Consider the following 115343-nt stretch of genomic DNA (forward strand, 5'->3'; position numbering starts at 1 on the left):
TCTGTTCTATGACTTGTGTAACCGTATTTTCCAGGGTTTTCGCCGAGGCTCCGGGATAAGAGGCACTGATACGAACATTCGGTGGCGCTAAATTCGGATATTGCTCAATCGGTAAAGTTGAGATGGCTAACACGCCGGTAAGACACAAAATAATCGCCAATACCCAGGCAAAAATCGGGCGGTCGATGAAAAAATTTGCCATGCAGTACAGCCTTTAAAAGTTAGATTCAGTAGAAACTACTGTGCACTCTACTCGGGAACACGGTGGAGAACGTGAAGAAAAAAAGGAGATAGTGTAAAAAACATCGATAGAACCGAGTTAATTCACGTTGATGGGGGAAATGATGCTAAACAGGTTTTTTCTTTGGTATCAGGTAGACTGATTAATAGTCATCCAACGTTAGGAACCTGTATGGAACTCAATCCCGTATTTGCTCGTCGCCTCTATCTTTGTTGGTTAATCAGCAGTGACAATGCATTGAACGTGCCGCATTTGATGGCGCTGACCGGCTGGCCACGGCGCACGTTACAGGATGTATTAAAAGCGCTGCCCGGTTTAGGTGTCACCCTGACGTTTGTACAGCAGGGTGTGCGCAACAACGCAGGTTATTATAGATTGGATCATTGGGGGCCACTGAACAAAAAATGGATACAGGATAACCATGATGCTATTTTAGCCGCCATCACGTAGCGGCAATGTGTCTCAGTATTTTTTATTTTCTATATACATAATGGTTGCGGCGACCCGTGAACGTACATTCAGTTTACGCAATAAGTTGCGGATATGGACTTTCACGGTTTCTTCCGAAATGTGCAGTTCAAAAGCGACCTGTTTATTAGACATACCGCGCGCGACCTCCTGCAACACATCTAATTCGCGCTCAGTTAATTCAGAGAAAGGGTTAACCTGTTCGTGGCGTGAAGATAAATACTGTGCAACCTCATTACTGAATACATTCTCGCCGGCTGCGGCTTGACGAATATTTTCCAGCAATATTTCGGGTTCACTGTCTTTTAACAGATATCCATCCGCGCCTGCATCAATTACCGCGTAAACATCACTGCGGGCATCGGAGACGGTCAGTACGATAATACGTGCATCAATACCTTCATTGCGCAACGTTTTTAGCGTTTCCAGCCCGGACATTCCTTTCATATTCAAATCAAGCAAAATGACGTCCGGTTGGTGTTTGACCGCTTCGACAATGGCTTCACTGCCATTATTGGCTTCGGCAACCACGTCAAAAATGCTATCCAACTCAAGTAATTGTTTTATTCCACGACGCATCAGTGGGTGATCGTCAACAATCATAATAGTGTGACTTTTGGTCATGTAAGTAATGTCCCTGTAACCGATATATACCCTTCATCATTCAAACTACAGTAGTGTTGGCTGACAGTTTCTTGCATGTCGCTTTTCTGTAATTTGAAATCTATGAGTATAGAAATTAAACGTCTGGTTGCTGAATACGGATTATCGTCATGGTGATAGCCAATTTAGTGGGCTACGTTATCCATTATTGTTAGTAAAACTCTCCTCTAAGTGTACCTCAAAACTCTGGCCAGGTTCATTTACAGCAGCAGTTTATATGAAGAAATAATGTTCAGTATACCATCTGATTTTGATACTCATTCTCATTAAATGAATCGTTATATAAAAAAGGAAATAACGCAAATCGATTTAATAGTGAGAAAACAGAAAAATAACCACCAAATTAATTGATCTTGCGCAATATATACGGGAGATTAACCATAAAGAGTAATTATTTTATTACCAACTATTGAGTATTTATATAACAGACACAGAGGAATTTCTTTTATTAAAACAAATAAGAATAATTATCATCCCGATAGCTCTATTCGGGTTTTAAATGAATATTCTCTACCCACATGCAGGCGCGCCAGTAGATGTTAAGGATATCAGTATGACTGATTTATCGCGGCGTAAATTACTGACGGGTTTTTGGCAGGCAGATAAATCGTCAAACAGCGTTATCCGGCCACCCTGGTCGGTAGCGGAAAGCGATTTTATCGCAGGTTGTACCCGCTGCCATGCGTGTGTCTCTGCCTGTGAAACGGGCGTCTTAATTGCTGGAAGTGGCGGATTCCCCGAAATAGATTTTCAACGTGCTGAATGCAGCTTTTGTCAGCAATGCGTACAGGCTTGTGATGCTGGGGTGTTTTTCTCAACAGAGCTGACCGCCTGGTCGATTAAAGTCAGCATATCAGAGCGCTGTTTGCCGTTGCACAACATTGAATGCCGTAGCTGTCAGGATAGTTGTGAAACCCGAGCGATTCGATTTCGTCCGCGTCTCAATGGCATTGCCCGGCCCGAATTAGACCTTCCTGCTTGTACCGGATGTGGTGCCTGTGTACCCAGTTGCCCGGTTCAGGCAGTAACCCTCACCCGGAGCGACGATGGAAGATAAAGAATGGCATGTCTGTGGATTGGTGTTGCAGGCCAAACCGGCACGAATAGCGGCGCTAATTGACAGCTTGCTGGCGATTCCGGGAACAGAAATACCCACCAGTGATGCCGCTCAGGGCAAATTGGTTGTTGTTATGCAGGCGGCGCGCTCAGACGTGCTCCTGAATTATATTGAGTCAGCACGGAATCTGGATGGTGTGCTGGCTGTATCGCTGGTTTATCACCAGCAGGAAAGCCAAGGTGAGGAAATGCCATGAAACTCAGTCGCCGGGATTTTATGAAAGCCAACGCCGCGGTTGCCGCCGCCGCCGCCGCTGGATTGACCATACCGACGGTCGCTAAGGCGGTCGTGGGTGACAACGCAAATGCAATAAAATGGGACAAAGCGCCTTGCCGATTCTGTGGTACCGGTTGTGGGGTGTTAGTCGGCACACAAAATGGCCGTATCGTGGCATCACAAGGTGATCCCGACTCACCGGTAAACCGTGGTCTGAACTGTATAAAAGGCTATTTCCTGCCAAAAATCATGTACGGCAAAGACCGACTGACTCAGCCACTGCTGCGGATGAAAGACGGCCAGTATGATAAAGAAGGTGACTTTACCCCGATAAGTTGGGAAAAAGCCTTTGATATCATGGAGCTGAAATTCAAAAATGCGCTCAAAGAGAAAGGCCCGACCGCAGTGGGGATGTTTGGCTCCGGCCAGTGGACGGTGTGGGAAGGTTATGCTGCTTCCAAGCTGCTAAAAGCCGGTTTCCGCTCCAACAACCTGGACCCGAATGCCCGTCACTGCATGGCATCCTCTGTAGTGGGTTTTATGCGTACCTTTGGTATGGATGAGCCAATGGGTTGCTACGATGATATTGAAGAAGCAGATGCATTCGTGCTCTGGGGCTCCAATATGGCGGAAATGCACCCGATCTTGTGGTCGCGCATGACCAGCCGCCGCCTGACCGATAACAACGTCAAAATTGCCGTGCTATCGACCTTCGAACACCGCAGTTTTGAGTTGGCAGATAACCCGATCATCTTCACCCCGCAGACTGATCTGGCTATCATGAATTACATCGCTAATTACATTATTCAAAACAATGCCGTTGATCAGGGCTTCCTTGACCGCCATGTGAATTTCCGTCGCGGTGCAACGGATATCGGCTACGGCTTACGGCCAACTCATCCACTGGAAAAAGCAGCCAAGAATCCAGGCAGTGATGCTTCTGAGCCAATGAGCTTTGATGATTTCAAAGCGTTTGTGGCGGAATATACGCTAGAAAAAGTCTCAAAAATGAGTAGCGTGCCGGAAGATCAACTGGAAGCGCTGGCGCAATTGTATGCTGATCCGAAAGTGAAACTGGTCTCCTACTGGACGATGGGCTTTAACCAACATACCCGCGGCGTCTGGGCCAATAACATGTGCTACAACTTGCATCTGTTGACCGGCAAAATCTCAAAACCAGGCTCTGGCCCATTCTCCCTGACCGGCCAGCCTTCGGCTTGCGGTACTGCGCGTGAAGTGGGGACGTTCTCGCACCGCCTACCGGCAGATATGGTGGTAACCAACGAGAAACATCGCCAAATTGCTGAAACCAAATGGCAACTACCGGCTGGCACTATCCCGGATAAAGTCGGTTTACACGCCGTAGCTCAAGACCGGGCGCTGAAAGATGGCACCCTCAACGCCTACTGGGTGATGTGTAACAACAACATGCAGGCTGGCCCGAATATCAACGAAGATCGTATGCCGGGCTGGCGTGATCCGCGTAACTTCATTGTGGTTTCTGACCCGTATCCGACCATTAGTGCGCTGGCTGCCGACCTGATTCTACCGACTGCGATGTGGGTGGAGAAAGAGGGCGCTTACGGTAACGCCGAACGCCGCACCCAATTCTGGCGTCAGCAGGTATCGGCACCGGGTGAGGCAAAATCTGACTTGTGGCAGATAGTTGAGTTCGCTAAACGCTTTAAAGTGGAAGAGGTTTGGCCTGCCGAACTCATCAATAAAAAACCGGAATATCGCGGCAAGACACTGTATGACGTGTTGTTTGCCAACGGTGTGGTAAACAAATATCCGTTGAGTGAAATCCCAGCCGACCAATTGAATGACGAAGCGCGTGATTTCGGCTTCTACCTGCAAAAAGGTCTGTTTGAAGAGTATGCCGATTTTGGTCGCGGTCACGGCCACGACCTGGCACCTTTTGACCGCTACCATCAAGAGCGCGGCCTGCGCTGGCCGGTGGTTAACGGTAAAGAAACGCTCTGGCGTTACCGCGAAGGCTTTGATCCCTTTGTACCGAAAGGCGAAGAGGTGCGTTTTTACGGCAAACCTGATGGTAAAGCCGTGATTTTTGCTCTGCCATACGAACCCGCGGCGGAAAGTCCGGATCAGGAATATGACCTGTGGCTATCAACCGGCCGCGTGCTGGAACACTGGCACACGGGTTCGATGACCCGTCGTGTACCTGAGTTACACCGAGCCTTCCCTGAGGCGGTGTTATTCATTCATCCGCTGGATGCCAAAAAGCGCGGTTTACACCGTGGCGACAAGGTGAAAGTGATATCACGCCGTGGTGAGCTGATTTCTCTGGTGGAAACCCGTGGCCGTAACCGCCCACCAGAAGGGCTGGTGTACATGCCGTTCTTCGATGCGGCGCAGTTAGTCAATAACCTGACTCTTGATGCCACCGATCCACTGTCCAAAGAAACTGACTTTAAGAAATGTGCAGTGAAACTGGAGCGTGTGGTTGCGTAATACGCGTTGTCTGCCCTGCGGGGCGGGCCTCGGCAATCACTTATAACGCTTATCCAGGGATGCTCAGGAAAGACGGTGTACTCAGGAGAACATAATGAATAACTCGATTTTTACATCATTAAACCGCCGGTTTTTGTCAGTCATATCACTGTTGGCAATATTGGTGATAGCTGGCGTGGCAACGGCTGCCAGCAATGTCGATATGGATTTATCTCAATCGCCGGAAGTCTCCGGTACGGCTGAAGGCAAAGTGAAAATGCCGAAACAGCAACAGCGGATGGCGCTGAACTATGTCAATCAACCACCACTGATCCCGCATAGTGTGGATGGTTATCAGATCAGTAAAAACACCAACCGTTGCCTGCAATGCCACGGGGTTGAGCACTATCGTACCACCGGTGCACCGCGTATCAGCCCGACTCACTTTATTGATCGTGATGGCAAAGTCTCCAGCGAAGTGTCTCCGCGCCGCTATTTCTGCCTGCAATGTCATGTGCCACAAACCGATGCAGCCCCGATTGTCGGTAACAGCTTTCAGCCTGCACCCGGCTTTGGCCAATAACCGAAATGAGCGAGATGAGTTATGAGCGAGATTAAAAAGCCCGGTGTTATCAAACGAATATGGCAGTGGTGGCGCAGGCCAAGCCGCCTGGCACTCGGTACTTTACTGCTGATTGGTTTTGTCAGTGGCATCATTTTCTGGGGCGGTTTTAATACCGGCATGGAGATGGCGAATACCGAGAAATTCTGTATCAGTTGTCATGAAATGAAAGACAACGTGTATCAGGAATACATGGGAACCATCCATTACAGCAACCGCAGTGGTGTGAAAGCAACTTGCCCTGATTGTCACGTTCCCCATGAGTGGGGACCAAAGATGCTGCGTAAGATAAAAGCCAGTAAAGAGCTGTATGCCAAGACCTTTGGCCTGATTGATACACCGCAGAAGTTTGAGGCTCACCGCCTGACAATGGCTGAGAATGAGTGGGCGCGGATGAAAGCTAACGGCTCGCAAGAGTGCCGTAACTGCCATAACTTTGACAATATGGATTTCACCGCCCAGAAAACGGTGGCGGCGAAAATGCACAGCAAAGCGATTACTGAAGGGAAAACCTGTATCGATTGCCACAAAGGGATTGCGCATAAGTTGCCAGATATGAAAGAAGTACCTAACGGCTTCTAACAGTAAAACGCCTAATTACACTCTTCTTAAATGCCCCCGTTATCGGGGCATTTTTTTTTACACTTGTTTCTATTGCAAATAAGCAGGGACTGACGTTATCTAAGTGAATAAAATCTCATGGTGTTGTCAGGAGTAAAGAAGGTCTTATGTCAGTCAAAATTGAAAATGTAAAAGAAGAACTGTTATCTGAAAACTGGTTTAAGCTGCGCAAATATACCTATGATTTAAAAACCGAAAGTGGCACTGCGGTACAGCAAATTCGTGAGGTCTATGACCGGGGCAATGGCGCGACTATTCTGCTGTATAACCGTCAGAAGGGAACGGTAGTTCTGATTGACCAATTCCGGATGCCAACTTATGTCAATGGCAATCCCACCGGTATGTTGCTGGAAGCCTGCGCCGGTTTACTGGATAATGATTCGCCGGAAGAGTGCATCCGCCGTGAAGCGATGGAAGAAACTGGCTATCAAATTGATAAAGTACAGAAGCTGTTTGAGGCTTATATGTCGCCGGGTGGCGTCACTGAAATAATCTATTTCTTCGCCGCTGAATATCATTCTGACCAAAAAGTCACCGATAACGTTGGGGTGGAAGATGAGGTAATTAACGTCGTCGAGCTGCTATTTAGCGAAGCCATTGCCATGATGGCCGATGGCCATATTAAAGATGGTAAAACGATTATGCTGTTGCAGTATGCTCAGATTCATAATTGGTTCCAATAAATACCTTCCTCACCTGATACTGCCGCGTTGCTTGCGGCACTTATTTCCCCTGATTGTTGATGATTCCCTCTGATTGATAAGTAAATTCTTCATTTGATGCAAAAATGTTATGCAGAGTATGGCCTGCTTCATAGATTGTGATAAATGACTCACTATACTGTTTCTCTACCGCCTCAAAGCATAAAAGCAAGGGAACCTACAATGGACGAACAATTGAAACAGAGTGCGCTTGATTTTCACCAATTTCCTACGCCAGGGAAGATTCAGGTATCGCCGACCAAACCGCTAGCCACCCAACGGGATTTGGCGCTGGCATACTCCCCCGGTGTTGCTGCGCCGTGTTTGGAAATTGCCGCAGATCCGTTGGCGGCCTACAAATACACGGCGCGCGGTAATCTGGTTGCGGTAATTTCCAATGGCACCGCAGTGCTGGGCTTGGGTAACATCGGCGCATTGGCCGGTAAGCCGGTGATGGAAGGCAAGGGGGTGCTGTTCAAGAAATTCTCAGGTATTGATGTCTTTGACCTTGAAATTGATGAACTTAATCCGGACAAACTGATTGATATTATCGCCTCGCTGGAGCCGACATTTGGCGGTATCAATCTGGAAGATATCAAAGCGCCAGAGTGTTTTTATATCGAGCAGAAATTGCGTGAGCGTATGAAGATCCCGGTGTTCCATGATGATCAGCACGGAACTGCGATTATCTGTACCGCCGCTGTGCTCAATGGCCTGCGCGTTGTGAATAAACAGATAAGCGATGTGAAATTGGTGGTATCTGGCGCAGGAGCGGCATCGATCGCCTGTTTAAATCTGTTGGTGGCGTTGGGATTAAAGCAGCACAACATAACGGTATGTGATTCCAAAGGTGTGATTTATAAAGGCCGTGAGGCCAACATGGAAGGAACCAAAGCTGCCTATGCCATCGAAGATAACGGTCAGCGCACTTTGGGCGATGCCATCCCCAATGCGGATATCTTCCTCGGCTGCTCCGGCCCCGGTGTGCTTACGCAAGATATGGTGAAAACAATGGCACCCAGCCCGTTGATTTTGGCGCTGGCGAATCCTGAACCTGAAATCTTGCCGCCACTGGCCAAAGCGGTGCGCCCTGATGCCATTATCTGTACCGGTCGTTCGGATTATCCGAATCAGGTCAACAACGTGCTGTGCTTTCCGTTCATCTTCCGTGGGGCACTGGACGTCGGTGCGACTACGATTAACGAAGAGATGAAACTGGCTTGTGTTCATGCCATTGCCGATTTGGCGTTGGCGGAACAGAACGATGTGGTTGCTTCTGCTTATGGGGAACAGGATCTCTCGTTTGGCCCTGAATATATTATTCCTAAACCATTCGATCCACGCTTGATTGTGAAAATCGCGCCGGCAGTAGCGAAAGCGGCGATGGACTCCGGTGTGGCAACCCGGCCAATCACTGATTTCAATGCTTATGTCGAAAAATTGTCTGAATTTGTCTACAAAACCAACCTGTTTATGAAGCCTATCTTCTCGCAGGCGAAAAAAGAGATGAAGCGGGTAGTTTTGGCGGAAGGGGAAGAGGAGCGGGTGCTGCACGCTACTCAGGAGCTGGTTTCGCAAGGGCTGGCCTATCCTATTCTGATTGGTCGCCCGAGTGTGATTGAGACTCGCTTGAAGAAGTTGGGCCTACAAATTACGGCGGGCAAAGATTTCGAGGTGGTCAACAACGAGTCAGATCCTCGTTTTAACGAGTATTGGCACGAATATTATCAAATCATGAAGCGCCGTGGTGTTTCGCAAGAACAAGCCCGCCGTGCGGTAATTGGCAATACGACGCTGATTGGCTCCATTATGGTACATCGAGGTGAAGCTGACGCAATGATTTGCGGCACCATTGGCACCTATCATGAGCATTATGATGTGGTAGAGAAAGTCTTTGGTTTCCGTGAGGGAGCGCATGTGGCGGGGGCGATGAATGCGCTGTTGTTGCCAACCGGTAACACCTTTATCGCTGATACTTACGTCAATGACGATCCAACACCGGAACAACTGGCCGAGATTACCTTGATGGCAGCGCAAACGGTGCGCCGTTTTGGTATTGAGCCAAAAGTGGCGCTGTTATCTCACTCGAGTTTTGGCACTTCAAACTGCCCAGCTGCGCGTAAAATGCGCCGCACTCTGGAGTTGGTTAATCAGATGGCACCAGAGTTGGAGATTGACGGTGAGATGCACGGTGATGCGGCGCTGGTAGAAAGCATTCGCCACAACCTGATGCCGGATAGCCCGTTGAAAGGTGCGGCTAACGTACTGATTATGCCAAATATGGAAGCGGCTCGTATCAGCTATAACCTGCTTCGCGTAACGTCATCGGAAGGGGTAACGGTGGGGCCGGTGCTAATGGGTGTGGCGAAACCGGTGCATATCCTGACACCGATTGCGTCGGTACGCCGCATCGTGAATATGGTGGCATTAGCGGTAGTTGAAGCACAAACCGAACCGCTATAAATACTCTTCGCTCTTAGCATTGCAGCGTTATTAGCGGCTTTTGTTCACCCGAGTCACTTATCTGTGTAAGTTCAGCGGGATTCGCTCAATTGCTGCCTGGCTGCAATACCAATGGCTTTGAGTATTCAATGGCTCACTTCAACCTGCTGCGGCGGGTTTAGACCTTTAACAATGTTGATAAGCGGGGAAATGTGCCGGATGGGTCGTAGCGGCGTGCGCCGCCGGTGCGCCCATCGGTGCCGTCGCCCCGCCAATCTCAGTGTGAAAAATGGGTTTGTCAGTAACTCAACCCGCTGCGCGGTTTTTTGCTTATCGGCTTCTTGCCGCTTGCTGTAACCATTTATCCAGCTCGTTGGCGAATTGCTGGCGGTCACGCTGATTTAAGGTATTAGGGCCACCGGTCTGAATACCGCTGGCGCGCATGGTATCCATAAAATCTCGCATATTTAACCGCTCGCGGATGGTATCTGGTGTATAGCGCTCGCCGCGAGGATTTAGCGCGATACCGCCTTTTTCAATTACCTCTGCCGCCAGGGGGATGTCTGCGGTGATAACCAGATCATTCTTTTCTACCCGTTGCACAATTTCGTTATCGGCAACATCAAAACCGGACGCCACCTGCAAGGTGCGGATAAACGTTGACGGCGGCGTTTTCAACGGCTGGTTGGCGACTAAAGTGACCATCACACCAGTACGGTCGGCGGCGCGAAATAACACCTCTTTGATGACATTCGGACAGGCGTCCGCATCAACCCAAATTTGCATCAGTGCTGCTCCTCTGCGGTCAGCCACTCTTTTACCGGCAAAAAGTCGCGATACAACACCGCTTCTGCACTATCCGCTGCCGGCTGATAGTTATATTCCCAGCGTACCAGTGGCGGCAGTGACATCAAAATAGATTCCGTGCGCCCCCCAGTTTGCAAGCCAAACAGAGTGCCGCGATCCCACACCAGATTAAATTCAACGTAGCGGCCACGGCGATAAAGCTGGAATTGACGCTCCCGTTCACCCCAGCTCAGTGCTTTGCGCCTCGCAACAATCGGCATATAAGCAGCAAGAAAACCGTCGCCAACCGCCTGAGTAAAGTTAAAACAGGTGTCAAAATCAGGGCTGTTCAAGTCATCATAAAACAGGCCGCCAATTCCACGCGCCTCATCACGGTGCTTGATATAGAAGTAATCGTCACACCATTTTTTATAACGCGGATAGACTTCGTCCCCAAAGGGCTGACACAACTGATAAGCGGTCTGGTGCCAGTGAATGGCATCTTCTTCAAAGCCGTAGTAGGGGGTTAAATCAAAACCACCCCCGAACCACCACACCGGATCTTCACCGGCTTTCTCAGCAATAAAGAAACGCACATTGGCATGGCTGGTGGGCAGATAAGGGCTAAGTGGATGAATTACCAGCGACACCCCTAACGCCTGGAAACTGCGGCCAGCCAGTTCAGGGCGATGCGCTGTCGCTGATGCCGGTAGTGCGGCACCAGACACATGAGAGAAGTTAACGCCCGCCTGCTCAAATACCGCCCCGTTGACCAAGACCCGGCTGCGGCCACCGCCACCTTCTTCGCGAGTCCAGCTCTCTTCTGTGAACGCCGCATGGCCATCGGCTTGTGCCAGCGCAGCACAGATTTTATCCTGCAAAGCCAGCAGGTAGGTTTTGATTTGGGTGATATCGGGTGAATTCATCAGAAAGGTTCTATAAGTCTGCAAATTTTTAAGAGCCAAGTATACCCCGATTTGCCGTCATTGTTGTACTCTCCGTGTGGATTAGCGCGTAATGTGCAAAAGGATTGACGAGATTTATCTGGTTTTTATCAAATGTCATTACCCACTATCACTCTGGAAAATATCACTTTAATATTGCGTGATATAATATTGCCACGATAATCAGAATATCCCTTAACTCAACGGTACGAACACATGGAAATCCGCGTATTTAAGCAAGACGATTTTGAAGAAGTGATTTCGCTATGGGAGCATTGTGACTTGCAGCGGCCTTGGAATGATCCAGAGATGGATATTGAGCGTAAGTTGAATCACGATCCGGAGTTGTTTTTAGTCGCTGAGGTGAATGGCGCAATTGTTGGCTCAATTATGGGTGGCTACGATGGGCACCGTGGGTCAGCTTATTATCTGGGTGTTCACCCTGACTATCGTGGTTGTGGCTTTGCCAATGCGCTGATCAGCCGCCTTGAGAAGAAACTCATCGCCCGTGGCTGCCCGAAGCTCAATATCATGGTGCGCGAAGACAATGACGCGGTAATTGGTATGTATGAAAAGCTGGATTACGAAACGCAAGACAGCATCATGCTGGGCAAACGGTTGATTGTCGATCAGGGGTATTGAGGGTTGGTTAAAGTAACCCATTGAGTTGATACTTTTTCAGCCACCCCATTTGCAGTAAATTGCGGCTAAATAATCCGCCAATAACCCTACCCTCATAAACCCATCAAGGTTATAGAGGATAGGGTAACGATTAATTACTTAATCTTGGTGATGCTTTTTACATCAACTTCTACCGAGTTCCAGTCTTTATCCACTTTCCCTTCGATTTGTACTTTATCTTGTGGAGTGATGGTTTGACCGTTCCAGTATTTACTATCAATATCAACGGTAATAGTACCGGTGCCATCGCGGAAAGTATAAGTATCATGGCCTAAACGCTCGACGATATTACCTTGCAGAGTAACACGAGTGTCGTCGCGCATGGTTTTGACTTTTTCTACCGTGGTATTGGTCGCACTTGGGCCTGAGAAGCCACCCTGAGTTGCCGGTTGAGTTTGTGTCGTCGCCGGGCCATCAAAGCCCCCTTGCGCAGGATTGGTTGCACTTTGTGCCAGGAAAGGTGTGCTGCATAGCATAACCAAGGTTGCAGCTAAGGTTAATTTCTTCATTTTATTGCTCCTTCAATGAATGAATCATTACGTTTGGAAGCAGAGACCATACATGCCTCTCTGGTAGCCAATAGTAGACCAAGTTTGTCTTAAGGCATTCTCAAATATTGTGGCCCAGTGATTAAATGGGGGCTAACATATATTTTATCAATCGTTACGGTGGTTTTTACGCGTTGCAAGTGTAGGGTAAGTCCCTCGTTGACCGATCATGATAATTAAAAACCGCACGGTTATGGCACTTTCTTCGTTGTGTGGACTCCAACCACTGGTTATCATTTTTAAACTGCACATGTAGCTGTCTCTGCATTTTACACCATGCAGAAAAGCTCATCGGATGTGGTTTTTTTAAGGAGCTTTAGATGAATACTCGCCCACGGTTGTCTGGGGTGCGTTTGGTACTACTGAGTACCCCTTTGTTGTTGGCCGGGTGTTCAACAATGTCAGGTTTTTCCTGGTCCAGCCTGTCGCCGCTCAATTGGTTTAGCAGCAGTATGCAGGTGACGGAGCAAGGCGTAGGTGGCATTACCGCCAATACCCCGTTGATTGAGAACGATATCAAAGCAGGGCTGAAAGGTGATTATCGGCTGCGTAGTGGCATGGCTACCAATGACGGTCAACTGGTTTCCTTCTATCAGGCGATGAAAGAGGACCAAATCAAGCTGGTTATCTCCGGACAGCCCAAAGGCACAGTAGAGCGTATTGATGTCATGGATAAGACAATTCCCAGCCAGTGGGGTGTCACAATTGGTACACCATTTAGTGAACTCTATAAAAAAGCATTCGGTTCATGCCATAAAGGGAGCGGTGATGATGCCGCTCAAATCGAGTGTGCGGCACCTGACAGTAAGCATGTCAGCTATTTATTTGATGGTAACTGGCATGGGCCAGAGGGCTTAATGCCATCTGATGACACTTTGCAAAGTTGGAAAGTGAGCAAGATTATTTGGCGCGCCAAAAGCGAATAAATCGTATTCTCTGATTCTTATTTCTATATTAAGGCACGGCCACTGATTTGGGTGCCTTAATATAAATCCCACCGTTGGTATCGCACGCTCTGCCTAATTTTATTTTGCGCTTACGCAAGGTAATCCTAATCGTTTCAGCTATTATATCCCGCATAATTAACACCGGTTTTTAGCGAGGAAATAAACATGACTCAGGTTCAGAGTGGCATCCTGCTGGAACATTGTCGTTTCGCCATTTTTATGGAAGCAAAAGTGAAGGGCGATTTAGATGCCATTCGTCAGGGGAGCAAAAAATTCTGTCAATCATTACAAGAATTACAACAGAAATTCCCTAATGAGCATTTAGGGGCGGTGATCGCTTTTGGCTCAGATATTTGGCATGACTTATCCTGCGGCCAAGGTGCGAGTGAGTTAAAACCCTTTGCTCCATTGGGTAAAGGATTGGCACCTGCAACTCAACGTGACTTGTTGATTCATATCCAATCATTGCGTCAGGATATTAATTTTACGTTAGCGCAGGCCGCTGTTGCAGCGTTTGACGATGCAATTACCGTTGAAGAAGAGACACATGGCTTCCGTTGGGTTGAAGAGCGTGATTTTACCGGGTTTATTGATGGAACCGAAAACCCACAAGGGGAGAGCCGGCCGGACGTGGCAGTCATCGCTGATGGCAAAGAAGATGCCGGTGGTAGTTATGTGCTGGTTCAGCGTTATGAACATAATCTGAAGGGCTGGCAGCGCATATCTGAACATGAACAAGAGAAAATTGTGGGGCGTACCAAGCATGACAGCCAAGAGTTGCCTGCCGATCAGCGCCCGGTCACTTCACATGTCAGCCGAGTAGACCTCAAAGAGAATGGTAAAGGCTTAAAAATCCTGCGCCAAAGTTTGCCTTACGGTACTGCCAGCGGTAAACACGGTTTATATTTCATTGCCTATTGTGCGCGCTTACATAATATCGAGCAGCAGTTGTTGAGTATGTTTGGTGAGCTAGATAACAAGTACGATGCTTTATTGCGTTTTAGCAAACCGGTGACTGGCAGTTATTACTTCGCGCCATCGCTGACTAAATTATTATCGCTATAATAACGAAAGGCCGGATATCCGGCCTATTTTGGGAGCCAATCTAAATAGCGACTGCATCGCGTATTTTATTAAGTACCACTTGTTTTTGCTCTTTGGTTCGCGCTCGTAGTGGCTGACGTGGGTTGCCGGCATCAATACCATGCAGTTGCATCGCCGGGTTATTATCAAAACTTCCGAGCGGCTATTTTGATACTGTTCAGCGTGCGGCGGAGTTGGGTTTTACCTACAATGTGGGGGCTTTGGCACCGATTTTAGGGGCATCCATTGCGCAATATCTTAGCCTTGGTACCGCGCTGGGTTCGCCCATCGGGTCGATGCCATCGACGGCAAGCCATTCTTGGTGCTATCGGCCCGGTACGTGCCAGCGTTGTTACACAGAAATAATATTTTTAGCTAAAAACGCTTTTTATTGCTCGGTGCTGTTTAGCCGGGCTTTTTAATGGGTAAAAAAGAGTGGCTGGCGACCAGCGTTGTTGCTGGCTTAGAGCATTTGATACTTGAACATCACTAAACGGTATATAAAAGCGTTATAGGTATGCGCCTAGTTATAAATACACTGAGCATATTAAAGGCACAGCATTTTGAATGAATGTGAACGCGGTGACTCAGTGAATAAGGTGCAGAATGAAACAGATTTTCACACAGAAAAATAGATGGCCCGTTGTTGCCTTATTTAGTACGTTAATTTTTGGCAGCGCAACGGCGGCTGCCACTGAGTTGCTCAACAGCTCTTATGATGTTTCGCGCGAGTTATTCACCGCGCTCAACCCCGGCTTCCAGCAGCAGTGGGAACAACAGAATCCCGGCGACAAACTGACTATCAAACAATCTCATGCCGGTTCTTCCAAACAGGCATTGGCCATTTTGCAAGGGCTGAAAGCGGATGTGGTGACCTATAACCAGGTCACCGATGTGCAAATCTTGCATGACCGCGGCAATCTTATTCCGGCTGATTGGCAGGCGCGTTTACCCAACAACAGCTCACCGTTCTACTCCACGATGGCGTTTCTGGTACGTAAGGGCAATCCCAAGAATATCCACAACTGGGATGATTTGGTGCGTGAAGACGTCAAACTGGTATTCCCGAATCCAAAAACCTCTGGTAATGGCCGTTATACCTATCTGGCCGCTTGGGGAGCCACCGAGCAAGCTAATGGCAAAGACGAGGCCAAAACCCGTGATTGGATGAAGCGCTTCCTGAAAAACGTGGTGGTTTTTGACACCGGCGGGCGTGGTGCTACCACCACTTTTGTTGAGCGTGGCTTGGGTGATGTGCTGATCAGTTTTGAATCTGAAGTCAACAATATCCGCAAAGAGTATGGCAGCGACAAGTATGAAGTCATTGTCCCGCCAGTGGATATTCTGGCGGAGTTCCCTGTGGCCTGGGTGGATAAAAACGTCGAGAAGAATGGCAGTAAAAAAGCCGCCAAAGCTTATCTCACTTATCTCTACAGCCCACCGGCACAGCAGGTCATTACCCGCTTCAACTACCGTGTTTACGATAAAGCAGTGATGGCAGCAGCCAAATCCCAATTCCCTGATACCAAACTGTTCCGCGTTGAAGATCAATTTGGTCGCTGGCCACAGGTGATGAGCACCCACTTCACCACCGGCGGCGTGCTGGATAAATTGTTAGCGCAAGGGCATCAGTAATGTTGTCGGCATCCAGTAAACGGGTTCTGCCCGGATTTACCCTCAGTCTGGGGAGCAGCCTGCTTTACACCTGCCTGATCTTGTTATTGCCGCTCAGCGCGTTAGTGATGCAAGTGGCCCAGATGAGCTGGGCACAGTACTGGGAGGTAATCACTAACCCTCAGGTGGTTGCCGCTTATAAAGTCACTTTATTGGCCGCGGGTGTAGCGAGTGTCTTCAATGCAGTATTTGGCATGTTGATGGCGTGGATTTTGACGCGCTATCAGTTCCCCGGGCGCAGTTTGCTGGATGGTTTGATGGATTTACCGTTCGCCTTGCCCACTGCGGTAGCGGGCCTGACGCTCGCCACTCTGTTCTCGACCACTGGCTGGTACGGTGCCTGGTTAAACGAGTGGTTCGGCATCAAAGTCTCCTTTACCTGGTTAGGGATTGCGGTGGCGATGGCCTTTACCAGCCTGCCGTTTGTAGTGCGCACCGTACAACCGGTGTTGGAAGAACTGGGGCCGGAATATGAAGAAGCGGCGGAAACTCTGGGTGCCAGCCGCTGGCAGAGCTTCCGATTAGTGGTGTTGCCAGAACTGGCACCGGCCTTGTTAGCTGGCACGGCATTATCCTTTACCCGCAGCTTGGGTGAGTTCGGCGCGGTTATCTTTATCGCCGGTAACCTCGCCTGGAAGACGGAAGTCACCTCGCTGATGATTTTCATCCGCTTACAAGAATTTGATTACCCGGCCGCCAGCGCCATTGCCTCGGTTATTTTGGCGGTTTCACTGGTGTTGTTGTTCGGTATTAACACGTTACAAAGTCGCTTTGGTCGGCGGATAGGTGGGCACTGATGGCGGATATCACAGAATTTAACGGTGTAGCTCGCCCGCCTGTCAATTGGGGTAAATGGACGCTGATCGCCATCGGCGCGGTGTTCTCGGTGCTATTGCTGGTGATCCCGATGGTGTGGATCTTTATCACTGCTTTTTCCAAAGGGATGGCGGTGGTCGGGCAGAACTTACTCGATCCGGATATGCTGCATGCTATTTGGCTGACGGTGTTGGTGGCACTGATTACCGTGCCGGTCAATTTGGTATTCGGTGTAGTGCTGGCCTGGCTGGTGACGCGCTTTGTCTTCCCCGGCCGCCAGCTATTAATGACGTTAATTGATATTCCGTTTGCCGTTTCACCGGTGGTTGCCGGCCTGATGTATCTGCTATTTTATGGCTCGAATGGTGTGGCAGGTAGCTGGTTGGATTCTCACGATATTCAACTGATGTTCTCCTGGCCCGGTATGGTGCTGGTGACCATCTTTGTCACCTGCCCATTTGTGGTACGTGAACTGGTGCCGGTGATGATGAGTCAGGGCAGTCAGGAAGATGAGGCTGCGGTGCTGTTAGGAGCCTCAGGCTGGCAGATGTTTCGCCGCGTGACACTGCCCAATATTCGCTGGGCATTGCTGTATGGCGTGGTGTTGACCAACGCCCGCGCTATTGGTGAGTTCGGTGCAGTCTCAGTGGTATCCGGTTCTATTCGTGGCGAGACTTACACCTTGCCGCTGCAAGTTGAGTTGTTGCATCAGGATTACAACACCGCCGGGGCATTTACCGCCGCCGCGCTGTTGACCTTGATGGCAATCGTGACCCTTTTTCTGAAAAGCGGCCTGCAATGGCGTCTTGCGCGTCAGGTTGTACGTCTCGAACAGGAGCAAAAGCATGAGCATTGAGATTGATAATATCAGCAAGTATTTTGGTCGCACCAAAGTACTGAACAACATCTCGCTTGATATTCCGTCTGGTCAGATGGTGGCACTGCTTGGCCCTTCTGGTTCAGGAAAAACCACCTTATTGCGCATTATTGCCGGGCTGGAAAACCAGAACGCCGGGCGTTTAAGTTTCCACGGCACTGATGTCAGCCGCCTCCATGCCCGCGATCGACGTGTCGGGTTTGTGTTCCAGCATTACGCCTTGTTCCGCCATATGACGGTGTTCGATAATATCGCGTTTGGCCTGACTGTATTGCCGCGCCGTGAGCGGCCAAATGCGGCGGCGATTAAGCAGAAAGTGGCGCAGTTGCTAGAGATGGTGCAATTAGGCCATCTGGCTAACCGCTATCCATCACAACTTTCTGGCGGGCAGAAGCAACGTGTTGCGCTGGCGCGTGCGCTGGCCGTTGAACCACAAATTCTGTTATTGGATGAACCCTTTGGTGCATTGGATGCGCAAGTGCGTAAAGAGCTGCGACGTTGGCTACGTCAGTTACACGAAGAATTGAAATTTACCAGTGTCTTTGTCACCCATGATCAGGAAGAAGCGATGGAAGTGGCTGATCGCGTGGTGGTGATGAGTCAGGGCAATATCGAACAAGTTGGCACGCCAGATGAAGTGTGGCGCGACCCGGCGACCCGTTTCGTACTGGAGTTCCTCGGTGAAGTTAACCGTTTGAGTGGTGAGATTCGCGGTTCACAGTTATTTATCGGCGCGCACCATTGGCCGTTAGATTTAGCTCCGATGCACCAGGGCTGCGTTGATCTCTTCCTGCGACCGTGGGAGATGGAAGTCAATACTCAATCCAGCTCGCGCTGCCCGCTGCCGGTTCAGGTGCTTGAAGTCAGCCCGCGTGGTCACTTCTGGCAACTGACGGTACAACCTATTGGGTGGCATCAGGATCCGATCAGCGTGGTGTTGCCGGAAGGCAACATTGATGCACCGGTGCGCGGTAATCGCTATTACGTCGGCGGGCTAAACGCACGCTTATATTCTGGCGATCAATTATTGCAACCCATTGCTTTAGCCCAAAGCGCCTGATAAATTTTTCTTCTTTTTGTAAACACAGAATCATACCCAACGTCATTGGAGTGGCAGCAAGGCGGCTAACGAGCGAATCTCGATGAGCTTACATAAGTAAGTGATTCGGGTTCGTGAGAACCGCGAACACCGCTGCCACTTCAAGGAGGAAGGGTATTTAATAGGTATTCAAAGTGACAACCCTCGAACACTGCATCGGCAACACCCCACTGGTAAAACTGCAACGGATGAGCCAAGGTCTAAATGCTGAGATTTGGGTCAAATTGGAAGGCAATAATCCTGCCGGTTCGGTGAAAGACCGTGCCGCACTGACGATGATCCAACAGGCAGAATTGCGTGGCGAAATAGCTCCGGGTGATGTGTTGATCGAGGCCACCAGCGGTAATACCGGCATTGCGCTAGCGATGATTGCCGCCATGAAGGGTTATAAGCTGAAATTACTGATGCCGGAAAATATGAGCCAAGAGCGGCAGGCGGCAATGCGCGCTTATGGTGCAGAACTGATTTTGGTTAGCCGCGAGCAGGGCATGGAAGGTGCGCGCGATAGGGCATTACTGATGCAGGCTGAAGGGCTAGGTAAGGTGTTAGATCAGTTTAATAATACGGATAACCCTTATGCGCATTTCACCGGCACTGGGCCGGAAATCTGGCAACAAACTGTCGGTAAAGTGAGCCATTTTGTTTCCAGCATGGGCACCACCGGCACCATTACCGGGGTAAGCCAGTATCTGAAAAGCCAGAATCCGCATATTGCGGTTATCGGCCTGCAACCGGCCGAGGGCAGCAGTATTCCGGGGATTCGCCGTTGGTCACCGGAGTATATGCCGGGAATTTTCCGCCCTGAGCTGGTGGATCTAGTGTTGGATATCGCGCAGATTTCGGCAGAGCAGACTATGCGCCGGCTGGCCACAGAAGAGGGGATCTTCTGTGGTGTTAGCTCTGGTGGCGCGGTAGCTGGTGCCTTGCGCGTCGCTGCCGAAAATCCAGGCGCGTTGATAGTAGCGATTATCTGTGATCGTGGGGACCGATATTTATCGACCGGTGTTTTTGAAAGGGAGTGCCCCAACACACCCCCCGATCAATTGCGCAAAATATAACTCCTACTCTTGCTATATAAACCCTACTCTCGTTCCAATGCTCTTATTGGGTCCATTTGTGCTGCCCGTTTAGCGGGGAAGAAACCAAAAACCACGCCAATCAAACTGGAGCAGATAAATGCGGTGATAATGGATTTCACAGAGTAAACCATTGAAAAACTGCTGCTAAAAGCTACGATATTGATGATCTGGGTGCGCTCAATCCACGAAACGGCTCCGATGAGAACCGCCATAAGATCCTGAATATTCCTATCCCGATGATTTGGATGGGGGTGTTAGGTGGCTTGTTCTTTAGCGCGCTTTTGGCCTGGAACCTGACGCGGCCAATGCGCCAGCTAAGTGCGGGTTTTGAGCGAGTCGCTCAAGGGGATTTGTCAGTGCGATTATTGCCAGTGATGCGCCGCCGTCACGATGAACTGACCGACGTGGCGCGGGACTTTGACTCAATGGCCGAGCGCCTTGAGGTGTTGGTTAGCGCCCGTGAACAGCTATTGCATGACGTTTCTCATGAGTTACGCTCCCCATTAGCTCGCTTACAATTAGCCATCGGGCTGGCACACCAAAACCCGGTTAACGTCGAAAGTGCGTTACAGCGTATTGAGCATGAGTCGAAACGCCTGGATAAGATGATTGGCGAGCTATTGGCACTATCCCGCGCTGAAAATCACAATCTGGCAGATGATGACGAGTACTTTGATTTGCACGAGTTAGTGAAAGTGGTGGTGAATGACGCCCGTTTTGAGGCTCAGGTGTCGGGGGTAGAAATCCTCCTGCAAGTGTTACCCGCTATTGAATACACCGTTAAAGGCAATGCTGAATTGATGCGACGAGCTTTTGATAATATCGTGCGCAATGCGCTGCGTTTTTCAGCCTATGGGCAGCAAGTTAGCGTCACACTTTCTCCGCTCGATAAGTGTTATCAGATTCAGGTGGCGGATCAGGGGCCTGGGGTGGAAGAGAGCCAACTCTCCAGTATTTTCGACCCCTTTGTTCGTGTGAAGTCAGCGATGTCAGGCAAAGGCTATGGCTTGGGATTGGCGATTACCCGTAAAGTGATTCTGGCACATGGCGGGCAGGTTGAAGCAAGAAATGGCGAACAGGGAGGGTTAGTGATTACACTGCGAGTTCCACGTTGGCTAGCCACAGAATGACTAATTTTAGACAACAAAAACGGCACCCTTGAGTGCCGTTTTTCATTCGTATGAGATTACTTCTTGATACGAATAATTGGTGTCTCACCCACGGTAACACTACCAGACAGTTTGATCAGTTCTTTAATCTCGTCCATGTTAGAGATAACAACCGGCGTCAGTGTCGACTTGGCTTTCTCTTCCAACAAGGCCAGATTGAACTCGATAACCACATCACCTTTCTTGACGCGCTGACCTTCTTCCGCGATGCGTTTGAAGCCTTCGCCTTTCAGTTCAACAGTATCAATACCGAAGTGGACGAACAGCTCAATGCCGCTGTCTGATTCGATAGAAAAAGCATGGTTGGTTTCAAAAATCTTACCGATGGTGCCATCTACAGGAGCAACCATTTTATTGCCTGAAGGCTTGATGGCAATACCATCACCAACGATTTTCTCTGCAAAAACAACATCAGGAACATCTTCAATGTTGACGATTTCACCGGACAACGGCGCTACGATTTCAATAATGCCACTGTCTTTTTTATCATCTGAAACCAATGATTTCAGTTTATCGAACAAACCCATGATCTTCTCCTAAGTATTTATATTGGGCGGCGTTCCAGTATCGTGGAATTAGCAGAGTGTTTTTTCTTCGATGAACTTGTCAACCAGCGCCATCAATTCTTGCGCAGTAGGTTGAGTCAATGCTTGCTCAGCCAACGCCTTTGCATCTTGGAAATTGGTATTACGGATAATTTTCTTGATGCGTGGGATTGAAATCGCACTCATGCTGAACTCATCCAGCCCCATGCCCAATAGCAACAGTGTAGCACGTTCGTCGCCTGCAAGTTCACCGCACATACCGGTCCACTTACCTTCGGCGTGAGATGCATCAATTACCTGTTTTATCAGGCCCAATACCGATGGTGACATTGGATTATAGAGATGAGAAATCAGCTCATTGCCACGATCTACCGCCAGAGTATACTGAGTTAGATCGTTTGTCCCAATACTAAAGAAGTCAACTTCTTTAGCTAAATGATGGGCGATAACCGCCGCAGCGGGTGTTTCAACCATCACACCGACCTCGATGGTTTCATCAAAGGCCTTATTTTCTTCGCGTAATTGGCTCTTCAGCAGTTCAAGTTCTGCTTTCAGGGCACGCACTTCTTCAACCGAAATGATCATCGGGAACATGATGCGTAATTTGCCAAACGCGGAGGCACGTAAGATGGCGCGCAATTGCGCGTGCAGAATCTCTTTGCGGTCCATAGCAATACGGATGGCACGCCAGCCCAGGAATGGGTTTTCTTCTTTTGGCAGATTCATGTACGGCAGGTCTTTGTCACCACCGATGTCCATAGTACGGACGATAACGGCCTGAGAACCCATCGCTTCTGCAACGGCTTTATAAGCCTGGAACTGCTCTTCTTCAGTGGGCAGCGAGTCGCGATCCATGAACAGGAATTCAGTTCGGTACAGACCAACACCTTCAGCGCCATTGCGCTCCGCACCGGCGATATCACGCACAGTACCAATGTTGGCAACCACTTCAACCTGATGGCCATCAAGGGTGATAGCTGGCAGGTCTTTCAATTTAGCCAGTTCGTCTCTTTCGGCAATATATTGATCCTTCACCGCTTTTAACTCACTGATCACATCGCTGGTTGGGTTAACGTAAATTTTGTTGTTAACCGCATCGAGAATCAGAAAATCGCCGTTCTTCACCTGTTTGGTCACATCACTGGTGCCGACAATTGCAGGTAATTCCAGAGAGCGAGCCATAATCGAGGTGTGAGACGTGCGGCCACCCAAATCGGTGATGAACCCCAATACTTTGTTCAGATTAATCTGCGCGGTTTCTGACGGCGTTAAGTCGGTTGCCAGCAGAATGACTTCATCATGAATTGCACTCAGATCGACAATCGGCATATTAAGAATGTTCATCAGCAGGCGCTTGCCGATGTCACGCATGTCAGCTGCGCGTTCTTTCAGATATTCGTCATCCAGCTCTTCCAGGGCTTTGGCTTGCCCTTCGACGACTGAATAAGCGGCTGCTTCAGCAGTCATTTTATCATCTTTGATGAGGGCTATGATTTCCTGCTCAAGCTCTTCGTCTTCCAACAGCATAATATGCCCTTCGAAGATGGCCTCTTTATCTTCACCGAATGTTTCGCCAGCTTGGATCTTGATCGTTTCTAATTGGCTAGACGCTTTGGCGCGGCCAGATTTGAAACGTTCGACTTCCTGCTCCACTTTCTCAGGAGTGATTTTTTTCCGGTCGATGACAATCTCATCTTCTTTCAGCAAAAGTGCTTTACCAAAAGCGATACCCGGTGATACTGCAATGCCTGAAATCATAACCCTACCTTACTCTTGACTGGTGTTAACTAAAAAAGCGTGCGTGATTACTCAAGCTCTGCCATCAGTTTTACCAGATGCTCAACCGCTTTCTGCTCATCTTCACCTTCAGCCGAGATCACAACAACAGTACCTTGGGTCAGGCCCAGAGTTTGCAGTTTGAACAGGCTTTTAGCGCTAGCACTTTTACCGTTAGAGGTCACGGTAATTTCAGACGCGAAGCCTTTTGCTTCTTTAACGAACTGGGCAGCAGGGCGGGTATGCAGACCGTTTGGTGCAGTAATGGTAACTTCTTGCTGGAACATGAGTATTTCCCCAACTTATTTTGGATTTATGTTGTGGAGCTAAAGTTTAGTGTAAATGCCAGACTTTAGCCTGTATTGGTGCGCGCATGACGACATTTTATATGTATGCGCATGACTATGCCTCAACCACTGGCAAGTCACAAAGACAGTTTCCGATGAAACCTGAAATTAGGTCAAAAATCGTTACTATCACAACTAAGAATAATGCTCTCTTTGCATTATGTCTTCAATCAGCGTTCGAGTGATGACATTTTTTGTTGTTTTGCATAATGGTTAAATCGATTCAGCTTAGGTGTAGACCACTGTACGATTAATTTCGCGTATCAAAATAATTAACCGGTTAAATACTAAACCCAGAGGGTAAAATCAATCTTTATGTAGTAAAAAATTTGATGTGGGCCACAAAAAAAGCACCCCTAGGGGTGCTTTTTTAGCATTTAGTGCGCAGCATGATTACTGTTGCAGCTCTTGTTCAGTGAACAAATCTGCAAACAATGCCGTGCTTAAGTAACGCTCACCCGAGGAGGGAAGAATAACCACAATTGTTTTGTTAGTAAACTCTGGTTCTTGCAAAAGCTTGACCGCTGCCGCAACCGCTGCACCAGAGGAAATACCGGCCAGAATACCTTCTTCGTCCATCAGACGGCGAGCCATTGAAATTGCTTCATCGTTGGTGACTAACGCAACGCGGTCAATCAGGTCTAAATCGAGATTACCGGGAATAAAACCAGCGCCGATACCCTGGATTTTATGCGGGCCGGGTTTAATTTCCTGCCCAGCCAACGCTTGCGTAATAACCGGAGAGTCGGTTGGTTCGACCGCGACGGTGGTAATGGCTTTACCTTTGGTATTCTTAATGTAGCGGCTAACCCCGGTCAGAGTGCCACCAGTACCGACACCGGCAATAAACACATCTACTTCACCATCGGTATCTTCCCAGATTTCCGGGCCGGTCGTTTTTTCATGAATCTCTGGGTTCGCAGGGTTACTGAATTGCTGCAAAATCAGATAGCGATCAGGATCGGTTGCCTGAATCTCTTCCGCTTTGGCAATCGCCCCTTTCATTCCTTTAGCGCCTTCAGTCAGTACCAGATTGGCCCCCAACGCTTTTAGCAGCTTGCGGCGCTCAATGCTCATGGTTTCCGGCATCGTCAGGGTCAATTTATAGCCGCGCGCTGCGGCAACAAAGGCCAATGCGACACCGGTATTACCGCTGGTAGGCTCAACCAGTTCTTTATCTGCGGTGAGAATGCCGCGTTTTTCAGCATCCCAAATCATATTGGCACCGATGCGGCATTTAACGCTGAAACTTGGATTACGCGACTCAACTTTCGCCAAAATGCGCCCGTTACCGATACGGTTCAGACGAACCAGCGGCGTATGGCCGATTGTTAAAGAGTTGTCTTCATATATCTTGCTCATAGCCCGTCCTTTAACTCTATGAAAATGTAGGAAACGTTCAAAGCATACGCTAACAATGTGGCTATGGAAGTAAGTAATTGGTATATCGATATGTTATTAGGAAATAAGTTTTAATCCCAATAACTTTTGATCTTGACCATAGGGCGTGACCAGCACGCCCGGATAATATTATCGCGTTGGTTGAATAAACTGGTCGCGATAGCGATCGACCCACATTGCGGTGGCACCGCAGACTGCAACCGGCAGGATAACCAGATTGAGGAAGGGAATCATAGTGAATAAACTCACCAGTGCCCCAAACTGTAAATTATCGACCTTATCCTGACGTAGCGCACTGCGCATATGCTGAAAACTGACTTTGTGGTTATCAAAAGGATAGTCGCAATATTGAATCGACAGCATCCAGGCACTGAACAGGAACCACAATACCGGTGCAACCGTCTGACCGATACCCGGAATAAAGTACAGCACCAGCAACCCCAATGCGCGTGGCAGGTAGTAAGCCAGTTTTTGCCACTCACGGGCCATAATGCGGGGCAAATCTTTTACTATTCCCCAAATGCCAGTGTCTGGCAGCGGTTTACCGGTTAGACTCGCTTCCAGTTGTTCTGCCAGCAAACCGCTAAAGGGGGCGGCGATGATGTTGGCGAGGGTGCTAAACAGGTAACTGAATACCAATAGCACTGATATAACCATCACCGGCCACAATAGATAACTAAGCCATTGTAATCCGTCGGGAACATGACTCATCAGTTGTGGAACCCAGTCACCTATCCGGTTGAATAACCACCAGAAAGCGCCCCCCATCAGCAGAATATTCACCAGCAGAGGCAAAACGACGAATCGCCGGATGCCTGGACGGGAGATTAACTGCCATCCTTGTGCAAAATAATGGATACCACTGACCTTTTTTACTGCTTTTTGCGTATACGCCATGCCATTCAGTTCTCAGTAATCATATTGACGGGGGTATCATATCGATATGATTTCCCACTGCATAGTCGCATATTGTGCAAAAAATGAGCGAAAGAACTAGCATAATCATCTTTCTTCGAAGAAAATTGAGCACGGACTTGCACTTGTGTTCGTTGGGAAATAGAGTTAAAGGGTGAATGTTTGCCGCGGTGGCAATGTATTGGAACAACAGAGATAGTAATGATGCAGGATTTGCGTCTGATATTAATCGTTGTTGGCGCGATCGCCATAATAGCGTTGTTATTGCATGGTTTGTGGACCAGCCGTAAAGAACGCTCTTCACTTTTTCGCGATCGCCCAGTTAAACGTGCGAAACAAGAACGTGTTGAAACCCCGATCGAGAGTCTCGATGAAGGGGTGGGAGAAGTGCGCGTCCGCACTGCTCATCCACAAGATAAACCTTCGTTTAGTCACATTGACGACGACGATGACATGCCTGTCATTAAGCATACTGAAACCAAGCCGGTTCAGGTTAAGGCGGAATCTCGCCAAACACCTTTTGCTTCAGTGCAAACAGGCTCGGTGCAAATAGAAAATGACGACCCTCTTTTGGGTGGGCTATCGGCTGAACAACCACCGCATGAATCACAGCGTGAACCTTTGCTGGGAGCGGTTGGTGAATCCTATTCGCAACCGCGCCACGCAGAGCCTTTGCATGTGGAACCGCAGTCAGAACCTGTTGCTCCGCCAGCAGAAGTGAAACCACAGAAACTGAAAGAAACTGTTTTGGTGCTGCATGTGGCTGCGCATCATGGGGGTGCTCTTGGCGGCGAAGTGCTGTTGCAGAGTGTGCTTCAGTCTGGTTTCCAGTTCGGCGAGATGGGTATTTTCCATCGTCATCTCAGCCCAGCAGGCAGCGGCCCGGTGTTATTCAGTCTGGCGAATATGGTGAAACCAGGTTCGTTTGACCCTGACACCATGTCTGATTTCTCAACGCCGGGTGTCTCAATGTTTATGATGGTGCCGTCTTATGGCGACGCGAATCAAAACTTTAAGTTAATGCTGCAATCAGCCCAACGCATTGCCGATGATGTCGGTGGTGTGGTGTTGGATGATGAACGTCGCATGATGACCCCGCAAAAACTGGAAACGTACAAGGCCCGCATCCGCGAAGTGTTGGATGCAAACGCCAGCGCCTGATAACGTCGCCTCGCAGTGAATCGAATTAACCCGAACCCCCGCATGCCGGGGGTTTTTTATCTTTGATGGTGAGCTATGGAATCGATAATTCAGCAAATTAATCAACTAAGAACCTCATTGCGCCATCACGAACATCTCTACCATGTGTTGGATGCACCAGAGATACCTGATGCTGAATATGACCGCCTAATGCAGCAATTGCGTGAGCTGGAAGCACAACATCCTGAATTAGTTACCAATGACTCACCGACGCAGCGTGTGGGGGCCGCCCCCCTTGATGCTTTCGAGCAGGTTAAACACGAAGTGCCGATGCTCTCGCTGGATAACGTCTTCGATGAAGAGAGTTATCTGGCTTTTGACAAGCGGGTGCATGATCGGCTGAAAAGCGTTGAACCGCTAACCTTTTGCTGCGAGCTGAAGCTGGATGGCCTGGCGGTCAGCCTATTATATGAAGAGGGTGAGTTAGTTCGAGCCGCAACCCGTGGTGATGGAACAACCGGTGAAAATATTACCGTCAATGTGCGCACTATCCGCGCCATTCCTCTGCGTCTGCATGGGGATAATATCCCGCAGCGGGTGGAAGTCCGTGGTGAAGTGTTTATGCCGTTGGCCGGTTTTGAGCAACTTAATGATGAAGCGCGTCGCAAAGGCGGCAAAGTGTTTGCCAACCCACGTAATGCCGCTGCCGGTTCATTACGTCAACTTGATCCGCGCATTACAGCCAAACGGCCTTTAACCTTCTTCTGCTATGGCGTCGGTTTATTGGAGGGCGGTGAACTGCCTCGCAGCCATATTGCGCGATTGATGCAATTTAAGGCCTGGGGATTGCCGGTCAGTGATCGGGTTAAATTATGCACTGGCAGCGAGCAAGTGATCGCTTTCTATCGTCAAGTCGAACAAGACCGTGCCGGTTTAGGTTTTGATATTGACGGTGTGGTCATCAAAGTCGATGACCTCGATTTGCAAGAGCAGCTTGGTTTCGTAGCACGCGCACCCCGTTGGGCAACCGCATTTAAATTCCCGGCGCAGGAACAGATAACCCAAGTCCGTGAAGTCGAGTTTCAGGTCGGGCGTACGGGTGCCATTACGCCGGTAGCGCGGCTGGAACCGGTGCAGGTGGCCGGTGTGATTGTCAGCAATGCCACATTACACAATGCCGATGAGATTGAGCGACTTGGTTTGCGCATTGGCGATACGGTGATTGTTCGCCGTGCTGGTGATGTGATCCCGCAAGTGGTTGGCGTGGTGATGGAGCAACGCCCTCAGGATACCCAAGAGATAGTTTTCCCCGAGCACTGCCCGGTATGTGGTTCGGATATCGAACGCATTGAGGGAGAAGCGGTTGCACGCTGTACCGGCGGCCTGTTCTGCGCTGCGCAGCGAAAAGAGGCACTGAAGCATTTTGTCTCTCGCCGGGCACTGGATGTCGATGGTATGGGTGACAAAATTATCGAACAACTGGTTGAGAAACAGTATGTTGAAAATCCAGCTGATTTATTCCAACTTACCGCAGGCAAGCTGACCGGTTTAGACCGAATGGGGCCGAAGTCGGCACAAAACCTGATTGTGGCGTTGGAAAAAGCAAAACAAACCACCTTTGCGCGCTTCCTCTATGCGTTGGGTATCCGTGAGGTGGGTGAGGCAACTGCGGCTAATTTGGCGGCTCACTTTCGTAATCTGGCCAATTTACGTGCGGCTGACATTGATGCCTTAAAGAGCGTACCGGATGTCGGCGAGGTGGTGGCAAAACATGTGATGAACTTCCTCAATGAGGAACATAATCAGAAGGTTATCGAAGCACTGGAACAGGTGATCAGTTGGCCAGAGCCGCAGCAGATTGTGGTAGAAGAGATAGATAGCCCATTTGCCGGTAAAACAGTGGTATTGACCGGCTCATTGACAATACTTTCGCGCGATGAAGCCAAAGATCGCCTGACCGCTTTGGGGGCAAAAGTCAGTGGTAGTGTTTCCAAGAAAACCGATCTGGTGATTGCCGGTGAAGCTGCGGGTTCGAAGCTGGTCAAGGCGCAGGAGCTTGGTGTTACGGTCATTGATGAAGCTGAGATGATCCGCTTGCTGGGTGCATAATCGGAGAGGGTGACGTGGAAAAAGAGAATCTGGTGGAGATAGCCAATACCCGAATGCCCTTTGGCAAATACCAAGGGCGAGTCTTGATCGACCTGCCAGAAGAGTACCTCCTTTGGTTCGCCCGCAAAGGTGAGTTTCCGCAAGGCAAGCTGGGTATGCTGATGGAGATGACGCTGGCGATTAAAATTGAAGGGTTAGACAGTTTGGTAAAACCACTCAAACGTGGTTAATCAAGCGCCTGAAATAGGGCGATGGCCGCTCTCCTGCCATTGCCCTAACTTTGTTTTAATCTATTAAATATAAACGTTTATCAAGTTCTGGTCCGTTGGGTGATTGACTCCATCAGCGGCAGGTGTGCTTACGTTATTATTATTATCTTCTTTAGCCTTATCGGCCTCTTTCGCCTGAATACGCGTAATTTCAGCGCGCAGTGCTGCAATTTGACTCTGAATTTGTTGTTGCTGTTTTTGCAGCTCATCAGTGGTCAAACCAGAATCTTTTAACGTGCTGAGTTTGGTTGTTAATTTTTCAATCTCTTGATTAATAGATTTAATTTGTGCAGCCGCACTGCTGTTAGAGGTGCCGGAACCTCCACTCGCTGAAGCGGTTGTCGCGGAGATAGTATTCGACATAATTATTCCTTAAAAATATGACTGGAATAGTTTCTATCGGCGGGTAGATATTTACCTTTAACGTATTAAGGGCTTTTTACGTAATCTTATCGAAATCTTATCATTTGATGGTTTTTTTGAACTGTTTTGAGTGGTTAGATTATCCGGCGTAAATCAGGCCAGCGCTGTAGCCAGCCCTTGTCATTGACGCGTTGGTGGTAGGTATCAAGCTCACCATTTATAGCATTTAACGTGATCGTTCCAGCAAACAGGGCAGCGAAACCAAAAGGGGCTATCAGCTCAATATTACCCTGAGCATCAAGGCTGGCTCCAACAGCGGTTTCTACTTCAACCCAATAGCTGATGGCATCTTCAGTGCTGGTATAGGGTTGACGGCCATTTCGCAAGTGCATTCTGGCCTGGTTTTTTACTGACCAGGGGAAGGGGTCCTTATGAGAGGCTGTTTTCTGCAATAATCGCATTTCCAACTGAGAATCGCGTTGTTCTCTGGCATCTTGCTTATAAAAATAGACCAGATCAATATCGTTCAGTGGTGTCGAGGAAGGGTGACTATGCAGTTGATCCCACACCAGATTGCGCACAAAACCCGCCGCCAGGCACCACTGACTTAACTTTAGCTCTCGGGCTATATGCAAAGCCTGCATACGATAAGAGTCAGCCTGTAGCCAGTGAATGATTTGTTGCTGTTGGGTCATAAGCAACTCCTCGAAAATCAACGAATAACACAAAGCAAAAAACCGGCCAAAGGCCGGTCTTTTAAAGAGTGGTGGAGCTAGACGGGATCGAACCGTCGACCTCTTGCATGCCATGCAAGCGCTCTCCCAGCTGAGCTATAGCCCCACAAATGTGGTTGTTCGTACTGATTTATCTATTGTGCCACCCATTTTACTGAGTTTGAACATCTCATCAAACCAGAAAATTTGGTGGAGCTAGACGGGATCGAACCGTCGACCTCTTGCATGCCATGCAAGCGCTCTCCCAGCTGAGCTATAGCCCCGATGCGCACATAATAAATCGTGTGAACGGGGCGCATGATATGAAACCACTGAAACAGTGTCAACGGCTAATTCGATTTCTCGCGTTAAGCGCTGAAAAAGCCGCCAAATCAGTGAGCAAACCGCACAAAAAAGGCGACTTAAGCAAGCCGCCTGAGAGAGAGAGAAATGATGACGCTATTGTTGTGCTTCACGTTCGCTGATAAAAGCGAGTGCTTTATCAATACGAGCCAGTGAGCGCGCCTGACCGATCGCGTGGACAGTCACGTCCATCCCCGGAGATTGGCCTGCACCAGTGACCGCTACACGCAGCGGCATACCGACTTTACCCATACCTACACCCAACTCATCAGCAGTGCCCTGAATGGCATTGTGAACGTTTTCAGTGGTCCATGCGGTAATGGCAGCCAGTTTGGCTTTGACGGCTTCCAGCGGCTGGCGGGCAACAGGACGCAAATGTTTTTTCGCCGCATCTGCGTCGAACTCATCAAACTCTTCATAGAAGTAACGGCAAGATTCAGCCATTTCTTTTAGTGTCTTACAGCGCTCACCTAGCAACTTAACAATTTCGACCAACTCAGGGCCATTACGGGTATCAATCTCCAGTTGTTCAACCTGCCATGACAGGTGAACCGCAACCTGTTCTGGTGGCAGGCTATTGATATAGTGGTGATTCAGCCATTGCAGTTTTTCAGTATTGAACGCACTGGCCGATTTACTTACCGCATCAAGGGTGAACAGCTCGGTCATCTCAGCAACAGAGAAAATCTCCTGATCACCATGCGACCAACCCAAGCGAACCAAATAGTTCAGCAGGGCTTCTGGTAGATAGCCGTCATCACGGTATTGCATGACACCAACCGCACCGTGGCGTTTAGAGAGTTTTTTGCCATCATCACCCAGAATCATCGAAACGTGAGCATATTCAGGAACGGGCGCGCCTAAGGCTTTCAGAATGTTAATCTGGCGCGGCGTGTTGTTGATATGGTCTTCGCCACGGATAACGTGGGTGATTTCCATATCCCAGTCATCAATAACTACGCAGAAATTATAGGTGGGTGAACCATCGGTACGGCGGATAATTAAATCATCCAGCTCTTGGTTACTGAATTCGATTGGCCCACGGATTTTGTCATTGAAAATAACTGAGCCTTCCTGTGGGTTACGAAAACGCACTACCGATGGCTCATCAGCGCTATGGGTACACTGGCTATCACGGCAGCGGCCATCGTAGCGCGGCTTTTCACCGTTCGCCATTTGGGCTTCGCGTAATTCATCCAAACGCTCTTTCGAACAATAGCATCTATATGCAGTGCCATTTTCTAACATTTGGTCAATCACTGCATTGTAGCGATCGAAACGTTTGGTTTGGAAATACGGGCCTTCATCCCAATCCAGATTCAGCCAGTTCATACCGTCCATAATGGCATCGATGGCTTCCTGAGTTGAGCGCTCAAGATCGGTATCTTCGATACGCAGCACAAACTCACCGCCTAAATGACGGGTGAATAGCCAGGAGTACAGCGCGGTGCGCGCGCCACCTACGTGGAGATAGCCGGTAGGACTGGGTGCAAAGCGGGTTTTGATTTTCATTGGGATCGATGCCTTATTACGCTACGCCGACCAGCAAAAGCTGGCAGTTGCTCGAATTTCGAAAAAGTAAGCGACATTCTACCACCCTGAGACAATTCCTCAACGATGTTACCGATATGCAATTAGATCTGGCTAAACAAACCCTCAGAGCGGCGATAAATATCGCATCCTGTTTAAATTTGCGGCGAACGATTGTTTTCGTTTTAAAAACCGTTGACTCACTTCGAACTATCCCTATAATGCGACTCCAACAACACGGCGGGGCGATTAGCTCAGTTGGTAGAGCATCTCCTTTACACGGAGGGGGTCATCAGTTCGAATCTGGTATCGCCCACCAAACTCGACGTGTTGTAAAATAATGAGATAGATGAGGGCGATTAGCTCAGTTGGTAGAGCATCTCCTTTACACGGAGGGGGTCATCAGTTCGAATCTGGTATCGCCCACCACTCATCTCTCATTGTTTCAAGTGTTAAGATTTTTAGTAGTAGAAGTGGGCGATTAGCTCAGTTGGTAGAGCATCTCCTTTACACGGAGGGGGTCATCAGTTCGAATCTGGTATCGCCCACCACTTCTATACTTTCAAGATTATATAATGGGTCGTTAGCTCAGTTGGTAGAGCAGTTGACTTTTAATCAATTGGTCGCAGGTTCGAATCCCGCACGACCCACCATTATATACAATACATCAGTAACTCACCTCAATCTTTGAAATCGCACACTACACAATATCGTGTGGGTGAGACCCTGCGTTCAGGTTCGAGCCGAGCGAAGCGAGACAGCAACGCGCCAGCGTTGACCCGAAGGGCGAATCCGAAGGGTGAGTAATCCCGCACGACCCACCATTATATAAACTCCCAAACTCCCAAACTCCCAAATAACGTTTTTCCCATCTATTTATTATCTACTGATATCTTCACTCTTTTAACCTGCCAAGAAACATTCTCTCAGCAAATAACTCATCCACAAATCAGAGCCATAAAAAAAGGCGCCGTAGCGCCTCTTTAAGCGTTTTTTTGCCTGACCTTAGAGTACCAGACCCGCAATAGAGGCGGACAGTACACTGACCAATGTAGAGCCGTACAGCAGTTTCAAACCAAAGCGAGAAACGACGTTACCTTGATGCTCATTCAGCCCTTTAATCGCCCCGGCAACAATACCGATAGACGAGAAGTTAGCGAATGAAACCAGGAAGACGGACAGAATACCGACACTGCGTGGTGATAATTCTGATGCGACTTTCTGCAAGTCCATCATCGCAACAAATTCGTTAGAAACCAGTTTGGTTGCCATAATACCGCCGACTTGCAAGGCTTCATGAGTTGGTACACCCATGACCCAGGCAAATGGGAAGAAGACATAACCCAAGATACCCTGGAAGCTAATACCGAACAGCAGGCTGAACAAAGCATTCATTGCGGCAATTAATGCGATAAAACCAATCAGCATAGCTGCAACGATAATGGCGACTTTGAAACCGGCTAAGATGTATTCACCCAGCATTTCAAAGAAGCTTTGGCCTTCGTGTAGGTTGCTCAGTTGCAGCTCTTCCTCATCCTCCGCTTTATACGGGTTGATCAACGACAACACGATAAAGGTACTGAACATGTTGAGTACCAGCGCTGCAACCACGAATTTCGCGTCCAGCATCGACATATATGCGCCGACGATCGACATAGAAACTGTCGACATGGCGGTCGCAGCCATCGTGTACATCCGTTTCTCAGACATTTTGCCCAAAATGTCTTTATAAGCGATAAAGTTTTCAGATTGGCCTAAAATCAGTGAGCTGACAGCGTTGAATGATTCGAGCTTACCCATGCCGTTAACTTTGGACAGCAAAGTACCAATTATTCGAATGACAACTGGTAACACTTTGATATATTGCAGAATGCCAATCAGAGCAGAAATAAAGACGATAGGACACAGCACTCTTAAGAAGAAGAACGCGAGACCTTTATCACCCATATTGCCGAAAACAAAATCAGTACCGGTAGCGGCGAATCCGAGTAATTTATCGAATAAACCGGCGAATCCTTTCACAAAACCCAGTCCAACTTCCGAATGCAGGAAGAAGTACGCCAATAACACTTCAATAACGAGCAATTGAATAACAAACCGAATGCGGATGCTCTTACGATCTTTACAGATCGCCAGCGCTAATATGGCCACCACGACTAAGGCCAACGCAAACTGCAGAATATGGGACATGTGTGCTCCAAATTTGAGGCAGGCTAGATTTCGGTGGACATTTTATGTAACGGGTACATTAAAAACGAGATGTAGGCAGCAAATATAGAAAGTCACTTTCATAAATGCAAACAAATTAGCGGGCTTGATCACAAAAAACCACATGTTAATAATTTGCTTCTCGAGTAGTGTAATTATGTTATTTTCGATAATGGTAGTGATTGGGTCTAAAGATTACGATGCGTTATGCAATGATTATTCGGAATAAGCTATCAGAGAGATAAGTTTTATCGCTACAAATGCGCTTGATAATTATTATCATTTAGCTAGTATTAGCGCTAGAGAGTAGCCATAAATTTTCCGAGGGTAATACTGATATGCTAAATAGCCGTGCTGTCGATACGCCCCGTACATCAAGGAGGATAAAGCTTTCCCTGATGGGGCCTGCTTTTATCGCAGCGATTGGCTACATTGATCCCGGTAACTTCGCCACCAATATTCAGGCTGGGGCCTCATTCGGCTATACCTTGCTGTGGGTGGTGGTGTGGGCCAATTTTATGGCGATGTTGATCCAACTACTGTCAGCCAAACTTGGCATTGCTACGGGCAAGAATTTGGCTGAGCACATCCGTGATAGGTTCCCTCGTCCTGCGGTTTGGGCGTATTGGGTACAGGCAGAGATTATCGCGATGGCGACCGATCTGGCTGAATTTATCGGTGCCGCCATTGGTTTTAAGTTGCTGTTGGGCGTGACTCTTTTGGAGGGCGCGATACTGACCGGCATTGCGACTTTCCTCATTCTTATGCTGCAAAATCGTGGGCAAAAGCCGCTCGAACTGGTTATTGGTGGCCTGTTACTGTTTGTCGCGGCGGCTTATATTGTCGAATTGGTGTTCTCTCGGCCCGAAATTGCCGCGTTGGGCCGCGGGATGCTTATCCCCGATTTACCAAACAGTGATGCGGTATTCTTAGCCGCAGGGGTGCTGGGGGCCACCATTATGCCGCACGTTATTTACCTGCATTCGTCGTTAACGCAAACAGCAAATGAAAACTCTAAAGCAGATCGTTATGCCTCAACCAAACTGGATGTGGCGATAGCCATGACGATTGCCGGGTTTGTTAATCTGGCAATGATGGCAACGGCAGCGGCGGCTTTTCACTTCAACGGTTATGGCAGTATTGCAGAAATTGAGCAGGCTTATCTGACACTGCAACCGTTACTGGGTAATTCAGCAGCGACTATTTTTGGTTTGAGTCTGGTGGCCGCAGGGTTGTCATCTACGGTGGTAGGTACCCTGGCAGGGCAGGTTGTGATGCAAGGTTTTGTGCGCTTTTATATCCCCATTTGGGTACGTCGTACAATAACGATGTTGCCTTCCTTTGTCGTTATTCTGATGGGGATGGATGCGACGCGAATATTGGTGATGAGTCAGGTACTACTGAGTTTTGGGATTGCACTGGCTTTGGTGCCACTGCTGGTCTTCACCGGCAATAAAGAATTGATGGGGGATATGGTTAACTCGAAACTGATTCAGGGGTTGGGGAAACTGATCGTGGTGGTGGTGATCGGATTGAATGCTTATCTCTTGATTAGCCTGCTTTAATCGAGCGCCTGTCAGGCGGATACCCCATAAGCTATCCGCCCTGTCTATAGTTAGTTAGTCATCGTGATGGCCGTGCCCATGTCCTTTTCCGTGCTTATGCTTATCACCATATCGGTTATCGTGCTTATCGTATTTCCAGTAACGTCCTTCACGGTAATAGTAGTTCTTTTTCCACCAATTCTTGCCTTGCCAGCGGTGGCCATCCCAGTAATGTCCATGACGGTTGCGGTCGCCTAAATCCCGCCCTTGATGGTTCTGCCACCATTGGCGGTCACGCCAGTCATAGCCATCCCAATAATTTCCTCCCCTGTCTTGTTCACCAATTTGTAATGAAACGCTGGGTAATAACTCAATACTTTCAGCATTAGCCATTGGGATGAGGGGTAACCAGGCTAATATCGTTACCAATAATAGGGGTTTTAATGCTATTGGTTTAAAAACACCGATTCTCGGCGTAAAATCACCCACTTTTAACATGATTTATCCTTACCCAGTCATTATTGGCTATGGTGTTATCTTAAACAGTGGGTGAGCAATTGAGGCTAGGATAAAACTGTAAAATAGTTAATTAGGATTTATCCGTTTCAGTGATTAAACCCAACAAGGGTACTTTGTGTACCCTTGTTGGTGGTAATAAAATGAATTATAACAAGATATTTTCGATAATCTTGATTTCTTCATCACTGAAATCAGTCTTGGCTAACATGCCAACAGCATCATCAATTTGGCTGATTTTACTGGCCCCAATCAGGGCTGATGTCACTCGCCCGCCGCGTAATACCCAAGCCAGAGACATTTGTGACAGCTTTTGCCCACGCTTTCGTGCCAGTTCATTCAGTTGCCGTACTTTACGCAATTTCTCTACGGTAAGTTGTTCTGGATTAAGGAATTTACTGTCACTGGCGGCGCGTGAATCCTGTGGAATTCCCGCCAGATAGCGATCGGTCAATAAACCGCCCGCCAGAGGTGAAAAGGCAATCGAACCCACCCCATATTGATCCAGCGTATCTTGCAGCTCTGTTTCAATCCAGCGTTCAAACATTGAGTATTTAGGTTGATGAATCAAGCAGGGCGTACCCAGGGCGTTTAGTATTTCACATGCTTGCTGTGCCTGCTCTGCCGGGTAATTCGATAAGCCGATATAGAGCGCTTTGCCCTGACGTACCAACAGATCCAACGCCGCCATCGTTTCCTCCAGCGGGGTATGAGGGTCGGGGCGATGATGGTAGAAAATGTCGACATAATCCAGCCCCAGCCGTTGCAGGCTTTGATTGAGGCTGGCAACCAAATACTTTTTCGAACCCCAATCACCATAAGGGCCGGGCCACATGGTATAGCCTGCTTTCGAAGAAATTATCAGTTCATCACGATAGGGGCGCAGGTCTTGTTGCAGAATTCGGCCAAAATTCAACTCGGCAGCGCCGGGAGGGGGGCCATAGTTATTGGCTAAATCAAAATGGGTGATGCCATGATCGAACGCACGGTGAATCAGGTTACGGCTGTTTTCATACAGTGTGCTGTCACCAAAGTTGTGCCAGAGGCCCAGTGAGATAGCTGGAAGTTTTAATCCACTGCGACCACAACGATGATATTCCATCTCTTGATAGCGGGAGGGCGATGCTTGATAGACCATGATGACCCTTATTGGCGAGTGTCAATAACGCTTCTACTGTATGCGTTTTCACTCTCGATGCAAGACAGCGGGATCACAGTATTATCCCCCTAAATTAGCGCACGGTTTATGGAACCAACGTACGCGTCAGGAAATAGTGACAATATTAGCCAATTAGATATTTATAAAACATTAGATATATTGATTAACTGTTCAATACTTAATGAAATATAACCCTAATTAAGGCTGGTGTAATGATGAGCGGCAGCTACAAAGTGGCAGATTACCTACTGGATCGCTTGGCGCAGGTGGGCATTCGCCATTTATTTGGTGTTCCGGGCGATTTCAACCTCCAGTTTTTAGACAGTGTTATTAGTCATCCGGTTATTCAATGGATGGGGTGTGCTAATGAACTTAATGCATCTTATGCCGCCGATGGTTATGCCAGAGTCATGCCTGCGGCAGCCTTGCTGACCACCGCAGGCGTTGGGGAGTTAAGTGCGATTAATGGTATTGCAGGTAGCTTCGCAGAATACCTTCCGGTAGTGCATATTATTGGGACTCCAGCATTACGCTCACAGAAAGCCGGTGAGCTACTGCACCATTCGTTGGGCGACGGTGATTTCAGTCATTTTTCGCGTATGGCAAAAGAAGTCACCTGCGCGCAAACCAGCTTAACCGCAGATAATGCAGCGGCGGAGATTGACCGCTTACTGGTGGCGGCGTTGAGTCAGCGTCGGCCTGTTTATCTGCAACTCCCCAGTGATGTCGCTGAGGCTGCGGTATCTGCTCCATCGGGTGTGCTGGCGCTTGCTCAACCCATGCTGTCACTAACATCACTTCAGGCGTTTATCGAGGCTGCGCGAGTAAAATTACAATCAGCTCATCGAGTTGCGCTATTGGCCGATTTTCTTGCTAGCAGGTTTGGCGCACAACAACCCTTGCAACTGTTACTGGCGGAGGTGGATATTCCGCATTCGACACTGATGATGGGAAAAGGATTATTAGATGAGACACATCCAATGTTTATCGGTACTTACGCGGGGGCTGCCAGTGATGCGTTCGTCAAAGAATATATTGAGGAAGCTGATGTTCTAATCACCGTCGGGGTATGGTTTGTTGATACCATTACCGCAGGATTCAGCCAGAATATTCTTCGGGATAAAGGTATTGATATTCAACCGGAGCAGGTGCGGATTGGGAACACTATTTTCAGTCAGATCCCAATGGCGACAGCGGTTAGCGCCTTGCATCAGCTAGGTAAAACCTTGCAAAGCGAATGGCAACAACCGCGGGTCACGCGCCTCCTGCCCGTATCCTTGCCTGATAATCCGCTTAATCAGCACGCATTTTGGTATCACATTCAGCATTTTCTGCGTGCAGGCGATATTGTTATTACTGATCAGGGGACTTCAAGCTTTGGGGCAGCAACATTAAGTTTACCTGCTGATTGTATCTTTATTAGCCAGTCTTTATGGGGTTCTATTGGTTTTAGTTTGCCTGCGGCCTATGGTGTACAGGCCGCGTTGCCTGAACGACGGGTCATATTGATCGTGGGTGACGGTGCTGCTCAACTGACGATACAAGAACTGGGGTCTTTGTTGCGCGATGGGTTAAAACCGGTGATTTTCCTATTGAATAATCAAGGCTATACGGTAGAACGGGCTATTCATGGGCCACAGCAGCCTTATAACGATATTGCCGTATGGGATTGGAGCCAAATACCGCGGGTATTCGGCATGAGGAACGCTATCTTAACACGCAGCGTCACTGAGGTTGATCAACTGCAACAAGTACTGGAACAGCTTGAAGAGTGTGATCAACTGGCCTTTATCGAGGTGGTGCTGCCGCCAATGGATGTCCCTGAGTTATTGGCTAATGTGGCAAAATCGATTCAGGCACGCAATGCAGCAATCTAAATTTAGCTGATATTGTTATTTCCATCGGTCAATTGATCCAACAGCCAATAGCCTGCCGGCCCCGGCGGGCTTTTTTTCGACCAAACGGCATCAATCGAAATCATTCTCGGCCAATCCAATACTGGCAGTGCGACCAATTTTTGATGCCCGAACTGTTCTACCAACCAGCGAGGCAAAATAGCCCAACCAAAACCTTGCTCTGCCATTTCCAGCAACATTAAGTAGCTCGGCGCAGACCAGATAAGGCCTCTTGATTGATTACGCTCAGTTCGGTTATAGGTATTCAGGCACAGTTGTCGGGTGGTTGCCAGTTGCTCGGCGTGTACTCGTGGCAAACTTGTCAGCGGGTGATGACGCAATACGAATATCGCCATTTCAGTCTGCGCCGGTAAACGGCTGGCCGCAATATCAGGCGGATAGTGATGTTGGACTTCCACCACGCCGATATTGGCGCGCCGAAGCTGTAAAAGGTCGATAACATCATTATCTTCGGCGATCAGGCATTCAAATTCGATATCCGGGTATCGTTGTTCAAAACGACGCAGCAGGCTTTCATGGTGTGTCGGCTGATAAGTATCGGACAATACAAACGTCAGCCGCGTTTCAACCTGGCCGGCCAGACGGATGGAGAGATTATCCAAACGCTCGCTGGCAGCCAATATCTCTTGCACATGAGCCAGCACCCGGCGGCCGTTATCGGTTAACACCGGTTGACGGGCCTGCCGGTCAAACAGCGTCAAACCAAGGTCTGCTTCCAGATTGGCAATAGCCGTACTGATAGTTGACTGACTTTTACGCAGTTTGCGAGCTGCCGCTGAAAAAGAGCCAAGTGCGGCAGATTCGACAAATGCGACCAATGCTTCAGGGGAATAATGCATGATGTATCTATTTAATCGATGGGTTCTATTTTTAATCTATCTTAAAAAGCGATGATAATCACCTTCGACAATCTGTTATCAGTTAATTTAAGTGGGTGTTTTATGCAAGTTCATCACAGATCTTTCTTTGAGCGAGTTATCCATGCTATTGGTTTTGAAGCCATTGCTGTCGCTATTTGTGCGCCTGTTGGCGCATGGCTGCTGGATCGTTCAATGCTGCAAATGGGGACTTTGGCGGTGATCCTCTCTTCGGTGGCGATGTTGTGGAATATTGTATACAACAGCCTGTTCGACCGCTTCTGGCCCGTCAGTCGGGTCGCGAAAACATTGCGGGTGCGGGTATTTCATGCGTTAGGTTTTGAAGGCGGGTTTATTCTGATTGGTTTACCCATCGCGGCATTGGCCTTGGGTATTTCGTTGTTACAAGCATTTATGTTAGAGATTGGTTTCTTCCTGTTCTTCCTACCCTATACCATGCTTTATAACTGGGCCTATGACAGCCTGCGTATGCGAATTATTCTTGCTCGTCAGCCTGCGGCACTGAAACCTGTATCTGAAAACGGGCGCAGTTCACGCTAAGTATTTACCGGTTATTCACCTTTAGCCGCAGAGAACAGCGCGGCTGAAACGTTTTTATGTGACTGTCTTCACAAAGCGAAAGGGTTTAGTGCATTGGGATTGTTGTTTCTCTGGTGTGATTTTACAGTGGATATCGTTGACGTTAAGTATCGCTGTAATGGAGAAGTTTCTGATGACGACCTATGCCCTGGTGGGCGACGTTGGTGGCACGAATGCCCGTTTAGCGCTTTGCGCTGTAGCAACGGGCGAAATATCACAAGCAAAGACATATTCAGGATTGGAATACGACACACTGGAAGATGTAATCAAGCAATATCTGTCTGAGCACTCGGTTAATGTTGCGGATGCCTGTATTGCTATTGCCTGCCCGATTACCGGGGATTGGGTGGCGATGACTAACCATAGCTGGGCATTTTCTATTGCGGCCATGCAGCAAAGTTTGGGGCTGAATCATCTGGAAGTGATCAACGACTTCACTGCGGTATCGATGGCTATTCCGGTGTTGTCGGCGCACGACGTTCTGCAATTTGGTGGCACTGAACCTAAACCGGGCAAACCGGTGGCGGTATACGGCGCTGGTACTGGGCTGGGAGTGGCCCATTTAGTCAATGTGGCGCGTCGTTGGATAAGTTTGCCGGGAGAGGGTGGGCATGTTGATTTTGCGCCAAACAGTGAAGAGGAAGACCGAATTCTGGCGGTGCTGCGTAAAGAGTTAGGGCATGTCTCGGCTGAGCGGGTGTTATCCGGGCCGGGGCTGGTGAATTTATATCGTGCGATCGTGATTTCTGATGAGCGGCTGCCGGAGAATCTGGCACCGAAAGATATTACCGAACGCGCATTGGCGGATAATTGTACTGATTGCCGCCGCGCTTTATCGCTATTTTGCGTTATTATGGGGCGTTTTGGTGGCAATTTAGCGCTTAATCTCAGCACGTTCGGCGGTGTTTATATCGCAGGCGGCATCGTGCCTCGCTTTATGGAATTCTTTAAAGCATCGGGTTTCCGTAGTGCTTTTGAAGATAAAGGTCGTTTCAAAGATTTCCTGCAAGATATTCCGGTCTATATGATCACTCATCAGCAACCAGGGTTACTGGGTGCAGGAGCCTACTTGCGTCAAAAGCTAGGGCATGAATTATAAGCTTTTTGTTCGCAACGGGAGAAACAAGAAAGCAGAGCCAAGGCTCTGCTTTTTGACTTAATAAAATCACCCATTACGCATGGCTATTAGCCGTCACTCCCGCCGCAGCAGTTGGTGTGTTTTCAGCCTCAGTAGCAGCATCTTTTGGTGGTTTGATGATAAAGGTCAGAAGTAGAGAAAGCACTGACAGCACGGTGATGACGATAAAGGTGGCGTGATACCCGCCCAAGCGTGCGGCGATAAACGACCCTGCCAGCGCGCCCAGGCCGAATCCCTGATAGATAACACCGTAGTTCTTACTGTGATTTTTTAACCCAAAGAAATCGCCAACAATCGCTGGGAACACGGTGATATTGCCACCAAAACAGAAGGCAATGGCACCGACACACAAGAAGAATAGCGCGTGAGTCAGCGGCACAAAGATCAATACTGATACCGCTAACGTGGTGACCAGCAAGGTAAAGCTGATTACGCGCAGGCGGCCCACTTTATCAGACAGCGCGCCAAGGATGATACGCCCGGCGGTGTTGAAGATAGCAATAGCGGAAACGGTATTGGCTGCGGTGGCAAGATCCATTCCAGCCAGTTCTACGCCTAAATCTTTCACGATACCAATCAGATACAAACCACCCATACATGCGGTGAAGAAGATCATAAACAGGAAGTAGGACTCTTTCACTGCCAACATCTCTTTGACACTGAAATCACGACCCGCTCCGGCAGGTTGTAGGCTATTTGCAACCTGTGGTGCGGCCACTTTTTCCCGTAACAGGAATGAACCGGCTCCCACCAGAGCCATCACGATAAGGCCCCAATAGAAAAACGCCAGCGATACGCCCTGATTGGCAATCAAACTGGTATTCACATATTTGAATAACAGGCTGCCAGTACCAAATGCCCCGACAGAAATACCAGAAATCAGCCCCTTACGTTCCGGGAACCATTTAATGAGATTCGACAACGTGGTGATATAGGCTGTGCCATCAGCAAAACCAACCACAAAACCGGCCAACAGATAAATCATGCCTAGTGAGGTGGCAAAGGCGCTGGCAATCAGCCCCAAGCCAAGAATGATGCCAGAAATCAGCGTCAGTTTGCGGATACCAATACGCTCTTGCAGGCGGCCGGCAAATAAGGTGGCGAAGGCCAAAGAGAAGCTGGTGATGGAAAACGTGGTCGCAACGGCCCCGAGTGACCAACCGAATTGCTCCCCCAGAGGTTGGTTAAATAGGCTCCAAGTATAGATAGTGCCCAATCCCATCTGAACAATGATGGTACCCACAACAATTAGCCAACGATTAACCGGTTTACTGCTCATGCCGGACTCCTTAAACATCAACACAATGTGGCCCGAATAATGGCTATTGATGGCAATAGCGTCGGATGCCTAAAAATTACGTGCTGATAAATCACCGGAGATATTGCTGTGACGTGTTATCAGCCCGCCCAATGAAACCAGTATACGGGCGGGCTAACCAGGATAGATCAAAACGGGAATGAGCTGCATTGCAGCAGGAATGAAATGCCTCTAAAGGCGCATCAACTGCCTGAACTCTTTTATCTTGCTACGACTGACGGGGACTTCAAAATCCAAATCGCTGAGCCGTAAAATATAGGTGTTGTTAAACCACGGCACGATTTCACGGATTTTGGATAAGTTGACACAATAGGAGCGGTGGCAGCGGAAAAAGTATTCATCCGGTAAGCGGCTACAAAACTCGGTAATATTCATCGGCATGATAAATTCGGCTCGCCGGGTATAGACCAACGTCACTTTTTCTTGTGCTGCGGCATAATAAATATCATTGATATCCGTTACGATAATACGCTCATCTTTCATCAAATTGATGGTATGGGCGGCAGGACGGTGGCTGGCGTTATTATTCGCTTCACCCTTCTGGTTGTCACGCCGATGCAGTGCTTCCAGTTTTTGTAACATGGTGACGATACGTGATTCGTGATAAGGCTTCAAAATATAGTCAAATGCTTCAATTTCAAAAGCTTCGACCGCGTGCTCTTTGTAAGCAGTGATAAAGATAATATAAGGTTTATGGGTGAATTTACTGATGTTCTGCGCTAACAATACACCATCCAGCGAAGGGATATTGATATCGAGGAAGATAGCATCGACCTGATGGTTTTGCAGATATTTAAGGACATCCAACCCATCTTCAAAAGTGGCTTCAATCGTCATGCCGCTGTGCTGGCGAATAAGGTAACTTAGCTCTTCCTGAGCCAGAAACTCATCTTCAACAATAATTACTTTCACGGATTAAACTCCGGCTGAAATACGGGGTTCTGCATGGAGCTTGCCACCATTTTTACTGATATAAAAAGAGATCTCAGTTCCGGGTTCCATACGACGTATCTGTAAGCCCGTACCATATAATAATTGCACCCGGTGATGAACATTCAGTAAACCGATCTTATTGCCCGGCATCTCATTATTTGCCACGCTATCTATGGTCTCCTGATTAATTCCATTACCCGTGTCTTTTACCGAAATTTTTATTTGATCGTCGTGGTCTTTCACCGCAATCACCACGACACCTTTACCGCGGCAGGGCTGAATACCGTGTACGATAGCGTTTTCCACCAAGGGCTGAATCAGCAGACTGGGGATCTTCAGCGAGATATCGTCGTCAATATCGTAAATCACGGTCAACTTGCTGCCAAAACGGGCCTGCTCAATGGCGATATAGTCCTGAATCTGATGTAGCTCTTTACGAATATCAATCTGCTCATCATTCAATTCCAAGTTGTAGCGTAAATAGCGCGATAAATTAATAATTAACTGACGTGCGGTATCTGGATTAATGCGAATTGATGACGAGATAGCATTTAAGGCATTAAACAGAAAATGTGGATTTATTTTGCTTTGCAGCGCCCGCATCTCCGCTTTATTGGCCATTTCACGCAATTGTTCAATGCGCGAGACTTCCATTTGCGTTGAAATTATTTGCGATAGCCCCACAGCCATCACTTTCAAAGAATAAGTGATTTTATGGGCATGGCAGTAATAGATTTTTAGCGAGCCGGTTACTTCACCTTTCTCCCATAATGGGATAATGATCATCGAATGAATCTGCGGGGTGCGATTCATTTCATCGTTGTTACGAATGGTTATTTTACCACGCTGAATACTCTTTTTGGTGATATCACTGATGATTTCATGACCGATATTATACTTTTCAACGCCGACACCAACGTAAGCCAGAATATTTTGTGTATTGGTGATGGAGACGGCGTCAGCTTTAATATCGTTGCAAATAATCTCACACACGCTACGTAATGATTCGCCGTTGATATTACGAAAATAGGGCAGGGTTTTATTAGCAATATCCAGCGCCAGTTTTGCTTGCCGCGCCGCAATGCCTTCTTTTTCATCCTCGACACTTTGCACCAGCAGCACAATCAGCCCTATACAAACCGCACCTAAAATCATTGGAATCGCGATTTTAGATACAATATCAATGCCTAATGCTGTCGGTTTGGCCCAAAGTACCACCAATAGCATGGTGAGTGATTCACAAATCATGCCCGCCAGAATACCCATACTCCAGCGCCGCTCTTTCTTTACTTTTAGGTTGATATAACCGGACATCAGGCCAGCAATAATACTGGTTATTAAGCAAGGGATTGATGTTATACCATCTATATCAATAAGATAACGGTGGGAACCAGCAATAATACCGGTAATAATCCCCACCCACGGGCCGAATAAAATCCCGCCCGACATCACCGCAATAACCCGAACGTTAACCAGAGAGCCTTCGACGTTAATCCCGGAATAGGTACCGAAAATAGCGAACAACGAGAAAATAGCTGTCACGGCAGCCAGTTCCAGCGGCGTGTGCTTCTCTTTTTGCAACAACTGACGGAACAGGTGGGTGCGGGTCAGGAAGAACAGGCAAATTAACATTAGGGCGGCGCGATCAAATACCGCCAGTAACATTTCAAATATTTGGTGCACGCGATTCTCTCTTGGCGATCGCCTTGACGTTTACGCTGGGATCAATGGGAACCCTGCGCGAATAAGCGACTAACTAATTTATTCGGTTAACTATAAGGAAAATGGTGGCTGGCGGCTACTTTATCCGTGCGATTTGTCTGATGACGGGCGTGGATATCTGCCGCAGCGCAGGCTCCGGCAGTGTGGAAAGGTGTGATACGATTATTCGGCCATGCCCAGTTGTTGTTTACCGGTGGCCGTCAGGTTGTTGACTGTCGCTTTGCCGCTAAAATTAACTTCAAAATCATCGGCTGCAAAGTCCGGTGGCGAACGGCCATCAAGAAAACTGGCAAGCTGGTACGGCAGGTAAGTGGCATTTTTTTCACACCACGGTGCTGCGGCGATATACATCACGTTGCTATCAAATTCACCGTTATGTTCATTTTCCACTGAATGAATTACGTCGCAGTGCCAGAACACGGTGTCACCGGCCTCCAAATCAGGAATAGGGGAAATAGCTTCGAGTAAAAGAGGATGCCACCGTTCGGCGGCTGATAGCGCACGGCCCGGTGCCGCACCGCACAAATCATCATCAGCCACATCATCTTGCAAGGCGCGCAGCAGGATGTAAGCCATTGCATTAGCAATCGGAATGACATTTAGCGTACCCGCATGGGTGCGTTGTGGTGTCAGTGCTGTCCAGCCTTGGAAGGTACGGAACATTGAACATACCGCCGGCGACGGGAACTCACGCACTTCTGGCCGGCCATCAGCGGCGAATGGGTCATATTTCTGCCACTCGCCGGAGAAAACATGGCGGTAGACATGACGGAAGTTTTCATCCAACCAGCGCTCAATCGATCCGCCATCGACATGCGGTGACAGGCCAAGTGATGACGATTTGGGTGGGCGGCGACGGGTACGATCAGCATAAGTCACCACGCGGTTAGGATCAAAATGTTGCTTGCCGTTGCTCTCGGTTTGCCACAAATTATTTAAGAATACCTGCACCGCATTCATGCGTTTATCCTGACGAGCCTCGACTTGTGGTGTCGACCAATAAATCCCGTAAATCTGTGGTTTACTGGCAGCCAGCGTGCCGAAGTAATTGTCTTCAGCGGCATTTTTCAGGCGCTCAACAAAGTTATTGTGCTCCAGATAATCCCCGATTTCACGGTTCCAGGCCGCCGCTTTTTCGGTTGGGAATACCCCGAGGATGGCACAGCAGCCTCGCTGTCTTATTTGTGCTTTTTGTTCCTCTGTCACTTTGCCATTGATAATATCATCGGCGTGAATACGCGGAACCGGGTTCTCACCCCGCGACAGGCTGCGGCGGATCTCCGCGACTTGCTGGCGAATATTATTTTCCACCGCCTGGAAAACCTGCTGATAATCAGGCAGCTCCTGACGTAACTGTTGCTTCACCGCTTTGATTGCTGCGGGAATATCGTCTATGTGTAATGAAGCCATAATGCTGATTCTCCGATAGCTGTAGGGTTGAGGGCTGTCGTAAAAGTGAACCTTTGCTGACCATTTGTGTGTTTTTTGTTATCTTGAAGTGAACATTGTTTAGCTAAAATAGAGAACAATAAAGGGATGAGGTTAGGTAAAAATTTCCTCTTTAATTTTAATTCTTCTATTTATCACCAACCGCTGCATATTGAGGGAAGAATGGCACCAGTTATTCCGATGTTTAGCTGTCCCCCTATTTCATTACGGACGCCTCGATTGCGGTTAGATAGCCTTGTCGAGCAGGATTGGCCACTGTTTTTACAGCTATACCAAGACCCGGATGTCCAGCGGTATATTGCCGATAAGATGGATGTGGTTGAAATTCGCCGCTGTTTTGAAGCCCGCCTGATGCCTTGGGTGAAAACTTCAACTCATTGGTTATGCTTAACTATTAGGGAAAGAGAGAGCGGGCAGTCCATTGGACTTACCGGATTTTTACCTGAATGGCTGCCGTTACAACAAGCTGAAGTGGGATATGCCATGTTGCCATCATTTCAGGGAAAAGGATTTGGCAAAGAATCATTGATGGCCGTGTTGGCTTTTGGTTTTCAGCAATGCCAATTTCATAAAATGAAAGCCACTGTTACCGTCGGGAATGATGCGTCGCGGCATCTGCTGGAGCGCTGTGGTTTTCAACTGGAAGGTACTTTGCGTGATAACTTTCAGCTCGGTGGGCAGTGGTGCGATGATTGGGTGCTAGGACTGCTTGAGTGCGAGTTTGCGCTATAGCGCAGAACTCCGATGAGTTAGATAATTATGATCAGCCACTCGACACCGGTTCGGCGCTGGGATATGTTCATAAATAGACCTTTTGCGGGTCAGCGTCGCTCGGACGGTCCGGGCGCTTACGTATTCCGAGGAAATTATGGCTGAACACCCAGCTCGTCGTTTTACCCGTATTGACCGCCTTCCACCTTATGTTTTCAACATTACATCTGAGCTAAAGATGGCCGCACGCCGTCGGGGTGAAGATATTATTGATTTCAGTATGGGTAACCCGGATGGCCCAACACCGCCGCATATTGTTGAGAAAATGTGCAGCGTCGCCCAACGTGAAGATACTCACGGTTATTCAACCTCTCGCGGGATACCACGCCTGCGCAGGGCGATTTCGCACTGGTATGCTGATCGCTATCAAGTGGAGATCGATCCTGAAAGTGAAGCCATTGTCACCATTGGTTCGAAAGAGGGGCTGGCCCACCTGATGCTGGCAACCCTGGATCACGGCGATACCGTACTGGTGCCGAACCCGAGTTATCCGATTCATATTTATGGTGCGGTGATTGCCGGGGCACAGGTGCGATCCGTGCCGCTAACTGAAGGTATTGATTTCTTTGGTGAGTTGGAACGGGCTATTCGTGAAACCATCCCTAAGCCGAAAATGATGATCCTCGGATTCCCCTCCAACCCGACGGCACAATGTGTAGAGCTGGACTTTTTCGAGCGTGTAGTGGCACTGGCAAAACAGTATGACGTGCTGGTAGTGCATGATCTGGCCTATGCCGATATCGTTTATGATGGCTGGAAAGCACCGTCAATCATGCAGGTGCCGGGGGCGAAAGATATCGCGGTGGAGTTTTTCACTTTATCGAAAAGTTACAATATGGCGGGCTGGCGTATTGGGTTTATGGTCGGTAATCCGGAACTGGTCAATGCACTGGCGCGGATCAAAAGTTATCACGACTACGGCACATTTACTCCATTGCAGGTCGCTGCCATTGCTGCACTGGAAGGCGACCAACAGTGTGTCCGTGATATCGCTGAGCAATATCGGCAGCGGCGCAATGCATTGGTGCGCGGTTTGCATGAGGCGGGCTGGATGGTTGAAAACCCAAAAGCCTCAATGTATGTTTGGGCTAAAATTCCACAACCTTATGCGCATCTAGGTTCGCTCGAATTTGCTAAACGCCTGCTGGCTGAGGCGAAAGTCTGCGTCTCACCGGGGATTGGATTTGGTGATTATGGTGATACCCATGTGCGCTTTGCTCTGATTGAGAATCAGGATCGCATTCGTCAGGCAGTGCGCGGAATTAAAAATATGTTCCGCGCTGATGGCTTGCTGACATCGGGTAAGTGAGTGTCGTCAGCACCTATGTAGTTTGAAGTATGACGGATATATTCTGGCCGGTGACTTAAGGTGCCGGTCAGAACAGAATACTTCTTCTTCACCTGTTATTCGCCCGCGCTTAATGTTCTCTTCATCTGTTTGCACCATACTGACTTATTATGTGTGACTTATGCGGAGCACGGCCATGAAAAATCACTATTCCTTATCTCAAATAACCCTGCATTGGTTAACATTACTAATGATTGTTTTGACCTATTCAGCAATGTTACTCAGTGATTCTGTGCCGGATGAAGATCGAGCATTAGTGAAAAATCTGCATTTTAATTTTGGCATTTCGGTCTGGATATTGATGCTGGCGAGGCTTTGGCTACGTCATCGCAACCCTATTCCGCGGATCACACCAAAATTACCTGACTGGCACCTGTTTAGCGCTCAGATTCTGCATTGGGGTTTATATCTTATGTTTTTATCGCTGCCGGTACTGGGTTTTTTAGCGCAAGCTTATGGTGGGAAGACCTGGTTCTTGCTGGGATGGCAGGTGCCGCTGTGGGTGACACCGAATGATGAAGCGCGCTCTTATCTGAAACAGACACATGAGCTAATTGCCAATTTAGGTTATTTCGTGATTGGAATACATGGGGTGGCGGCGCTTTATCATCACTATATTCGCCGCGATGATACCTTACGTAGAATGATGCCAGGTAAATAATCTGCTCGCATAAAACGTTAAAGGGCGCGAATGCGCCCTTTCTACTATGTCAGGTGGCCGATGATTTGAATCATTATTACTCGACCATTATCATGAAGGTGCCAACCCAAACCACCAACATAATCGAGATACCCATAAAGAAATATTTCACTGAACAACTCCCCCTGGAGCTACTTCGCCAGTAACAATCCAAATTGCTGTGCTGAGTATCAAATGTGAATGAATGACTCTTTAATCAATTGCTGCTATTTCACCATAACCAGCTCGCTATCAATCTGAGATACATCCGAAATGTCGATCCAACCCGGTGATGGGCTACTGCGGGATCGCGCTAATGTAATCCCAATGGAGTAGAGATTTCAATACTGTAATTTTATGCATCAGATCACAATTTCATACAGAAACTGTAAATAATGTTAGCCAATATATTGAAGTGTGACGTTATTAACGTTTTTTTAAATTATCGCCAAATAACAATTTGTTACTCTATTGGCTAATTTTTATGCCAACCTCGCGGATACCCACCAAGTCAGCCGATTTTCCGTACGGTCACATCAGCCTCTAAACCCAGTAAATACAGGGCTTGTTCCAATGCTTCAACTTTAGATGCGTAGAAAATATCCAGCAGGCGATCCATTTGCGCTGCGTTCAAGCCAAGTTTTCGTGCCATATCAGCTTTACGGGTGTCAGTGCTTAACATGGCATTATGCAGTTCGGCTTTCAGGCGCACCAGAATAGGTACATGGACGGCGATATCCTCGGGTTGCAGTGCTGATGGAGCCGGAACGGGGCGACGTTCTTCCATCTCAGCGGCGATACCGTTTTTAATGCCATCCTGCGCTTCCAGCTCAATGTCTTCGGAGGAGTAGGTCACCGATTCCAATTCAGGGAAATCGCGGTAGTGGATATGGTATTCTCCGCTGGTTTCATCAAAAGTATAACTGGCTGGATAACTGAACACGGCGCTCACTCCTGTGGGGGAAATACGATAAGTTGCGGCATTGTACTGGTATTTATCCAAATCAGGTGACTTATTTAGTGTGTTGATTTACCCATGTGGTAGAATATTGGCGTGTGATTTACCCTGTTAATTGTAGAAAAAACATCCAGAGGATGCTATCGAAATGTATTGAGCATATAACATGGCCCCATACGATTTATCCACAGTCAGAGGGTTATATAAAGTACAATGATAAATAATTTACTTTAAATAAAAATAATTTTCCTATGATTAATCTAAACGCTCATGAAACCATTGTAGTAAAAAATTCTAAATAGAATGCAGATCTGTTATTATTCCGTAACCAAAACCCTTTCAAATAAAAGATAAAAATTACCGTCGTCGCTAATAGTGACGTGTAGTTACTATCTATTTTTATATCTGAAAAGAGATGTTTGTTGTGTTTAAGCTAAATTTAAAAACATTCATCTTATTTAATTGTGATTTTTAGTTTTTTATTGAGGAATTTCTGTCAATGATGAAAAGAATACTATTGAGTTCTACATTTATAGTCACATTATTATTGAGTGGTTGTGCTACGGAATCATCGCGAACGCTAGATGTTGCTAAAGTTGCTTCCTACGGCACGCAATATAGTGGTCCTCGCAGCCCTATTTCTGTGGGTAAATTTGATAATCGTTCAAGTTATATGAGCGGATTATTCTCTGATGGTGTAGATCGGTTGGGGAGCCAGTCAAAAACTATTCTGGTGACACATTTACAGCAAACGGGTCGTTTTAATGTATTAGAACGCACCAATATGGAAGAGCTGAAAACAGAAGCCGCAATTTCAGGCCAGAGCCAGCAGCTAAAAGGTGCAACGTATGTGGTGACCGGGGATGTGACTGAGTTTGGCCGCAAAGAAGTGGGTGACCGCCAACTATGGGGCATCTTAGGTCGCGGTAAATCTCAGGTTGCTTACGCTAAGGTTAATCTGAATATCGTCAATGTGAAAACCTCTGAAGTGGTGTTCTCTTCACAAGGTGCGGGTGAATATGCACTTTCTAACCGTGAAGTGATCGGTTTTGGTGGCACTGCCAGTTATGACTCAACGCTGAATGGCAAAGTATTGGATTTAGCCATACGTGAAGCCGTAAATAACTTGGTCGCTGGCATTGAATCGGGTGCCTGGCAGCCTGCGAAATAACGCTAACTATAATGTGTATGGATACCGAAATATGAAATTAATACCCAAATTGTCTTTGTTGCTGGCTGCTGCTGTTTTAGCCGGTTGCGCTACCGCGCCGAAGCCTATTTATAACTGGGATAACTACCAATCAACGATTTATGAATACTATAAATCTGATGCCAGCCCTGAGCAGCAAATTGCTGCCTTAAAAGAGAATATTGAGAAGTCTCGCGCTAAAGGTATACCGGTGCCTCCGGGCTTACATGCCCATTTGGGGATGTTGTATGCCAATACTGCCCACCCAGACCTGGCAATAGCTGAGTTTAATCGGGAGAAAGCGGCCTTCCCTGAGTCTGCGCCGTTTATGGATTTTCTCATGAGCAAGGATAAAGGGGCATTTAAATGAAATCTCTTTTTGCGTTATGCGCGGTTATGATGGCGCTACTACTGACCGGGTGTGCCAAGCCAATTCAGGACTATTCTGCCTTTAAGCAGAGCAAACCTAAAAGTATTTTGGTGCTGCTGCCAGAGAACCAATCACCTGAGGTTGAAGCCAGTCACGGCATGTTGTCGCAGGTGACTTATCCGTTATCTGAAGCCGGTTATTATGTGCTGCCCGTTGCGGTTGTTGAGGAAACATTCAAACAAAATGGAATGACTCATGCAGGCGACATCAGTGCTGTTAGCCCCGCGAAGCTGCACAAGATTTTTGGTGCTGATGCGGCGCTGTACATCACTGTGGTGCAATATGGGACGTCTTATCAGGTGATCGCCAGCGACACCCGCGTCACAGCTAATGCCAAACTGATCGATCTAAAAACAGGCAAATTGTTGTGGAGTGGCAGTGCGACCGCTTCCAGCAATGAAGGGGATAATTCATCTGGCGGTATCATTGGTTTGCTGGTACAGGCAGCGGTGACGCAGATTAGCAATACCATTGCGGATAAAAGCCATGATATTGCCGGTATTACCAGTACCCGGATGCTGTCCGCAGGAACGCCTAACGGGTTATTGTATGGCCCACGTTCACCACAATACGGCAAAGATGCTAAGTAAATATCTTTAGCTAATGACGCCCAAAATACCTGGGCGTCATCATCAGTTTATTCACCCGTGGCTGAGCTTTATTGTTGTTTCGCGTCACGTCACTTTGTGGCTAGAGTGACAACCTGACTGACAATATTAGTGCAATTCGGCGGGGAGCAGCCAAACACAAGATGTATGGGTGACTTGGTTGAAAGCAGTAATTACATCCTAATATGACTACTGAGTTGGTGAGTAATATTTGACTAATGTGGTGCTTTAACCTTCACCATTCAAGCTGTTATCCTATCTTCAGTTGAGGGTTTCACCGACTGGCTTGTAGGAAATCAACGTTATGTTGAATATGAACGAGAGATTTGATGGTAAAAATAGCGCTGGTGAGCAGAATATCCACGCCGCTTTTGAGTTAAGTTTACTGCTCAAAGCGATACTGGCAGTGATAGAGATTATCACCGGTATTTTGACTTATTTTGTCACACCGCAGTTTCTGCTAAATATTTTGCATCGCATCACACGGGTCGATTTTATCGAAGGTCATGGTGATGTGGTCGTCAATTACCTGCAACATGTGGCGCAAAGTCTTTCTATTAGCAGTTTACATTTTGCCGCATTCTATCTAATTATCCACGGTGTCGTTAAGTTATGGATTATTATCGGCTTATGGCATGAAAAATTGGGTTACTATCCCGCAGCCATTGTTATTTTTAGCTTATTTATCGTTTACCAACTCTACCGATATACCTTTACGCACTCAATGCTGCTGCTACTGATCACCGCTTTGGATGTTATGGTTATTGTACTGACTTTGCTGGAGTATCGCAGGTTACGGCATCAGTCTAAAAATCTCACCGAGATGCAATGAATTATTTCAAAAGGGATTAAACCGGCATAGCCTGGCTATCCTTTAATGGCGCTGCGCCATCGAAAAATTAGCTACGAGATGGATAAAAGTGTCCCCTAAATTATAAAGTGAATAATATTTACCAGTAACAACATCATCGATTAGGGAATACATGTGCCTGACCAATAATGGTCAGATCAACCATCAAGCCAATATTAATACCTTCCCGGCTGATCGTTTTGATTTCTACGGTTTCGTCGCTGCCAACGATATGCAAGGTGAGTGTCGAGATAAACCCGGCAAAATCAATATTGATAACTTTTGCCAAACAATGGGGTGTGTATTGATGTCCGCCAGGCAAGGGCGTTATGGTAATTTGTTCTGGTCGCAGCATAATCCGCGTAAGACCACGGCGTTGCATGTCGTCAACACTCACCTGACCTAATACGCAATCAGCCCAACCCGAGTCGATATGTGCTGAGAGAATCAGTGTCTCGCCAAGGAATGTTGCGGTCGGTTCATCAACGGGCCGCAGATACAGTTCCTGCGGTGGGCCGACATGTGCCAGCTTGCCAGCACGCATTACCGCAACTTGTGAAGCGAACGACAGGGCTTCTGTTTGATCATGAGTCACCAGAATTGAGGCGATATTGGCCTGCGCCAATAGTTCGGCCACGGCCTTACGGGTTGAGGCGCGTAACGCGGTATCCAGTGCTGAGAAGGGTTCATCCAGTAGCATTAGCACCGGGCGCTGAGCCAGCGCTCTGGCGAGAGCGACGCGTTGCTGCTGCCCACCAGAAAGCTCATGGGGCCACAGTGCGGATAATCGCCTATCCAGTGATACCATCTCCATCAGTTCACCAATCCGCTGTGTTTTTTCCTGTTTTGTCCCTTTCAAGCCGTAACCAATATTGCCTGCTACGGTGAAATGTGGGAACAGAGCACCATCTTGTGGCACAAAGCCAATGCCTCTTTTATGCGCGGGTACATGGGTTGAATGATCAAATACCGATTTGCCCTGTAAGATAACCTTGCCATGATCGGGGGTTTCAAACCCCGCAATGATCCGCAACAGCGTAGTTTTCCCTGAACCGGAAGGCCCGACAATAGCAGTACGGCTCCCCGCCGTTACGTGCAAATCAATGTGGTCCAAAACGGTAACAGATTGGTAAGACTTACCGATTCGCTGGAGTTCAAGCGTGCTCATAATCCTGCCGTACGTTGAGATTGAGAATAAAGAAGCCAGGTTAACGGCAGTGAAAGCGCCACCATCAGCAGTGCATAAGGGGCTGCGGCGACGTAGTCAATTTCGCTGGTTAATGCCCAAAAACCCGTCGCCAGTGTGCGAGTACCGTTCGGTGATAAGAGTAATGTGGCCGTCAGTTCATTGGATATGGCGAGAAACACCAGTGCAGCGCCTGCCGCAGCACCGGGGGCCGCCAGCCGCATGGTGGTGCTCCATATCGCTTGAGTGGGGGTTTTCCCCAAGCTGCGGGCGACATTTTCCAGTTCGACCGGTGCTTGTGCAATACCGGCCCGCAAACTGATTAAGGCGCGTGGCGTAAACATCAATAAATACGCCAGCAAAATAGTAAACTCGGTTTGATACAACGGACGAGCAAGTCGGATGGTGATAGTGACCAGCGCCAGTGCCACGACAATGCCCGGTAACGAACTGGTCACATAGTTACACCCTTCCATCACACGATATAATCGGCCCGGATAACGTACTGACAGCCAGGCCATTGGCACCGCGCACAAGGTGATAATGGCCGCACCACTCAAGGCCAATGTCAGGGTTTGCCTGACCGCAGGTAGCAATTCAGGATTTAACCAGACATCGATGCCCCCAATATAGAGCCAACGTATAAGGGTTATAAAGGGTACGCCGAGCGAGAGTGCTGACAGTGTCAGAGGCAACAGCAGGCACAGTAAGGTGGTAGCTCCTCCCATCGTGTAAGGCGTCTGGCTTCTGGCACTACCAGAACCGACCCGCGCATAGCGGTTGTAACCTCGGGTGGTGGCCTCCATTAACAATAGCGCCAGACAGCAAAGCGCCAGAACCCCGGCCAACATATTTGCCGCAGGGCCATTAAATGTGGATTGGAATTGGTCGAAAATCGCGGTGGTAAAGGTATCGAAACGGATCATGGCATACAGCCCATATTCCGCTAATAGGTGCAGAGCTATCAGTAGTGAACCGCCCCAAATCGCTAATTTTAACTGGGGCAGCACGACACGAAAGAAGACTGTCACGGGTTTACTGCCTAAGGATGCCGCGGCATCTTCAATCCCTGGATCGAGGCGGCGCAACACCGCCGCAGCAGGTAAGTAGATAAAGGGCACATAAGCAATGACTGAAATGAAGACGCCGGCGGCAAGCCCATGCATCGATGGCATCAGGCTAATCCATGCATAACTTTGTACGAACGCCGGTACTGCCAACGGTGCGATAGCCAGTAATGACCAGATTCGCCTGCCGGGTAGGGTCGTTCGTTCGGTAAGCCAAGCTAGCGCAACGCCGAGCGTGGCACAAAGCGGTAAAGTGAAAACCACCAGTAAAGCGGTATTGGTCAATAGTTCGCCCACTCGAGGGCGAAAAACCAGAGCTTTGACCGTTGACCAGCCAGTATCAATTGCAATACCAATAACAAATACCAATGGCAGCAATGCTACTAATGAAAGCAGGATAGCAATAACTACCATCCCGGTCGCCGGGCGGTGGTTATGTTGCCGAAACGTTGTATTACGGCCTGAAAACGCAGCAGTATCGGTACTTATATTGGCCATAATAGGTGAAGACGCTCGGCTGGTTAAACGCCAGTCTGATCACAGAACCGGCGGATGTTTAAAAGTATTTTTATCAGTCAGTTGGCTGCCTTACAGCAAGCCCGCTTCAGTCATGAGTTCAACCACTTTTTTGCTGTTCAGATTTGATGCTTCTACTTTCGGAGCATCCAATTCTTTCAGTGGAACCAGTTTAGGATTCGATGCCGCATCAACGCCAACAGCATATTCAAAGGCATTGTTAGTACGTAAGACTTCCTGGCCCGATTTGCTGGTTATCCATTTTACGAATGCTTGAGCTTGCTGTTGGTGCTTACTAGAGGCTAATACACCGCCGCCAGAAACACTGACGAACGCGCCAGGGTCCTGATGTTTGAAGTAATGCAGCTTAATTTTGTCGCTATTTTCGCCAGTTTTCGCCTGATCAACAAAAGGATAATAGTGATAGATAACGCCGCCATCAATTTGGCCCGCATTGACCGCTTTCATTACCGTGCTGTTACCTTTATAGGCGGTAAAGTTGTTTTTCATGGCTTTTAACCATTCTAACGTGGCTTTCTCGCCCTTCAACTCTAGCATGGCACTGACAATTGCCTGGAAGTCTGCACCTGATGGTGAAGCTGCCCAACGGCCTTTCCACTCCGGTTTTGCCAGATCCATGATGGATTTAGGCAACTGCGCTGCGCTGATTTTTTCCGGATTATAGACAAACACGGTGCTACGTGCGGCAATACCGATCCAACGACCATGTTCAGGCCGGTACTCTTTAGCAATCTGCGCCTGCGTTGCCGCGTCCAGAGGGGCGAACAGTTTTGCATTATCCACCAGAACCATTGCCGGGGAGTTTTCGGTCAGGAAAACATCGGCAGGTGATGCGCTGCCTTCCTGAACCAGTTGGTTGCCTAACTCGCTGTCTCCGCCATTACGCAGAGTGACTTTGATGCCGGTATCTTTGGTGAAACCCTCAACCCAGGATTTTACCAGATTTTCATGCTGGGCATTATAAACCACAATGCCTTCATCGTTTGACGCAGCATTCACAGAAAATGCCAGCAATACGGAGGACGCCAGCAGAGCGATAGGGGCGAGAGAAAAGAAACGTAACTTCATAGCGACATCCTTTTAAAAGGTCAGAGAAGTAAACTGGGTTGCCAGGCAAAGACAAAACACCACAATTGTATAGAAAGAAACTCACAATGATAGTGAAAATGATTCCTATTATTGTCGTGGTGTTTCATTTTTAACGCGGTTATCTGAGGTGAATAGGAAGTGGGAATGTACTGAGTCTTGGACAACACCACCCGTATTGCATCGCAGTATATTTGTGAAAAACTCATCATATCGCAGCATTTTCCTGTTTGTTCGCGCCAGACAATGACTTAACATAGCTATCACATTTTTGCATGGTTTATGGATATTCAATGCGCTATCTGGCTGTGGTTCTCCCCTTACTCATTTTGCTGTCAGCCTGTAGTAGCAAGCCGACGTCTCCTGTTGCGGCTACACCCTCGGGCGGCCTGGTTCAGAGCGGTTTTTTACTTGAGCCACAACATGTAGGTCATGTGAAAAACGGTGATTTTGCCTATAACGCGGATACCGCCCGTTTTGTGGATAAAATGGTGCGCGAACATGGCTTTGAACCTCAACAATTGCATGATGTATTAGCGCAGACTCAGAAGTTAGATTGGGTCATTCGCCTGATGGATAAACAAGCGCCGTCGGCAGGGCGGCCTTCCGGCCCGAATGGGGCCTGGAACCGCTATCGTAAACAGTTTATTACTCCTGATAACGTGCAAAACGGCGTGAACTTCTGGAACCAGCATGAAGAGGCTTTGCAACGTGCGTATGAGGTATACGGCGTGCCGCCGGAGATTATTGTCGGTATCATCGGGGTTGAGACGCGTTGGGGTCGGGTTATGGGTAAAACCCGCATTATTGATGCGCTGGCAACGCTCTCCTTCGCCTATCCACGCCGTGCGGAGTATTTTACCGGTGAGCTGGAAACCTTCCTGCTGATGGCCCGCGCTGAGGGTAATGATCCGCTCAGTTTGCGTGGTTCTTACGCCGGCGCGATGGGCTATGGCCAATTTATGCCATCGTCATTTAAAAGTTATGCCGTTGATTTCAATGGTAATGGTCATGTGAATTTATGGGACCCTGTGGATGCAATTGGCAGTGTTGCCAACTATTTCAAATCACATGGCTGGACCAAAGGGGCTGTGGTCGCGGTGCCTGCCAATGGGCAAGCACCGTACCTTGATAACGGCTTTAAGACTAAATACCCTATATCAACATTATCAGCGGCAGGGTTAAGCCCAGCCAACTCGCTGGAGGATTATCAGGAAGCCAGCTTGCTGCGTCTGGATGTTGGCACGGGGTATCAGTATTGGTATGGTTTACCTAACTTCTACACCATCACCCGTTACAACCACAGCACCCATTATGCGATGGCAGTGTGGCAGTTAGGTGAGGCCGTCGGCAGGGCGCGCCGCGGTTAATACCTGTCATCTTTCAAGTTGCAGGTGTGTTGGCTGCTCTAGATAACCCGAATCATTTACTGGTTGTTGAACTTAAAATAAATAGACTCATCGGGATTAATGAGCCTCATCCTTGAGGCTCACCCTGCGGGCTAGCATAAATGCGGTACAAATCGGTTCCTGACCAATTTGTATCTTGCTTGCTGCCTCCCTGCACCCTAAAACCTATAGGGTATTGCGGATAAAATTAAAACCAAGTGGTCGCCTATCTAATCGGTTTATAAACTCTTTTTCTCATTACAATAGATGCGAAATATCATCCGGATTCACTGATGGCGGCGATTTTCGCCAGCCGCGCGTCAGCCACAGCAAGTAAATAAAGCCCGCCAGTAACCACAGTAAGCCCACTTCAAGCGCGCGCTGCTCAAGATGGAGCCACAGCCAGACTGACATCACAAACCCCAGCATTGGCAGCAACCCGTATTTGAACATGGCAGCCGCACCACGGCGTTTCTCATTGATAATAAAGTGTTTTATCACGCTCAGATTGACGAAGGTAAACGCACCCAGTGCACCAAAACTTATCATCGATACCACTAAATTCAGGTCAAGGAACAGTGCCAGCAATGAGATGGTTGCGACAAACAGAATGGCCCGCCACGGGGTATGAAACTTGCGATGCAGATGGAAGAACACTTTGCGCGGCAGCACCCCTTCACGGCCCATAGCATAGAAGATGCGCGAAACACTGGTCTGCGCGGTCATCGCCGAGGCATAAACACCGGTGAGGTAAGTGGCCATAAAGAAGTTATACATCCACTTGCCACCCACATGCTCTGAGATAATCAGGCTGGCCGTATCCTGATAGGGAATCAATGACTTCCAATCGGGATAAACCAAATGCGCGGCATAGGAAACGGCGATAAAGATGGCACCAGCGCTGATGACGGTAAACAGAATAGCGCGTGGCAGTGTTCGCTTAGCATCGTGCGCTTCTTCTGCCATCGTAGCGATAGCATCAAAGCCAAGGAAGGCCAGGCAGAGTACCGCCGCGCCAGACAGCAAGCCGGAGAAGTCACCGCCATTCACCAATAATGGCTGCATCAGTGCCTCAGGGCTTAAATCTGCCTGACTAAACGAGAGTGCAATAAACAGCACAATAAAGATCATCTGTGCGGCAATCAGGGTAAAATTCACTGAAGTGAGTAACCGCACCCCGAGAATATTGAGCAAACTGACACTGACGATAGAACCAATAATAAAGACCGGAGCGGGGATAGCCGGAAATGCCTCGTGCAAGAAAATGCCTAAAACCAGGTAATTAAGGATGGGCAGGAACAGATAATCCAAAATTTGCGCCCAACCCACCAGGAAACCGGTTTTTCCACCAAAACTACGCTGAACGTAAGAATAGGCAGAACCTGATAACGGCATAGCGTTGGTCATCCGGCAATAACTGAGGGCGGTAAACAGGATGGTGACGACGGTCACCAGATAGGCAACGGGGAGGTGCCCCTGGCTTAATACGGTCACCTGTCCATAGGTAGTAAAGACGCCCAATGGCACCATGTAGGCAAGCCCGAAAGCGACCAGCGCGGGGGTTTTAAGCACTCTGCGCAACTGAATATTTTGTGGCATTACCGTATCATCTCCTGGCGAAAACAAGCACCGTTAAGTTGCATTTTTATGCAACTGTAAAATACAAAGGAGCGGATTTTGACACAAGGGCAGGCGCTTTGAAAGCCCATCCCCTTTATGGTTGGCGCAGCCACGTTATTGGCTACGGGCGCTCCCCCTAATCACTGACTTGTATCAATGATTAGGGGGGATTAACTGCCGTTTATTGAACCGAATCAGTGGCCTGATAAACCACTTTACCGCCAACCAACGTCGAGTTCACCTGAGTTTGGTAAATCGTTTCCGGTGACTGCGCAAACAGGTTATTTTCCAGAATAATGATATCGGCGAATTTACCGGCTTCCAATGAGCCGATGTATTGCTCTTTCGCAATCATATAAGCAGCATCAATAGTTGCTGAGCGTAATGTCTCAATTAGCGTCAGGTTCCGATCATTATCCAGCCGAGGGCCTGCCGGATTGCCGTCAAGATCCCATGCGCGGCGTGTCATACCGACTTGCAGGTTGTACCACTCATCAAGTCGGTCAATCGGCCAGTCACTGCCATAAGCTATACGCGCACCTGCATCGAGGAAACGAGCGGCTGGCTCCATATGCTCGAAACGTGCTTCGCCGAGCATTTCGCGCTCCTCATCAATCAGCACACCCGGCAATCCTCCCCACTGGAAAGAGAGTACGGCAGTCGCACCGAGCTTGGCAAAACGGCCATATTGATGCGCGGCCACCAGCTCGTTATGTGCCAACCCTGGGCGGATATCTTTACCGGGCAGTGCGGCACGCATCTGTTCCACCGCGTCCAGTACCATCTCGATAGCACCGTCCCCCACCGTATGGGTATGAGGATGAAGCCCCGCGCGGGCGCATTCCACAATCACTGCATTGACCACGGGTGCTGTAAAATAGAGGTCACCATAACGCTCGGTATTTTGCCAGTCAGGCTGTTGTGCGCTGCCGCAGTTGGCGCGATAAGGCTCCAACAGCGCGGCAGTCATGGTCGGTGGCTGTAACACTCCGTCAATAAACAGTTTGAGATGGTCGACGGCAAAACCCGGTGCAGGAACCCATTCACGGCACCCCCATTGGCGGCCAAACTCAACTACGTCCTGAACCACACGAGCCGCATCCTCTGGCCCTTGCAGGCTATCTGGCGTCACTTCTTTGGCGCCAAGCACCCGCAGCGTCAATTCATCGCGCTCATGCAACTTACTGAAAGCCAAAAGTTGTTCGGCAAAAACACGGGTATCCATTACGGTAGTGACACCCTGCGCGTTTAGCACTTGCTGTACATGGGCGGCGATCTGCACATTTTTTTCAGGCGTCGCGGAGGGAATGCTGTCAAAGGCGCGCATGGCGGGCGCATCTTCCAAAATACCGGTCAGTTTACCGTGTATATCGCGAGCAATTTTGCCATCGGGCGGCACTGGGGTATTTTCGTCAATACCCAGCAGCTCCAGTGCACGGCTGTTGGCCGCCAGTGTGTGGCAGTCATTCGAGAACAGGGCGACCGGGCGGCGAGTATTGAGTGAGTCCAGCGCGGCGCGGCTCATATCAGCACCGACCGGTGTCATCGCCTGACGCTGCCAGGCGCGCACGGTCAGCCAGTCATTCTCGCCTTTGAAAGGATCGCCATCAAGGTGCTTTTGAATAATATCCAGCGTCTGTTCAACACTTAGCGCGGCATAATTTAGGTTACAACCAATCAGTTGTTTACCGCCCCAGAACGGGTGCATATGGCTGTCAATAAGACCGGGCATCATAAATTTGCCAGCCAGATCGATCAGTTGGGTTTCTGCTGCGGCGAATTGCTGTTTAATTTCATCCCCGCCGGTTGCCAGAATGTAGCCCTGACCTAGCGCAATTGCGCTGCAAACCGTGTTATTCGTATCTGCCGTGTAAATCGTGCCGTTGTAATAAATAACATCGGCGACAGGAGTCTGTTTAGTCATGTTATGCACTTCGTAAAAAATAAGAGGAATCAAATAGCTATTATAGCCTGCTATACCCACTAAAACTCTCCGACGTTAACTTCTGGCCGGAATAGCTATTTTGTTGCCAACAATGCGCTTTCCATCATGGCTGTGAGGTGACGTAGAATTTCCGCTTCAGAAAAGCCTAATTCTATAAACTGGGTTAGTCCATCCAAACCACAAACCAGCCCAATCAATCGCCAGGCAACATCACTAGGGTTTATGTCCGAGCGAAATTCATTGCTGGCAATACCGGCATGGATCACCTCAACGGTGGCCGAATGCCAATCTGACATTGAAGCGGCGTAAGCCTCTTTTATTAGCTCATCCCGTTCGGCCAATATTGAGACTTCATTCCACAGGCGGGTTTCTCTTTTACCGGCTTCATCTTGCGGATAACCCAATACCTTTTGTAGCCGTTCAACTGCCGGCACATGTTTGCTGTTTTTTGCAAACGCACTTAAGGATTGTTTTACCAATAGTTGAAAAGCATCTGCCCGTAAGCGTGAAACCGATGAAAAGTGATGATGGACTTGCCCGACCGCTACACCGGCTTCACTGGCAACGCGCCGGACAGTCGTTGCTGCCATGCCCTCAACCATTGCCACCCGCATCGCAGCCTGCAAAAGGGTGTCGTGGCGTTCTTCACGATTCAAATAGGCCAAAGCAACTCCTCTAATTTGACGCAACAAGTTATTCACCATTATGTGACGAATTGGACGAACGTTCAACTTTCCGCTATTATTGCTATATTGAACATCTGTTCAACATTAATTAGTACCTTATTGAGCACGACAGTATGTCTAAAAAGTGGATGATTTTTTACGTTATTATTCTGATGTATCTCCCTGTTTCTATTGATGCAACCGTATTGCATGTGGCCGCACCACGGCTGGGGATTGCGCTGTCGGCTACCGGCAGCGAATTGCTGTGGATTATCGATATTTACTCACTGGTCATGGCGTGTCTGCTTTTGCCAATGGGAGCGCTGGGGGATCGCATTGGATTCAAATGGCTGGCTTTGCTGGGGTCGATACTGTTTGGCCTGGCTTCGTTGGCGGCAGCATTTGCGCCGTCCGTTGCCACACTTATTGCCGCGCGTGCGTTGCTGGCTATTGGGGCTGCGATGATTTTACCTGCAACACTCTCCGCCGTGCGCAATACTTTTACCGATGAGCGGGAAAGGGCGCTGGCGCTGGGCATATGGGTTGCAGTCGGGACTTCAGGTGCGGCGATGGGGCCGCTGGTGGGCGGGTTATTACTGGAATACTTCTATTGGGGATCAGTATTCCTGATCAATATTCCTATTATCATCGCTGTGGTGATTGCCACATTGGTGGTTATCCCCAAGCAACCTGTTCGCCGCGAACAAAGCTGGAAATTGGCTCCGGCCTTGGTGCTGATTGTTGCTGTTCTGCTGTTGGTGTATGCCGCTAAAAGCGGGTTGCGCGGCGGGGGGGATCCTGTTGTCACGTCACTGACCGCATTGATTGGCGGCGGGATGCTGTTTGCTTTTGTTCGGCATCAGCTATCAACAGCGGCACCGATGATTGATTTTCGACTGATCAGTCAGCGTGTTATTGCTATCGGTATGATGATGGCATTGACGGCGATGATAACGCTGGTGGGTTTCGAGCTATTGTTGACGCAAGAATTGCAGTTTGTCCTTGGGAAAAGCCCGCTTGAAGCCGGTATGTTCCTATTGCCATTGATGATTGCCAGTGGCGTCAGTGGGCCGATATCCGGCTGGCTGGTGTCTACATTGGGGCTGCGCACCGTAGCAAGCGCGGGTATTGCACTGAGTTCATTAAGTTTTCTTGGGCTGGCCTGGACCGATTTTGCCACTCAGACCTATGTGGCGTGGGCTTGGATGGCATTACTCGGTTTCAGCATCGAAGCTTCATTGTTGGCATCCACCGCCGCAATTATGAGCGCTGCACCGCCTGAGAAAGCCGGTGCAGCCGGTGCGGTTGAAGGGATGGCTTATGAGCTGGGGGCAGGGTTGGGTGTGGCAATATTTGGCCTGATGCTATCACGAGCGTATACCGCGTCTATTGTGCTGCCAGCGGATTTACCTGCCAGCTTGGTTGAGCAGGCGAGTGCCTCGATCAGCGAAGCTATTCAGGTGGTCAATAGCTTGGGTGGGAACGAATCGTTGCTGGCGAGTGCTAAGTTGGCGTTTTCTGCCTCACACAGTTTGGTGTTAGGTACGGCGAGCGGCTTATTAATTCTGCTCGCCGGTGTCGTGTGGTACACCATGCCGGGGAAGAATATGCGGCAATGGGGGAAACAGAGCGCCACACATCACTGATTAACGAGTTGTTGAAGTGTCATTCATTAAACAGCCATTACTCTTACTTAAGTGTGTGATATACCTATTTAGAGTTCGACACAGGTAAGGCTTATGCAATGACAGAGCAACCGTTCTCCGCGCAACTTGATATTGATAGCTCAGTTCAACCCCCTCGAGTATATGTCAGGGGGGAGTGGGTACTGGCGCATTACCGTTTTTTGGAGCCGAAGGTGGCTCAGTTGCGTGTGGATTTACCGGCGTCGGCCATGTTTGACTTCAGCCAGTTAGGTGGGTTGGATACTGCTGGCGCCACGCTGCTTGCCACCCTTCTTGGGGAGCAGCGAGTCAGCAATTTGCGTGAATTGGCACCGCGCCTGCCTGATGAACGCCGGGTGTTATTAGAGACCGTCAGCCAGGTTTTACCTAATCTGGTTCCTCAATTAACGGTAAAACCTCAACCTTTCTGGATTGGTCTATTAGTACCGATCGGCCAGTCGGTGGACAATTTATGGCAAGATTTCAAGTCATTGCTCGGTTTTATCGGCCTGACACTTGAAGCGCTGCTGGGGACAATTTTTCGCTCTTCTCGCTGGCGGGTCACTTCTCTTATCGCCAATATTCAGCAAATTGGCTTGAATGCCGTTCCTATCATTATGCTGCTGACTTTTCTGGTCGGCGCAGTTATCGCTTTTCTTGGTGCAACCGTTCTGACCACTTTCGGCGCGGGTATTTTTACCGTCGATTTAGTGGTGTTTTCTTTCCTACGAGAGTTTGCGGTTCTACTTACGGCTATTTTGATGGCGGGGCGAACAGCCAGTGCGTTCACCGCTGAAATCGGGCTGATGAAAGCCAACGAAGAGATCGATGCCATTCAAACTCTGGGGCTTAACCCAGTTGAGTTACTGGTGCTCCCTCGTGTATTAGCGTTATTGATTTCACTGCCGATGCTCACGTTTATCGGTATGATTTGTGGCATTTTTGGCGGTATGGTGGTGTGTGCGTTAGCACTGGATATCTCCCCGACGATGTTTTTAACGATTATGCAAAACAGTAACGGGTTGCAGCATTTCCTGGTGGGGATCAGTAAAGCGCCGATTTTCGCGTTCTTGATCGCTATTATTGGTTGCCTGGAAGGGTTTAAGGTCAGCGGCAGCGCTGAATCCGTCGGCATGCATACTACCACCAGTGTCGTACACTCAATCTTTGTTGTTATCTTGCTCGATGCTGTTGCAGCGCTGTTTTTCATGGAAATGGGGTGGTAAGTCAAATGACAAAAAATGCGATCATCCAAATCCGTGAGCTGGTGAATTGCTTTGGTAAACAATGTGTTCACGATGGCCTTAATCTGGATGTACACCGAGGGGAGGTGCTCGGTGTGGTTGGTGGTTCGGGCACCGGCAAATCTGTTCTACTGCGCAGTATCGTTGGATTACGTCGTCCAACTGCGGGTAATATCCATGTTTTTGGTAATGATTTAATGACGTTATCCGGTAAGGAGCGTTCGATGGTGGAACGACGATTCGGAGTCTTGTTCCAACGGGGGGCGCTGTTTAGCTCGCTTACCGTGACTGAAAACGTGGCGTTGCCATTGATAGAAAACGCCGGTTTGCCGCGGGCTGAGGCCGAACGGCTGGCGCAGGTTAAACTGGCCTTGGCTGGTTTACCACCTGACGCGGGCAGCAAGTATCCGGCATCGCTGTCTGGTGGCATGGTAAAACGGGTTGCTTTGGCGCGTGCACTGGCGTTGGATCCGGATATTCTTTTTCTTGATGAACCGACCGCAGGGCTTGATCCTATTGGGGCGGCGGCTTTTGACAGTTTAATCAGAACATTGCGTGATGCGTTGAATCTTACCGTGTTTCTGGTAACGCACGATTTGGATACGCTTTATACGCTTTGTGATCGCGTAGCAGTGCTTTCACAAAAGAAAGTGCTGGTGGTCGATACGCTAGATACCGTTGCGGCGACCGATGATGCCTGGATTCAGGCGTATTTTCATGGCCCTCGTGGCCGCGCGGCATCTCAGGCTGCAACGCACAGTGTAGAGAGGTCATAAGATGGAAACCCGTGCTCATCATGTCATCATTGGCTTGTTCACTCTTATTGTGGTCAGCGCCGCCTTGCTATTTTGCCTATGGCTGACAAACGCGGGTTCTAACCGCCAGTTCAGTCTATACGATATCGTGTTTAACGAAGCTGTCAGCGGGTTATCGCAGGGCAGCACTGTACAATACAGCGGAATTCGAGTCGGAGAGGTAATACAGTTACGGCTGGATAAAGATAACCCAAGCAAGGTCTGGGCGCGTGTTCGCGTGTCAGCTTCTACACCTATTCGCCAAGATACCCAAGCTCGCCTGACAGTTGCCGGTATCACCGGTACGTCGAATATTCAGTTCAGCAGCGGTAGTCAGGACAGCCCGTTACTGGAGGGGGAAGATGACGAGATCCCGGTCATTGTGGCAACCCCGTCGCCGATGAGCCAGTTGCTGGCTAATGGTGAGAATTTTATGAGTAATGCTAATGAAGTCCTGGTGCGGCTGAACCAGTTGTTGGCACCGGATAATCAACAGCGGCTGATAAAAACGTTAGAAAACCTGGAGCTGGTTACTCAGACGGTGGCAGACCAACGTGAGGATCTTCGCACAATGTTGCAGCAATTGGCACAGGCCAGCAAACAGGCTAATGACACATTGGCACAAACCGATCGTCTGCTGCGTAATGCCAATGGGCTAATGGAAGGGCAGGGGAAACAATTGGTTAGCGATGCAGTGAAGACGATGGCTTCATTGCAGAATACCAGTGTCATTCTCAATAAATTGGTGAATGAAAATAAAACATCCCTCAATAATGGTATGCAGGGTATGAATGAACTGGGGCCAGCTGTTGATGAACTACGCAGAACGTTGGCCACATTACGCGCCGCTGTTACTCGTCTGGAAGAAAATCCTGCGGCCCTACTGCGTGGTCGTGAAAGAACACAGGAGTTTACGCCTTAATGGTTTCTCTTAAATTGATTCGCTTTTCAGGCCGTTACGCGTGGCAGGTGTTATCACTGCTGCCACTGGCGTTGCTCTCAGCCTGCACTATTTTGCCCAGCGCACCGATATCGCAGGTCTACCTTTTACCCGCTCAGACAGCAACGGTTACGCCACGGGCGCAGACGGTTGACTGGTCGTTGCGGGTATCTCAACCGGCGACTAACCAGTTTATTAACAGCACACGTATGGCTGTACAACCACAGGGACAGGAAATTGCTGTCTACAAAGCCTCACGCTGGAGTGATTCAGCGCCTATTCTGCTGCGTAATCGTCTGATTCAGGAATTCCGTGCTGATGGCCGTGTCCGTGCAGTCAGCAGTGACGATGACAGTCTTCAGGCCGACGTCGAGTTGAGCGGTGATTTGTCCGCGTTCCAGGGGGTACATAGCAGTGATAACAGTTTGGTACTCATTCGGTTTGATGCCCGTTTGGTCAGAATTTCAGACCGACGGATTATTGCTACCCGCCAGTTTGAAATTCGCCAACCGATAAAAGGCACTGAGATGAATGAAGTGGTTCAGGCGTTTGGTGTCGCCAGCGATCAATTGGCAGCACAGGTGTTAAACTGGACGTTGCAGCAGGCACCACAGTAAGCGTAAATAACAGTGCATCAGCGATTGTAGCTAATTTTGTTGGGGCCGGTTTTTGATACGGAAATTTGAATTTTATCTGTTTTCCTCCGGCCTATCTTCCTGAATGGCGCTCCTGATTTTATCAGGAGTCGCTTTTCTCCTTCTTTATTAACGAATCGCTGACGTTTTTAATAAGAATATTGCACAATTAATGTGCAGCCACAATCCAGAGCATATAAATTCTTTATCCAGTAATTAGCGCATCTTTAATATGTGACTGAATCAGTATTGATGCTTAACAGCAAACATACGGCTTCGGGTTGCCCCGTTGTCAGAGAGGATTACGATAGCGCGCCTGACATCTGCATTTTGTGTTGAAGGGGAAATTATTCTCTTTATTATTTTGTGACTAGCATCTCACTGGTAGTATATATTACACAGCATTGCACAACTAACCGTTTGATATAATTCATTTTTTATTTTAAATTCAGTGGGTTTTTTATTTTATATGAAGAGAATTAAATTCTACTTATATAGAAAACAAGAGTTAAGTATGAAAAGTATTTCTCTTAACAAATCTCTAAGATAAAAATAAGTAAAAATCATTAGTAAAAACATCAATGAAAAAAATAACACATCAACAATTTCTCAAATGGTTAAAAAAAGAAGTTAAACTTTCTTTAGGGTGTACAGAACCTGTTGCTATCGCTTTTGCCGCAGCTGTTGCAGCCAAATACCTCAATGCGCCAGTGTTAAAAATAACAGGGCAGATATCAGATAATCTTTATAAAAATGCGATGGGAGTCACTATCCCCGGAACCCATTATTCAGGGGTTACTCTGGCAGCAGCAATAGGGGCTATAGGTGGAAATGCCGAAGCAGGTCTGGAGGCATTAAAAGGAATTACTGCTGAACAAATTACCTGGGCTGTTACCTTTAATCAAAACGGTAATATCAGCCTACAACCTGTAAATTCGACTGACTTTATTTTTATTGATATGACTTTGCACAGTGTTAATGAGCAGTGTCGGGTCGTGATTCAAGGTAACCACACTAATGTCACGGAAGTTTATATTAATAATATTAAACAGGCTCACGTCAGTGGTCATATTGCGGGTTGCAGTGAGGAGGTATTGCCTAAGTTCTCTCTCCGAGATGCATTCGATTTTGTGAGCCATGTAGCGGCTGATGATATTGCTTTTATATTGGAAAGTGCTGAGGTGAATAGTGCGCTTTCTGATGAGGGAAAAAGGAAACACTATGGCTTAAATGTAAGCGGAGCACTATTGCTGGCTAGAAAAAATGGTTTTATGAGTAGGGATTTACTTAGCCAAATGCTGATCAATACGACCGCAGCATCAGATGCCCGCATGGGCGGAGCACCGCTTGCCGCCATGTCAAATTACGGTTCAGGTAATCAGGGTATTACGGTGACAATGCCGGTGGTAACGCTCGCAAAACATCTTGATAGCGATGATGAAACTCTGGCCAGGGCGTTGGCGTTGGCTCATTTGGTGGCAATTTCAATTCATGAGCGTTATACCCGCCTCTCTGCATTATGTGCAGTATCTACGGCGGCAATGGGGGCAGCTGCTGGGATGAGTTGGTTATTGACTCGAGATTATCTGACTGTTTCTTATGCTATAAATAATATGATCAGCGATATTAGCGGTATTATTTGTGACGGTGCGTCAAATAGCTGTGCCATGAAGGTTTCCACTGCGACGGCCTGTGCATTTAAATCGGTAGTAATGGCGCAACAACATAGTGTTGCGGGAGAGTATGACGGTATTGTTTCCTGCGACGTAGAAAGCTCAATAAATAATCTATGCAGACTCGTATTATCGCCAATGAGACAAACAGACAAAGAAATTATCGACATAATGACTCATAAATAAAATAAATCTCACTCTTTAGTTGAGATACGGAATATCATTCATTAACAATGATGGGACTTTTTACAGCCAAAATTTAAAGGAAAGACGAATGAAAAAGACAAAATCTATTGCAACTCTTGTTATTCATGCCGGAGATCAAGTTGATCGAGGTAATAATGCTATCTTTCCACCGATCACGACTGCCAGCTCATTTATTCAGCCCAATTTAGGTGAAGAGGGCGAATTCTGTTATTCCCGATGCAGCAATCCGACAAGATATGCCTATGAAACCGCGTTAGCCGAGTTGGAAGGGGGAACCTATGCGACGGCAACAGCTTCAGGTATGGCAGCGACCGCACTCATATTGGAATTGCTACCTAAAGATTCTCATGTATTGGTCATGCACGGCGTCTATGGGGGGACGTATCGATTATTTGAAAGACTGCGTAAGCAGACATCAGGCACCACATTCAGTTATGTTGACCTGAATGATCTTGAGGCAGTAAATAATCATATTCAAGAAAATACTCGCTTAATCTGGATTGAAACGCCCACCAATCCACTGTTGGAATTAGTTGATATTGAAGCAGTATGTCAGGTAGCTCGGGCCAGAAAGGTTATGACTTGCGTGGATAACACTTTTGCCAGTGCGTGGAATCAACGGCCTCTTATTCTTGGTGCAGATATAGTGATGCTTTCAACCAGTAAATATATTGGTGGGCATTCAGATTTAATTGGTGGTGCAGTTATTACTAATGTACATAATATTGCTGAACAATTGGATTTCTGTAAAACCACGGTGGGCGCGATAGCCTCTCCATTTGATGCCTATCTGGCTCTACGAGGCATGAAAACTCTTGATGTTCGTATGGATCGTCAATGCAGTAACGCTCTAAAGATTGCTCACTTTTTAGAGCAGCATCCTAAAGTATTGGATGTTCATTATCCAGGGCTGGAATCACATCCTCAGCATCAATTATGTAAAAAGCAGATGCGTTCAGGTGGTGCTGTTGTCAGTATCCGCTTGAAAGGAGATATCACGGAGGTAAAAACTTTTATTAGCAAGCTGAATTATTTTGTTTTAGCGGAATCGTTGGGTGGGGTGGAAAGTATGGTTAACCATTCAGCATCAATGTCTCATGGTTCAATGAGTAAAGAGGAGAAAGAAAATATAGGTATATATGATACTACCCTGCGCCTTTCAATAGGCATTGAAGACATTAACGATTTAAAAGACGATTTAGAGCAAGCCCTTTCCTTTATACAATAAATAATAGGGTGGTTATATGCATGATTATGGTGTATGGACGATTATAACTCCATTAGTAACCATTTGTTTGGCAATATTTACCCGCCAGGTCATTTTATCGTTACTTATGGGGATTGTTGTTGGATTTACGGTCATTAATGACCACAGTATACTCCAGGGAATCAGTGGTACGTTAAATGGCATTATTGATACATTTTCCTCACCGGGTAATACGCGAACGGTTATTTTTATGGTGATGATTGGTGGTATTATGCGCTTAATTGTCGTCACCGGAGGGGTGCGAAGTCTAGTCAGATTATTAACAGAAAAGACGCAGTTTGTTACTAATAAAAAAGCAGTGCAACTGCTGGCTATGGTTATTACCTCAATTATCTTTATTGAGAGTTCTATAAACCAACTCATTGCCGGCGCATCAACTAAAGACTTGGCAAAAAGATACGGTTTATCACCGGAAAAAATGTCTTACATTATTCAGACATCCTGTGTGTCGGTCTGTTCTTCTGCCATGATTAATGGCTGGGGGGCTGCAATGATGGGGGTTATCGGTGTCCAGATAGCTAAAGGCTATATTGAAGGGCAGCCGTTTGAAATATTAGCCAGTTCTATGGTGTGGAATCTCATGGCGTGGTTTTCACTGGCTTCGGTGCTATTCTATATCTTCTCTGGTGCGTCTTGGGGGCCAATGAAAAAAGCAGAGGTGAACTTCGTCGGTAAACAGGAACATCATGTTGAGGCAGTAAAAGATGAGGTTATTGATCACCCTGCAAGTAATTCAATACTGAATTTCCTCATCCCCATCCTCTCGACTGTACTGGCTGTACCTATTGCACTCTATGTTACCGGGGATGGTGATTTTACCAAAGGCAGTGGCTCTATGTCGGTTTATAGCGCTGTAATGTTTGGTACCACCGTTTCTTTTGTTTGGTTCTGTGGGCGGAGAATTCTGAATATAGAATCTTTCTTTAAAGAGCTATATATCGGCTATGCCAGTATGGTGAAAATAAGCTCCATTATGGTGTTGGCATTCCTGATGGGCAACGTCTCAGCAGATCTTAATACCGGGCAATATATTGCGACAATTACCTCAGGTATTATTTCCCCCGGATTTTCCATTGGCTTTGTTTTTATTATCAGTGCCATTATGTCGTTGGCGACAGGAACATCTTGGGGAACCTTCGCTATTATGATCCCTATTGGCGTGCAACTCGGTGTCTCTGTCGGAATGCCTATCGAGTATATGATAGGTGCGGCAATTGCTGGTTCAATTTTTGGTGATATGACTTCGCCCATTTCTAGTGATGCAATTGTGGCATCTATGGCGACTGACTGTGATCATATTGAGCATATTCGAACACAGATGCCTTATGCGATTGTCACTGGCAGCATTGTGCTGGCTGTCTATCTCTATCTTGGCTTTACCGTATAATGTAATAGCTAGCGGCATCTCTGATAAATGAACATGTCCAACTGATACCATCTCAATTAATACCATTATAAACTATTAATAATGGTATTAAATCTTCTGCTCGCATCTTATGTTTATGTCAGGTTAAGTAAAGAACAACAATTAAACTGACTGAGTAATTGCTGACTTCCGCAAAATAACTGATAACTCTTACAAAGTTATATCTTATACTAAATAAGTGTTGATTTTATGTTTCATAATGTTTGACTATTGTTCTATCAGTTAAGCAAAAGGGAATAGTTATGCTTTGGAAGAATACCAAGGAGCAGTTTGGGCGAATTAGCATCAGTATCCACTGGTTAGTTGCATTAACAGTATATACATTATTTGCTTTGGGCTTATGGATGGTGACGCTCGGCTACTATGATGGTTGGTATCATCAGGCTCCTGAAGTTCACAAAAGCATCGGGTGTATACTCTTTGCTGTGATGTTATTTCGGGTGATATGGCGTTTTATTTCACCGCCGCCTAAGCCATTGCCAACGTATAGCCGTTTCACACGAATCAGTGCGATACTCGCTCATTTTGCTTTATACATTGTTCTATTTTGTATTATGTTCAGCGGTTATTTGATATCGACGGCTGACGGACAACCTATCAATATTTTTGGCTGGTTTACGGTACCTGCAACACTGACCGGGTTACCCGACCAGGCGGACACTGCTGGCACTGTACATCTTTATTTAGCTTGGGCCGTGGTCGTGCTTTCACTCTTGCATGGCTTGGCTGCACTTAAGCACCACTTTATTGATGGTGATATCACTCTTAAGCGGATGCTGGGACGTAGCACCGATTAACCAACTGTATTATGGAGAATTAAGTATGTTTAATAAGACCCTACTGGGCCTGACCGTAGGCGCACTGATGTTTACTGCCGGCAGCGCCGTAGCAGCCGACTATAAAATTGATAAAGAAGGTCAACATGCCTTTATCGAATTCCGGATTAAACACTTAGGCTATAGCTGGTTATATGGCAGTTTTAATGATTTCGATGGTTCTTTCACTTTTGATGAAAAAAATCCCGCCGCGGATAAAGTGAATGTCGTAATTAATACTAATAGCGTTGATACGAACCATGCAGAGCGTGATAAACATCTGCGTAGTAAAGAATTCCTAAACGTAGCAAAGTTCCCACAAGCGACATTTGAGTCAACTGAAGTGAAGAAAAATGCAGATGGCTATTCGGTTGTTGGTAATCTGACGTTAAATGGCGTCACTAAGCCAGTGACCTTGGAAAGCAAACTTACGGGGCAGGGTAATGACCCGTGGGGTGGCTATCGTGCCGGGTTCGAAGCTAACGGTAATATTAAGCTGAAAGACTTTAATATCACTACGGATCTGGGGCCAGCATCGCAAGAAGTTGAATTGATTCTGTCCGTCGAAGGTGTCCGAGCTAAATAGTATTACGAATCATCAAATTAAAGGGGCTTTTGGCTCCTTTTATTTTTTACCACTATTCAGTATCGTTTGGGCTACAACAGGCCGATAATTAACGGAATCCCAGATTATTAGCTCAGACTGAAATATGTTCTCTTTTGATAAATCTCCACCATCCGAATATTTAATATCCAGAATAGAAATTAAGCGGTTTATCACTTCGTTTATTATTTCACTAACCAGATCTTTGACACTGGTCAGTGATGGGCAATGAAGGGAGGAAATAGGGATACCGTCTATAAAGATATCTTTGGTAGCATTATCAACAAGAGCATGTTGCTACTTAGAGCTCTCGTGTTGATTGTGAGTTGGACCTTTTTTCAGTTGGAACATAAAATCTTTAAACGATGTGCCTAACGAGGCAAAGAGCGGATGTGTGCGGTTTTCCATCATGGTTTCTGAAAACAGTTTTAAACCTAATGCAAATGCCGCGGTTTTCTCTTTACCAAAGTCCAGATCTTCGCGCGCCTGTAACCGTTCGATGATGCTGAGGATCTCATCGTGATTCTCCGCTTCGAATGTGACCGGCGCTTTATCTATGGCTGCCCCTTTGCGATCAGTTAATGGTTCAATGGTGATTCGATAACGGTAACCGGGCATCAGTTTTGCTCCTGCTGAGTTTCGTCGGCTGCTGGTTTGATTGTGTTAGGGGCCAGCTCTTTCTCAATGGTTTCTACCGCTGACACTAATGCAGTATTAATGCGCACCACCTGCTCAGGAGTGACGTCTAAACGCATCATATTGCTACGTAAAATGTGGCGTAAACGGTGCATTGCATCGGAAATACCTTCAGCCATATTCCCCTCAGGGCGGCGATTTATCTGTGCCAACCGAGAAAAAATGATATCGACTATCTCCTGGTTCTGGTGCAATTCCGCCTTACCCGCATCGGTTATTTGGTAGCTTTTACGGCCATTGCCAGTGGCCACCGGTGCGACAAAATCCTGTTCTTCCAGTAGTGTTAGTGTTGGATAGATAACGCCAGGGCTTGGAACATACAGGCCCGATGATGCTTCTTCTATTGCTTTAATCAGTTCGTAGCCGTGACTCGTTTTTTTATCAAGCAGAGCGAGTAATACAATACGTAAATCACCGTGTTCGAACAAACGATGCATTTTCTCACCGCGCCCACGTTTACCGCCCCGTAGCGCTACGCCATCTTCGCCCATCATATGATGGCGGCCACCACGATGTATTCTGTCACCGCAGCGACGGTGCCCTTCATGGTGATCTTCACCATGACAACGACCACGTTTTGAAAATCCAAACATAAATACGCTCCTTTAGATATATCGAAACAATTTAGATATGTCTAATTTAGATCGAGATATCTAAATTGGCAAGGGGAGTGTGTAAAAAGATATATCTAAATTCACAATGGTGACAAATTGCAGTTGACTTCATGAGTGCCAACACACTGAGACTATTAAAAAAGCCCGCTAATAGCGTTTTTGTGATGTACCGATATTTTATCTTAATTAAAGGCCTACTTTTAAATAATGAGCATTTTTTGTCGCTAAATATCAATATAAAATGTGGTTATACTCCACTATCTCTTCATCCGCAGGATAAATGTTATCCACAATTTACATTCATAAACTGCTTAAAAATCAGATAAAAATGAAAAGTTCTACGTTACTTGTATTGCTTTTGGCAGCACTCATATCGCCATTAACGTTGGCTAGCGTACCTGTTTCAGAAACTGCTACTCAGGAATTGATAGAACGCTCTGCTAAACCTGAGTTGGTTAATCAAGATACTCAAAGTGACACTCAACGTAAGGTTATCTCAGTTAAGGCTGTGCCCGTGCAGGAGTCTACATTTTTGCCTTTTTGGGGAGATGAGGCTCGGGCCCGCGGCTATGAATTACCCCTGCCGTTTGGTGTTAGCATCAGTCATATGAATATTCGCCAGAATATTGATGTAGATAGTATCAACTTTGATGGGTTGGGCTGGGACTCGTATCAGATGCCTTCCAGCCTATTTGATATCCAAGTGGATAAAACCCGTCAGAAAAGTAAAACCGATACATTGAAATTAGATTTGTGGTTGCTGCCATTTATGAATATTTATGGAGTTGTGGGTCAAACCAAAGGCAGTTCTTTATCGAAAGTTTCTGTTAACTCAGATCCATCTAATTATAAATTCGGCAGTATGAACTGGATTATTTCCAATTTTATCAAAGGTATGCATGATAGCGGTCAGCTAAAAGATCTTGATTTTAAATTGGACTTTAAAGGCACCACCTTAGGAGCAGGGACAACATTTGTCGGTGGTTATGAAAACTGGTTTGCGACGCTGGACATGAACTACACCCAAACACGTTTCGATATTTTGGAGGGGGAGATTGATGCATTTACTCTGTCGCCCCGTGTGGGCTACAGCTTTACGATTCCTGCGATTGATATGCTGAACATGTCACCCAGTAAGCTGAATGTATGGGTAGGGAGTATGTATCAGAATGTGCAGCAGGAGTTTAAAGGTAGTTTGTCTGACCTCAATATGCCGCCTGATTTAGCGGGATTAGTGAATATCGCGGATCCTGATGGTAAGGGGCGTTTTGATGTTAGACAGCATCTGGAATCGCCGTGGAATGTGCTGCTAGGTGCGCAATACGAAGTGACACGTAACTTTAATTTGATCACCGAGTTTGGTTTTGCTGAACGCAACAGCTTCTTTGTTTCCGCGGAGTATCGCTTCTAATGTGTTTTATATGCAGGCTAGGGTTCGTCTGCTGGTTAGGTCTACCTTGTTTGGCGCAGGCAGTAGATATATTGCCTTCACATGAACATATTGATGGCTGGTTACAAGGGTTGGGTTCCGATAATAAATTTGATGCGAACAAAGGCATTGATTGGGGAGTGATGCCGGGGCCATTTTATACTCCAGAATTGGGCCTGGGGATTGGTGCGGCCATTGTCGGCATGTATCGCCCGGATAAAAAAGAGAAGATAAGCCAAAACTCTACGCTATCATTCAGCGGTTTTACCAGCTCGACAGGGGCTTTTGGTATCGGCATTGCTAATTACAGTTTTTTTGCTAATGATCAGTGGCGCTTCTATCTCACCGGTGCCATGAATAATATGCCGACCTACTATTGGGGAACGGGCTTCACTGCGGGTCGCGACGACGTTAATAAGCAAGAATATACCTCGCAAGAATTCAGTGCCAAACCAGAGTTACTTTATCGCATCGCTCCTGACATTTACTTTGGTGTTGGCTGGTCATTCTCTTCTGTTAATGCCGCATCGATACAAGATAAAGATAACGGGATGTTGGCGCGAGAAAAGGCTGGCCCCTCGGTGTTAAGCTCTGGGGCGAGTGTGACGCTAACTTATGATACCCGCGATTTCGTGCCTAACCCTCGTAGTGGGCAGCTCGCGAATCTCACTTATACCTACTTCGCGCCAGAGCTGGGCAGTGATTTTCGTTTTGAATCAGTAGAAAGCCGCTATGCGCTGTACCATGCGCTGGATGAGAAAAACGTATTGGCATGGGAAATCGATGGGCGTTTTACCCAAGGTGATGTGCCGTGGAATATGTTGCCGCTACTTGGGGATAATCACCGTATGCGTGGTTATTATGAGGGCCGTTACCGTGATCGCAACGTCTTGAGTACTCAGCTTGAGTACCGCCGAAAACTGGACTGGCGGCATGGCGTCGTCGCCTGGATAGGGAGTGGAACGATGAGCCAGACCATCAATGAACTTGGTAAAAGTAGCTGGCTGCCCTCGATGGGGGTGGGTTATCGGTTTGAATTCAAACCACGAATGAATGTTCGGCTCGATTTTGGCGTGGGTAAAGACAGCACGGGGTTCTATTTCCAAGTTGGAGAAGCATTTTGAGCTTATTTTTCAAGTATGGTCTGGCTGGCCTAATATTGCTGGCATTACCCTGCCTGGCGGCGGTAAAGGTGCCAGTCACTCCTGATCTTTCGATAATGCCTCATCAGCAAGCAATCCGTGCCTGGCCGGTGACAAAAAAACTGTCTTCGCCAGATGGATTGCGCCCTTGCTGTGCGTTTGGCTATAACTTAAGCGTACAGGTTTTAGGTGTTCCGGTACCTTTTTACCATCTTGACAATGTGGTTGAGGCTGACTCGTTGGGTGAGCACCACTATAACGATACGCTATTAGGCGCAACGAAAAATTTACTGGGTGTCAGCAGTGAACATGATGGAATAATTTATTCCGCTCATGGTGGATTTATCGATATTTCCCATGTCCGTGATTCAGCTGACATGACTTTCTTCCTGTTTAGCCACATAGTTCCACATCTGGGGCAGGCGCAGAACATAGCGCTGAGCGAAGAGCTGGCACAACGGAGGATTGCACTTTTTGCATTTATCCCACCGCAGAATGAGGCCGAGCACTATTCATTATCCGCTTACCTTGCGGGTTATTTGGCCTATCAGGTCGCGGCCTGGCATGAAATTGCTCAGTGGTATGGTTTCGAGTCGGTGGTGGGGTTTTCTGAAGGCATATCGGCATTTTCACCGGAGGATCTTTATTCCAACCTTTTAGGCACCCGGTTGGCTATTTCACTCATTCTTACGGGACATGCCGGTTCGGTAATGCAGTTTAATGTGGCAATGGATGAGATATTACCTCAGGCGTTACATCAATTAGGGGCTGTCTCGGCTGACGAAACACGTTTTCAGTTCGATATGTTAGATGGCAACTGGTGGGACAGCCATCGGGCGGTGCCGGAAAAATTTTTGTTACTCAAGCGTAACTACCAAACTGAAAGTGATCGTGTTCCCACACCAGTACCGGGTGAATCTGCGATACCCCGTAGATTACAGCTTCCTGTGCAGTGGAAGGGGTTTCAGATGGATAAATTAGCTGAGTTGCAACTGTGGCCGGGGAGTACAATGAAGCAATTACCGCTCCCAACGCCGTACTATACGTTGCATGATTTTCCTGGACTGGCTATGTTCGCAAGAGCGCAGGATGCAGGTGAGTTGTCCAGGTCGAAATAGTTTATTAATATTTGATACGATGCTCTGTTTCTCTTGGCGGTGATGTGGCAGGTATCACTTACACGGGAAAAGTAGCGTTGAATTGCCAGTTTAAGGTAGTAATTTAATACTTTTCATCCTCGAACACGGCCAGTCAGTCTTTAATTTTTACCTGTACTGGCCGCGGGTTTGCTTTTTTTACATCCTCATACACATCTTGACATTCGTTGCTCTATTCTCTGTTTGTTTACTCCACTTTATTGGTGATACTTATGAATAACTTGATGCAACAATTACAATCAATGCTTGGGCAGGCAACGAAGAAGAACGGTGACGGCGCTTCTGGCCTGAGTAGCATGTTAGTGCCTGGCGCATTGGGTGGCCTTGCCGGTTTACTTGTCGGGAGTAAATCATCACGCAAACTGCTGAGCAAATATGGCAGCAGCGCACTATTAGCCGGTGGCGGTGCGGTGCTGGGGAGCGTGTTATGGAGTAAATATAAAGACAGAATTCGCCAGAATCATCAGGATGAGCCACAGTATGGTCAGCAAGTAGCACCGGCAGATCAACGCGTACAGCGGTTGGTTATGGCACTGGTGTTTGCGGCCAAAAGTGATGGTCATATTGATGCGAAAGAGCGCGGTATTATCGAGCAGAATATGCGCGAAGCCGGTATCGGTGAGCAAGGTGAGCGTCTGGTTCAACAGGCGATTGATCAGCCTTTGGACCCTCAATTACTGGCGCGTGAAATCAAAAATGAAGAAGAAGCGTTGGAACTCTATTTCCTCAGTTGTGCGGTCATTGATGTAGACCATTTTATGGAGCGCAGTTATCTGTCCGCATTGGGTGATGCTCTGAAGATCCCACAAGATGTTCGTGATGGAATAGAACAAGATATTCAAAAGCAAAAACAAAGCGTTATTGACTAATTTCTTTTGTGATGGCCTTTTGGATTTTCCAGTAGGTCATCACAAAACTCTCTCATGATATTTTTTTACAAAATTATTTTGTTAGTTGAATCTGAATGAGGTTAGAGAAAAGAGGTTATGGTCCCGACTGGAATCGAACTTTTATCTTAATTATTTGTTTTTAATGCTTATTTTTACTTTTAAGTTAATTGTTTATACATATCGCTATACGTTTATTTTCGGGCTTATAGCGATATGACTGATAATCAGTTTTCACATGACTAATTCTAATCGATAGAAACTTCACGAATTTCTTGATTTTTACTTACTGTCCTTCCCTGTCCTTTATTAGTATTCATTGCCCTTCAAAATCAGTCCCAAAAAATCACTCACACAAGATAAACTCATTGCCTGCTTTTTATACTAAAATCACTTGTTTTATTCCCGCAAAAAACTAGTAATCTAAGGGAGTCCGATAGACTCTTAAGCAAACCAATGGAGTATTCAGTAAATTGTTGTTAATTTTACAAAATGTTACATTTATTTTTTCAATAAATTTCAGCTTAATTAACTGAAATTTATATTAACTCATATTAACTCGATACAAATAAATACTAACTGATACTAAGTAATACCAACTCAATGATGAAAAACATTGGATATTTTTATTAAAAAGTAAAAACACAAGAAATAGTTTTGTTGGGAGTACCAAGTCATGAACTTTACAGAAAGCATATTGCATGTAAGTCTATAGGTATCCGAGGGGATTTAGCTGTATCGCTCTCAGATTATAGTTATTTACGTTTCTTTACGAATGAGGCTGCTCACCCATATTCACCTATATTCATCAATATTCGCTCTTAGCAGTACAAAAAATGACCATAAACTAATGTGTGATTTGGCATGGTTCTCTAACCCTATATTTACATCGGTTAGAGGAAATGTAAGTCTAATAGCGTCTTCACACATTTATACAAATCTATTAAAGGATAACTTTATGGAGCGGGATTCTATTGCCATAAATAATATGGCAAAAAGGTTAATACGATTACCCGATGTAATGTCTATTACCGGGTTAAAGCGTTCTACTATTTATTTCAAAATGAAAGAAGGGAACTTCCCTAACAATATCCCTATCGGAGAACGATCCGTTGCATGGGTAGAGGGGGAAGTAATTAATTGGATTGATGGAAATATTTCAAAGAGAGAAATGAGATGCTAAAAGAATTGCCACTAACTAAATACGATGAAGATATTAATACTATTGCTACATATCAGCCAATATCAAACTGTGCAGCCCGGTAAGAGTCACGGCGATTACCTGCGATTCTGACGGCGGCAACTATGGCCGCTTGCTGGAATGGGAAGACACTAACGGTATCAGCCGTAAGTGGGCCATGCCGATGGAGATGCTCAGTAGCAGCGGGGAAGAACTGAGGCGCATTCTGTTGAGCAATGGCCTGTCTTATATCAGTACCACCGGGCAGGCGCGGGCGCATTTGATGGAATACCTTTCCCTGTGCAAGCCAGAGCGCAAGGTAACTTGTGTTAATAAAACCGGCTGGCATGGTTCGGTTTATGTGCTGCAAGACGAAGTGATCGGCGTTGGGGCTGAGTCGGTAATCTTACAAACCGCCAGCGTACTGGGGCGGGATTTCAGGACTGCCGGAACACTGGAAGAATGGCGCGATCAGGTTTCCCGTTATTGCGTCGGTAATGGCCGGGTGGCGTTTTCGGTCAGTCTCTCTTTTGCCTCACCACTGTTAAAACTGGTCGGGGTGGGCGGCGGTGGTTATCACCTGAAAGGGGAATCAACGGACGGTAAAACTACCACTATGAAAGTAGCGGCTTCAGTCTGTGGTGGCACTGACTTCTGGCATACGTGGCGCTCAACCGGTAACGCGCTGGAGGGCACCGCCAGCCGTCGCAATGATGCCACCCTAATGTTAGACGAAATACGGGAAGTGGATGGCAGAGAGGCCGGAAATATCGCCTATATGCTGGCGAATGGCCAAGGGAAAGCGCGGGCGCGTACTGACGGCAGTTTGCGCGAGGCTAATCGCTGGTGTCTGTTGTTTCTGTCTACTGGTGAGTTGTCGTTAGTCGAACATGCGGCCAACGCCGGAGAGCGTACTTATGCCGGGGTGGAAGTACGGATGGTACAGATCCCCAGTGATTCCGGTAAGCATGGTGTATTTGAAGAGCTGCACGGTTTTACCGGAGGTAAAGCCCTGTCGGAGCACTTAGAACAGGCGGTTGCTTCCTGCTATGGCGAACCGTTCCGTGCTTGGCTGCGGCTGTTAACCGCAGACCTGACCGGCATGACCAGCAAGGCCAAGATACTGCTAAAAGAATATACCCGGCTGCTTACCCCCGAGAACGCCGGTAATCAGGTGGGCCGTGCAGTTACCCGTTTTGCACTGGTGGCAATGGCCGGAGAGTTGGCCACACAAGTGGGGATCACCGGCTGGCCAGAGGGTGAGGCGTTCCGTGCAGCACAAACTTGCCTTAATGCGTGGATGGGGGATCGTGGCCACACCGCCAATCAGGAAGACGCCGCCGCACTGGAACAGGTGAAAGAGTTCATTACCCGTAATCAGTTCAGCCGCTTTGCTGACTGGCATGACGAGCGCAGCCGCCCGGCTAACATGGTGGGCTTCCGGCGAGTGGATAAAGGCAATAACAAAGAAGATGCGGTGACGACGTTCTTTATTTTGGCCACCGGCTGGAAAGAAATCTGCAAGGGCTTTGATGCCAAGAAAGTGGCTCAACTCTGCGTCAAGGCCGGTTATCTCGATGTGCCAGAGGATGCCCGGACACAGAAAAACATTCGCCTGCCAGAAATGGGGCTTAAACGGGTCTATCAGTTCAATAGCACAGTTTTAGGTTAATACACTTACGCGAGTCTTATTGAGAACTGGTAACACTGGTAACAGAGGTAACAACCATAAGCCGCAAGGAGCAGAGCTGTTACCAGTCATAGAAGGCTGTTGGTAACATTGGTAACAGAAATCAGCCTGTTACCACCGGTTACCAGTTGATAATGGTTAGTGGTAACTCAGTTTATCTATATAAATCAATGGTGTTACCAGCGTTACCACTGATACCAGTCACAGACGTAAGAGACAATATAAAAACGAGTCAGTTCGAGGCTTATTTTCTGGCTGGCGGTTCTGGCTTTAAATAGAGGGCCATATCAATATGCGAGTTTTTAAAGTTATTTGTCCAGATTGTGGTACACCCGCTCATATTCGTAAAACTAACCGCAAGCATAGCCATATTGCGGATCTCTATTGTGCCTGTACCAATGTTGAATGCGGCCATACCTTTGTGATGAATGCGACCTTTTCCCATACCCTTAGCCCCAGCGCGTTAACGCATAGCCGGTTAATTAAGGACTTGGTAGACCATATATCACCGCAGGAACGGCAAGAGGCTATCCGGCTATTGCAAGTGGCCCATAAAGATGAGGAACAACAGCAGGCAATCAGTGACGCAAAGCCGCAAATTACGCGCAGGGTGAGCAAGGATTACGTGGCCAACCGTTAGCCCGGTGTTACCACGCTGGCGCTCGATTTTCTTCCCGGCCCTGTACTGTGTTTTTCAGTTAGCCAAAAATGACCTTGCCCCGCGAAGCCACGCCCGGCAAGGGTTTCAACATTTCCCCCACGCTATTATCTCACCCAACTTTTCCCATCCTCGCCACGTAAAATAGAATACTTGTTTTAAATCATATAATTAAAACTTTAAGCGGTAAGGTTAGAAAAAACGAAACTGAAATTTAGTGAAATTCTTTTCAATCTTTTCAGTTGGGATTATCAGCCAGAACCCCAGCCACGGCGCGGGCTGGCGCTAGGGTTTGTAGGAATTTAAAACTGAAATAAGTTTATAAAGCAAAGTGTGCAGGCGGGTGCGGTGTAGTGCCGTTTCCGTCATATTTATATTTTTCCATGAAACGATAGAGAAATTCAGTCAATTAGTTTTATCAACTTGAATTGATTATTTGATCCGTGTCACAGCAGAAAATTTACTTGCAATGTGCATGATTTTTATACTAGAAATTGCTTTCAATAAGAATTCTTAATGAGTAATGTAACTTACTATTACTGAAAATAAATCGAGGTGATTATGTCGTTACAGCTCTTAAGACAAGCCATTCAGGCTCGTAAACCAATTTCATTTGAATATAATAAGCCTGGAAAGATTCCGGGTGAACGAATTGGTAATCCCCATGCTATTTTTATTATGAGAAAAAAAGACCAATCTGAGTCTACAAAAGTACATATAGTTCAAGTGGGCGGTGTCACAGATAGCGCACCTAATTTCCCAGAGTTTAGACTGTTTGATATTGCTGAAATTTCAAACATTAAAATTATTGATGCAGGTGCTCCTGTAAGTATCCCAGCTTTAGTTCCACGCACTTTTTGAGATTTCCGGGTTTTCAGCCATCAGCCGGTATTCTTCCGGTGTCAGGTTATTCAGGGATTCATGGGGCCGCTCACTGTTATATTCATTCAGCCAACGTTCCGTAATTTCCCGTGCTTCGTTCAACGTTCTAAACAGGTAAAAATCCAGTATTTCTGTCCGGTACGTCCTGTTAAACCGTTCGATAAATGCGTTTTGCGTCGGTTTGCCCGGCTTGATAAATTCCAGCATCACGCCATGCTCTTCGGCCCATTGCGCCAGAGCCAGTGATATCAGTTCCGGCCCATTATCCATCCGCATCTTCAGCGGATATCCACGGTTTGCTACTATTCTGTCTAGCACCCGCACGACCCGTTGCGCCGGGATATTTAGGTCAATTTCGATAGCCAGAGCTTCACGGTTAAAATCATCGACAACATTGAAAGTCCGAAAACGTCGGCCACATGTCAGCGCGTCGTGCATAAAATCAATCGACCAACTTTGGTTCAGGGCTTCCGGCGTTGCCAGCGGAGCCGGATTGCGTATCGGCAGACGTTGTTTACCCTTACGACGAAAATTCAGTTTCAGCAGACAGTAAATCCGGTGTACGCGCTTGTGGTTCCAGACGTGTCCCTGCCTGCGAAGTACCTGAAAAAGCTTCTTAAAGCCGTAGCGGGGATAGCGCTCGGCCACCTCTGTCAGCATTTGGATCACCGGTTCATCACGTCGTGTATCCGGTTGATAACGAAACACCGTCCTGCTCAGCGATAACGTCCTGCATGTCTGGCGTATGCTCATCGTAAACTGCGTGGTCAGATAGTTGACGAGCTCACGCTTTATCGCTGGTTTTAAAGCTTTTTTTCGATGACGTCTTTCAGTGCCCGGCATTCCAGACTCAGATCGGCAAACATCTGCTTCAGACGACGATTCTCGTCCTCAAGATCTTTGATTTTTTTGATGTCAGCGGCTTCCATCCCGCCATATTTCGCCTTCCAGTTGTAATAGCTGGCTTCGGAAATAGCAGCCTCACGGCACACATCTTTGACGGTCCTGCCCGCTTCGACTGATTTCAGTACGGCGATGATCTGGTGCTCTGTGAATCGGATCTTACGCATAGCGATCTCCTCAGGTGACATAATCAGTATGTCGGAAGATCTCTAAAAGTGAATGGGCCGTTTTGAGGGGATACTTACAGTACCACCGCCAATGAGGATCTCCAGCCAGTTTTTGTCTCGCATAGATAACTGGCGGTATATCGCCAAATGAGCTATTCGGGCGTTCTTCGTTATATTCTGTGCGCCAGTCTTCTGTTAGCGTACTTCAGAAAGTGTTCGGAACAGGTACATATCGAGAATTTCTGTTCTCAGAATTTTGTTAAATCGCTCAATGAATCCGTTCTGCATTGGCCTGCCTGGTTGAGTAAAGTCGAGTAATACTCCGTGAAGCTCTGTCCATTCAGCTAATACTGCGGCAGTGAGTCCCGGCCCGTTATCACCGCGTATAAAAGCTGGATAGTCCCTTTCCTACAGGCATATCCTGCGCCCGCGTCGTTCGCTGGTCTGATGTTCCGTCATAACGTAACGCACCAGCTCACGTTTTTCAGGCATCGTTAAAGTTTTTTTGCTACAACATCCTTAAGAATTTCATGATATAAGCTTAGAGATGCATACATCTGCTTTAACCGACGATTTTCCTCTTCCAGCTCTTTCATTCATTTAATATCAGAGGATGTCATGCCGCCGTATTTATATTTCCAGTTGTAATAGCTGGTCTCGGACACGCCGTTTTCGTGGCAGATATCCTTCACATACCGAGTCCCTTCAACTCCTTTCAGACCCCGTAAGATTTGAGTTTCAGTGAAACGCGCGTTCTTCATTATGAACCTCCGTTGGTTGTATTTTAACCAGAGAACTCCATTAAGCTGTAAGACTAAATTCAGGAGGGACTACATTGCAGGCAGTATGAGCCGAAAAGATAATTGCCTGGATAATGTTGTCAGAAAAAGATTTTTCCGCAGTCTGAAAGCGGAGTGAGTTAACTATCATTGTTATGAGACCCGGGGCCAGGGTATTGCAGACGTTATCAATTATATCGACAGTTATTTATAATCTGAAAAGTCAGAATTATCAACGGGGAAATCTATCGGCAAATGAACATGAACGCCGATTACAAAAATGTGCCTAAATCGGCTTTCGGAATTACTTGATCGTTACAGTTTAACCGGCAAATAGATAAGTAGAGTAAGCTATACGGCATGTAGTTGATAGTTTTATATATACAATATCAACTTGTTATTGTAATAACACCTTGCATTGTAGTCTTTCCCTTCCATAACTTACATCCTTTTCCTTCAATACAAACACCTTTATCTGATATTTCATTATTGAAAAAAGCTTTATAGTCATACTACTTTCAGAAAGCGGAATTACATCTTTAACTTCGTAGTAGCAATAGAAGAAGCACTCTGTCTAGTGAAATAACTGATTTCCTATGCTCGCTTCCGCTACATACTTGTACAAAACTTCCTATGTTTTTGTTATGTAGATAGAGTTTCCTGAGCACAACTATATTTAATACAGAATTAATAAATTGAGTACAAAAACTGATGGTTAAAATAAACCCGATATTTTCTTGTGCAATTGCAATTATGTCGTTTGGAAGCTCTAACGCTTGGTCGGTAATGACTAATATTGGAATCTCTCCCTGTAACAGTGGTGCAATAATCTGTAATGCAACTAGTCAAAATGATGTAACCGTCAGTGGTGCTGGTACGGTGACCTCAGTCTGGGAGGGCGGGAGTATCAGCCACAATATAGTGAAGGACTACGGGGTTATCAACATTCAGAATAATGGCACGGCAGATAAAACTTACGTCGATGTTAGCGGTACACTGAATATTAATCGCGGTGGTTTATCCAGCAACCTGTTGTTATCTGGAGGTAAGATAAACATCAATGCAGGGGGGGTAGCAAACGACAGTACCATAACAACCAGTATCCACCGCGCGGCACAGATATTTCTACTGGCCTTTGATTTTGATGTAGGTTTCGTCCATGCGCCACCGACGGCCCGCTGAACGTTGGTGTCGGCGGAAGGCTTTATCCAGCAAAGGTGTCAGCCTGAGAACCCAGCGATACAGGGTGGAATAGTCAACGACAACGCCACGCTCAGCCATCATCTCTTCGAGGTTGCGTAGGCTCAGTGAATAGGTGAGATACCAGTGAACACTCTGGGCAATAGTATCGACGGGATAATGCAGACGCTTAAAGGCTTTTCGGATAAGAGACAGGGGTAGGCGACATCACAAAAAAAACAGCATGTTACCGGACTACACCTTAATGCGACAGAACTTTGTGTAAAGCTAGTACGGTGTTAACAATAATAAAAAAAGGATACCTACATGTTTTATTTTCTGAAGAAAAGAGTAGTAAAGAAATTAGCAAAAAAAGTAAATGAAATTATTACAGAGTTAGAAGGGCTATATCTGAATGAGGGGGGGGGGATAGCACTGATGATTTTTATGAGTTGTTTAATGATACTTGTGAGAAGATCGATTATATTGAAGAGGTGGTGACTAAATACGAAAACTACTTCACTGAAAATTATCCTAAATACGCAGATAGACTACAATCCGTTATGTTTGTGGCTACTTCTTGCGCCAATGTTTGGCAAGACTCTTTACTAGAATAGTTACCAATATCTAATACTCTGCACTGATTTAATTATCAGTGTAAATGGTATAATATTATTAGAATGGAATGGGATGGTTTTAAACTCATTGCCACTAAGAAAAGCTAAAAACTATCTCCTTTAGTTAATGTCATTATTGGTTTTCTGATATTTACACCCAAATTAATTTTATTTGTAGGATAACTGATTTTGTGTGTCTGGCACAAACTGCTACAGATGTCATTTCTTAAGTACTCTTTAGCAGTATCAGTATTTCAAAAAAGAATGTTTACTAAATGATACGCTCTTCACGTTCATTGCTGCCGTTTCCTCCTTATTGTTTTTTGTGCTTAAAGATAATGGCCTATTACATGAACTGCAATGGGGTTTTATTTTACCTTTCACTGTACAAAACTGTAGTTAAATTAAATCAGTAAGTTACACACCACTAATTTTAAACTATCAAAATAACTTTTAACCACTTTCAAAATCCCCTTATTATTAATTTGGATTGCCAATATTTTAATCTCTCATCTTAATTCAATTCAACTTCAAGTGACTTAGAAAAGTGGGGCTATTAGCTGTCATCAAAGATGGCTCGTTAATTACTGCCACAGGTGGCCTTGATAAATATAAGACACTGATTACCGCAAGCGGTTTTGTTCTAATTCAATAACAAAAAATAATAATGCTCACTAACGTGAGTGCTAATAGTTATTAGCATTTACGGAGTAAACAATAATAAGGAAATTGTAATGGTCAACAAAGCCCAGCGTTTACCCGCCCAGATATAAGTCACATCACCGCACCAGACCTGATTAGGCTTTGTTACTGTAAATTGGCGTTCCAAATAATTGGGGATCGCAACGTGTTCCTTAGACGCCTTCTTATATCGATGGCCAGGCTGCTGACCGTTTAATTATGAGGCGATGATATCACCTCTATTCAGGTGGCCAAATTTAGTGTGCCACTACAATATTGAAAATTGAGATTGATTAATATCTTTATTTAGCAGTGTGTTAAATGTTTAATTTTACTCCTGTAGGGCACCATCTTTACGCCTTCTGAAGTCTATCTAACGCCATAAATTCCCCCATATAGTTAATGTACCTGTAACTAACTGATTTACTTTAATTTACCTACATCCACTGAGTTTTATAGATAGTTGGGGATATAAATGGGGGTAAGTCCAGGCTCAATGAAATGAGATACCCCATGTGAAACTAAACACCCTGTCTTGACCAATGACAAGGCGGCTCATGGGGGGGCTACTTTATAATTAGGCTCGTTTGTCTCCTCATTGGTATTAACTCATGGCTTATCAACTTAACCTTAATTGGCCCGAATTTTTAGAAAAATATTGGCAAAAACAACCTGTTGTATTAAAAAATGCTTTCCCGAACTTCGTTGATCCTATCACGCCGGATGAACTGGCTGGTTTGGCTATGGAGGCGGAAGTAGACAGCCGCCTTGTCAGCCATGCAAATGGTCAGTGGCAGGCCAGCAACGGGCCGTTTGAGCATTTTGATAATCTGGGTGAAACCGGTTGGTCGTTGCTGGCCCAGGCAGTTAACCACTGGCATTCCCCATCTGCTGAGTTAGTGTGCCCATTTCGTGTGCTACCGGATTGGCGTTTAGATGATCTTATGATTTCTTTTTCCGTGCCAGGTGGGGGAGTCGGGCCACATATTGATCAATATGATGTATTTATCATTCAGGGGATGGGCAGCCGCCGTTGGCGTGTTGGTGATAAACTGCCTTTGAAGCAGTTTTGCCCACATCCGGCACTGTTGCACGTTGAGCCTTTCACACCGATCATTGATGAAGATCTCGAACCGGGCGACATTTTATACATCCCGCCGGGCTTCCCACATGACGGATTCACCCATGAAACTGCGCTCAACTATTCAGTCGGGTTCCGTGGGCCAAACGGCAGGGATTTAATCAGTAGCTTCGCTGATTATGCGCTGGAAAATGATCTTGGTGGCGAGCATTACAGCGATCCTGATTTAACCTGTCGGGAACATCCGGGCCGAGTTGAAGAGTATGAATTAGATCGCTTGCGCGAGATGATGATCGATATGATTAATCAGCCGGAAGATTTTAAACAGTGGTTTGGTCGCTTTTCTACCACGCCACGCCATGAGCTGGATATATCTCCCGCACATCCGCCTTATGAGCCGGATGAGATTGCCGATGCCTTGATTGATGGTGGTGTTTTGACGCGCCTTAGCGGGTTACGGGTGCTGCAAGTCGGTAACAGCTTCTTCATCAACAGCGAGCGTCTGGAAATGGCTGATGCTCAAGCTGCTGATATATTGTGCCATTATACGGTTATTGGCAAAAACGAGCTGGGTGAGTTGTTACATAATCCGGCTTTCGTCGCTGAGTTAACCGAATTGATTAATCAGGGCTACTGGTTCTTCGACGAATAAAAATACATCAATGGCGGCTTCCGAAAGCGGTATAGCCTTATCCGATTCGGGAGTTGTGCCTTAAATCGGTTATTTTGCACTATATTCTTATTTTATTATAAAATAAGAATATAGTAATAAGTAGAGGGTGAAAATAGGTTGGTTAATATTCAGGTGATTATAGAAATAATAAGTTTTTATATCTTCTCTACACAAATAGTAATTGGTGAGTTGATGTTGCTTATTAAATAGGCATTATTAAATATCTTATTAACTTTAAAGATTCGTAGTGGTTGTGATGTACTTCCAATAATAAACGTTTCAATAAGATTCGTTGGGGATTGGTCGTGTTCTAAAGAGACACTGTTTTTTGTAGATATTGAAGTGTAATCACTTCCTTCATTCTTATTGTATTTTACAGTGACTAATTTCGATACAGGGTATTGACTCCCTTTCCATTTCACCAGACCTGATAACTCAATAAATCCATCATCATTATTTTGGTTTAAACTAATGGTAATGACACCATGAAAAGCTGGCGCTTCTGAAAATCCATCAGATAATGATAAGTTCACGTTGGCTGTACATGTTAAGCCGTTAAAATCATTATTATTGCTTTGGAAAGCATAAAATAACCCCCAAGGTAGCACTGATATACTCATCGCAATGATAATAAATAAGACGTTTTTTTTGATTTTTTTCATTTCAGGCTCTTTAAATAATAATAGTTGTCGCAAGAGTATATATTCAAATTATTAATGTCACATATTGAATAGAACTCTCGGCTATTTCTAAAGTTCATGCCTTCAGCTAACTTAGATTTATTTTTCAGACTATCGCCTTGGGAATTTACTAACAGAATATTATTACTTGAACATTTCAACCCCGTCTCGCTCATAAACTTATTTATATTTTCTTTTAGGTGAGCTTCATCATTTATTGATGTTTTCTTCGGGGTGTAGGTGTTGCATTTATTTATGACACCAATATAGTTAAGTGATGAGTTTTTTTCTCCATTATGGTTTTTTAGGAAAAATATAAATAAAAAAAGTGAAAGTAGAGGTAGTGACATATAGAAATAAACTGTACTTACACCTGTCTTTATACTTTTTTTGGTTATTACTTCTTCATTATTGATAGTATCTATCAAGATACTTTTTTCAATGGAAATACCTATTTTAGGAATCGTAACAATAAAGTCATCTACGCCACAGTCTCTTAGACTTTTTCTTAAAAAACTAATGTTATTATTAAGGCTAGTATTTGACGGTGCTAACCCATAATCTTCCCATACCAGTTTGTAAATCATATCTCTAGAAACAGGCTTTCCCTTATTCTCAATCAAAAGTGACAATATGCGAGATGATAAAGATGATAATTTCACTTCAACTTCAGTTGAATCCTTTAGATAAATGCCATCGTCTTCCACAAAAATAACTGTATTATTTATAATGTATTTCATAGCTATCCTTTATTGATTATTTTTAGTGGCATCATCTTATAATAGACTATTTTTAAAGGTTTAGTGTGAGAGTTTATTAAAGTATTTTGTGGCAATAAGTACATTTACTATTAGGTTAAATATCATAGATAAAGTTATTATCAAAATAATATGCTAATAATTTTTATGAAACTGACTTTGGATTAGCTGCATTTACTGTTTTTCGCCTCAACGTAATATTAATTGTATGAAAATGTAAATGTTACCGCTGAGTTAATACTTCCTTTTACGGCGGTGTTCTTGTTCCATTTTAATTGTGCTAAAAACGGTACTGCTACGGAGTTGATTGAACTAAGGTCCGCGATTGACTCCACGGTATTATAAACAATATAATTCCCACTGTTTAGGTTTTTAATTTGTAATGAGAGGCCGTTACTCAGATCCACTTCATTGCCATTAATAATAGGCTGAACACTACTGTATGTGGTGGAAACTTTAACGGGGTCACTACATGTTTTGCTTACCGTGATGGTGAAATTCCTTTCTTTTGCCACGGTACCGATCACCGGTTTATTCGCTATGATAGAACCAAAGTCAACTATATTAGGGCTGACCGAGGCTGTTGCATTACAGGTAATAAAACGGATGTTGCCTAAGTTGGATGCTGAATAAACAAGGTTAGAACCCGCTACATTATTCATACCGCCAGAGCCATCTAATTGGAAAACCTTAAAGCTAGCAAGAGGATATGTTCCTGAAGGCCTACTTCCAGATTTTTTAGCATAAACGTAATAGCTGGCATTAAATGTGGTTCCTGTACTCGGGCAGCCTGCACTATTGGAACACGTTGGAACAGTAATACCTATAGCGACCCCTTTTGTTGAAGAACTTGTGGCTGCATCAACGTTTACTCCATTAATGTTAGCACCCAGAGTAATTCCAGTGGGCATTACGATGTTACCTGGATTATAGTAGGCCTTTACAGCTTCTGCTGAAATTGTCGCTGTCATATAACATTTTACCGGTAGAACGCGCAATTCAGAGCGCCACACTATTGTGCCGTCCGGAACACTTTGTGGTATCGCGATACTGTTAGCGATTGATTCTGTAAAAATTGCCGATCCGGTGGTACTTAACACGCAGCTTAATGCCAAAACGTGCTGACTAGTAAACAAACCACTCACCAATATTAATATAAGATAGAAAAATCGGGAAAGAGGCAGATTTTTCGATAATACCCAAAGAGCGCTTGACTCTGTAGCCCTATTTTCTCTTACTACTTCTCTATTTGAATACATAATAGGATTCCTTTTGTATAGAACAGGCATGTATGATAAATGTCTCTATAATGAAGCTTTATGCTCGCTACCCGCGCCGCCAAAGTCAGTAATAATATACCAACTCACTTCACGGCCGTTGGTCGTTTTAGGTACTGTAAATGTGATACTACTTTTTGGCCCGACCCAATTGGCTTTTTCTACCTCAACTCCACCAACTTTAACTTGTTGAAAATTCATATAATAGGGCGTTGGATTGGTTACAGTTAACTGGTTCCCCTGTAACTGCCATTTAAGTTTATCGGTAACAACTTCAGGTATATCCATTAATTGCGTTGGGCGGTAAATCAACTTGATCCGATTTTTAATCGCGACTTGTAACGCATTCTGAGCCTCTCCGCCTTCAGCAGATGATTTGCTTACTGCGGCAATAGATTTAATATTTAACCAAAACATAGACTCGCGATCTGTGGGCAGGTTTCCATCTGTACGAATAATTCTTAGTAGATTTTCACGCTGCCCTTCAAAGCGGAATAAGGGCGGTGTGATAATAAAGGGCTGATTGGCCGTTTCCCCAAGTTCACTTTCAACCCAGGATTGCACTAAATAGGGATTGTTATCCGAATTTTTCAGATTTAATGATACGGATTTGTTTGCTTCCGGATAAATAACCCGGGTGCCACCGACTACGACGCCTGCTTGTACAGCGCTATTCAGTAACAATAATGACAAGATAAGAGTACGAATAAATAGCATGGTATAATAACTCCATTATGGCTATTGATAAATTAAATCCTGCTACTGTATTAATTAAAATAACAGGAAAGTGTATTAGCTAACTATAGTCTACGACATTGTAGATTTTCTATTTTATAAAGACCGAAAACGGGTTTCTGATCCGACAAACGATAATCTACCTGACACTGATTATCCGGAGACTTACCCCAACGAATCATTAAACGGCCTTTATCTGCCAGGCCTGTGAGATAAACGCTACCTCCATCGCCGACAATACTCCCCTGTGGCGATGTCGTGTCAATTTGCGTTACCGTAGCCCCGAAAGGCACCGGCTTACCATTAGGTTGCTGCAAAGTAATAACTGCACGATAACCGATTTGCGGCGCAAAATCGGCCCGCATTACTGCGCCACGAGTAGGAACTACAGTTTGGGTATTGATATCGACATCCATATCGTCTGGTAGCGTATTATTATCCAGCGCGACAGTATTCTGCCTGTAAGGGCTGACAAATGGCACGATAGCATAACCACGGTAGTCGGTTTTTACCCCTGATTGATTGTTAATTCCGACACCACTGGCTCCAGGGGCCTTAACCAGCACTATTGTTTCACCTAATGATTGTCCTAGAGTGAGGCCATCTTCATGGAGCAGCACTGCACCTCTAACACCATAATTAAGGCGTTGCTGATAAGTGTCGCTACTGTAACCACCACTAAGCTCACCATAAGTACCCCGATAGTTGGTATTCAGATTACTGCTACTCTCATTCGAACCGGCACTGTAGGACTGTTGCACACTCCAGTTCAGGTTATTATCGGCAAGTGCTGAACCATACAGCCCCACAGATTGACTGGCTTTCTGATTACTGCCTTGATTCAGGCTATAACTGGCAGAAGTGGACGGTAACCACTTGCTCAACGGAATAGAAATATTGAAAGTGACGGAATGATCATTATTTTTCACATAATTATTGGTACTACTGCTATTTTTTGCATAGGTATAATTAATATTATAGCTAACCTGATTCCAGCTATTACTATAACTCGTACTAATGGATTGCATCCGACGATCCTCACCCCAGTAATCCTCTCTGACGGCACTAATATTGAGAGAACCTAGCTGATCGGAGAGCCTCTGATTCATGGATATTTCAGCACGATTGCGGCTACCTGATAAACCATATTGTATGCCTGATTGCGCGTTATAGCTGTTGGCTACCTCTTGCAGAGTGGCGTAACCCGCTGTTGAGTAACGGTAACCCGCGATGGCAAAATTAGTACCGGTTTCCACAAGATTTTTACTGTAACGAATCCGCCAGGAGTCACCGCTAGTTTTATCCAACCCTTGTTTCTCTGCCGCTGCGTGAGTGATATCCACAGATAATGCCCCAACGCTGCCTAAGTTAGCACCCAGTCCCAATGCAGCAGACTGATAATGAGAGGCACCTTGGGCACCCCCATACAGCGTCATACCATGAGGCAAACCGTAAATACCGGTCAGTTGGGCAAATTTCATCTTTTCAATATTATTATCATAAGAGCGGAATTCTCCGCCTGACATGCTGTACTTCATTCGTCCTTCACGCATCAACACGGGTAATGAAGCAAAAGGGAATATAAGATGTTGTTCGCTCCCATCACTTTCCTTGATTGTGACGTCCAAATCACCATTTCCACCGGTGGAATACATATCGGTGATCTCAAAAGCACCTGGTGCAACATAACTCTGGTAGATAATATAACCAGACTGGCGGATAATTACCTGAGCATTGGTACGGGCGATACCGCGTACTACCGGAGCGTAGCCACGCAGGCTATCCGGGAGCATGTCATCATCGGAGGATATTTGTACTCCGCGTAACGGCACACTTTCAAATACATCTGAGGGGGAAGTGCTATCACCCATGATTAACTGACTACGAAGAATCGCAATATCACGTTGGACGTAGGTATAAATAGCTTGGGTACTGGTTTCACCCTTACTGTCTCTACCCCAAGTCGTATAATTACGAAAGCGCCAAGGCCCTAGATTAAGTCCGGGACGCAGATTTAAGAATTGGCTGTTACTCCGGTTATCGCCATCACTATTTTGTAGCCGACTTTGCGAACCGCTAAAATCATAGTTTAACAGCATGGCAGGAATACCATTATTCCACTGCTCGGGTGAGACATAACCGCGAGCCTGCATAGAAATAGCAGCTTGAGGAATACTCAGTTTTAATTGTTGCTGACCAAAATCAAATTCCTGGCTAGCTTGCGTAATAGCTGACAGATCCGAGCAACCGTCGGGACTGGCATTTAAAAGAGGGAATAACTCGATTTTTACTCCCCAACTTTTCAGATCATTTATTGGCAGACAGGCTTGCAAAACGTCTTTGCCTGCAATATTTTTAGCTTGTTTAAATTCAATATTTCTTTGTGTATCGACACGCTCATCGTTAATCAGAATATCGACGGAATAGTTACCAGGAGACTGAGAATCATCGGTATCAAACACAGACAAATCGGTATTGCTGGTTTGTGAGCCCACATTTTCCAACAATTGTGGATCAAAATAATCGTTAGCACTGGCCTGTTGACTGCTAATGCCTAAGAGAAATAAAGACGAAGAGATAAAGATCATCAATTTTTGTGGTTTAAATATATTTCTATTTTTTATTGACATCTTCGTTTTCATAAAACTTTTCCACGTGGATAACCAAATATGATTTTGGGGTGACGATATATAATGGGTGATAAAGGGATACTCCTTCTATATGACATGGATATTAATGACCATTTTTAGGAAGGTAGTATCCTGATAAATTTCGCCATTAATTTATTCTCTTGAACTTCATCTGATTTAAATAGATGAGGTTTGTTGTCGAATAAATATATTCACATCTACTAAGCTGATATTTAACTATATAGATAGCCTACGATATTCTATAAACTAGCTTCATAAGCAATCTGGTATAATTTACTTCCTACCAATATGCTTATAGATATCTTTTAGTACATAACGCAATTGAGGTTATAGTCAACAATGTTATAGCGTGAAGGCAATGTATATTTACAGTTTTAATCAAAGCAGGGGACATCATTATTGATGTCCCCTGTCAGATAAAATAATTAGTTGTAATCTACAACGAAGGTTGAACTGGCATTTGCTGTGCCTGCAGTTGCAACTGCAACAGCCTTATAACGGGCAACAAAGTCTAATGTGGTCGTACCACCAGAAACCAATGTTTGTTGTACAGAAGCTGTACGCAATGGAACAGGGGTATTACCATCAGCTTCCAAAATTTGTACACCAACACCTGTGGCAGTCTGGCCTGCAGTCAACGCTAATAGGCTCGTATCGGCGGCGACACTTGTACCATCAAATTTAACAGATACTTTAGTAGGAATAAAATCGACAGGGCAATCAGCCAATACAATGCTGAATTTTGTCGATCCAGAAGTTTTGCCTGCGCCAGAAAGGTTAGACTTGGCAATGCTGCCTAAATTAACAGTTTGGGTGCCTGCGACACCTGAGGTAATGTCACACGCTTGTTCTATAATGTTTCCGGTAAAATTGATAGTACCATCGGCTGCATGAGCCATAGAAGAAACACCGAGACCTAATACCAATGCAGTAATAATGTTTTTCACTTAAATAAACCTTAGAAGTATATCTGGAAATTAATCATGTACAGAGAGAATCATAAAAATTATTCACAATCAAAATGTTGGGAGTGCACTAATTTTATAAAATAGATCTTCACTATGTATAAACACTTAAGTACCTAACGTTTAAATATGAGGCGCTTAGTGGATGGTCGATATTTGAGCATGGTGTTGGCTAAGTAAATATAGGATAGATAGTGTAACTATGTAGGAAAACTCCTTCAATTTTGTAGTCCTTGCCGTTTAATTCTTACTATTATTAAGAATTAATGTCTGTATCTTATATATGCAGTTAGATAATTTAATAAGAATGCTATCCCTCATATTCAATATCTCACTGGAATTAAAAGCTTTTCATCTAAATAAACAATATAAATCCCTCACCAGGAGAGAGTAATTTCTGTTTCTGTACGGAAATTCATTCTTAGAAAAAACATTTCTACTTTTACTACTCACAAATGGTTGTTTGTGAATCGCAGATTTTCGTTACCACCTAATGATCACTGAATTAAAATTAAATGGATTTGGTACGACATTGATTATGCTGTCCATTAAAGGTGGTACAGCACTGTGTCTCTATTTCATCCGTAAGTGTAATAAAGAGACTATGTGTTAATTTTTAAAGGGATTTCTAAAATATTACTATTTTCCCTTTGAGAGTAAATTCAGGAAAGATAGTTTTGAAGTATCAATGTGTCTGCGATTTTAACCATTGTGAATGACAAGTGATAACGATTAAATTGATTTTGTGTTGCACCATAATGCATGTAGAGCGTGAGTGCGAGAAAGCACCATCTTTATTATCAAGCACCTTTTTTGTTGAGGCCGATTTGAAATGGCCATTATGTCTTTTTTTGAGCAATACCATCCTGTTGCTTACAACAAACCGACTGGTAGTGCATTTCTTGCACTTTAGTTAGCTAGCTCACCACTCGTTTTTTGTATTTTTTTGGTTTAAAAAAATAATATTAGGTGTAATTGTGGTTTTTTATGTCGTAAAAGATACGTTTTTAACAATTTGCTATCGTTTGGATGTTTAAGGTATAGAATTGTAGAAAGTTAAGCAGCAGTGAAAACATGACATCATCAGCGTGCTGAGGAAATTTAGAATCTGTGAGACATATTATTAATGAGTTTATTGGTTAGAAGTATCAATAGCGATTTTTAGGTTGTATCAACAATGCTTTTATTATTAACAATGACTGATTACAATAGAAATTCTAGATAAGTGCTAGTGTTTCTGAACTCAATTAACATTCAATTATACTGGGTTATACTATGCTTGTTGCTACAATATCTGATAATAATACCATTTTCGCAGAAGGTCTTAAGGTTATTCTAGAGGATAACTTTGGATGTTTCTCAATACAAGTTAAGGTTGCTGACGGCTGTGAGGGCTTGGATGTGTTGAGATTCCATATCTATGATGATAAAGATAATACAAAATTCAGCAGTGACACACTTAAAATAATTAATAGTAATGACGATATATCTGATGCTTCTTTAGAAGCCAATAGCTATATTTATCGAGATGATAAAGTTAACTCTATTGTATGTAAATCAAACTTTGTGCTTAACCTTCTTTTTTTTAAAGCGTTGACCAAGTCATTTTTATATCAAAAGAAGTTGCCAAAGGTTCTGTCAGATGCCGAAAGTAAAGTAATTTCCTTAATATCACAAGGACACAGTGTGACTGAGGTTGCCAAGATATTGAACAAGAGTGTAAAAACAGTGAGTGCCCAGAAAAAATCGGTAATGAATAAAATAAATGTGACTAACAACGCTGATTTCTATACTTGGATTTTCAATGGATTTGATAGAGCAAGCAGTTAATTAATAAAATTGATGATTCATAAAAAAATACTATTTACTCTAAATAAATATAACTTAATATAATAAAGGGGTAATAATTTTTATTAACACTGAGAGCTATCAGGAATTTACTCGATTAGAACGTGGTTATCTTGAGCCTATCTGTGTTGCAATATATCACTTGTATTGCACCAATATTGTTTAATTTTATTCATGTGGTTTTTATAGCATACAATTTAAAGTTGTTATGTTGTAGCGGTTTCCTATGGTCATAGATCTACTTTCTATGGGGTGTATTATAAGATGTAAAATATCATTTTAGTTAGGATTTTAAATCTTAAAATTATTTTTTACATGTCATTTATAATAAAATTATAATGGTAAGCCCGATTGTTATTAGTAGTCATGCTTACCAAAATAAACTGAAAGTTGTGAGTAAAGTATGCTTAGAGTCGTTGTTAAAACCCGAAATTCATTCTATGAACTAGGGTTGATTTATTTACTTGAAAATTGTTTAAAAAAGGAAAATGAAGTAGGTATTATTAGGACTGATGAAAATGCAGTTGTTAAAAATGTTAATGTGATATTTAAAGACCACATGGTATTTGTTAACTTCTTTAAAAATGAGTATGCTATATCAGATAACACAAATAATAACAATCCTGTTGTAACGCTGAATATCCCATTTAACAGCAGTAAGTTAGATATCTATAGTATTGTATATACTATTGGTAAGATCTTTAATGTGGCTAAATTGAGATATAATAAAATGATTAAAATAAATGTTTTTAAATGCTTAGGATTGAAGAATCATAGCCAGCTTTCTATCACTGAAGTTAAAGTTGTTGAGTTAACTGTTGAGGGAAATGATATTGTTGAGATCTCAAGGATATTAGGTCGTTCAGAAAAAACGATATTAACGCATAGGCGGAATGCAATTAGGAAATTGGGTATATTAAACAGGTTGGAATTTTATAATTACATATCATATATAAGGGGTTATAGTAACAAGGAAACTATTTTCATTTGTATATAATAAACTAAAGTTACATTCATTAGTGAAAATGAAAACTAATGTTTACATTCTGTAATCATATTATGTGATGGAAATAGCTATACGGTCATAAAGTTAACATAGATGAATAAAACTAAACCACCAAGAAGAGGTAATACTATGGATATTAAATACAAGTATGAAATCGTAATGGTTGATAAGTTACCGACAGTCAATACAAACTATCTACATTCTTTTGGAAATCCTGTATTTGTTGGCGATAAAATAAATCTGAATAACGAAGGTTTCGAGTTATTGAAGGTTATCGCTGTAGAACATTATCCGGAGTGTTCTGTTCTTTATTGTAAATAAATATCTTGGAGTTGTATCCGCCTGGTCTATTTGTCTTAGGTGAGAATGCAAAGGTCTGGCGTGTAGATTTAGCGCGATTCAATCATGCTAATAACAAATCATAATATACCGGATATTGTCACGGATGGTCTGTTCACCCATGCAAGTAAAACGCATATCCGCATTTATCTTAGACGTATGATTTGGCCGTAAAAATAAAAATAAAAATAAAATTAAAAAATACCTTTCCGACACTGTTCTGTATTTAATGTTAATAATTGAAAACGTCAAAAGACAATAACGTGTAGGCTCAGGAACCAATGTGAAACAATAAAATCGGCAATCATAAATGTTAAATGGTGAAAGAGGGAGATGACGATACCCAACTGTTGCTGAGAGGATGGCCAGGGATAGTGCGGATTGGATTATTGATATAGTGTAGGGCTAATAGCTCAAAAATTATGAATATAAGGCCCACTGATTTCCAGTGGACCTTACTGGAGATTAGTTTTTAACAGTTTGGTCCGCAGTCTTGGTTGTCTGACCCTGGCTTATTGAGTAGGTGCCTTTATAGCTATCACTATCACCGATATTGGCCATAGAAACAGTTGGTGCCAGCATTGCTGCGATGAGTGTGAGTGCTGCGATGGTTGTTTTCATAATCAATTCTCTTCTATTTTTATGTGAAAGCCGGTTGCTTTCGATAGGAAGAATGTTACTCCGATCACAGAATTAGGATATCAAAGAGAATTGTTCATGTTGGTCAAAAAAAGTGAATGAAAAATCAATTTCCATTTCATTAAGCGAGCCATTTAACATACTCTTAAATATAAACCTTGTTCAAACCATACCATCAGAGTACTTCAAATCTCGGCAATCTCTGTATAAGTTATAGCTTATGGGTTTCTATGATTCATAGACTCGTCTGTTAATCAGATAAATGCTCTCCAAGAGAGGTAAAGATTTACTCATGTAATTAAGTACAATATGTTGGGTTTACCTATTCACAAAATGATAGATAAACTTACCGGTATCCAGCAAGTAAGTGTCTTATGAGTTAACACAATCCATGGCTATTTAAAGCCAGATATTGTCATCAGAGATTAGGCTATTACAGCCATACGTGGCAGAATATAAAAAAGAATGCTGTTTCTCTCGAGATGACAAATAGATAAATATGGATCGCTCCCGCTTACTTAAGTTCCTGTTGCCTTATCTGTGGCCTAAAAATAACGTGAGATTACGTTATTATCTGGTTGTTGCCGTTATTTTTATGGTGATATCTAAGGTCAGTACAACTCTGGTTCCTCTTGCTTATAAAGCCATGATAGATACGTTGAGCAGTGATAGCGCCAAGATGGTGGCGATACCGATTGGTTTTATCATCGCTTATGGCATAGCACGGATCTGTGCATCATTGTTCGAAGAACTTCGAAATGTAATGTTTGTTCATGTGAGCCAGAATGCAACTCGATCGCTTGGATTACGCGTATTTAAACAAATACATGCATTGAGTTTGCGTTTTCATCTGGACAGGCAAACCGGTGGCTTATCACTCTCAATCGAACGCGGGACACAAGCTGTTGCCACGGTACTGTCGCGTCTGCTGTTTTCTATTTTCCCCATTTTGTTTGAGATAACGTTAGTCTCGCTGATCATGTGGCATTTGCTAGATGGTTGGTTTGCCGTTGCAATTCTTGCCACGGTCGGATGCTATATCCTGTTTACCGTTATGGCTGTGAGTTGGCGAACTCGGTTTAGGCGTGAATTAAATCAGGCCAATGCGGATGCCAATACAAAATCTATAGATAGCCTACTAAATTATGAAACTGTAAAGTATTTTGGTAATGAGGAGTTTGAAGCTCAGCGCTTTAATACGTCGCGGCAACTCTATGAAACTGCTGCTATCAAGAATCAAATTAGCTTTACGGCATTGAGCTTCGGTCAGACAGCTATCATTTCAATCGGATTAATAGTCATGATGGCTATGGCGGCAAAGGGAATTACTCAGGGGAAAATGACCATTGGTGATTTTGTCTTGGTTAATGCCTATCTTCTTCAGCTTTATCAGCCTCTCAATTTCTTTGGTTTTATTTATTCAGAAATCAGGCAAGCATTGATTGATATGGAGAATATGCTTGACCTGTTGATGGTCAAAAAAGAGATTACTGATCGCCCCAATGCACTGCCATTGCAACTAACCAAAGGTGAGGTGCGCTTTGATTCGGTTTGTTTTGGTTATGACCCACGTAGACCTATTTTGGATAATGTGAGTTTCACCATTCCCTCGGGGAAAACAGTGGCAATTGTAGGGGCTTCAGGGGCAGGTAAATCAACTCTTTCACGCTTACTATTTCGTTTTTATGATGTTACTAGCGGTGCTGTTTATATTGATAATCAGGATATTCGGACTGTGACTCAGTTGAGTCTACGTGAAGCGATTGGCATTGTGCCTCAGGATACCGTGCTATTTAATGATACGTTGCGTTATAACATTGGCTATGGCAGAACATCTTCAAGTTTCGAAGAGATAGAACGCGCTGCAAAATTGGCACATATTCACAACTTTATCAGTAGCTTACCCGATGGTTATGATACCAAAGTGGGGGAGCGCGGGCTTAAGTTATCTGGTGGGGAAAAACAGCGTGTCGCCATTGCGCGCACTATCCTAAAAAAACCTGCAATACTGGTTTTTGATGAAGCTACCAGTGCTTTAGATACTCATACTGAACGTGAAATCCAGTCTCATCTGCGAGAAGTTAGTCGCAATCATACTACGTTGGTGATTGCCCACCGCTTATCAACTGTGGTTGATGCGGATGAGATTATCGTACTGGAGGCGGGTAAAATTGTTGAACGTGGGTGTCATGAACAATTATTGCTCAAGAATGGCCCTTATTCAGCTATGTGGCACAATCAGTATTATGAAGAGGAGCAACTCCCTGCATGATGGAGTTACACCAACGCGAGCCAGCGGCTACTCAAAAGTGTTCATAAGGATAAACGTACACTCTTTCCGTTGATACTGATTAATTTGTGGTACCAGCCTTGTGAAGTGTTCTGTCGCACAGTGTATGTCTAAAGCTGCTTTATCCGGCCACTCTTCAATAAAGATAAAGTGGCCAGGATCTTTATGGTCGATAAATAAATCATAAGACATACATAGCGGTTCCTGTTTGGTTTTCTCCACCAATTCTTTATACAATGGCAGCACAATACTCAGGAATTCCAATTTTATAAAGTCTTGGGCAATAACTTTTAACATTTCGCTCCCATCAAGATCAATTCAATCTATGGTAAGTAAGTCCCGCACCCGCAAGCTGTAGGATATGGCCTTTCTGATGCTATACCCCAGTAAAGTAGGTGTAAGTAAACACCACCACTGCGACCGCTATCATAATCATGGTTATCTTTCTCATTACTGCTCCGATCCTGTAATTTATTATCGTGTCAATATTAGGCTATCAAGATAGCGGAAAATGGATTAAAAGACACGGATATACGGTTAAAAATGAGAATGTGATCCCGTCATACTGCAACGACCAAATTGATTTCTGCATAGCCTATCTATGAGTCGCCTGGCGATATTGAGTTATGCTATTTCCTATACAGTAAGAAGTGACTTTCAATAAAATGACGTGGATTTTTTTGACAAAAAACCAAATTGTATCTTACTCATAAAAATATCATTTACAGTCCATTATTAGATTGCGAATTTGATGATTTATTTATAAGAGTTGTCTGTTTTTTTGTGCGATTTAACTCATTTTAGCGAATGAAAGATAAGAGAGTTAGTTCTTAGTAATAGTTTAAATTCATTTTTTAAGCACGTAACGCCATGTTTAATATGAGTATTCTGTTTTCACTAAATGTCTTTTTATTTAAAGATCTGTTGTGGTTTAGTTTTACATCATAGGATTATTCCCAGCAAAGCAAGGTGCGTCTGAATTACTTTATCTATCGGTATTGATAACATGTTTCCAATAGATTGATGCGCTGTGCTCGTTTGTTTAATCTCAAGGGTAATCCAATGATTTCAGTTGTATCTTTAAGTCAATCATCATTTTTTGGTGCAGGATTAGACCATATAGTTTCGGATATCTTGCCACTTAGGAAATCAAAACACTCAATATCAATAAGTAATTTTACCGATATTTATGAAGCTTGTGATTATGTCGAGAAAAATGCGGTTGATTTTTTAATCATTGATTATACCTGGCCAGGTGAGAACTGGTTAAATATGATCATTGCATTAAAAGAGAAAATGAAATATCATCATTTTAAAATAATTAGTATTATCAGTGAGAAAATACTTGAAATAGAGCATATTGTTATTAAGCAGACATCTTACCTGTCTTTTGATTTATATAATAGTATCCAAGGGCTATTGTTAGTGTTGTCCGATGGCTCAGCTATCAAAGATCGAGGTAATAATGACATTAATATGGATGATATTCTCTATATTTATTATTTGAGAAAATTCAAGATAACGCAAAGAGAGTATACCATACTGAGTCTGATTCTATCTGGGAATAACAATAAGCAGATCTCACTGAAACTGGATATTAGTGAAAAAACTGTGAGTGGTCACCGACACAGTATTTATATAAAATTAAAAGTTAAGTCAGTTGGGCAACTTTATAATAAACTACTCAACCAGGCTGTGTGTTGCTAGTCTCTGTTAAGTAAGGCTTGCTATAATTTTAAGGCATCTCTGTATCAGATCATTTGAGTCGGACTTTTTATGCGTATAGGCATAAAGAGACACTACGCCATCATTAGCGAAGGGGAGCGGTGATATGCGAACATTGAACTGTTTGGCTAAAAATGACTGCATCATAAAGGGAAATATTACCAGATAGTCAGTGTTGGCAACCAAGGTTACTGCATTGAGTGAGCTGGTTGTTTCAATCGTCGCTTTATTATTACCGATATGAATATCATTAAAAGTGTTTCCCGGAGCAAATGAAGCTCCTTGCATATTGATATTCCAAATTAAGCGTTGTTCTTGTAACCAGTCATCTTTATCTACGTCACCAAGGATCCTGCTATGGGAATTACTTAATAAAATCCCTAGCGGGAATGATCCTAAATGATAACTGACTAATGATCTGTCAATATTTAAAATAGAACCTATGTCAATATCAACTTCACTATTTCTTAGCCGTGATACGCGTTGTTCATTGACATAATAACTGTCGACATATTTAATGGTAAAATTGTTACTGATATCATCAGATTGTGACAATGCGTATATCTGACAACTTAACCAATGCTGGATTAATGGACTGGCACTGATCGTAAGTGAAGTCTGTTTAGAATCACTATTTTTCCCAGCAATAATTGCATTATCAATAAGATCTGCTGCAGGCGAAAAATGGTTATTAAGTGCTATCGCCAGGGTAGTGGGGATCAATCCTTCTTTTGTGTTAATCACAATCCGGTCATTGAATTCACGTCTTAAACGAGCCAGACCGTGGCTGACCGTCGAAATAGCGACATCCAATTCTTCTGCTGTTCGAGTTACACTGCGAAACTCAATCAAGCATTGTAGTAATTTTACCAGATTATAATCAAATTTTTTCATATGCCAGCCAGTTTTGAAGGTTAATTAAAGTATATTTTACTATAAAGCCAAATATTTTCACTGGTTAGGAGCGTGTATAAATCATATTTAATTCTTATTTTTCTGGGTAAGGCATTATCGATTGATAAATAGGTTCTAAGCGCATTTTATAGCGATTTTCATCACAGATTTACCATAAATAGTTGTGTGTAGTAACGAGTTGTGATGCTAGTTCTCGCTAGAGAAATGAATTTTTGAATATTGCCATACCAACTTGTATTTTATTCTACCTACTGTTGTTGCTATCGAGAACCGCCAAAAAAGCATATTAATGTAGAAGAGATTGAAGCCAATATTTCTGTGGATGGATGTGATTTTTTTGATAAGGGTCAGTCTATTATGGGGTATATGTCACCATTACTCATTAAGTCTCGGTGCTAAATACGTCATCTGAGGGCGACCCATTCGATACTGTAAGCAGTTTTGGTTAAAGTTTTCTCTACTCATAAAACATCCCTATAGGCTAAAATTAATACAGGCAATGCATTGACTGTGGAGCCTGTTATGTACCAGAGAATTAGGGGGAGTGAATACCGACGGATCTTTGTTGTTGGTGACATTCACGGTTGTTATAAAAAATTGATAGATGTCTTAGACCGTGTACGGTTTGAGCGTTCAGCTGATTTACTCGTTTCTGTCGGAGATTTAGCCGATCGCGGCCTGCAGAATATGGAATGCTATGAGCTTATAAATGCGCATTGGTTCCGTGCTGTTCGAGGGAATCATGAGCAAATGGCTATAGATGTGCTGGCTGGAGGGGAGGGAGATACATGGATAGCGAACGGAGGGCGATGGTTCTCTTTATTGGAGGGACGCCAGAAATATCGGGCAGAACAGTTAATCAAGCAGGCAGGGCAATTGCCTTTCGTGATTGAGGTGAGCACTGATAACGGAGTATATGTTATCGCCCATGCTGACTATCCTTCAGATGAATACATTTATGATAAGCCTATCAATACACAGTTAGTATTGTGGAATCGTAAACGTCTGAATGCTGCCATGAAGGGAGAGTTTTATGGAATTGCAGGGGCGGATAAATTTATTTTCGGTCATACGCCATTAGTTAAGCCGTCATTGTTTAAAAATCAGCTTTATATTGATACCGGTGCCGTGTTCGGTAATGTGCTGACCTTGATTCAAATCCAGTAAGTATTAACTAAAGTGGTTTTTTGACGGGCGAGTAGCCTCGACCCGTTTTGATTTAATTCTAATCAGAATGAGATAAATCGTGATGTATACTTATTGAGCAACAGTGCGCGAGATAGCAACACCGAGGCGGCAAATACTGATAGCAGCAACGTGAATCTTAATGTGATATCGGATAAGTTATATGCACTGGAAATAAAATAGAAAATACCGTCATGTAATATGTACACCCCAATCATCGAAGGACTAATATAAGCCAGTGTCTTCTTTATCCATTCATATTTAGTGTCAAAATTATCAAATATGATAAACAGGCATAAACTCAGAATTAAAACGTGCATGTTATCAAGGAAGTAGCCCGCATTCATTGTTTTATAGACATAGATCGACATAAAGCTTTCGTAGTAATACATCGATATAGCTGTCGGAATCAGAAGTACCTTTGCTATCACACGAACTTTGGTTAATTTGGTGGCTTTCTGGCAAATTCTTGAGTAGAGGAAGCGGCCCGCTATATAGTAAAAAATCCAGGTCCAGAGACGGAAGTGTTGTGGAAAATCAATCAAGTAGGGACGTTCAGTGAATGCACTGACCAAATCGATAGTGATAGAGAAAATGACCAGACAAGAGAGGGTGATTATTGCTGTCCGATTACTTTTTAATACTTTGGATATTATTGGGTTTATGAGATAGATGATAGCAATGCTGAATAAAAGCCAGCTTTGTAGGAAATAGCCGCGCTTGAAACCATCCTCATTGATAAAGTAGAACAGGACGTTCCAGAAGATAATAATAGTTATGATCGATTTTAATTTTCTCAGTATATCCTGTTGGTCTATTTCGTCGCTGGAATCTATATAACCAATGATCATAAAAAACAGTGGCGTAGCGATAATCGAGAGGAAGTAAAGGACACTCATCACTTCTCCCCCCAAAAAACACTGTTCAGTACAGGTTTTACTGGCGGAATAGAAAGTGACTGCAGAAAAACAGCTTAATGTTTTTAGAGCATGTAAACCGACGTTTCTCATAAAGTAGTTTGACTTACGCTAAGGTTAAAAGAAAGATGCAGCTTGAAAGACCGCACGGTTGGCATCAGAAAACCTTTCCTATTCAGACTACTTTTATAGTTTTTATATTTTTGCACACAATGTTCGTGCTGTCACGCCTACCAAACTTAACGATTGATAAACCAATCATAAATATACATACAAGAAATACCTCAAACATAAAAAGACATTTCCTACATATTGAGGTGCTGACATCCTATATCTCTACTGTTCTCTTAGTGATTAAATTAGTAAAAGGGATGTGCTAAGTTATCTTGATGATTTGTAATGATATTCTACCTCATTACAAGCTGCTGAGCATGAACAATTCATGGGGTGCAAAAGCACCGATAGGCGTGGTCAATATGATAAGCTGCATGATAGTCGATAATGATAAATATCAAACACTGGGTATGGTCTCTATCGTAAAGAAAATATTTGCATCTTTAGGATTTAAAAAAGAGATTAAATTCTACCGGAAAGCTTTCTATTCAGCAGATGTGATTTTTATCGGTGTCGACGAGTTCAGTTTTTTTGAGGCGCTTAAGCGTCTGGACAAAACGCCTACTGAAGCAGACGTTTTTTTGATTTGTGACGGCAGACTGAATAGCTTTTTACAAGGTATTCCAAGGTTTAGTAACGTTACTATGATCTTTAGAGAAGATTCGCTGGATACGGTGAGCAACAAAATCGCTACTGTATTAAAGCGGCGACTTCGTGGGCTTACAGAAAGTCTAATCGAGCGTAAACCTTCTGGCGTGCTCAGTGGTGCGTCTTCAGAGCGTCAGTATTTAACACCGAATGAAAATATTGTACTAAAACTCTTTAATGAGGGTTTTTCAGGTGGAGATATCGCCAGAATTTTGAAAAAGAGTGAAAAAACCGTCAGTGGCCAAAAGCGTTCAGCAATGAAAAAGCTCGGTGCTCGCACTGATGTAGAGCTAATTAAGATGTTTATGTTTAAGTAAGCAATATAAAAATAGAATTGGATTTGTCGTTAGTTCTACCGTCAATGTTAGAGAATATCAGAGGGATGCTCTTGCGTTAGCGGGCAGGGAAGCCAGCGCCAAATCTCGGGGATTACCCGGCAGCCCCAAAGGCATTTGGGGCTGTTTACTGGCAGAGAATAGCCAGTAAATCAGAATAAACTCCTGTAATTCATCAAATACTCTTCAACTTAGCCATAGTGCTATCAATATCGACTTCGTGCTCAGAAAATGTATAAGTTACATTTTGAAATGTTGTTATCGACAACATTTTCAATGACACGGTCTTCTGCGAAATATCCTCCTCTTGTGGGCGAATTTTGTTCATTAATAAATTTACCGATAAAATGGTATTAGCTTTATCAACTTCCGCTTGAGCAGGTACTTCTTTAGTGAAGGTATTGAATGACTTGATGCTGGTCAGCTTAATTCTTTCATTAGCGATAAAGATGTATTTACTCTCAATTGCTACTTTTACAGCGAACGCTGATAGCCCTTTGGTGTTAGTTGTTGGTTCAAAGGTCACTTCAGCGCCTTTCTTAATCATCTCGGGATTAGCAACTTTAATAATGTGAAAATAACGGTTATCGCCGTTTTCATCGGTGATAAAACCAAAGCCTTTATCTTCAAAAAAAGTTGTTATTCTACCGTTCATCATGCATCTCATATTAGTGTATCCAATGGTCGAGTATGATACAGGTGAATGGCTTTCAGATATAGTCTGGCAACTGAGCAACGTATTTTAAAGAGGCATTAGAGTTAACTACTAATGCCAAAAAGTGTGGCTTTCTGTGCTGCTTTCAGGCTCGAGAAGTTGAGTTTTTCACTTTTTGTCTCTTTTTTGTGATCTCGGCTGTGGACAAAAAACAGTTCTATTGCTGTACTGTACTTGACACACTTTTTGTGTCCAACATTCACGTAAAGGTAAGTTTGATGTCTAAGATTAAAGGTAGCGTTAAGTGGTTCAATGAGTCCAAAGGTTTCGGCTTCATTACCCCAGAAGATGGTAGCAAAGACGTTTTCGTTCATTTCTCTGCCATCGCTAGCAATGGTTTCAAAACTCTTGCTGAAGGTCAGCGCGTAGAATTTGAAATTACGAACGGTGCCAAAGGGCCATCTGCTGCTAATGTTATCGCTATCTAAGTAGCCAACAATTTCTTAAAACCCGCCTTATCAGGCGGGTTTTTTATGTATTTTTGCAAAGCAAAGGGGTAGCACCCAATAAACTCAGGATTAACGAACGTACCTGAGTTAAAAAAGATAGATTTTGAGAAAAATGACTGTAACAAACAGGCAAAAAATGGTCATCAGCCATTCAGTAGATGTTTTAGGCAACCCAAACATAGCGATATCCGGCACATCAGTCACCCCATTGGTAAACTGTTCTCTGCTAAATGATTATCCGGCTGCCAGATTAAGAAAACATTAAGGCGACGCAACCAAGATGGCTATTTTTCCCATGCTCACTTTTAGGGCGAAGGACTAGATTAGGTGGAACATGAGATCACCTGGCAGTTAGTCATCTTATTTATTGCGCTGCAAATTGATTAACCAGCATAAAGGCCAGGAATGTCATGGCAAGCGAACCCGCCAGATTGAGCAAAATAGTCCCTGCTGCCCACGCTAATTTACCCTCTTGAATCAGATAAACTACCTCGACAGAGAAAGTGGAGAATGTCGTCAGACCACCACAAAAACCGGTTGTAATCAGTAATTTCCAAACAGGGTCAATATGAGTAACTCGGGTGAAAATGGCCAAGGCGAGGCCAATAACAAAGCCGCCTACCAGATTTACAGTTAATGTTCCGATAGGCACATTGGCAGACAAGCCATTTAACTTCGTACTGACTAGCCAGCGCGTTACACTGCCTGCGCCGCCACCAATAAATACAGCAAGTAATGTACTAAACATAAATACCTTTTTGAATGTATACCCATCTCATGGGTATAACCCCAACATCGTCACATAGACTAAATGGGAGCCATCATAAATCGTTAGAATATATCATTAAGTCTTTGGGATGGGTTGATACTCAACTCGCCAACTCAATACGGTTACGGCCATTATCTTTGGCCAAATACAGGGCAGAGTCTGCCGCTTTTAGCCATTGCTGATAGTTAACCATGTCGTGTCTATAGTCTGCAATCCCTGCGCTGAGCCTGAGTTGCAGGGAGGGGGCATGTTTGAATATTATTTCACCCAATCTTATTTGTATACGCGCTAATACTTCGCGTGTTTGTTCTGCGGTAGTATTGGGTAAAATCGCACCAAACTCATCCCCACCATAGCGGCCAACGATATCGATAGCGCGTAATCCCAGTAATAACTCTTCGGCCAGAATAGTAATAGCTTCATCCCCTACGGCATGTCCGAAGGTATCGTTAATAGATTTGAAGTTATCAATATCCAACAGAATAAGAGTGGCACCGTGTTGGTAACGGCGGCAACTATCGAATTGATTATGAAGTTGATGTTCCCAATGTCGGCGGTTATACAGCCCGGTTAACCCATCTCTTACACTAATGCGTAGCAACTCTTCTTTACTTTCAGCCAGCCGTTTTGCCGTGCGGTAAGTGACTAATCCGAGTAGGGAAGGATAGATAATTATCATCGGCAAGCAGGCATAAACCTGAGTCGGTGTGGTTTCAGGTTTAAACGGCAAATTAAATAACCATGAGGTTAATAAACTACAGGCGATTTGCAGTGCCAGCCCCTTATAAAAAATATTCTTACCGCCGGACGCAATATTATTCATACTCATCATTGACAGAATAACGATTGAGGGGAGGGCATTAAATGACATTAATGCAACCCAGACTCCGCCTATTGCTGAGTCAATTTTCATGTTGGTTATTTCTTGCTCAAACGGTTGTTCAGAGCGTGCCGCCAGCAGATATGCAATATGTGGCCATATTAATCCATAAACAGCCAGCAGCAGCCATAGCCACAGTGGCGTGTCTTGGGTATAGAGCACTGATGCGACACAAAACATGCCAATGCCTAAGCCGAATGCTCGGGGTAAATAAGTCCTTTTGGCAAAACTCAATCCCGATCGACGAGTATTTATTCTTGCTGAATAAGGCAATTGGCGGCACCCTCTTTCTTTTTTCCCTGGGGGGATGTTAACGGCAATATCTCATCCGGAAAGAGTCAAAAATTGAGCAAGGCAGACCCTTGTGTAAATCATAGTTCACTAACGAAATCTGTTACATATTACATTTGTTTAAATCGGTAATTTATTCGTAAATAGGCCATGATTTGACTATATCCAAAGTAAGTGACGTTGTAGCCAGGCCGCCAAGGTGTCCATCTCACTGCAATTTCAACTAACAAGGATATATTCACGGTTTAATGAATAGAGCTAATTGAGAAGGTGAGTATGGAAGGTATCAGCATTACCAAATTATTGGTGGTCGGCATATTGATCGTGTTGTTGTTTGGCACCAGTAAATTACGCACATTGGGCGCAGATCTGGGTGCGGCCTTGAAGGGGTTCAAAAAAGCTATGGGCAATGATGAGACGCCTTCAACAGGTGCTATGTCAGAAGCTAAAACGGCAACTGAAACCAAAACGGCCCCCCCTGTTGAGCACAAGGACTGATCCTCTCTGGGCATTCAAACCTGAGAACGACGTAAGAGCCGCTATTGTGCCTTATCACCAGAATAGCTATCAACAAGCCTATCCTGGTTGATAACAAAAACGGATCTCCATTGGAAATCCGTTTTTGTGTGTCTGTCGTATAAGATGTAATAAATTATTTCAATAATGCTGGGCTGGATACACATTCAGGCCCGATGTGCTTATTTGACCTCCAAACCTTTGGCTTGCAGGTCAGCATGGTAAGAGGAACGGACAAACGGGCCGCAAGCGGCATGGGTAAAGCCCATCGCCATTGCTTCAGCCTTCATTTCGTCGAACTCAGCCGGGCTGACATAGCGTTGCACCGGTAAGTGATGGCGGCTCGGCTGCAAATATTGGCCCAGCGTCAACATCGTGACCCCATGACGGCGCAAATCATGCATCACCTCAACGATTTCGGCATTAGTTTCACCCAAACCAACCATCAAGCCTGATTTTGTCGGAATATCCGGATGGGCTTCTTTGAAACGCTCCAGTAGCTTCAGTGACCACTCATAGTTAGCACCAGGGCGCACCTGGCGATAAACCCGTGGCACGTTTTCCAGGTTGTGGTTAAACACATCCGGCGGCGTAACGGTCAGAATCTCG

At 45.5% G+C, this 115343-nt stretch carries 106 protein-coding genes, 6 tRNA genes, 1 other RNA gene and 8 pseudogenes (2 of these 121 running past the window's edge); 67 read left to right on the forward strand and 54 right to left on the reverse strand.

The window, feature by feature from the left end; all coding sequences use genetic code 11:
- Positions 1-202, reverse strand: the start of a protein-coding gene (gene acrD / locus AT01_RS17815) for a multidrug efflux RND transporter permease AcrD (RefSeq protein ID WP_042548098.1). It extends 2915 nt beyond the left edge of the window; 202 of the gene's 3117 nt are visible here — the first part of the coding sequence; its start codon is at positions 200-202; its stop codon lies off the left edge, out of view.
- Positions 203-412: 210 nt separating this feature from the next.
- Here acrD and AT01_RS17820 point away from each other — a divergent pair, with 210 nt between their 5' ends.
- On the forward strand, positions 413-691 hold the full coding sequence (locus tag AT01_RS17820; protein WP_042548099.1) for a winged helix-turn-helix domain-containing protein: 279 nt from the start codon (positions 413-415) through the stop codon (positions 689-691).
- A gap of 12 nt (positions 692-703) precedes the next feature.
- Here the strand turns inward: AT01_RS17820 and narL are convergent, their stop codons facing one another.
- Entirely contained in the window at positions 704-1333 is a 630-nt protein-coding gene (narL, locus tag AT01_RS17825; RefSeq protein ID WP_042548100.1) for a two-component system response regulator NarL, read from the reverse strand.
- A gap of 592 nt (positions 1334-1925) precedes the next feature.
- Between narL and napF the strand changes: the two genes are divergently transcribed.
- From napF to maeB, 7 genes are all read left to right on the forward strand, one after another.
- Positions 1926-2429, forward strand: coding sequence for a ferredoxin-type protein NapF (gene napF, locus AT01_RS17830; RefSeq protein WP_042548101.1), 504 nt, complete (start codon positions 1926-1928; stop codon positions 2427-2429).
- Positions 2419-2685 (forward strand): chaperone NapD, encoded by a 267-nt coding sequence (gene napD / locus AT01_RS17835; RefSeq protein ID WP_042548102.1) that lies wholly within the window; start codon positions 2419-2421, stop codon positions 2683-2685. The genes napF and napD overlap by 11 nt, the downstream gene beginning before the upstream one ends.
- A complete protein-coding gene (napA, locus tag AT01_RS17840; protein ID WP_042548103.1) occupies positions 2682-5177 on the forward strand; it encodes a nitrate reductase catalytic subunit NapA in 2496 nt (831 codons plus the stop codon). Before napD ends, napA begins: the two co-directional genes overlap by 4 nt.
- A 94-nt stretch (positions 5178-5271) precedes the next feature.
- On the forward strand, positions 5272-5739 hold the full coding sequence (gene napB / locus AT01_RS17845) for a nitrate reductase cytochrome c-type subunit (protein ID WP_042548104.1): 468 nt from the start codon (positions 5272-5274) through the stop codon (positions 5737-5739).
- Between the two features lie 21 nt (positions 5740-5760).
- On the forward strand, positions 5761-6360 hold the full coding sequence (napC, locus tag AT01_RS17850) for a cytochrome c-type protein NapC (RefSeq protein ID WP_004703698.1): 600 nt from the start codon (positions 5761-5763) through the stop codon (positions 6358-6360).
- Positions 6361-6506: 146 nt separating this feature from the next.
- The gene (gene nudK, locus AT01_RS17855) at positions 6507-7082 is read left to right on the forward strand and encodes a GDP-mannose pyrophosphatase NudK (RefSeq protein WP_042548105.1); all 576 of its coding nucleotides are present in this window, start codon (positions 6507-6509) and stop codon (positions 7080-7082) included.
- A 201-nt stretch (positions 7083-7283) separates the two neighbouring features.
- Entirely contained in the window at positions 7284-9563 is a 2280-nt protein-coding gene (maeB, locus tag AT01_RS17860) for an NADP-dependent oxaloacetate-decarboxylating malate dehydrogenase (RefSeq protein ID WP_004703702.1), read from the forward strand.
- Between the two features lie 309 nt (positions 9564-9872).
- On the opposite strand, the gene AT01_RS17865 is transcribed toward maeB, so the two are convergent.
- Positions 9873-10328 (reverse strand): YaiI/YqxD family protein, encoded by a 456-nt coding sequence (locus AT01_RS17865; protein ID WP_042548106.1) that lies wholly within the window; start codon positions 10326-10328, stop codon positions 9873-9875.
- Positions 10328-11254, reverse strand: a complete 927-nt coding sequence (gene hemF, locus AT01_RS17870) for an oxygen-dependent coproporphyrinogen oxidase (RefSeq protein WP_042548107.1) — start codon at positions 11252-11254, stop codon at positions 10328-10330. The genes AT01_RS17865 and hemF overlap by 1 nt, the downstream gene beginning before the upstream one ends.
- A 234-nt stretch (positions 11255-11488) precedes the next feature.
- Here hemF and AT01_RS17875 point away from each other — a divergent pair, with 234 nt between their 5' ends.
- The gene (locus AT01_RS17875; RefSeq protein ID WP_004703706.1) at positions 11489-11914 is read left to right on the forward strand and encodes a GNAT family acetyltransferase; all 426 of its coding nucleotides are present in this window, start codon (positions 11489-11491) and stop codon (positions 11912-11914) included.
- 134 nt (positions 11915-12048) lie between these two features.
- Here the strand turns inward: AT01_RS17875 and AT01_RS17880 are convergent, their stop codons facing one another.
- On the reverse strand, positions 12049-12462 hold the full coding sequence (locus AT01_RS17880) for a YgiW/YdeI family stress tolerance OB fold protein (RefSeq protein WP_042548108.1): 414 nt from the start codon (positions 12460-12462) through the stop codon (positions 12049-12051).
- A gap of 359 nt (positions 12463-12821) precedes the next feature.
- Between AT01_RS17880 and AT01_RS17885 the strand changes: the two genes are divergently transcribed.
- Positions 12822-13427 carry an RpoE-regulated lipoprotein gene (locus AT01_RS17885; RefSeq protein ID WP_042548109.1) on the forward strand — a complete coding sequence of 202 codons (606 nt, stop codon included), beginning with the start codon at positions 12822-12824 and terminating at the stop codon, positions 13425-13427.
- Between the two features lie 186 nt (positions 13428-13613).
- Positions 13614-14513, forward strand: coding sequence for a Dyp-type peroxidase (locus tag AT01_RS17890; RefSeq protein ID WP_042548110.1), 900 nt, complete (start codon positions 13614-13616; stop codon positions 14511-14513).
- A 40-nt stretch (positions 14514-14553) separates the two neighbouring features.
- On the opposite strand, the pseudogene AT01_RS21865 reads toward AT01_RS17890, so the two are convergent.
- Positions 14554-14667 (reverse strand): annotated as a pseudogene (locus AT01_RS21865) (N-acetylneuraminate lyase); the annotation flags it as partial.
- Between AT01_RS21865 and AT01_RS21440 the strand changes: the two are divergent.
- The 6 genes and pseudogenes from AT01_RS21440 to cysM form a co-directional block, all read left to right on the forward strand.
- Positions 14663-14815 (forward strand): annotated as a pseudogene (locus tag AT01_RS21440) (MFS transporter); the annotation flags it as partial. The pseudogenes AT01_RS21865 and AT01_RS21440 sit on opposite strands and share 5 nt — an antisense overlap.
- Positions 14816-15137: 322 nt before the next feature.
- Complete coding sequence (locus AT01_RS17895; RefSeq protein WP_042548111.1) at positions 15138-16166, forward strand: sulfate ABC transporter substrate-binding protein; 1029 nt, start codon at positions 15138-15140, stop codon at positions 16164-16166.
- A complete protein-coding gene (cysT, locus tag AT01_RS17900) occupies positions 16166-17002 on the forward strand; it encodes a sulfate/thiosulfate ABC transporter permease CysT (protein WP_042548112.1) in 837 nt (278 codons plus the stop codon). Before AT01_RS17895 ends, cysT begins: the two co-directional genes overlap by 1 nt.
- The gene (gene cysW / locus AT01_RS17905) at positions 17002-17877 is read left to right on the forward strand and encodes a sulfate/thiosulfate ABC transporter permease CysW (protein WP_042548113.1); all 876 of its coding nucleotides are present in this window, start codon (positions 17002-17004) and stop codon (positions 17875-17877) included. Before cysT ends, cysW begins: the two co-directional genes overlap by 1 nt.
- Positions 17867-18958, forward strand: coding sequence for a sulfate/thiosulfate ABC transporter ATP-binding protein CysA (gene cysA / locus AT01_RS17910; protein ID WP_042548114.1), 1092 nt, complete (start codon positions 17867-17869; stop codon positions 18956-18958). Before cysW ends, cysA begins: the two co-directional genes overlap by 11 nt.
- A 173-nt stretch (positions 18959-19131) precedes the next feature.
- Positions 19132-20055 (forward strand): cysteine synthase CysM, encoded by a 924-nt coding sequence (gene cysM, locus AT01_RS17915; protein ID WP_042548115.1) that lies wholly within the window; start codon positions 19132-19134, stop codon positions 20053-20055.
- 23 nt (positions 20056-20078) lie between these two features.
- Here the strand turns inward: cysM and AT01_RS17920 are convergent, their stop codons facing one another.
- The gene (locus AT01_RS17920; protein WP_042548116.1) at positions 20079-20288 is read right to left on the reverse strand and encodes a hypothetical protein; all 210 of its coding nucleotides are present in this window, start codon (positions 20286-20288) and stop codon (positions 20079-20081) included.
- On the opposite strand from AT01_RS17920, the pseudogene AT01_RS17925 reads away from it, so the two are divergent.
- Positions 20226-21206 (forward strand): annotated as a pseudogene (locus AT01_RS17925) (ATP-binding protein); the annotation flags it as partial. The gene AT01_RS17920 and the pseudogene AT01_RS17925 sit on opposite strands and share 63 nt — an antisense overlap.
- A gap of 56 nt (positions 21207-21262) precedes the next feature.
- On the opposite strand, the gene crr reads toward AT01_RS17925, so the two are convergent.
- The 5 genes from crr to cysZ form a co-directional block, all read right to left on the reverse strand.
- Positions 21263-21772 (reverse strand): PTS glucose transporter subunit IIA, encoded by a 510-nt coding sequence (crr, locus tag AT01_RS17930; RefSeq protein ID WP_004703758.1) that lies wholly within the window; start codon positions 21770-21772, stop codon positions 21263-21265.
- Positions 21773-21820: 48 nt separating this feature from the next.
- Positions 21821-23548 (reverse strand): phosphoenolpyruvate-protein phosphotransferase PtsI, encoded by a 1728-nt coding sequence (ptsI, locus tag AT01_RS17935; protein WP_004703759.1) that lies wholly within the window; start codon positions 23546-23548, stop codon positions 21821-21823.
- Positions 23549-23595: 47 nt separating this feature from the next.
- Positions 23596-23853, reverse strand: coding sequence for a phosphocarrier protein Hpr (gene ptsH / locus AT01_RS17940; RefSeq protein WP_004703762.1), 258 nt, complete (start codon positions 23851-23853; stop codon positions 23596-23598).
- A 453-nt stretch (positions 23854-24306) separates the two neighbouring features.
- Positions 24307-25275, reverse strand: a complete 969-nt coding sequence (gene cysK, locus AT01_RS17945) for a cysteine synthase A (protein ID WP_004703763.1) — start codon at positions 25273-25275, stop codon at positions 24307-24309.
- 168 nt (positions 25276-25443) lie between these two features.
- Positions 25444-26211: a sulfate transporter CysZ gene (gene cysZ / locus AT01_RS17950; RefSeq protein WP_042548117.1), complete on the reverse strand. Its 768-nt coding sequence runs from the start codon at positions 26209-26211 to the stop codon at positions 25444-25446.
- A 219-nt stretch (positions 26212-26430) separates the two neighbouring features.
- Between cysZ and zipA the strand changes: the two genes are divergently transcribed.
- The 3 genes from zipA to AT01_RS17965 all read left to right on the forward strand — a co-directional run bounded on the left by zipA (position 26431) and on the right by AT01_RS17965 (position 29708).
- A complete protein-coding gene (gene zipA, locus AT01_RS17955; protein WP_042548118.1) occupies positions 26431-27390 on the forward strand; it encodes a cell division protein ZipA in 960 nt (319 codons plus the stop codon).
- 75 nt (positions 27391-27465) lie between these two features.
- A complete protein-coding gene (ligA, locus tag AT01_RS17960; RefSeq protein ID WP_042548119.1) occupies positions 27466-29478 on the forward strand; it encodes an NAD-dependent DNA ligase LigA in 2013 nt (670 codons plus the stop codon).
- A gap of 14 nt (positions 29479-29492) precedes the next feature.
- Entirely contained in the window at positions 29493-29708 is a 216-nt protein-coding gene (locus AT01_RS17965; RefSeq protein WP_004703771.1) for a DUF3820 family protein, read from the forward strand.
- Between the two features lie 63 nt (positions 29709-29771).
- Here AT01_RS17965 and AT01_RS17970 read toward each other — a convergent pair whose 3' ends face one another.
- The 5 genes from AT01_RS17970 to gltX form a co-directional block, all read right to left on the reverse strand.
- Positions 29772-30110: a FlxA-like family protein gene (locus AT01_RS17970; protein WP_042548120.1), complete on the reverse strand. Its 339-nt coding sequence runs from the start codon at positions 30108-30110 to the stop codon at positions 29772-29774.
- A 134-nt stretch (positions 30111-30244) separates the two neighbouring features.
- Complete coding sequence (locus AT01_RS17975) at positions 30245-30805, reverse strand: nucleotidyltransferase family protein (RefSeq protein ID WP_042548703.1); 561 nt, start codon at positions 30803-30805, stop codon at positions 30245-30247.
- A 69-nt stretch (positions 30806-30874) separates the two neighbouring features.
- A tRNA-Ala gene (locus AT01_RS17980) sits at positions 30875-30950 on the reverse strand.
- A gap of 81 nt (positions 30951-31031) precedes the next feature.
- Positions 31032-31107: transfer RNA gene (locus tag AT01_RS17985), tRNA-Ala, on the reverse strand.
- Between the two features lie 175 nt (positions 31108-31282).
- Entirely contained in the window at positions 31283-32698 is a 1416-nt protein-coding gene (gene gltX / locus AT01_RS17990; protein ID WP_042548121.1) for a glutamate--tRNA ligase, read from the reverse strand.
- 261 nt (positions 32699-32959) lie between these two features.
- On the opposite strand from gltX, the gene AT01_RS17995 reads away from it, so the two are divergent.
- From AT01_RS17995 to AT01_RS21095, 5 genes are all read left to right on the forward strand, one after another.
- A tRNA-Val gene (locus AT01_RS17995) sits at positions 32960-33035 on the forward strand.
- A 34-nt stretch (positions 33036-33069) separates the two neighbouring features.
- A tRNA-Val gene (locus AT01_RS18000) sits at positions 33070-33145 on the forward strand.
- Between the two features lie 46 nt (positions 33146-33191).
- Positions 33192-33267 (forward strand) — tRNA-Val (locus tag AT01_RS18005).
- A 26-nt stretch (positions 33268-33293) separates the two neighbouring features.
- A tRNA-Lys gene (locus AT01_RS18010) sits at positions 33294-33369 on the forward strand.
- Between the two features lie 45 nt (positions 33370-33414).
- A non-coding RNA gene (locus tag AT01_RS21095) (RtT sRNA) lies at positions 33415-33540 on the forward strand.
- Positions 33541-33721: 181 nt separating this feature from the next.
- Here the strand turns inward: AT01_RS21095 and AT01_RS18015 are convergent.
- Entirely contained in the window at positions 33722-34906 is a 1185-nt protein-coding gene (locus tag AT01_RS18015) for a NupC/NupG family nucleoside CNT transporter (RefSeq protein ID WP_004703856.1), read from the reverse strand.
- Between the two features lie 356 nt (positions 34907-35262).
- Between AT01_RS18015 and AT01_RS18020 the strand changes: the two genes are divergently transcribed.
- Positions 35263-36489 (forward strand): Nramp family divalent metal transporter, encoded by a 1227-nt coding sequence (locus AT01_RS18020; protein WP_042548122.1) that lies wholly within the window; start codon positions 35263-35265, stop codon positions 36487-36489.
- 54 nt (positions 36490-36543) lie between these two features.
- On the opposite strand, the gene AT01_RS18025 is transcribed toward AT01_RS18020, so the two are convergent.
- Positions 36544-36966, reverse strand: coding sequence for a DUF2502 domain-containing protein (locus AT01_RS18025; RefSeq protein ID WP_072078103.1), 423 nt, complete (start codon positions 36964-36966; stop codon positions 36544-36546).
- Positions 36967-37132: 166 nt separating this feature from the next.
- Entirely contained in the window at positions 37133-38122 is a 990-nt protein-coding gene (locus tag AT01_RS18030; RefSeq protein ID WP_042548123.1) for an aldo/keto reductase, read from the reverse strand.
- A gap of 236 nt (positions 38123-38358) precedes the next feature.
- On the opposite strand from AT01_RS18030, the gene AT01_RS18035 reads away from it, so the two are divergent.
- Positions 38359-40020 carry an alpha-keto acid decarboxylase family protein gene (locus tag AT01_RS18035; RefSeq protein WP_042548704.1) on the forward strand — a complete coding sequence of 554 codons (1662 nt, stop codon included), beginning with the start codon at positions 38359-38361 and terminating at the stop codon, positions 40018-40020.
- Between the two features lie 2 nt (positions 40021-40022).
- On the opposite strand, the gene AT01_RS18040 is transcribed toward AT01_RS18035, so the two are convergent.
- On the reverse strand, positions 40023-40898 hold the full coding sequence (locus AT01_RS18040) for a LysR family transcriptional regulator (RefSeq protein WP_042548124.1): 876 nt from the start codon (positions 40896-40898) through the stop codon (positions 40023-40025).
- 102 nt (positions 40899-41000) lie between these two features.
- On the opposite strand from AT01_RS18040, the gene AT01_RS18045 reads away from it, so the two are divergent.
- Both AT01_RS18045 and glk read left to right on the forward strand, forming a co-directional pair.
- Positions 41001-41477 carry a multidrug/biocide efflux PACE transporter gene (locus AT01_RS18045; RefSeq protein WP_042548125.1) on the forward strand — a complete coding sequence of 159 codons (477 nt, stop codon included), beginning with the start codon at positions 41001-41003 and terminating at the stop codon, positions 41475-41477.
- 172 nt (positions 41478-41649) lie between these two features.
- Positions 41650-42615 (forward strand): glucokinase, encoded by a 966-nt coding sequence (gene glk / locus AT01_RS18050; RefSeq protein WP_042548126.1) that lies wholly within the window; start codon positions 41650-41652, stop codon positions 42613-42615.
- Positions 42616-42688: 73 nt separating this feature from the next.
- Here glk and AT01_RS18055 read toward each other — a convergent pair whose 3' ends face one another.
- The 4 genes from AT01_RS18055 to AT01_RS18070 all read right to left on the reverse strand — a co-directional run bounded on the left by AT01_RS18055 (position 42689) and on the right by AT01_RS18070 (position 48037).
- Positions 42689-43933: an L-lactate MFS transporter gene (locus AT01_RS18055; protein ID WP_042548127.1), complete on the reverse strand. Its 1245-nt coding sequence runs from the start codon at positions 43931-43933 to the stop codon at positions 42689-42691.
- 210 nt (positions 43934-44143) lie between these two features.
- Entirely contained in the window at positions 44144-44884 is a 741-nt protein-coding gene (locus AT01_RS18060; RefSeq protein WP_004703845.1) for a LytR/AlgR family response regulator transcription factor, read from the reverse strand.
- A gap of 3 nt (positions 44885-44887) precedes the next feature.
- On the reverse strand, positions 44888-46588 hold the full coding sequence (locus AT01_RS18065) for a sensor histidine kinase (RefSeq protein ID WP_042548128.1): 1701 nt from the start codon (positions 46586-46588) through the stop codon (positions 44888-44890).
- A 201-nt stretch (positions 46589-46789) separates the two neighbouring features.
- Complete coding sequence (locus AT01_RS18070) at positions 46790-48037, reverse strand: DUF1479 domain-containing protein (protein ID WP_042548129.1); 1248 nt, start codon at positions 48035-48037, stop codon at positions 46790-46792.
- Positions 48038-48256: 219 nt separating this feature from the next.
- On the opposite strand from AT01_RS18070, the gene AT01_RS18075 reads away from it, so the two are divergent.
- The 3 genes from AT01_RS18075 to AT01_RS18085 all read left to right on the forward strand — a co-directional run bounded on the left by AT01_RS18075 (position 48257) and on the right by AT01_RS18085 (position 50856).
- Positions 48257-48808: a GNAT family N-acetyltransferase gene (locus AT01_RS18075; protein ID WP_042548705.1), complete on the forward strand. Its 552-nt coding sequence runs from the start codon at positions 48257-48259 to the stop codon at positions 48806-48808.
- A 136-nt stretch (positions 48809-48944) separates the two neighbouring features.
- On the forward strand, positions 48945-50156 hold the full coding sequence (alaC, locus tag AT01_RS18080; protein WP_042548130.1) for an alanine transaminase: 1212 nt from the start codon (positions 48945-48947) through the stop codon (positions 50154-50156).
- A gap of 175 nt (positions 50157-50331) precedes the next feature.
- Positions 50332-50856: a cytochrome b gene (locus AT01_RS18085; protein WP_042548131.1), complete on the forward strand. Its 525-nt coding sequence runs from the start codon at positions 50332-50334 to the stop codon at positions 50854-50856.
- 76 nt (positions 50857-50932) lie between these two features.
- On the opposite strand, the gene ypdK is transcribed toward AT01_RS18085, so the two are convergent.
- Both ypdK and AT01_RS18090 read right to left on the reverse strand, forming a co-directional pair.
- On the reverse strand, positions 50933-51007 hold the full coding sequence (gene ypdK / locus AT01_RS22390; RefSeq protein ID WP_086017141.1) for a membrane protein YpdK: 75 nt from the start codon (positions 51005-51007) through the stop codon (positions 50933-50935).
- Positions 51008-51385: 378 nt separating this feature from the next.
- Positions 51386-51817 (reverse strand): type II toxin-antitoxin system HicB family antitoxin, encoded by a 432-nt coding sequence (locus AT01_RS18090; RefSeq protein WP_004703838.1) that lies wholly within the window; start codon positions 51815-51817, stop codon positions 51386-51388.
- A gap of 514 nt (positions 51818-52331) precedes the next feature.
- Here AT01_RS18090 and AT01_RS18095 point away from each other — a divergent pair.
- The 4 genes from AT01_RS18095 to AT01_RS18110 all read left to right on the forward strand — a co-directional run bounded on the left by AT01_RS18095 (position 52332) and on the right by AT01_RS18110 (position 54891).
- On the forward strand, positions 52332-53003 hold the full coding sequence (locus AT01_RS18095) for a CsgG/HfaB family protein (protein WP_042548132.1): 672 nt from the start codon (positions 52332-52334) through the stop codon (positions 53001-53003).
- Between the two features lie 31 nt (positions 53004-53034).
- Positions 53035-53391 carry a DUF4810 domain-containing protein gene (locus AT01_RS18100; RefSeq protein WP_042548133.1) on the forward strand — a complete coding sequence of 119 codons (357 nt, stop codon included), beginning with the start codon at positions 53035-53037 and terminating at the stop codon, positions 53389-53391.
- Complete coding sequence (locus AT01_RS18105) at positions 53388-54041, forward strand: DUF799 domain-containing protein (RefSeq protein WP_042548134.1); 654 nt, start codon at positions 53388-53390, stop codon at positions 54039-54041. Before AT01_RS18100 ends, AT01_RS18105 begins: the two co-directional genes overlap by 4 nt.
- Positions 54042-54363: 322 nt before the next feature.
- A complete protein-coding gene (locus AT01_RS18110) occupies positions 54364-54891 on the forward strand; it encodes a DUF2127 domain-containing protein (RefSeq protein WP_042548135.1) in 528 nt (175 codons plus the stop codon).
- Between the two features lie 133 nt (positions 54892-55024).
- Here the strand turns inward: AT01_RS18110 and AT01_RS18115 are convergent, their stop codons facing one another.
- From AT01_RS18115 to AT01_RS18125, 3 genes are all read right to left on the reverse strand, one after another.
- On the reverse strand, positions 55025-56077 hold the full coding sequence (locus AT01_RS18115; RefSeq protein ID WP_042548136.1) for an ABC transporter ATP-binding protein: 1053 nt from the start codon (positions 56075-56077) through the stop codon (positions 55025-55027).
- A complete protein-coding gene (locus tag AT01_RS18120) occupies positions 56074-57660 on the reverse strand; it encodes an ABC transporter permease (protein ID WP_042548137.1) in 1587 nt (528 codons plus the stop codon). Before AT01_RS18120 ends, AT01_RS18115 begins: the two co-directional genes overlap by 4 nt.
- A gap of 90 nt (positions 57661-57750) precedes the next feature.
- Positions 57751-58767, reverse strand: a complete 1017-nt coding sequence (locus AT01_RS18125; RefSeq protein WP_042548138.1) for an iron ABC transporter substrate-binding protein — start codon at positions 58765-58767, stop codon at positions 57751-57753.
- Positions 58768-59078: 311 nt separating this feature from the next.
- Between AT01_RS18125 and mltB the strand changes: the two genes are divergently transcribed.
- Complete coding sequence (gene mltB, locus AT01_RS18130) at positions 59079-60155, forward strand: lytic murein transglycosylase B (protein WP_042548139.1); 1077 nt, start codon at positions 59079-59081, stop codon at positions 60153-60155.
- Between the two features lie 276 nt (positions 60156-60431).
- Here the strand turns inward: mltB and AT01_RS18135 are convergent, their stop codons facing one another.
- The 3 genes from AT01_RS18135 to AT01_RS18145 form a co-directional block, all read right to left on the reverse strand.
- Positions 60432-61772 (reverse strand): APC family permease, encoded by a 1341-nt coding sequence (locus AT01_RS18135; RefSeq protein WP_042548140.1) that lies wholly within the window; start codon positions 61770-61772, stop codon positions 60432-60434.
- Between the two features lie 202 nt (positions 61773-61974).
- The gene (locus AT01_RS18140) at positions 61975-63717 is read right to left on the reverse strand and encodes an amidohydrolase (protein ID WP_042548706.1); all 1743 of its coding nucleotides are present in this window, start codon (positions 63715-63717) and stop codon (positions 61975-61977) included.
- Between the two features lie 95 nt (positions 63718-63812).
- Entirely contained in the window at positions 63813-64403 is a 591-nt protein-coding gene (locus AT01_RS18145; RefSeq protein ID WP_082039800.1) for a TetR family transcriptional regulator, read from the reverse strand.
- A gap of 134 nt (positions 64404-64537) precedes the next feature.
- On the opposite strand from AT01_RS18145, the gene AT01_RS18150 reads away from it, so the two are divergent.
- The 10 genes from AT01_RS18150 (at position 64538) to AT01_RS18195 (ending at position 75654) form a co-directional block, all read left to right on the forward strand.
- Positions 64538-66049, forward strand: a complete 1512-nt coding sequence (locus tag AT01_RS18150; protein ID WP_082039650.1) for a SmvA family efflux MFS transporter — start codon at positions 64538-64540, stop codon at positions 66047-66049.
- A gap of 98 nt (positions 66050-66147) precedes the next feature.
- Positions 66148-67293 (forward strand): MlaE family ABC transporter permease, encoded by a 1146-nt coding sequence (locus AT01_RS18155; RefSeq protein ID WP_042548142.1) that lies wholly within the window; start codon positions 66148-66150, stop codon positions 67291-67293.
- Positions 67294-67298: 5 nt separating this feature from the next.
- Positions 67299-68087, forward strand: coding sequence for an ABC transporter ATP-binding protein (locus AT01_RS18160; protein ID WP_082039651.1), 789 nt, complete (start codon positions 67299-67301; stop codon positions 68085-68087).
- Between the two features lies 1 nt (position 68088).
- A complete protein-coding gene (locus AT01_RS18165; RefSeq protein WP_042548144.1) occupies positions 68089-69027 on the forward strand; it encodes an MlaD family protein in 939 nt (312 codons plus the stop codon).
- Positions 69027-69662 (forward strand): ABC-type transport auxiliary lipoprotein family protein, encoded by a 636-nt coding sequence (locus AT01_RS18170; protein WP_042548145.1) that lies wholly within the window; start codon positions 69027-69029, stop codon positions 69660-69662. Before AT01_RS18165 ends, AT01_RS18170 begins: the two co-directional genes overlap by 1 nt.
- A gap of 599 nt (positions 69663-70261) precedes the next feature.
- Positions 70262-71539, forward strand: coding sequence for an L-cysteine desulfidase family protein (locus tag AT01_RS18175; protein WP_042548146.1), 1278 nt, complete (start codon positions 70262-70264; stop codon positions 71537-71539).
- An 88-nt stretch (positions 71540-71627) separates the two neighbouring features.
- Positions 71628-72788: a trans-sulfuration enzyme family protein gene (locus tag AT01_RS18180; RefSeq protein ID WP_042548147.1), complete on the forward strand. Its 1161-nt coding sequence runs from the start codon at positions 71628-71630 to the stop codon at positions 72786-72788.
- Between the two features lie 16 nt (positions 72789-72804).
- On the forward strand, positions 72805-74214 hold the full coding sequence (locus AT01_RS18185) for a Na+/H+ antiporter NhaC family protein (protein ID WP_042548148.1): 1410 nt from the start codon (positions 72805-72807) through the stop codon (positions 74212-74214).
- A 281-nt stretch (positions 74215-74495) separates the two neighbouring features.
- Positions 74496-75050: a cytochrome b gene (locus AT01_RS18190; RefSeq protein WP_042548149.1), complete on the forward strand. Its 555-nt coding sequence runs from the start codon at positions 74496-74498 to the stop codon at positions 75048-75050.
- Between the two features lie 25 nt (positions 75051-75075).
- Positions 75076-75654, forward strand: a complete 579-nt coding sequence (locus AT01_RS18195) for a YceI family protein (RefSeq protein WP_004703816.1) — start codon at positions 75076-75078, stop codon at positions 75652-75654.
- 39 nt (positions 75655-75693) lie between these two features.
- Here the strand turns inward: AT01_RS18195 and AT01_RS22395 are convergent.
- The 3 genes and pseudogenes from AT01_RS22395 to AT01_RS18205 all read right to left on the reverse strand — a co-directional run.
- Positions 75694-75936, reverse strand: a pseudogene (locus AT01_RS22395) (hypothetical protein); the annotation flags it as partial.
- A 33-nt stretch (positions 75937-75969) separates the two neighbouring features.
- Positions 75970-76290: a DUF3861 domain-containing protein gene (locus AT01_RS18200; RefSeq protein ID WP_042548150.1), complete on the reverse strand. Its 321-nt coding sequence runs from the start codon at positions 76288-76290 to the stop codon at positions 75970-75972.
- Positions 76290-76961, reverse strand: coding sequence for a PadR family transcriptional regulator (locus AT01_RS18205; protein ID WP_042548151.1), 672 nt, complete (start codon positions 76959-76961; stop codon positions 76290-76292). Before AT01_RS18205 ends, AT01_RS18200 begins: the two co-directional genes overlap by 1 nt.
- A 349-nt stretch (positions 76962-77310) precedes the next feature.
- Here AT01_RS18205 and AT01_RS18210 point away from each other — a divergent pair, with 349 nt between their 5' ends.
- The 8 genes and pseudogenes from AT01_RS18210 (at position 77311) to AT01_RS18245 (ending at position 85986) form a co-directional block, all read left to right on the forward strand.
- Entirely contained in the window at positions 77311-78393 is a 1083-nt protein-coding gene (locus AT01_RS18210) for a hypothetical protein (protein ID WP_167335166.1), read from the forward strand.
- Complete coding sequence (locus AT01_RS18215) at positions 78393-79535, forward strand: BamA/TamA family outer membrane protein (protein WP_042548152.1); 1143 nt, start codon at positions 78393-78395, stop codon at positions 79533-79535. The genes AT01_RS18210 and AT01_RS18215 overlap by 1 nt, the downstream gene beginning before the upstream one ends.
- Positions 79532-80671: a DUF4056 domain-containing protein gene (locus AT01_RS18220; RefSeq protein ID WP_407703506.1), complete on the forward strand. Its 1140-nt coding sequence runs from the start codon at positions 79532-79534 to the stop codon at positions 80669-80671. Before AT01_RS18215 ends, AT01_RS18220 begins: the two co-directional genes overlap by 4 nt.
- Before the next feature lie 251 nt (positions 80672-80922).
- Entirely contained in the window at positions 80923-81579 is a 657-nt protein-coding gene (locus AT01_RS18225) for a tellurite resistance TerB family protein (protein WP_042548153.1), read from the forward strand.
- 976 nt (positions 81580-82555) lie between these two features.
- Complete coding sequence (locus tag AT01_RS18230) at positions 82556-82780, forward strand: AlpA family transcriptional regulator (protein WP_005172029.1); 225 nt, start codon at positions 82556-82558, stop codon at positions 82778-82780.
- Between the two features lie 58 nt (positions 82781-82838).
- Positions 82839-84449 (forward strand): annotated as a pseudogene (locus tag AT01_RS18235) (DUF927 domain-containing protein); the annotation flags it as partial.
- A 310-nt stretch (positions 84450-84759) separates the two neighbouring features.
- Positions 84760-85107, forward strand: coding sequence for an ogr/Delta-like zinc finger family protein (locus AT01_RS18240; RefSeq protein ID WP_013650207.1), 348 nt, complete (start codon positions 84760-84762; stop codon positions 85105-85107).
- Positions 85108-85686: 579 nt separating this feature from the next.
- Positions 85687-85986, forward strand: coding sequence for a WYL domain-containing protein (locus tag AT01_RS18245; protein ID WP_042548154.1), 300 nt, complete (start codon positions 85687-85689; stop codon positions 85984-85986).
- On the opposite strand, the gene AT01_RS18250 is transcribed toward AT01_RS18245, so the two are convergent.
- Positions 85966-87077 (reverse strand): IS3 family transposase gene (locus AT01_RS18250; RefSeq protein WP_144404905.1). Its coding sequence is split into 2 segments (ribosomal slippage): positions 85966-86816 and positions 86816-87077, totalling 1113 coding nucleotides; the frame shifts between segments, so codons are not numbered across the junction. The two genes, AT01_RS18245 and AT01_RS18250, sit on opposite strands and share 21 nt — an antisense overlap.
- A gap of 79 nt (positions 87078-87156) precedes the next feature.
- Positions 87157-87838, reverse strand: a pseudogene (locus AT01_RS21880) (integrase core domain-containing protein); the annotation flags it as partial.
- Positions 87839-88642: 804 nt separating this feature from the next.
- On the opposite strand from AT01_RS21880, the gene AT01_RS21885 reads away from it, so the two are divergent.
- On the forward strand, positions 88643-89038 hold the full coding sequence (locus AT01_RS21885) for a hypothetical protein (protein WP_042548155.1): 396 nt from the start codon (positions 88643-88645) through the stop codon (positions 89036-89038).
- On the opposite strand, the pseudogene AT01_RS21120 reads toward AT01_RS21885, so the two are convergent.
- A pseudogene (locus AT01_RS21120) lies at positions 88985-89251 on the reverse strand (IS6 family transposase); the annotation flags it as partial. The gene AT01_RS21885 and the pseudogene AT01_RS21120 sit on opposite strands and share 54 nt — an antisense overlap.
- A gap of 1107 nt (positions 89252-90358) precedes the next feature.
- A pseudogene (locus tag AT01_RS21890) lies at positions 90359-90541 on the reverse strand (IS3 family transposase); the annotation flags it as partial.
- 403 nt (positions 90542-90944) lie between these two features.
- On the opposite strand from AT01_RS21890, the gene AT01_RS18270 reads away from it, so the two are divergent.
- Positions 90945-92066, forward strand: coding sequence for a ribosomal protein uL16 3-hydroxylase (locus tag AT01_RS18270; protein WP_042548156.1), 1122 nt, complete (start codon positions 90945-90947; stop codon positions 92064-92066).
- A 176-nt stretch (positions 92067-92242) separates the two neighbouring features.
- On the opposite strand, the gene AT01_RS18275 is transcribed toward AT01_RS18270, so the two are convergent.
- From AT01_RS18275 to AT01_RS18300, 6 genes are all read right to left on the reverse strand, one after another.
- Entirely contained in the window at positions 92243-92749 is a 507-nt protein-coding gene (locus AT01_RS18275; protein ID WP_042548157.1) for a hypothetical protein, read from the reverse strand.
- On the reverse strand, positions 92746-93507 hold the full coding sequence (locus tag AT01_RS20310; RefSeq protein WP_052489984.1) for a winged helix-turn-helix domain-containing protein: 762 nt from the start codon (positions 93505-93507) through the stop codon (positions 92746-92748). The genes AT01_RS18275 and AT01_RS20310 overlap by 4 nt, the downstream gene beginning before the upstream one ends.
- Before the next feature lie 218 nt (positions 93508-93725).
- Positions 93726-94784 (reverse strand): fimbrial protein, encoded by a 1059-nt coding sequence (locus AT01_RS21895; protein WP_144404956.1) that lies wholly within the window; start codon positions 94782-94784, stop codon positions 93726-93728.
- A 45-nt stretch (positions 94785-94829) separates the two neighbouring features.
- The gene (locus AT01_RS18290) at positions 94830-95519 is read right to left on the reverse strand and encodes a fimbrial biogenesis chaperone (RefSeq protein WP_004700858.1); all 690 of its coding nucleotides are present in this window, start codon (positions 95517-95519) and stop codon (positions 94830-94832) included.
- Between the two features lie 83 nt (positions 95520-95602).
- On the reverse strand, positions 95603-98167 hold the full coding sequence (locus AT01_RS18295) for a fimbria/pilus outer membrane usher protein (RefSeq protein WP_082039802.1): 2565 nt from the start codon (positions 98165-98167) through the stop codon (positions 95603-95605).
- A 446-nt stretch (positions 98168-98613) separates the two neighbouring features.
- Entirely contained in the window at positions 98614-99135 is a 522-nt protein-coding gene (locus tag AT01_RS18300) for a fimbrial protein (protein ID WP_042548159.1), read from the reverse strand.
- 1293 nt (positions 99136-100428) lie between these two features.
- On the opposite strand from AT01_RS18300, the gene AT01_RS18305 reads away from it, so the two are divergent.
- The 3 genes from AT01_RS18305 (at position 100429) to AT01_RS18315 (ending at position 102328) form a co-directional block, all read left to right on the forward strand.
- Complete coding sequence (locus AT01_RS18305) at positions 100429-100983, forward strand: helix-turn-helix transcriptional regulator (protein ID WP_042548160.1); 555 nt, start codon at positions 100429-100431, stop codon at positions 100981-100983.
- A gap of 421 nt (positions 100984-101404) precedes the next feature.
- On the forward strand, positions 101405-101998 hold the full coding sequence (locus AT01_RS18310; RefSeq protein ID WP_042548161.1) for a helix-turn-helix transcriptional regulator: 594 nt from the start codon (positions 101405-101407) through the stop codon (positions 101996-101998).
- Between the two features lie 102 nt (positions 101999-102100).
- On the forward strand, positions 102101-102328 hold the full coding sequence (locus tag AT01_RS18315) for a hypothetical protein (protein WP_144404957.1): 228 nt from the start codon (positions 102101-102103) through the stop codon (positions 102326-102328).
- A 483-nt stretch (positions 102329-102811) separates the two neighbouring features.
- On the opposite strand, the gene AT01_RS22075 is transcribed toward AT01_RS18315, so the two are convergent.
- The gene (locus AT01_RS22075) at positions 102812-102967 is read right to left on the reverse strand and encodes a hypothetical protein (RefSeq protein ID WP_167335167.1); all 156 of its coding nucleotides are present in this window, start codon (positions 102965-102967) and stop codon (positions 102812-102814) included.
- Positions 102968-103484: 517 nt separating this feature from the next.
- Between AT01_RS22075 and AT01_RS18320 the strand changes: the two genes are divergently transcribed.
- Positions 103485-105257 carry an ABCB family ABC transporter ATP-binding protein/permease gene (locus AT01_RS18320; protein ID WP_042548163.1) on the forward strand — a complete coding sequence of 591 codons (1773 nt, stop codon included), beginning with the start codon at positions 103485-103487 and terminating at the stop codon, positions 105255-105257.
- A gap of 27 nt (positions 105258-105284) precedes the next feature.
- On the opposite strand, the gene AT01_RS18325 is transcribed toward AT01_RS18320, so the two are convergent.
- Positions 105285-105572 carry a putative quinol monooxygenase gene (locus tag AT01_RS18325; protein WP_042548164.1) on the reverse strand — a complete coding sequence of 96 codons (288 nt, stop codon included), beginning with the start codon at positions 105570-105572 and terminating at the stop codon, positions 105285-105287.
- 765 nt (positions 105573-106337) lie between these two features.
- On the opposite strand from AT01_RS18325, the gene AT01_RS18330 reads away from it, so the two are divergent.
- A complete protein-coding gene (locus AT01_RS18330) occupies positions 106338-106982 on the forward strand; it encodes a response regulator transcription factor (protein ID WP_235427196.1) in 645 nt (214 codons plus the stop codon).
- 6 nt (positions 106983-106988) lie between these two features.
- On the opposite strand, the gene AT01_RS22400 is transcribed toward AT01_RS18330, so the two are convergent.
- Positions 106989-107894 carry a LysR family transcriptional regulator gene (locus tag AT01_RS22400; RefSeq protein WP_042548166.1) on the reverse strand — a complete coding sequence of 302 codons (906 nt, stop codon included), beginning with the start codon at positions 107892-107894 and terminating at the stop codon, positions 106989-106991.
- A gap of 543 nt (positions 107895-108437) precedes the next feature.
- On the opposite strand from AT01_RS22400, the gene AT01_RS18345 reads away from it, so the two are divergent.
- Positions 108438-109082, forward strand: coding sequence for a metallophosphoesterase (locus tag AT01_RS18345; RefSeq protein ID WP_042548167.1), 645 nt, complete (start codon positions 108438-108440; stop codon positions 109080-109082).
- 62 nt (positions 109083-109144) lie between these two features.
- On the opposite strand, the gene AT01_RS18350 is transcribed toward AT01_RS18345, so the two are convergent.
- Positions 109145-110110, reverse strand: coding sequence for an acyltransferase (locus AT01_RS18350; protein ID WP_042548168.1), 966 nt, complete (start codon positions 110108-110110; stop codon positions 109145-109147).
- A 395-nt stretch (positions 110111-110505) separates the two neighbouring features.
- Here AT01_RS18350 and AT01_RS18355 point away from each other — a divergent pair, with 395 nt between their 5' ends.
- Complete coding sequence (locus AT01_RS18355; protein ID WP_042548713.1) at positions 110506-111096, forward strand: helix-turn-helix transcriptional regulator; 591 nt, start codon at positions 110506-110508, stop codon at positions 111094-111096.
- 193 nt (positions 111097-111289) lie between these two features.
- Here the strand turns inward: AT01_RS18355 and AT01_RS18360 are convergent, their stop codons facing one another.
- A complete protein-coding gene (locus AT01_RS18360; protein ID WP_004700830.1) occupies positions 111290-111769 on the reverse strand; it encodes a cold-shock protein in 480 nt (159 codons plus the stop codon).
- Between the two features lie 278 nt (positions 111770-112047).
- Here AT01_RS18360 and cspE point away from each other — a divergent pair, with 278 nt between their 5' ends.
- Positions 112048-112257: a transcription antiterminator/RNA stability regulator CspE gene (gene cspE, locus AT01_RS18365; RefSeq protein WP_002210315.1), complete on the forward strand. Its 210-nt coding sequence runs from the start codon at positions 112048-112050 to the stop codon at positions 112255-112257.
- A gap of 385 nt (positions 112258-112642) precedes the next feature.
- Here the strand turns inward: cspE and crcB are convergent, their stop codons facing one another.
- A complete protein-coding gene (gene crcB / locus AT01_RS18370; protein ID WP_004700823.1) occupies positions 112643-113026 on the reverse strand; it encodes a fluoride efflux transporter CrcB in 384 nt (127 codons plus the stop codon).
- A gap of 121 nt (positions 113027-113147) precedes the next feature.
- On the reverse strand, positions 113148-114107 hold the full coding sequence (locus tag AT01_RS18375) for a diguanylate cyclase (protein ID WP_407703507.1): 960 nt from the start codon (positions 114105-114107) through the stop codon (positions 113148-113150).
- 387 nt (positions 114108-114494) lie between these two features.
- Between AT01_RS18375 and tatA the strand changes: the two genes are divergently transcribed.
- Positions 114495-114716 carry a Sec-independent protein translocase subunit TatA gene (tatA, locus tag AT01_RS18380; protein ID WP_004700817.1) on the forward strand — a complete coding sequence of 74 codons (222 nt, stop codon included), beginning with the start codon at positions 114495-114497 and terminating at the stop codon, positions 114714-114716.
- A gap of 200 nt (positions 114717-114916) precedes the next feature.
- On the opposite strand, the gene lipA is transcribed toward tatA, so the two are convergent.
- Positions 114917-115343 carry the final stretch of a lipoyl synthase gene (lipA, locus tag AT01_RS18385; RefSeq protein WP_004700815.1) on the reverse strand. Its footprint extends 539 nt past the window's final position, so only the last 427 of its 966 coding nucleotides appear in the window; its start codon lies beyond the right edge, outside the window — the gene reads right to left on this strand; it ends in the stop codon at positions 114917-114919.

The organism is Yersinia aldovae 670-83, from assembly GCF_000834395.1.
GTDB classification, from domain to species: domain Bacteria; phylum Pseudomonadota; class Gammaproteobacteria; order Enterobacterales; family Enterobacteriaceae; genus Yersinia; species Yersinia aldovae.

Coding starts and splice junctions, on each gene's coding strand:
- narL (WP_042548100.1), bottom strand. CDS start 1,333: ATGACCAAAAGTCACACTATTATGATTGTTGACGATCACCCACTGATG.
- ptsH (WP_004703762.1), bottom strand. CDS start 23,853: ATGTTCCAGCAAGAAGTTACCATTACTGCACCAAACGGTCTGCATACC.
- alaC (WP_042548130.1), top strand. CDS start 48,945: ATGGCTGAACACCCAGCTCGTCGTTTTACCCGTATTGACCGCCTTCCA.
- napB (WP_042548104.1), top strand. CDS start 5,272: ATGAATAACTCGATTTTTACATCATTAAACCGCCGGTTTTTGTCAGTC.
- AT01_RS18330 (WP_235427196.1), top strand. CDS start 106,338: ATGATTTCAGTTGTATCTTTAAGTCAATCATCATTTTTTGGTGCAGGA.
- AT01_RS18030 (WP_042548123.1), bottom strand. CDS start 38,122: ATGGTCTATCAAGCATCGCCCTCCCGCTATCAAGAGATGGAATATCAT.
- mltB (WP_042548139.1), top strand. CDS start 59,079: ATGCGCTATCTGGCTGTGGTTCTCCCCTTACTCATTTTGCTGTCAGCC.
- AT01_RS18345 (WP_042548167.1), top strand. CDS start 108,438: ATGTACCAGAGAATTAGGGGGAGTGAATACCGACGGATCTTTGTTGTT.
- AT01_RS18195 (WP_004703816.1), top strand. CDS start 75,076: ATGTTTAATAAGACCCTACTGGGCCTGACCGTAGGCGCACTGATGTTT.
- napF (WP_042548101.1), top strand. CDS start 1,926: ATGACTGATTTATCGCGGCGTAAATTACTGACGGGTTTTTGGCAGGCA.
- AT01_RS18110 (WP_042548135.1), top strand. CDS start 54,364: ATGTTGAATATGAACGAGAGATTTGATGGTAAAAATAGCGCTGGTGAG.
- AT01_RS18045 (WP_042548125.1), top strand. CDS start 41,001: ATGCAAGTTCATCACAGATCTTTCTTTGAGCGAGTTATCCATGCTATT.
- AT01_RS18085 (WP_042548131.1), top strand. CDS start 50,332: ATGAAAAATCACTATTCCTTATCTCAAATAACCCTGCATTGGTTAACA.
- AT01_RS22400 (WP_042548166.1), bottom strand. CDS start 107,894: ATGAAAAAATTTGATTATAATCTGGTAAAATTACTACAATGCTTGATT.
- napC (WP_004703698.1), top strand. CDS start 5,761: ATGAGCGAGATTAAAAAGCCCGGTGTTATCAAACGAATATGGCAGTGG.
- AT01_RS17975 (WP_042548703.1), bottom strand. CDS start 30,805: ATGACCCAACAGCAACAAATCATTCACTGGCTACAGGCTGACTCTTAT.
- AT01_RS18355 (WP_042548713.1), top strand. CDS start 110,506: ATGATAGTCGATAATGATAAATATCAAACACTGGGTATGGTCTCTATC.
- AT01_RS18290 (WP_004700858.1), bottom strand. CDS start 95,519: ATGCTATTTATTCGTACTCTTATCTTGTCATTATTGTTACTGAATAGC.
- AT01_RS18155 (WP_042548142.1), top strand. CDS start 66,148: ATGACAGAGCAACCGTTCTCCGCGCAACTTGATATTGATAGCTCAGTT.
- nudK (WP_042548105.1), top strand. CDS start 6,507: ATGTCAGTCAAAATTGAAAATGTAAAAGAAGAACTGTTATCTGAAAAC.
- AT01_RS17895 (WP_042548111.1), top strand. CDS start 15,138: ATGAAACAGATTTTCACACAGAAAAATAGATGGCCCGTTGTTGCCTTA.
- cysZ (WP_042548117.1), bottom strand. CDS start 26,211: ATGGCGTATACGCAAAAAGCAGTAAAAAAGGTCAGTGGTATCCATTAT.
- AT01_RS18035 (WP_042548704.1), top strand. CDS start 38,359: ATGAGCGGCAGCTACAAAGTGGCAGATTACCTACTGGATCGCTTGGCG.
- AT01_RS18015 (WP_004703856.1), bottom strand. CDS start 34,906: ATGTCCCATATTCTGCAGTTTGCGTTGGCCTTAGTCGTGGTGGCCATA.
- AT01_RS21895 (WP_144404956.1), bottom strand. CDS start 94,784: ATGTATTCAAATAGAGAAGTAGTAAGAGAAAATAGGGCTACAGAGTCA.
- AT01_RS18115 (WP_042548136.1), bottom strand. CDS start 56,077: ATGAGCACGCTTGAACTCCAGCGAATCGGTAAGTCTTACCAATCTGTT.
- maeB (WP_004703702.1), top strand. CDS start 7,284: ATGGACGAACAATTGAAACAGAGTGCGCTTGATTTTCACCAATTTCCT.
- AT01_RS18320 (WP_042548163.1), top strand. CDS start 103,485: ATGGATCGCTCCCGCTTACTTAAGTTCCTGTTGCCTTATCTGTGGCCT.
- AT01_RS18240 (WP_013650207.1), top strand. CDS start 84,760: ATGCGAGTTTTTAAAGTTATTTGTCCAGATTGTGGTACACCCGCTCAT.
- napD (WP_042548102.1), top strand. CDS start 2,419: ATGGAAGATAAAGAATGGCATGTCTGTGGATTGGTGTTGCAGGCCAAA.
- AT01_RS18070 (WP_042548129.1), bottom strand. CDS start 48,037: ATGGCTTCATTACACATAGACGATATTCCCGCAGCAATCAAAGCGGTG.
- AT01_RS22075 (WP_167335167.1), bottom strand. CDS start 102,967: ATGAAAACAACCATCGCAGCACTCACACTCATCGCAGCAATGCTGGCA.
- AT01_RS18190 (WP_042548149.1), top strand. CDS start 74,496: ATGCTTTGGAAGAATACCAAGGAGCAGTTTGGGCGAATTAGCATCAGT.
- AT01_RS18100 (WP_042548133.1), top strand. CDS start 53,035: ATGAAATTAATACCCAAATTGTCTTTGTTGCTGGCTGCTGCTGTTTTA.
- AT01_RS18310 (WP_042548161.1), top strand. CDS start 101,405: ATGCTTAGAGTCGTTGTTAAAACCCGAAATTCATTCTATGAACTAGGG.
- AT01_RS17875 (WP_004703706.1), top strand. CDS start 11,489: ATGGAAATCCGCGTATTTAAGCAAGACGATTTTGAAGAAGTGATTTCG.
- gltX (WP_042548121.1), bottom strand. CDS start 32,698: ATGAAAATCAAAACCCGCTTTGCACCCAGTCCTACCGGCTATCTCCAC.
- AT01_RS17865 (WP_042548106.1), bottom strand. CDS start 10,328: ATGCAAATTTGGGTTGATGCGGACGCCTGTCCGAATGTCATCAAAGAG.
- AT01_RS18170 (WP_042548145.1), top strand. CDS start 69,027: ATGGTTTCTCTTAAATTGATTCGCTTTTCAGGCCGTTACGCGTGGCAG.
- AT01_RS18180 (WP_042548147.1), top strand. CDS start 71,628: ATGAAAAAGACAAAATCTATTGCAACTCTTGTTATTCATGCCGGAGAT.
- crr (WP_004703758.1), bottom strand. CDS start 21,772: ATGGGTTTGTTCGATAAACTGAAATCATTGGTTTCAGATGATAAAAAA.
- AT01_RS18205 (WP_042548151.1), bottom strand. CDS start 76,961: ATGTTTGGATTTTCAAAACGTGGTCGTTGTCATGGTGAAGATCACCAT.
- AT01_RS17880 (WP_042548108.1), bottom strand. CDS start 12,462: ATGAAGAAATTAACCTTAGCTGCAACCTTGGTTATGCTATGCAGCACA.
- AT01_RS17890 (WP_042548110.1), top strand. CDS start 13,614: ATGACTCAGGTTCAGAGTGGCATCCTGCTGGAACATTGTCGTTTCGCC.
- AT01_RS18245 (WP_042548154.1), top strand. CDS start 85,687: ATGTCGTTACAGCTCTTAAGACAAGCCATTCAGGCTCGTAAACCAATT.
- AT01_RS18140 (WP_042548706.1), bottom strand. CDS start 63,717: ATGACTAAACAGACTCCTGTCGCCGATGTTATTTATTACAACGGCACG.
- AT01_RS18375 (WP_407703507.1), bottom strand. CDS start 114,107: ATGTTTTGTGTCGCATCAGTGCTCTATACCCAAGACACGCCACTGTGG.
- napA (WP_042548103.1), top strand. CDS start 2,682: ATGAAACTCAGTCGCCGGGATTTTATGAAAGCCAACGCCGCGGTTGCC.
- cysK (WP_004703763.1), bottom strand. CDS start 25,275: ATGAGCAAGATATATGAAGACAACTCTTTAACAATCGGCCATACGCCG.
- AT01_RS18350 (WP_042548168.1), bottom strand. CDS start 110,110: ATGAGAAACGTCGGTTTACATGCTCTAAAAACATTAAGCTGTTTTTCT.
- AT01_RS18315 (WP_144404957.1), top strand. CDS start 102,101: ATGAATAAAACTAAACCACCAAGAAGAGGTAATACTATGGATATTAAA.
- AT01_RS18305 (WP_042548160.1), top strand. CDS start 100,429: ATGCTTGTTGCTACAATATCTGATAATAATACCATTTTCGCAGAAGGT.
- AT01_RS18055 (WP_042548127.1), bottom strand. CDS start 43,933: ATGAGCAGTAAACCGGTTAATCGTTGGCTAATTGTTGTGGGTACCATC.
- tatA (WP_004700817.1), top strand. CDS start 114,495: ATGGAAGGTATCAGCATTACCAAATTATTGGTGGTCGGCATATTGATC.
- AT01_RS18120 (WP_042548137.1), bottom strand. CDS start 57,660: ATGGCCAATATAAGTACCGATACTGCTGCGTTTTCAGGCCGTAATACA.
- AT01_RS18135 (WP_042548140.1), bottom strand. CDS start 61,772: ATGCCACAAAATATTCAGTTGCGCAGAGTGCTTAAAACCCCCGCGCTG.
- AT01_RS20310 (WP_052489984.1), bottom strand. CDS start 93,507: ATGAAATACATTATAAATAATACAGTTATTTTTGTGGAAGACGATGGC.
- AT01_RS18040 (WP_042548124.1), bottom strand. CDS start 40,898: ATGCATTATTCCCCTGAAGCATTGGTCGCATTTGTCGAATCTGCCGCA.
- zipA (WP_042548118.1), top strand. CDS start 26,431: ATGATGCAGGATTTGCGTCTGATATTAATCGTTGTTGGCGCGATCGCC.
- hemF (WP_042548107.1), bottom strand. CDS start 11,254: ATGAATTCACCCGATATCACCCAAATCAAAACCTACCTGCTGGCTTTG.
- AT01_RS17970 (WP_042548120.1), bottom strand. CDS start 30,110: ATGTCGAATACTATCTCCGCGACAACCGCTTCAGCGAGTGGAGGTTCC.
- glk (WP_042548126.1), top strand. CDS start 41,650: ATGACGACCTATGCCCTGGTGGGCGACGTTGGTGGCACGAATGCCCGT.
- AT01_RS17920 (WP_042548116.1), bottom strand. CDS start 20,288: ATGGCGGTTCTCATCGGAGCCGTTTCGTGGATTGAGCGCACCCAGATC.
- AT01_RS17820 (WP_042548099.1), top strand. CDS start 413: ATGGAACTCAATCCCGTATTTGCTCGTCGCCTCTATCTTTGTTGGTTA.
- AT01_RS18025 (WP_072078103.1), bottom strand. CDS start 36,966: ATGTTAAAAGTGGGTGATTTTACGCCGAGAATCGGTGTTTTTAAACCA.
- AT01_RS18270 (WP_042548156.1), top strand. CDS start 90,945: ATGGCTTATCAACTTAACCTTAATTGGCCCGAATTTTTAGAAAAATAT.
- cysT (WP_042548112.1), top strand. CDS start 16,166: ATGTTGTCGGCATCCAGTAAACGGGTTCTGCCCGGATTTACCCTCAGT.
- AT01_RS18125 (WP_042548138.1), bottom strand. CDS start 58,767: ATGAAGTTACGTTTCTTTTCTCTCGCCCCTATCGCTCTGCTGGCGTCC.
- AT01_RS18200 (WP_042548150.1), bottom strand. CDS start 76,290: ATGCCCGGTTACCGTTATCGAATCACCATTGAACCATTAACTGATCGC.
- AT01_RS18360 (WP_004700830.1), bottom strand. CDS start 111,769: ATGAACGGTAGAATAACAACTTTTTTTGAAGATAAAGGCTTTGGTTTT.
- AT01_RS18325 (WP_042548164.1), bottom strand. CDS start 105,572: ATGTTAAAAGTTATTGCCCAAGACTTTATAAAATTGGAATTCCTGAGT.
- AT01_RS18295 (WP_082039802.1), bottom strand. CDS start 98,167: ATGTCAATAAAAAATAGAAATATATTTAAACCACAAAAATTGATGATC.
- crcB (WP_004700823.1), bottom strand. CDS start 113,026: ATGTTTAGTACATTACTTGCTGTATTTATTGGTGGCGGCGCAGGCAGT.
- AT01_RS18230 (WP_005172029.1), top strand. CDS start 82,556: ATGGAGCGGGATTCTATTGCCATAAATAATATGGCAAAAAGGTTAATA.
- AT01_RS18150 (WP_082039650.1), top strand. CDS start 64,538: ATGTCTAAAAAGTGGATGATTTTTTACGTTATTATTCTGATGTATCTC.
- AT01_RS18225 (WP_042548153.1), top strand. CDS start 80,923: ATGAATAACTTGATGCAACAATTACAATCAATGCTTGGGCAGGCAACG.
- cysW (WP_042548113.1), top strand. CDS start 17,002: ATGGCGGATATCACAGAATTTAACGGTGTAGCTCGCCCGCCTGTCAAT.
- AT01_RS18075 (WP_042548705.1), top strand. CDS start 48,257: ATGTTTAGCTGTCCCCCTATTTCATTACGGACGCCTCGATTGCGGTTA.
- AT01_RS18095 (WP_042548132.1), top strand. CDS start 52,332: ATGATGAAAAGAATACTATTGAGTTCTACATTTATAGTCACATTATTA.
- AT01_RS18275 (WP_042548157.1), bottom strand. CDS start 92,749: ATGAAAAAAATCAAAAAAAACGTCTTATTTATTATCATTGCGATGAGT.
- ptsI (WP_004703759.1), bottom strand. CDS start 23,548: ATGATTTCAGGCATTGCAGTATCACCGGGTATCGCTTTTGGTAAAGCA.
- AT01_RS18185 (WP_042548148.1), top strand. CDS start 72,805: ATGCATGATTATGGTGTATGGACGATTATAACTCCATTAGTAACCATT.
- cspE (WP_002210315.1), top strand. CDS start 112,048: ATGTCTAAGATTAAAGGTAGCGTTAAGTGGTTCAATGAGTCCAAAGGT.
- AT01_RS18175 (WP_042548146.1), top strand. CDS start 70,262: ATGAAAAAAATAACACATCAACAATTTCTCAAATGGTTAAAAAAAGAA.
- AT01_RS18215 (WP_042548152.1), top strand. CDS start 78,393: ATGTGTTTTATATGCAGGCTAGGGTTCGTCTGCTGGTTAGGTCTACCT.
- AT01_RS18160 (WP_082039651.1), top strand. CDS start 67,299: ATGACAAAAAATGCGATCATCCAAATCCGTGAGCTGGTGAATTGCTTT.
- AT01_RS17885 (WP_042548109.1), top strand. CDS start 12,822: ATGAATACTCGCCCACGGTTGTCTGGGGTGCGTTTGGTACTACTGAGT.
- AT01_RS18105 (WP_042548134.1), top strand. CDS start 53,388: ATGAAATCTCTTTTTGCGTTATGCGCGGTTATGATGGCGCTACTACTG.
- ligA (WP_042548119.1), top strand. CDS start 27,466: ATGGAATCGATAATTCAGCAAATTAATCAACTAAGAACCTCATTGCGC.
- AT01_RS18020 (WP_042548122.1), top strand. CDS start 35,263: ATGCTAAATAGCCGTGCTGTCGATACGCCCCGTACATCAAGGAGGATA.
- AT01_RS21885 (WP_042548155.1), top strand. CDS start 88,643: ATGACTAATATTGGAATCTCTCCCTGTAACAGTGGTGCAATAATCTGT.
- cysA (WP_042548114.1), top strand. CDS start 17,867: ATGAGCATTGAGATTGATAATATCAGCAAGTATTTTGGTCGCACCAAA.
- AT01_RS18210 (WP_167335166.1), top strand. CDS start 77,311: ATGAAAAGTTCTACGTTACTTGTATTGCTTTTGGCAGCACTCATATCG.
- AT01_RS18165 (WP_042548144.1), top strand. CDS start 68,089: ATGGAAACCCGTGCTCATCATGTCATCATTGGCTTGTTCACTCTTATT.